The organism is Albimonas pacifica (genome assembly GCF_900113695.1).
Classification (GTDB): Bacteria; Pseudomonadota; Alphaproteobacteria; order Rhodobacterales; family Rhodobacteraceae; genus Albimonas; species Albimonas pacifica.
On the sequence record NZ_FOQH01000007.1, the window covers coordinates 280725 to 391912 of the forward strand.

Here is a 111188-nt window from a genome sequence, read left to right on the forward strand (position 1 = left end):
TCTGCGGGGCCGAGACGTCGACCGCGAAGATCCGGAACTCGTCGTCGTCGGAGACGAACAGCGTCCCCGTCGCGGCGTCGAGCGCGAGGCCCGTCGCCTCGGTGGTGAAGGGCAGCGCGACGCCGCCGCCGAACTCGCCCGACAGGCTGACCGAGAACAGGTCCTGGCTGCGGGAGAACGGCGCCTCGTCGACCTCGGAGTCCGAGATCAGCAGCGTGCCCGAGACCGGGTCGTAGACGATGCCCGAAGGGTCCGTCGCGCCCCAGGTCCGGGTGAACACGTCGTTGACCACCACCGGCCCCTCGTCCGCGATCTCGGCCACCGCCGCGCCGGCGCCGATGGCGATCGCCGAGCCGTCGCCGGCTCGCCGCGCGCCCTCGATGACCAGCGAGAAGCTCTCGATCCCCTCGGCGAAGTCGTCGTCGAGGATGTCGACCGGCACCCAGGCGGTGGTCGAACCGGCGCGGATCGTCACCTCCCACGAGGTCGGCCCGACGAAGTCCTCGCCCGCGGCGGCCGTGCCGCCGACGGCCGAGACGGTGATGATCGCGTCCACGTCCAGCGCCGCCGACAGCCGCAGCGCGAACCAGGCCCGCCCGTCCGTCTCCTCGGCCGGGGCGGCCGCCGCGGCGGCGACCGAGACCGAGGGCGCCTGCGCGTAGGCGACGATCTGGGAGGCGTTCAGAACCGTGCCCGCCGAGAACATCGCCAGCGTCGTGCGCGCGCCGGCGCCGGTTCCGTCGGCGTCCCACATCAGCGTCGCGGAAGCGGGATTCCAGATGAACTGGCCGTGGTCGGCGGTGGCGGTCGTGCCGGTGGCGAACCACGCCGCGTCCAGCGTTCCGCCGGTCAGCCCCGCGCCCTCGGTCAGGCCGAAGGCGTCGGCGTAGACGCCGATGCGGTCCGAGTTCTCGAAATCGTAGATCTTGTCCCAGACGCCGGGCTCGGGCTGCAGCACGAACATGTCCGCGCCGGCGCCGCCGTACAGGTAGTCCTTGCCGGCGCCGCCGATCAGCACGTCGCCGCCGTCGTAGCCGTAAAGGATGTCCGAGCCGCCGCCGCCGTACAGGATGTTGGCCCCGCCGGCGCCCTTGATCGTGTTGTTGAGCGCGTTGCCCGCGCCGTCCAGCGCCCCGTCGCCGCGCAGCTCCAGCCGCTCGACATTGGCGCCCAGCGTCCAGCTGATGGTGCTGATCACATAGTCCACCCCGCCGTCGTCGACGCCGGGAAAGCTCTCCTCGTTCACCACGTCGCCGGGATCGTCGACGCGGTAGATGTCGTTGCCCGCCCCCCCGTACATCAGGTCGGCGCCCTCGCCCCCGTCGAGCAGGTCGTCGCCGTCCCCGCCGTAGAGGATGTCGTCGCCGCCCATGGCGTAGAGACGGTCCCGCCCGGCCAGGCCGAACAGCCGCTCGGGCGCGAGCGACCCGATCAGGTCGTCGTCCAGCGCGGTTCCGAAGATGTCGTGCATGATTGTAGACGCCGGCATTTTCCCACCTCCCATCGGGGAATTTCGAAGCCAGGGCGGGCACCCATCGTCAATTATGAATGTAATAAGCCTCGGCGGCGCCCGCCATTTCTCTCAGGGGGTAGATCGGTCTACCCACTATGGATGAGGGCCGGGGGCGCCTCCTCCCGCCCGGCGGCGGCGCCGCCGCCGTCGCCCGGCGCGCGGTCCGCGCGCCGTTCGCCCAGAAGCTCGGCGTAGAGCGCGGCGTGCCGGTCCGCGATCGCGTCGAGGCTGAACACCGTGCGCGCCTGCAGCGCCGCGTTGGCCGCCATCGCCCGCCCCCCGTCGGGATCGTCCAGCACCTCGAGCACCGCCTCGGCCAGCGCCTCGGGGTCGCCGGGCGGGGTCAGCCGGCCGTTCCAGCCGTCGGAGATCACCTCCCGGCAGCCGGGCATCGCGGTCGAGACGATGGGCAGGCCGGCGAGCGAGGCCTCGAGCAGCACCCGGGCCACGCCCTCGCGGTATTCGGTGGGGAACACGAAGAGGTCGGCCATGCGCAGCAGCGCCGGCACGTCCGAGCGCGCGCCGGTCGCGATCAGGTAGGGCGCGTGGGCGGCGATCTCGGCCTCGGTCACCGCCAGCGGGCCCTCGCTGTCGCGGGGGCCGACCAGCACGAAGCGCACGTCGGGGCGCACGGCATGGACGCGGGCGGCGGCCTCCAGCAGGGCGGGGACGCCCTTCTGGCGGGTGACCCGGGTGACGGTGATCGCCACCGGCGCGTCGCCCAGGCCCAGTTCGTCGCGCAGCGCCTCGGCCGAGGGGCCGGCCGCCAGCGCGCGCCCGAACCCCGCCACGTCCACGCCGCCGCCGCCGGCGGGGATCACCATGCCCCGCCGCCCGGCCATGCGATGCCGGCGGAAGAACTCCAGGTCGTCCTCGATCTCGAACACGGTCGCCGCGGTGCTGCGCGCGGCCAGCCGGTGCAGCGCGCGGTAGACCGGGCGCGCGCCCAGCGCCAGCGGCGTGCGCGAGGAATACACCCACGCCCGCCCGCAGATCGTGCGCACCACCTGCGTGTCCGCCCCCGACAGGCCCCGCGCCAGCGGCAGGAACAGGCAGGGCTTGGTGTCGAAGCCCTGGGCGATGTCCGGCTCCAGCGTCTCCAGCAGGGCCGCCAGCCGGCGCAGCGCGCGCAGGTCCGACAGCGGGCTGATGAAGCGGTCGAAGGGGAAGGCCGCGTGCTCGACCCCGGCCTTGCGGAACGGGGCGGGATCGCCGCTGTCGGCGGCGACCACCTCGAAGCCGCGCTCGCGCATGGCCAGGATGAAGGGAAGGCGCAGGACGTTGTCCTCGCCGCCGACGAACAGGACGCGGGCGGTCATCGGGAGGTCTCCTCGTCGACGGGAAAGGGAGCGCGAAAGGGGGCGGGAGCCGCCGCGCCGGGTCGCCCGCCGCCGGCCGCCGGCCGGCCCTTCCAGACCTCCAGCAGATCGGCGACCGGCATCCAGTCGAGCGCCCCGGCGATGGCGTCGAAACGCGCCTCGCAGCGGCCCAGGTTCACCCGCTGGCGGAACCGGTTGGAGGGGCGCATCCCCGGCGGGACCGGGTGGCCGGGGTCGATCTCCCAGGGGTGGATGTAGAAGACGTAGGGCAGGCCCGCGTTGCGGATCGCCTCGACCCCGCGCATCCACAGCGCGAAGGGCGTCAGCCGGAACCAGCCGCCCCCGCCCCAGGGCAGCCCCCGCCGCCCGAAGGGCAGGCAGGAGACGCAGACCTCGTCGAAGCCGGGACGCAGCTCGGCCACCGGCAGGCGGCCGTCGTAGCCCTCGATCCGGCCGTAGCGGTCATGGGCCAGCGTCGGCACCATCGAACTGTCGTAGGCGTAGCCGGCGGCCTGCAGCTCGTCGATCGCCCAGTCGGTGATCGAGAAGCAGGGCGCGCGGTAGCCGCGCACCTCCTGGCCCGACAGATCCTCGAGCAGCGCGCGCGCGCGGGTCACGTCGGCGCGGAAATCGGCGGGCCGCATCCGGTAGACCAGCTCGTGCCCGTAGCCGTGCGAGGCGACCTCGTGCCCGGCCGCGGCGATGTCGCGGACCAGGGCGGGGCGCCGCTCGGCCACCCAGCCCAGCACGAAGAAGGTGGCGCGCACGTCGTGGCCGGCCAGGATCTCGAGCATCCGCAGGGTGTTGCGCTCGGCCCTCTGGGCGCAGCCGTCCCAGGCGGCGCGGGGGACCACGTCGGCCACGTTCTCGCTGTGGAACCAGTCCTCGACGTCGATGCTCATCGCGCAGGGCGCGGCGGCGGCGCGTCCGCTCCCGGCCCGGTCGCCCGCGGCCGGGCCGCTGGCGGAGAGGCCTCCGAGAGAGGGGCTTTCGGGGGCGGGATGTCTCGGCACGGCGGTCATCGGCGCGCCGCCTCGATGTCGCGCGGCGACCGGCCGGCGAGATAGGCGCGCATCACCGCGCGCAGGTCGGGCAGATCCCCGCCGCCGGCCATCGCCAGCGTCGGACAGGCGGACCCCTCCTGCGGGGCCCAGGAATAGGCGATGTCCAGCGGCCGGCGGTCGCGCGGGACCAGCTCGTCCCAGATCGCCAGCATCGCCAGCAGCTCGGCCTCCGAGGGCAGGCGATACCAGGGCGTCTCCTTGCCGGCGCAGGCCTGGCCGAAGACCTGGAAGACGGGGACCAGCCGGGTCGGCGGGATCCCGGCCTCCAGCGCCGTGGCGATGCGCGTGCGCAGGGCGCCCAGGTCGCAGCCGGTCTCGGCGTTGCGGTGGTTGCAGGGATAGGGGTCGACCGCGATCAGGTCGGCCGACGCCGCCATCGCCGCGAACTCGCCCTGCCCCTTGGCGCCGTTCTGCACCACGATCAGGGTGCGCCCGCGGGGATCGTGCGCGTGGATCAGCGCGGTGCGCTCCGCCACCCGCTCGGGCGCCTCGGGGCAGACCGCGACATGGGGCTCGTCGGCGATGTAATAGATGCCCGAGAAGGCGGGATGCGCGCGCGCGGCCTCGACCGCGGCGATCACCGCGGCGTCGTCGAGCCGCCACGCGCAGCGGGTGTTGAAGCCGTTGCCCAGCCACAGCACCCCCTGCATGTCCGGCGGCAGGGCGTCGAGCCCGGCGACGGAGCCGGCGTCGGCCAGGTCGAAGCCCAGCGCCGCCGCCCCGGCCGCGTCGCCGCCCAGATTCAGGGCCAGGTGGCGCCCCGCCCCGGTCAGCTCGCCGGCGCGCGCGGCCGCCGGCGTCGCCGCCGCCGCGCGAGAGGGCGACGACGGGTGCGGGGCGTCCAGCCATGCGGTCAGCGCCGCCGCGCCGGCCAGCGCCAGGGCCAGGGTCCCGAGCCAGCGTCGCCACCGGATCTCGCGGCCGCCGCGCGGGCGCGTTTCGGTGCTGGAGGGCTTCGACATGGCGATCACCTTTCCTCCCAGGCGCGACGGTCGTCGGACCTCCGCGCGGCCGGGGGTCCGCCCGGCGACGGCAGCTCTTCGGCATCCTCCGCGGCGCGGCGCGCGAGGTCCCGGGACGGGGCGTCGGCCGGCGTCGGCCATGGATCGCCCCCGAAGCGCGCGGCGCGTCCCCGGCCGGACATCGCCCCGGCCGCGGCCAGGGCGCCCGCCGCCAGCAGGGCGCCCAGCGCCGTGCCGCCCGCGCTGGCGGCCAGGTCGACGAGCGACGGCTCGCGGCCCGGCGACAGCGCCTGCAGCGCCTCCAGCGCCAGGGCCAGCCCAAGCAGGGCCCCGGCCGAGGTCCATCCGCGGCGCGGCCAGGCCAGGCGCGCCAGCAGCGCCGCCACGGCATAGGCGGCCACATGCCGGTCGCCCCCCGTCATCACGCCCGGGGCCACGATCGAGGCCGGCGCCAGCGACAGCGCCGCCAGCGCGCCCCCGGCGGCCCAGGCGGCGATCCGCAGGGCGCGCGCCCGGCGCCGTCCCCCCGGGGCGTGCAGCCCCCGGACGCGATGCCCCGCCGCGCTCACAGCAGCCGATGCCCCCGGCTGCGGAAGGCGCCGACGTCCTCGGCTTGCGGGAAGCGGAAGTAGCGGGCGCGCGTCATGTCGAGCGGCCGCCCTTCCAGCCGGCCCTCGCGCAGGCGCTCCAGCACCTCGACCATCAGGCGGGCGCCGACGCGCTTGGTTCCGCGGATCACCCGGTCGAGCGAATCCCGCCGGTGCAGCGCGAACTCGGCGGTGGCCAGCACCTCGCCGGCGTCCAGCGCCTCGACCATCCGGTGCACGGTGATCGTCGCCTCGCGCTCGCCGCGCAGCAGCTGCCAGAAGCTGGGCAGCATCCCGCGGTATTCGGGCAGCCGGCCGGTATGCACGTTGATGCAGCCCAGCCGGGGGATCGAGAGCAGCTCGGCCGAGAAGATCTCGGGTCCCGCCACCGACAGGATCAGGTCGGGACGCATCGCGCGCAGCCGCGCCAGATAGGCGGGATCGTTGACCGAGGGCGTCTCGATCTGCGCCACGCCGCGGGCGCGGGCGAGACCGGCGATGGTGTCCCCGGTCAGCCGCGCGCGCAGCCAGCGCAGGCCGAGGCGCAGCGTGTCCCAGGGCCCGTAGAAACGCAGCATCCGGCGCAGCGTTCTCAGGATCGGCTCGTGGAAGGCCCGGTCGACGGTGATCCCGATCACCTGCGCCGTGCGCGGCGGCAGGGCGTCGAAGAACACCCGGAAGAACTCGATGACGTAGAGCGGGTCGTCCTCGGTCACCACCAGCACCCGCAGGGCGCCGACGGGGCGCAGGCGAGGCCAGTCCTCGTCGCCGTCGACCATCGGCCGGGCGGCGCCGGCGCGGTCGACGATCCAGCCGGTCTCGGCCCCCGGGCCGTCGGGATCGAACAGGGCCTCGGCGTCCGGCACGGACGGGGCGGGATGCGGTGCGGCGCGGGTCATCGCGGCGTCTCCTCAGGCGAACAGGTTGGCGGCGGAACGCGGGCGGGCGCGGGCGCGAGGGCCGGGGCCCAGCGGCTCCCGCCGGCGGGCGTGGGCGCGCATGTCGGCGCGGGCGACCACCGCCGAGACGCCGCCCGCCAGCCGCAGCCCGTGCAGGGCCGCGCGCGCCTCGGGCGCCTGGGTCGCGCCCCAGCGCACCGCCAGGATCGCCTGGTCGGCGAGCGAGGCGAGCAGCCGGGTCTCGGTCGCGCCCGCCGGCGGGGCGGCGTCGATCACCACGCAGTCGTAGGCCTCGCGCAGCTCGGACAGCAGGGCGCGGAACTCGGGCCGGGACAGCGTCTCGACCGGGTCGCCCCCCGGCAGCGGGGCCGGCAGCACGTCGAGCCCGGGCGCAGCCGAGGCGACGATCGCCTCGCGGGTCAGGGTCCTCGCCCGGGTGCGCGCGCCCAGGCCCAGCGCGGCGGCGACGCCGGGGCGGCGGATGTCGAGGTCGATCAGCAGCGTGCGCCGCCGCAGCCGGGCGAGATACAGCGCCAGGCTGGTCGCCAGCGTCGTCGCGCCCACGCCCGTCGCCGCGCCCGTCACCAGCAGCACCTTCGGGGGGCGGCCGGCGTCGGAGGAGGGGCTCAGCGCCTCGACCGCCACGGCGCGGATCGCCTCGGTATAGGGGGCGAACGGATCTTCGGGCAGCAGGGCCGCGGCCGGCGCGGCGCGGCGGGCGCGCCGCAGGATCGGGACCAGGCCCAGGCAGGGGACCTCCAGCGCCTCCTCGACGTCGCGGGCGCTGCGCAGGCGCTGGTCGGCGCGCTCCAGCGCGATGGCGGTCATGCCGCCGACCAGGCCGAAGCCGAGCAGGGCCGGGAACACGAACAGCGCCGGCGCGGGGGAGCTGGGGGACTCCGGCACGGTGGCGCGGGCGACGACGCGGGCCGGCGGACCGGCAGGGGGGCGGCCGAACAGCTCCGCCTCCCGGCGCAGAAGGCCGGCATAGACCTCGCCCGCCGCCTCGGCCGCGCGGACGAGCTCGCGCTCGCGCACCGCCTGCGCCTCGCCCGCGGCGGCGGCGGCGCGCAGGCTGCGCAGCCGGGCGTCGATATCCCCCAGCCGCAGGCGCAGCGCCTCGGCCTGGGCGGCGCCGGCCCCCGCGCCCGGCGCGTCGGCGGCCCCGGGCGCGAGCCCGCGCACGGCGTCGTCGGACGGCCCGGCCTGCGACGCCGGCGCCACCGCGGCCAGCCGCCAGCCGCCCTCGCGCAGCGCCGCGGGGGCGGCGGCGCCGTCCTGCGCCAGCCGGGTGGGCGAGACCGGCGCCCGCCCGCCGTCCGGCCCCTGCGCGCGCCGGTCGTCGAGGGCCAGAAGCTCGGCCCGCGTCAAACCCGCCTGGCGGTTCAGCTCGGCGATCGCGGCGGCGGCCGCGTCGGTCGCCGCGCCCTCGGCCGCCCCGAATTCCACGCGATGGGCGCGCAGCGCGCCCTCGGCGGCGTCGAGCTCCTGCCGCGCCGTCGCCAGGCGCGCCTGCACCGCCGCCAGCGCGGCCGACCGCTCGGCGCGCTGCCGCTCGGCGGTGCGGGTCAGGAACAGCTCCGCCGCCCGGTTCGCCACCCCGGCCGCGAGATGCGGGTCCGTGGCCACGTAGGTCACCCCCACCAGGCGGGAGCGACGCTCCTTGAACACGTTCAGGCCGCGAACGAGGTCGCGATAGTCCGGCAGCGCCGGCGGCGCGGTCCCCTCCAGGGCGGGGGGGATCGGATCCTCGGCCAGGCTGGCGGCCAGCAGGCGCAGCTGCCCGGGGGAGAGCAGCAGCTCCACCAGCGTGTCGAGCGCGGCGGGATCGGCCACCTCGACGCCGTCGCGCAGCTCGGTCTCCTGCAGGAGCTGTGTCTTGGCGGTCCAGCGCACCGGCAAGAACGCCCCGGCCGCGACGGCCAGCGCCAGCCCCGTGGCCATGAAGCCCGCGATCAGCAGGCGCCGGCGACGCAGCATCGTGGCCACCAGCTGGAAATGCATCTCGCCGTCGCTGCGATGAATCATGACCGGATCTCCCCGGCGGCGGCGTGGCCCGCCCGGGCCGGCCGCGTCGCCTCGAGCAGGCAGACCGCGACGCCGAACCAGAACAGCGGGTGGCGCACCACGAAATGGAACATGCTGAACACCGCGAGCCCCGCGACCAGCGCCGCCAGCGCCGCCAGCCGCGCCCGCCAGGCCGCGCCGACGGTCGTCAGGCACAGCAGCAGGAAGGCCGAGGTCGCCACGATCCCCCCCTGCGTCAGCAGGTCGAGCGAGGTGTTGTGCGCCTCGAACTTGTAGGGCGGCGGCTGCTTCCAGGACTTCGAGGTCAGGTGCGGCCCGGGCCCGTAGCCGATCAGGCCCGACCACAGCCCCTTCTCCCAGGCCTCGGCCCAGAGGTGGAAGCGCAGGTCGCCCTGGCCGTCCTCGGCATAGACCTCGGCCGAGGTCTGCTCGACCCGCTCCACCGCCGCGGACAGGAACGGCGCGGCCGAGGCCGCGGCCAGCGGCAGCGACAGCAGCCCCAGCGCCGCCACGCCGCCGCGCAGCGTCGGGCCCATCGGCACGTCGCGAAGCCAGGTCACGCTCTTGAGCATCAGGTAGAGCGAGCCCGCCGCCATCAGCGCCACGACGAAGGTGTCGCTCCGGGTCAGGAGGCCTGTGGTCAGCGCCACGCCCAGCAGCGGCAGCATCGCCAGCGCCTCGCGCAGGCGGGGGGCGGTCTCGGCCAGGTGGACGGCGAGAAGGGCGACGAACAGGGCGAAGAAACCGAGCTGGTTGGGGTCCAGCGACCAGCCGCGCAGGCGGTCGTAGAACCACGGGTCGACCCCGGGCAGCGCCAGCGGCCCCCAGGCGTCGGCCATCTGCAGGAGCATCGAGCCCGCGCCCAGCGCCGCCGCCCGCCGGATCGCACGGCGCCGGCGGGCGGGCTCGGCCAGATCGATCGCCATCATGCAGGCCAGCGAGGCGAGCAGCGTGTAGGCCATCACGTCATGGGCGATGCCCGACCAGTACTGGAACGGCTCCCGCGCGAAGCCCACGGCCGCCCCGGCGCACAGCGCCAGCGCCAGCGTCAGCCAGAACAGCGAGATGCGCGCCAGCGCCGGGCCGAACGCCGCCCCGCCCGCCAGCGTCAGGCGCAGCGCCGCCAGCCCCAGCCAGGCCAGCAGCAGCAGCTCTCCCGGTCCCAGCGGCAGCCCGCCCAGGCGCAGCTGGGTCGAGGGATAGACCGCGAGACCCGCCGCCAGAAGCCAGGTCATCGCCCCGCCTCCAGAGGGCGGCGGCGCGGGCCGGTCCCCGGGCGCAGGGGACGGCCGCCCCCGGCCGCCCCCCTCGCCCGTCGCCGCGGCGCGGCCCGGGCGACGCCGCCCCGGTCCCGCGGAGGGCGAGCCCGGTCCGGCATGCGCATCGCCATCGTCATGTCCCCACCTCCGACGCTGCAGACGGGCTGCGATCCCCGGGGGCCGGCATGTCGGCGACGGCGGAGATCCCCGGCCGCGCCGTCAGGGCGTCCGAGGACCTCTGGGTGACATATCCGCGATTACTGCGAGAATCCTCCCTTGGGGGTAGACGAGGCGTTACCGCCTTCGCGTCAGGTCCGGATCATGAGGGAGTATTCGCCCAGATATTTGTAACCACTCTTGGGCGTAGACCGCCCCGCTTCGGCCAGAACATCTTCGACCCGTCACAGCGCCGTCGCGGAGTCGTCGCGAAATCGTCGCGAAGGCCGCGCCGGACGCGCGCAATCCGTCGTCTCGCGACGACGCCAAGGGGAGTGGTGCTATGAAGGTCGTCATCCAGTGCGGCGGAAAGGGAACCCGGCTGCGGCCCTACACCATGGTGCTGCCCAAGCCGCTGATGCCGGTGAAGTCCGAGCCCGTGCTCGAACTTCTGCTCAAGTGGCTGCGCCGGAACGACGTGCGCGAGGTCTTCATCACCACCGGCTACCTGGGCGAGCTGATCCGCAGCTTCTGCGGCGACGGCCGGCAGTGGTCGATGAAGATCGAGTACACCGAGGAACGCGAGCCGCTGGGCACCATCGGCCCGCTGGCGATGCTGCGCGACCAGCTCGATTCCACCTTCATGGTGATCAACGGCGACGTGCTGACCGACCTGAGCATCGGCGCCTTCCTCGCCTGCCATCACCGCTCGAAGGGCCTGGTCACCGTCGCCACCGCCCGGCGCGAGACGCCGCTGGAGTTCGGCGTGATCGAGGCCTGCGACGGGCGCGTCGTCTCGTTCAAGGAGAAGCCCAGCCTCACCAACCTGATGAGCATGGGCGTCTACTGCATGGAGCCGGGCGTGCTGGAGCACATCCCCCGCGGCGTGCCCTTCGGCTTCGACGACCTGATGTACCGCCTGCTGGCCGAGGGCGAGCCGGTGCACACCTACCAGCATGACGGGCTGTGGCTCGACATCGGGCGGGTCGCCGACTTCCAGAACGCCCAGGCGCTGGACTGGGACGAGCAGGCCCCCGCGCACGAGCGCCTGGTGGTCGTCTCCTGATCCCCGGCGCGGCGGCCCCGCGCCGTCGCGCCCCTCTCCTTCCCACTCCAGCGCCGGAAGCCGACCATGCTGCTCGTCTCCGAACCCCTCCTGGGCCCCGAGGAAGAAACCGCCGTGCTCGAGGTGATCCGCGGCGGCTGGCTCACCCAGGGGCCCCGCGTGCGCGCCTTCGAACGCGCCTTCGCCGACCTGCACGGGGCCGCCGACGCGGTGGCCGTGAACTCCTGCACCGCCGCGCTGCACCTGGCGCTCGCAGCCCTGGGCGTGGGTCCGGGGGACGAGGTGCTGGTGCCCTCGCTGACCTTCGTGGCGACGGTGAACGCGGTGCTCTACACCGGGGCCACGCCGGTGCCCGTCGACATCGAATCGCTCGAGGCGCCGCAGCTCTCGCTGTTCGACGCCGCCGCCCGCCTGACCCCACGCACCCGCGCGGTGATCGTCATGCACTACGCCGGCCGGCTGGTCGACCGGGGGGCGTGGCGCGCCTTCGCCCGCGGCGCGGGGCTGCTGCTGATCGAGGATTCGGCCCACGCCGTCGGCGTGCCCGGCGCCGGGACCTTCGGCGACGCCGCCGCCTTCAGCTTCTACGGCAACAAGAACATGACCACCGGCGAGGGCGGCATGGTCCTGCTGCGCGACGGCGCCGCCCGCGACCGGGCCCGGCGGATGCGCGCCCACGGCATGTCGGCCAGCGCGGTGCAGCGGCTCGAATCGCGCAACGCCCATTACGACGTCGGCTGCGAGGGCTGGAACTACCGCCTCGACGAGATCCGGGCCGCGCTGGGCCTGGTGCAGCTGGGCCGTCTGCCCGAGATGAACGGCCGCCGCGCCCGCCTGGCGGAGCGCTACATCGACCGGCTGGGCCCGCTGGAGCGCGCCGGCCTGATCGCGCCGGGCGCGCAGGGCGGCACGTCCGCCCATCACATCTTCCCGGTGCTGCTGCCCGAGGGGGCCGACCGCGACTCGGTGGCGACCGAGCTGGCGGCGGCCGGCGTGCAGACCTCGATCCACTATCCGCCGGTGCACACCCTGTCGCGCTTCCGCGAGCTGTGGCCCGGCCTGCGCCTGCCGCTGAGCGAGGCCTACCACCGCCGCACCCTGACCCTGCCCCTGCATCCGAACATGGCGCCCCAGGACGTCGACAAGGTGGTCGACGCGCTCGAGATCGCGCTGAGCCCCGTGGAAGGAGAACCGGCATGACCGCCCAGTCCGCGCCGCAGACGTCCGCCTCCGCGCCGTCCCTGCCCTCGCCGCTCCGGGTCCGACGGCGCGCGGAACCGGGCGGCGGCCCGCGATCCCCGGCCGCGCAGCCGCCCGGCCCGGGATCCGGCGCCCGGGCCGGCGCCCGGCGGCCCTCCGCGACCCGCGCCGCCCGCGCGCGCGCCGCGGGCGCGGGCGGGGTCGCCTCGATCCTGCGGCGCGCCTTCGACGTGAGCGCGGCGGCCGCGGGCCTGCTGGCCGCGGCGCTGCCGATGGCGGCGATCTCGCTGGCCATCCTGGCCGAGACCGGGGCCCCGATCTTCTACGCCCAGACCCGTCTGGGCCAGGGCGGGCGGCCGTTCCGGATGCTCAAGTTCCGCAAGTTCGCCCCCCGGCCCGAGGGCGCCGACTGCCCGGTGACGATGCGCGACGACGCGCGGATGACGCCGCTGGGCCGGATCCTGGCGCGCAGCAAGCTCGACGAGCTGCCGCAGCTGTTCAACGTGCTGCGCGGGGACATGTCGGTGGTCGGCCCGCGTCCCGAGAGCCTCGCCTTCGCCGACTGCTTCGAGGGCCGCTACGCGGGCATCCTCGACCACCGGCCGGGGATCTTCGGGCCCAGCCAGGCCCGGTTCCGAAACGAGTGCGACCGCTATCCCCGCGACATCGACCCCGCCGCCTTCTACCGGCGCACGCTGTTCGCCGAGAAGGCCGAGATCGACCTGGCCTATTACCCCCGCCGCACCCTGCTGGGGGACCTCGGCTGGGTGCTGCGCTGCCTCGCCTCGATCGCCGGGCTGGGACGCGGGCGGCTGCCCGGCGGCGCCCCGGGGCGGGCCGGCGCCGGCGGGTCCGCGCCGACGGCGCGGAACTGACCCCCGCCCACGAACGCGGCGCGACGCTTCGGGCCGGCGGCCATGCGCCGGCCCCGACCGGGCCGGGCGCGGAGATGCGCGGCCCCCACGATCACCGGAGGACGGACGGATGGATGGATCGAACCTCGCGCCGGGACCCTATGCCGGGCGCAACGTGCTGGTCACGGGCGCCGACGGGTTCATCGGCTCCCACCTGACCGAGGCGCTGACCCGCGGCGGAGCCCATGTCACCGCGCTGTGCCTCTACAACAGCTTCGACACGCTGGGCTGGCTCGACGACCTGGCGCCGGACCTGCGCGCCCGGATCAACGCGGTGCGCGGCGACCTGCGCGACGCCGCGATGATGCAGCGCCTCGCCGCCCGGCAGGAGGTGATCTTCCACCTCGGCGCGCTGATCGCGATCCCGCATTCCTACGTCGCCGCCCAGTCCTACGTGGACACCAACATCCTCGGCACCCTCAACGTGCTCGAGGCCGCGCGCACCCACGAGACGCCCCGGGTCGTGCACACCTCCACCTCCGAGGTCTACGGCACCGCCCAGACCGTGCCGATCGACGAGCGTCACCCCCTGCAGGGCCAGTCGCCCTATTCGGCCACCAAGATCGGCGCCGACATGCTGGCGGAATCCTTCGCCCGCGCCCACGACCTGCCGGTGGCGATCCTGCGTCCGTTCAACACCTACGGCCCCCGGCAGAGCGAGCGGGCGGTGATCCCGACGCTGATCCGCCAGGCGCTCGACCCCGCGGTCGAGGCGATCCGCATCGGCGACCTGACCCCGGTGCGCGACTTCACCTTCGTCGAGGACACGGTCGCGGCCTTCCTCGCCATCGGATCCGAGCCCTCGATCCTCCATGGCGCGCCCTACAACGCCGGCTCCGGCCGCGCCGCCACCATCGCCGACGTGCTGGCCCTGCTGCGCGAGATCTGCGCCTGCGACAAGCGCGTGGCGCTGGAGGGGCGGCGGATGCGCCCGGCGAACTCCGAGGTGCGCGAACTGCTCGCCGACGCCTCCCGCCTGACCGCGGCCACCGGCTGGCAGGCGCAGGTGGGCCTGCGCGACGGGCTGGTGCGCACGGTCGAGTGGTGGCGCCGCCGCCTTGCCGACGGCCTGGTGCGGCGCGAAACGGGCTACGCCACATGAGCCGCCCGCGACCCGTTCCCGGCCGGCGGGCCCGCCCCGCCGGCCCCCGCGCCGCCGCGGCGGGCGCCCTCGCCGCGGCCCTGTCGCTGGCCGCCCCCGGCCCCGCCCCCGCGCAGGAGGCGCCCTATCGCCTGCAGCCCGGCGACGTGATCGCGATCTCGGTCGCCGGCCTGCCGGCGCTGGACCGGCGGGCGGAGATCCAGCTCGACGGCGCCGTCCCGGTCCCGATGATCGGCGAGACCCCGGCCGCCGGCCGCACCCTGGCCGAGCTGCGCGAGGCGCTGCGCACCGCGCTCGCCGGGCGGCTGCTGCCCACGTGGACCCCGGACGGCCGCGAGCGGCTGCAGGCCGTCTCGCGCGAGCAGGTGGGCGTGTGGGTGGCCGAGCATCGGCCGGTCTTCGTCTCCGGCGACGTGGCCCGCCCCGGCGCCCTGCCCTTCCGCCCCGGCATGACCGCCCGCCAGGCGCTGGCCGCGGCCGGCGGGCTGATGCGCCCTGCGCCCCAGGCGGGGCTCGCGCTCGATCCCGAGGCGCTGCGCATCGACCATGCCGCCGCCTGGCTGGCGCTGGCCGCCGCCGACGCCCGCATCTGGCGCCTGCGCCGGGAACTGGCCGCCGCCGGCGCGCCGGAGCCGGCGGCGGAGGTCTTCGCCCCCGCCTCGCCGCCCCCCGACGCCGCCTCGGCCGCGGCGCTGGCCCGGGCGGTGGAGACCCAGCGCGCCCTCTTCGACGAACGCGCCGGCGACGCCGCGCGCGAGCGGGCGCACCTGGCCGGCGCGCTCGACCAGCTCGACGCCCAGATCGCCGTGCTGCAGGAGCAGGTGGTGGTCGAGCGCCGGCGCGAGGAGGCCGACGCCGCCGATCTCGCCGTCGCCCAGGGCCATGCCGAAAAGGGCATCTACACCCAGTCCCGGCTGGCCGACATCCGCAGCGCCGCGCTGATCTCGGCCACCCGGCGCCTGCAGACCGAGGCCGGCCTGATGGCCCTGCAGCGCCGCCGCACCGAGGACGCCCGCACGCTGGAGCGGCTGGACGTCCAGCGCCGGCTCGACACGCTCGACGCGCTGGCCGCGGCCGGCGTCCGGCGCGAGGCGGACCGCGCCCGCCACGAGGCGACGCTGGCCCGCCTGCGGCTGGCGGGCCTCGCCCCCGTTCCGACCGAAGAGGGCGAGCCGGTGCTGCTGGTGACGCCCGACCGCGGCGGCGCCGAGACCGCGGTCGAGCCCGACCGCCTGCTGGCGCCCGGCGACGTGGTCCGCGTCCAGCGCGCCGCATCCGAGGCGCCGCTCGCCGCCGCTCCGTCGTTCCCGGCCGGAGCGCCCGGGCGCGACGCGCCCGGCGGGGCGGTCGGGCGCGCAGGCGGGGGCGCGGGCGGCGGCGCGGGCGGCCCGCTGGCGATGGCGGCGTCCCCCGCGGCGCCCCGGACGCTTTCCGCACCCGGTCCCCGGGCCACGCCCGACGGCGCCGGGCGTCCGCAGGCGGCGGCGCGCTGACCCATGGCCCCGCTTTTCAACGGCGCCTCGTGGGCGGGGGTGGAGCGGCGGGAGCCCGTCCGCCCGCCGGTTCCCCACGACCCGGCCGGCGCGACGCTGGTCGAGATGGTCGGCCCCGCCGCCTGCGGAAAGACCACGCTCGCCCGGGCCCTGGTCGCGGCGCTGCAGGCCCGCGGCCGGGCCGCCCGGCTCGCCGCCAGCGCCCGCCCCTCGGAAGGCGAGGACGATCCGCGCGGCTGGCGGACCGGGGCGGGGCCGCTGCTCGCCCCCGCCAGCCGGATGGCCAAGGCCGCGGCGCTGGCGCCGACGCTGGCGGGGCGGCCGTCCGCGCAGCGCTCGACCCGGGAGATCCTGGGCGCCCTGCCCCCGCGCAGCTTCATGTGGGAGCTGCGCTACCGCCGCTATCTCGACCAGCTCGGCGCACGGTGGGAGGAGGCCCTCGCCTTCCCCGGCGCCACGGTCTTCGACCAGGGCTTCCTGTCGGCGGTCGCCTCGCTGGCGGCGCTGGGGCGGGCGCTGGACGTCGCGGCCTGTGCCCGGGCGCTGGACGCGGCGCCCCGGCCCGACCTGGCGGTGCGGCTCGACGCCCCGCTCGAGCGGCTGGAGCATCGCCTGACCCTGCGCCTGCGCGCCCAGGGCCCGGTGGAGCGGCTGCTGGAGCCCGGCCCCGCCGCCGCCCCCGCCCAGCTCGCCGCCTTCGAGGCGCTCGACGTGCTGCTGGAGCGGCGGGCGCTGCGGGTGCTGCGCCTGAGCGTGCCGGACCTCGACGCCCTGCCCGCCGCCGTGGCCCGCATCGAGCACGAGATCGCCGCCCTGCGCGGCGAGACCGAGACATGAGGCCCCTCGCCTCCCGCAACGCCGGCGCGGCCCCCGATGGCCCGCCGAGGGCCGAGGCGGCCCCGGCCCCCGCCGCCTCGCGTCCCGCCCCGGCGGGGCCCGAGGCGGCGGCGGGACCGGACGCCGGCGGCCTTCAGGGGCCTGACGCTCAGGCGCCTGACGCTGCGGCCTCGGCGCTTCAGACCTCCGCGGACCGGGCCGGCCCGACCCCTGCGGCCGCCCGGAGGGGGCGGATCGGGCGCGTGCTGGCGGAGCTGAAGCAGGGCCGCGGAAAGGCCCTCGGACGGGGTCTGGCGGGGGGCGGCGGTCCTTTGCGGTCGGCGAGCGCGGGGGCCTTCGCGGTGCTCGTGGCCGGCGCCGGCGTCAGCTACCTGACGCAGCTGGGCACCGCGCGTCTGGTGGGGCCGGACGCCTTCGGCCTCTACATGTACGCCCTGTCCTGGGCGACGGTGGCGGCGAGCTTCTCGACGCTGGGCTTCCATGTCTCGCTGCTGCGGCTGGTCCCGGCCTGCCGGGCGCGGGAGGACTGGGCGGGCGCGCTGGGGGCCGAACGCTTCGCCACCTCGGCGGCGGTCGCGGCCTCGGGCCTGCTGGCGGGCGCGGGGGCGGCGGTCACGCTGGCCCTGGGCGGCTGGCGCACGGTCGAGGGGGCGACGCTGCTGCTGGCGCTGGCGGCCGCGCCGTTCCTGGCGCTGCAGCTGGTCGCGGCGGCGGCGGTGCGGGCCTATGGCGGCGTGGTGCGCGCGCTGGCGCCCGAGCGGCTGGTCCGCGACCCCGCCGCCCTCGCGGCCCTGGCCGCGCTGGCGCTGACCGGCGCCGCGGCCCCCGGGGCGCCGGCGGCGATGGCGGGGATGCTCGTCTCGGCGGCGATCATCGCCGTCCTGTCCCTCGTGCTGCGCCGCCGCCTGCGGCCGCCCCAGGTCGCCCGCGCCGCGCCCCGCTTCGCGCTGCGCGACTGGATCCGCCCGACGCTGCCGCTGACCGCGATCATGGCCGCGGACGTGTCCATGGCCCGCTCGGGGGTGATCCTGCTGGGCCTGCTCGCCTCGGCGCGGGAGGCGGGGGTCTTCGCGGTGGCGATGGCGCTGGCCACGCTGGCGGCGATGCCGCGCATGGCCGTGGCCGCCGCCTTCGCCCCCACCGTGGCCGAGCTGCACGCCCGCGGCGACCGCGCCGCCCTGCAGGCCCTGCTGGCGCGCGCCGCCCGGCTGAGCCTGAGCGGCGCCCTGCTGGTCGCCGCCGGCCTCGCCGCGGGCACGCCCTGGCTGCTGTCGCTGTTCGGCGAGGGCTTCGCCCAGGGCGCGCCGGCCGTGGCGATCCTGGTCGCGGGCCAGCTGGTCGCCGCCGCCGCCGGCCCCCAGCAGCACCTGATGACGATGACCGCGAACGAACGCGCCGGCGCCTGGATGCACGCGGGCGGCGCGCTGGCGGGGCTGGGCCTGTGCGCGGCGCTCGCCGCGCCCTTCGGCGTCGTCGGCGCCGCCGTCGCCGCCACGGCGGGCGTCGTGATCTGGAACCTCGCCATGGCCTGGTTCGCGCAGGCGCGGCTGGGGCTTCGCCCCGGCCTCCTGGCCCGCACCCGGCCCTCACAGCAGGAGCGTTTCCGATGACGGACCTCTACCTCGACCTTCCGCCCCCGCAGGCCCGCCGGGGCGCGGCCCCCGAGCGGCTGCCCGGCGACGCGCCGGGCGCGGTCCGCGCGCTGGTCGCGGGCCTCGCGAAGCGGGGCGTGCGCTTCTGCCACTGGAAGAGCAACCTGCGCCTGGCCGAGGCGATGGCCGGGGCCGAGGACCTGGACCTGCTGGTCCGGCGCGAGGATGCCGGCCGCCTGCTCGCCGCGGCGATCGAGGCGGGCTTCCGCCCCGCCGTCTCGCGCGGGGGGATGGGCCACCCCGGCGTGATCCACGCCTTCGCCCTGAACGACGACGCCTCGGGGCTGGTGCATCTGCACGCCTATTTCGGCGTGGTCACCGGCGACAGCCTGGTGAAATGCTTCCGACTGCCGATCGAGGAGGACCTGCTGGCCGGCGGCCATCGCCTGCACGGCCTGCCGGTCCCCCCGCCGGAGGCGGAGCTGGCGCTGTTCGCGCTGCGGGTGCTGCTCAAGCACGCCGACCTGGTCGAGGTGGCGATGGTCGCCCGCGGCTACGACGCCGTCCGGCGGGAGCTGCGCTGGCTTCGGGGGCGCGCCGACCTTTCCGCCGCGCAGACCCTGTGGCGGCGCTGGCTGCCCGCGGGCGACCCGCCCCGGCTGGCCGAGGCGCTGGCCGCGATCGAGGCCGAGGGCGGCCGCGGGCGCCTGGAGCGGATCCGACTGGGCCTGCGCCTGTCGCGGGCGCTGCGCGACCGCCGCCGCATCGGCCATGCCGCCGCCCGCTTCCAGCGCAAGCTGCGGGTCTGGCGGATGCTGCGCAACCGCCGCGCCGGGCGGCGCGACCTGGCGCTGCAGACCGGGGGCCTGGTGGTGGCGATGGTCGGCCCCAAGGGCGTGGGCAAGTCGACGCTCGGCGGCGAGATCGCCCGCCGCCTGGGCCGCGACCTCGACATGCTGCGGGTCCATGCCGGCCGGCCGCCCGCCACCTGGCTCAGCTTCGCCCCGCGGCTGCTGACGCCGCTGGCGCGCCGGCTGTTCCGCTCCGAACGCACGGGCGAGTATGAAAAGCCCGAGCGGCGCGCCTCCGGCCGCTGGTCGCTGCTGTTCGTGCTGCGCATGACGCTGCTCGCCCACGACCGCCGGGCGCTGCTGCGCCGCTGCTGGCGCGAGGCCGCCTCGGGCGCGATCGTGGTGACCGACCGCTACCCCTCGCAGACGCCCGGCGCGATCGACAGCGGGGTCTTCGACAACGCCGCCGTGGCGGCGGAACGATCCATCCTCAAGCGCTGGCTGATGCGGCGGGAACAGGCGCTGTGCCGCGGCGTGCCGGGCCCGCAGCTGGTGCTGCGCCTCGAGGCCTCGCCCGAGACGGCGGTGCGCCGCGACGCGGCCCGCGACAAGCCGGGCGGCCCGGATGCCGATGCGGTGCGTCGCCGCTGGGGAATGGAGACCTGCGCCGATTTCGGCGCCGCGCCGGTCGCGATCATCGACACCGACCGGCCGCTCGCCGCCTCGGCCGAGGCGGCCGCCCGCGCCATCTGGCGGGCGCTTTAGGCCGGGACGTGGGGGACGTCCCCCCCCTTGTCCCGTCGTCCTCGCCGGCCGGGCCCGTTCCCGGCCCAGTCCGTGGTCTCAGGCGTCGGTCGAGTCCGCCTGGTGCGCTCCATAGGCCCACAACGCCGCCTCGGTCCGGTTCCGGGCCCCGGTTTTTCGCAGGATCGATTTCACATGAACCTTCACCGTGGCGTCCGAGATCTCCAGCTTTCGCGCGATCATCTTGTTGGGCGCGCCATGGGCCAGCGCTTCGAGCACCTGGCGTTCGCGATCGGTCAGGCTGCACAGGCCATGCGTGTCGCCCACCAGGATCGGCTCGTGCGGTTGCGCGATCCGGCGATCGAGGGGCGCGTCCGTCTCCCCCCGCGTCGGCATCGGCAGCGGGGCGGGAAAGAACCGCTCCCCCAGCGCGAGGAGCTCCAGGCTCTTGATCATCGCCTCCGGGGCGGCGCTCTCGAGCAGAACGCCGTCGACGTCGAGCGCCTCCGGCCCCAGGATCGTGAGGTTGATCATACGCTCGACCAGCAAGGCGATGCGGACGCCGTCGTACCTTTCGCGCAGGTCGTCGACCTGGCGGCAGCTCGGCATCTCGCCGTGCTTGACGTCCATCAGGATCACTTCGGGGGAGGCGGTTCCGCCGCCGCCATCGAGCAGTTCGCGAATGCTGCGCCAACTGGCGGCGACCACGAACGGGCCTCGTCCAAGAACATGTTTCAGTCCCTCCGCAAGAAGGTGGTTCGGTTCGACGAGCCACACGGCGTGTTCGGATGTCTTGGTCATAGCTGGACCTGGCTTCATGGCTCTGATCCCGGCGGCGCCCTGGTGGGCTACGCAATACGCTTCGTCTGTCGGCCGCAGGCGCGGCCGTCGTCTCGGCGCCGCCAAGTCGGAGTGGACCTCCGCTCCTCCCACCGCGGTTCGGTCTCGCACGCATCTACGATTGTGAATTTTGTGTGTCACTCGCCTGATTGCATCCCTCGGAATATACGGAGCCGGTCGAAACCACTTCGCCGGACGGGCGCGGCCAGCCGGCAGCAAGTGGGTGACAAGGTCGAGAATTGGTGTTTGTATTTAAGCTCTAAGCCGTGCGCGACAGGCGGGCCGCCCAAGCCGGACAAGGGCGACCGCAACCGTGAACGTCACGGAAAACAGCGAGGAAAGATGCACGGCGACGAGGTCGACAAGGGGTCGTCGACGGCGCCCCCGACAGGCGAATCGGTTGGGCCGGGCTCGCCCGAAACGTTCCCGATCATTGCCGTCGGCGCCTCGGCGGGGGGGCTGAAGGTCTGCGGCGAGTTCCTCTCCGCCCTGCGGCCCGAAACCGAGGCCGCGGTGGTGGTGATCGCCCATCTCGACCCCAACCATCGCAGCCTGATGGCCCAGTTGCTCGCGCGGGCCTCCGGCCTGGTCGTCCACGAGGCGGCCGACGGCGACCGCCCGGCGGCCGGGACCGTGCACGTGATCCCGCCCGGCGTGTTCCTGCGGCTTCGCGAGGGGCGGTTGCGCATCGAACCTCCTGCGGAGGGCGAGGCGGTGCGCCGGCCCTTCGACGTGTTCCTGCGCTCGCTGGCCGACGACGCCGGCGCGCGAGCGGTCTGCGTGGTGCTGTCGGGCAACGGCGACGACGGGACCGAGGGGCTCGAGAGCGTCCATTCCGCCGGCGGCCTGACGCTGGTCCAGGATCCGGACGAGGCCGAGTTCCCCGGGATGCCCCAGGCCGCGCTGGACACCGGCCTGGCCGACGCCACCGGCCCCGTGCGCGAACTCGCGGCCATGTTGCTCGACCTCGACCGGCTGCGCGCGACCGCGGCGCAGGCCACGCGCCGCCGCCGGACCCGGTCCTCGGTCGCCCCGGCGACGGTGGACGGCGGGACGGACGTCGCCATCTACCGGGCGATCCTGGCGCTCGCCGGCGAGGTCGCCGCCCAGGACCTGACGCTCTACAAGAACGGCACCCTGCGCCGGCGGATCGCCCAGCGCATGGCGCTGGCCGGGATCTCGGCCCATGCGCCGGGCGCGTATCTCGACCTTCTGCGGCGCGACCCCAAGGAGCTCGACCGCCTCGCCGCGGACCTGCTGATCCACGTCACCGGCTTCTTCCGCGACCCCGAGGTCTTCGACCGCCTGGCGCAGAGCGCGCTGCCCAAGCTGTTCGAAGAACTGCCCGCCGGCCGCCCGCTGCGGATCTGGTCGGCCGGCTGCAGCACGGGCGAGGAAGCCTATTCCCTGGCGATCATCTGCGACGAGGTCGCCCGCGCCCGGGGAGAGCCCCTTTCGGTGCGGATCCTGGCCTCGGACATCGATCCCGCGGCGATCAGCGTGGCGCGCGCCGGCCTCTACGCCGGCGCCGCGACGCGCGGCGTCTCGGCCGAGCGGCTGAAACGCTACTTCGTGCAGGAGCCGGGCGGCTGGAGGGTGAACGCGGACCTGCGCGAGAAGGTGATCTTCTCGGTCCACGACATGCTGTCGGATCCGCCGTTCTCGCGCATCGACCTGCTGGCCTGCCGCAACGTGCTGATCTACCTGGGCGACGACGCCAAGCGGCGGGTGCTGGAAAGCTGCCTGTTCGCGCTGCGCCCGCGGGGCCTGCTGCTGCTGGGCCGCGCGGAGACCCCGGGCGAGCGGGAGGCGCGCTTCACCGCCGTCGACCGCGCCATCGCCCTGTGGCGCAAGTCCGGCGCGCCCGAACCCGGCGACCTGGCCATCGCCCCCGGGGGGCGCGCGGCGCCCGTGCCGGCTCTTGCGCGCGGCGACCGCGGCGACATCGGCGAACTGTGCCGGCGGCTCGCGCTCGAGGCCTACGCGCCGGCCGCGGCGCTGCTGAACCGGCGGCTGCAGTGCCTCTATCTGCTGGGGCACGCGGGCCGCTACCTGGAGATCGCGCCGGGCTATCCCAAGCATGATTTCATCGCCATGGCCCCGATGTCGATCCGCGCGCGGGTCAGGGCCGCGGCCGAAACCTGCGTCGCCGGCGGACCGCCGGTGCGCGTGCTGGGCGGGGTCGCGGCCGACGGCCGCCGCTTCGTGCTGGAGCTGCGCGCGACGCGGGTCGACGAGACGGAGTTCCTGCTCGCCGCCTTCCTCGATTCCCCGGTCGCCGACGATGCGCCGGCGGCCTCCGGCCCGGAGGAGCCGCGCATCGTGGTCGACGGCGTCCCCGAGGACGCCAAGGCCGAGACCGCGCGCCTGCGCCGCGATCTCTCCGAGGTGCAGACCGCGCTGGAGAACGAGCTCGAGGCCCACGCCGCCGACAACGCCGAGGCGCTCTCGGTGCGCGAGGAATACCAGTCCGCCAACGAGGAGCTGCTGGCCTCGAAGGAGGAGCTGCAGTCGCTCAACGAGGAGCTGACCGCGCTCAACAGCCAGCTCCAGGACGCGCTGGAGGAGCAGCGCACCACCGCCTCGGACCTGCAGAACGTGCTCTACAGCACCGAGGTGGCGACGCTGTTCCTGGACGCCGACCTGTGCATCCGCTTCTTCACCCCGCGCCTGCGGGCGATGTTCCGGGTGATCCCGACCGACCTGGGCCGGCCGCTGCAGGACCTGGCCGCGCTGATCGAGGACCCCGAGCTCGAGGCCGACTGCCGCAAGGTGATCGCCGGCGCAGGCTCGCTGACGCGGGAGGTGGAGGGGCTGCAGGGCAAGTGGTATCGCCGCCAGGCGCAGAGCTATCGCGCCGGCGACGGCGCCGCGGACGGCGTGGTGGTGACCTTCTTCGACATCACCGAGGACCGCCGCGCGACCGAGGCGCTGCAGGCCGCGCGCGCCGCGGCCGAGCGGGCGGACCGGGCCAAGTCCGGGTTCCTGGCCGCCGCCAGCCACGACCTGCGCCAGCCGCTGCAGTCGCTGACCCTGATCCACAACCTGCTGGGCCCCGGCGCGCAGCCCGCCGACCTGGGCCGCCTGCGGGAGCTTCTGGACGACACCATCGTCTCGATGTCGGCGATGCTGGACGCGCTGCTGGACACCGACCGGATCGAATCCGGCGCCCTGCGCCCGGAGATCAAGCCGGTTCCGCTGGGCCCGCTGATCGAGCGGGTGCTGGCCCCCTATCGCGCCTCCGCCGTCTCGCGCGGGTTGCGGCTGCGCGTGCCGCCGACGCATGCCTGGACGCGCAGCGATCCGCGGCTGCTGGAGACGGTGCTGCGCAACCTGGTGTCGAACGCGATCAAGTACACCGCCTCGGGCGGCGTGCTGGTCGGCCTGCGCCGACGCCCCGGCGGCCGGCTGAGCCTGCAGGTCTGCGACACCGGTTCCGGCTTCTCGGAGACCGACGCCGTCGAGATATTCGAGCCCTACCGGCGGCTCGACCAGCCCGACGCGCCCCCCGGCGTGGGGCTGGGCCTGTCGATCGTGCGCCGGGTCTGCGATCTGCTGGAGCATCCGGTCTCGGTCCGCTCGCGGCCCGGTCACGGCTCCTGCTTCGGGGTCGAGCTGCCGCTGGCGCCGGCCGACCCGCCCAAGGCGATCGCCCCCCCGGACGGGGAGGACGGCGACGATCCGGCCGGCGATCCGCCGGCCTCCGCCCCGGCCGCAGGCGGCGACGGGGGGCCGGCGTCGATCCTGGTGATCGAGGACGACCAGCCCCTGCGCGAGCTTCTGATCCGCACGCTGGAAGGCCAGGGCCACCGGTCCGTCGGCGCCGGAGACCGGCAGGAGGGGCTGCGTCGCTTCGCGGGGATTCCGGGCGGCCCGGACCTGCTGCTGATCGACTACGACCTGCACGGCGACGCCGCGGGCCTCGCGCTGGCGCGGGAGCTGTCGGCCGCCGCGGGGCGGACGATCCCCACCGTGGTGCTGACCGGCAACGTCACCCGCGCGGCGCAGCAGGCGATCGCGCGGGCCGGCTGCCTGCGCCTGTCCAAGCCGGCCTCCTCCGCCCAGCTCGCCCGGGCCATCGCCCGGCTGCGCAAGCGCCGCGACCCGGCCCCGGCCTCCTCCGCGCCCGCGGCCGGCGCGGCGATCCACCTCGTCGAGGACGACGACGGCGCGCGCGAACTGCTGCGCCGCGCGCTCGAGCGGGCGGACCGGCGGATCTTCGATCATGCCTCGGGCGAGGCGTTCCTGGCCTCGCCCGAGGCCGCGTCGGCCGACTGCCTGGTGCTCGACGCCCGGCTGCCCGGCATGGACGGGATCGCGCTGCTGGAGCGGCTGCGCAGCGCCGGACCGCCGCCGCCCACGATCATGGTCACCGCGCATGGCGACCTCGCCATGGCGGTGCGCGCCATGCGCGCCGGCGCGGTCGACTTCATCGAAAAGCCGGTCGAGGCGGAGGCGCTTTCGGCCCGCATCGACGCCGTGCTCGAGGCCGGCCGCCCGGCCTCCGGCGCCGACGCCGACGCCGCCGAGAGCGGCGCGACCGACGGCGACGCCGCGAGGGAGGCGGCGCTGGATCGCCTGTCCCGCCTGACCTCCCGGGAGCGGGAGGTGCTGGACAAGGTGCTCGAAGGATTGGCGAACAAGACGATCGCGAACGACCTGGGCATCAGCCAGCGCACCGTCGAATCGCATCGCGCCGCGATCATGCGCCGGATGGGCTGCGCCTCCTTGCCCGACCTCGTCCGCCTGGCGATCGCCGCCGGTCTGCAGTAGCGCCGCGGGGCGGGGGCCGTCTCGATCCGGCGCCCCGGGTCCGGCCGCGCCACGGCGGCGTCCCGCGGGTCGGCGCGCAGGGCTGACCCCGCGCCGCGCGGTCGGTCGCGGCGCGGGGTCCGACGGGCGCGGCGCGGCCCGTCGTCGAGGTCAGGCGGGCCTGACCTCGATCCGGCGTTCGGAGGCGATCGCCTGCGCCGACTTGGGCAGCGTCACCTTCAGCACGCCGTTCTCGAACACCGCCGAGACCTTGTCGGCGTCGATCCCCGCCGGCAGCGCCAGCGTGCGCTGCACGGCGCCGCGCCGACGCTCCTGCAGGTGGTAGTCGCCCTTGGTCTCCTCCCGCTCCGAGGCGGTCTCGGCCTTCACCGACAGGGCGCCGTCGTTCATCCGCAGCTCGACCTCCTCGCGCTTGAAGCCGGGAAGCTCGACGCTCAGCTCGAAGCCCCCGTCGCGCTCCACCAGGTCGGTCGCCGGCAGGGCCGACGCGGCGCGGGGCCAGCCCGAGGCCTCGACCGCGGCGAAGGGCGAGCGCAGCGACAGGTGCGGCCAGTCGAAATCGTCGAACAGGCGGTCGATCTCGCCGCGCAGGAAGGCGAAGGGGTCGCGCGCCGGTCCCGGCAGGGGCGCGCGGGTCGGCGCGGCCGCGCGCTGGGGCGCCTCGCGCTTCGGGGCGACGGCGGGTGTGGCGGTGTCGTTCATCTGGCGTCTCCTGGCAAAGAGGCGCCGCCGGGCGGCCGCGCTGCAGGTCGGCGACGCCCGGCGGCCTCCCGTCGCACGGGGGGCGCAGCACGGAGCTGTTTTCGCCGAGGGACGTTCGACAGCCCCCATTCGGCGACGGGATGCCCGAAGCCTGCATCGCCCCGCCCGCCCCATCATTGACGGGGATCATCGTCGCGGCCGCCCCGCCGGCTCACGCAGAGCGGTGGCCGGCAGCGGCCGGACTCTGCGCTGGGTTGACCGGGATCAATGCGGGATCGAGGCGTCAGGTGGAAAGTCGCTTTGCACCCTGCCGGATCCTCCGCCCCAGACCCCGACCGAGCCCCTGCGATGACCTCGCCCGACCGCGCCTCCCCCTCGCCGCTCGCCGCCCTGGCGCGGGCGAACCCGCGCCTCGACCGCCTGCTGCAGCCCCTGCCCGAGCCGATCCGCGCCGCGCTGGGGCGCACGGCGAGCGAGCGGAGCTTCCGCCGCGGCGAGGTGATCGTGACGGCCGGCGAGGCGGGGGGCGAAATCGGCTTCGTGCTCGACGGCGCGCTCGGCGTCATGCAGACGCTGGCCGGCGGGCGCGCCCACGTGCTGGGCATCCTGGCGCCGCCGGACCTCTACGGGCTGCCCTTCGACCGCGCCCCCCGGCACAGGGTCGAGGCCCTGTCCGACGGCCTGCGCCTGGCCTTCGACCGCGCCGGCCTCGAGCAGATCCTCGACCGCGAGCCCGCCCTGGAGCGGATGTTCCTGACCGCGGCGCTGGAGGATCTGCAGGCCGTGCGCGAGTGGCTGCTGCTGCTGAACGGGGGCCAGGCCACGCAGCGCGTCGCCGCCTTTCTGGTGATCCTGACCCGGCGGCGGCGGACGCTCGACGCACGCCGCAAGGAGGGTCCCGTGAAGGTGCGCCTGCCGGCGCCGCGCGTCGACATCGCGCGGCACCTGGGGATGCGCCCCGAGACCTTCAGCCGCGCGATCCACAAGCTCGCGGACGACGGGCTCGTGCGGATCATCAATCCCGAGACGTTCGAGATCCGCGAGCCCGCCGCGCTCGTCGAGGCGTCGGGCGCGGACCTGACGCTGGACGGGCCGGGGCCCTGAGCCGCCGCTCAGCGCTGGATGGCGGAGAGGTAGATCGCGATCGACAGGATCCGGCCCTGCGCCTCGATCATCGCGTCGTGGTCGTCGCCGATCCCGTTCAGGTCGTCGGCGAACAACGCCCCGAAGACCGGCATCTCGCCGCCATGGCCGGGCGAGCGGTCGCCGCCGTCGATGGTGCGGATCACCGCCAGCATCGGGAACAGGCCGCCGTTGCGTCGCGCAAGGTCGGTGAGGTCGGGCACGGGCAGCGTCAGGTAGAGGCTCAGCGGCCCTTCGCCCCGCGCGTCGGCGCCGTGGCAGCTGCCGCACCAGTAGGCGTAGAGGTTGCCGCCGACCTCCATCTCGAGCTCTCCCGCCCCCGCCGGCGCGGCGCAGAGCCCCGCCGCCAGGGCCAGGGCCGCCGCCTGCATCCGCCGTTCGCCCCTGCGCCGTTCCATCGTCCATCTCCCGCATTCCTCGCGACGAACAGCCTGCGCCGGCGCGCGCCCCCGTGCATTGACCGCCGTCACCGCGCCGCACGCGGCGCGCCGGCCGCCCCGCCCTGAGGCATGACCGTCCCGCCGGGCCCGGCGGATCGCCGGGCCCGGACCCGCGATGACGGCGGTCAATGATCTCCGCGCCCCGCGGAGCGATGCAGGAGGCGAGGGCGCCTGCGGACCCCGGGTCGGCGACGTCCCCGACCCAATGCGCCCAGAGGAGATTTCCGGATGACACGTCGACCTCGCACGCTTGGCGGTCTCGCATGTCTGGCCGCCGCGACGCTCGTCGCCGGCGCCCCGGTCGTCGCGCAGGACCAGGACCGCGCCCGGGATCGCGACCGGCTGCCGGTCTCCGATCAGGACCGCGATCAGGATCGGGACCGGGATCAGGACCGGGATCAGGACCGGGATCGGGACCTCGACCAGGATCGGGATCGGGACCGGGATCGCGACAGGGATCGGCTGGAGGACGGCGACCTCGACCGCGACCGGCTGCGCGACATGGACCGCGACCAGCTGCGCGCGCATATCCCCGGCTACGACCGCATGACCGAGCGCGAGCGCCAGCAGCTGACGGACCGTCTCGGCGACGCCTCCACCGCGCAGGAGCGCGAGCGGATCATGCAGGAGCACCGCGCCCGGATGCAGCAGCAGCACCGCGCCGCCCCCGCCGGCCGCCCCGCCGCCCCCGGCGGCCGGCCCGGGGCCGGCAGCGGAGGCGGAGGCGCCGGCGGGGGCGGCGGAGGTGGCGGCGGGGGCGGCGGCGGAGGGGCGGGGAGATGAGCCTCGACTCCCGCCAGCCAGGCCCTCGGTCGCTGCACCGGCACGCGCCCGGTCCGTCCGATCCGCAGGACCCGCACCCTCCGTCCGGAGCCGCGCCCAAGCCCCCGGCCCGGCCCCGCCGCTCCCGCCTTGTGGAGCGGCTCCGCGGCATGCGGAACGGCCGGGCGGAGGCGCCCGCGGCCCGGCCCGAGCCGACAGCCGTCGCCGCCGCGCGCCGCGGCCTCGCTCCGGACCGCGCGCGCCCCCTCGGCAGGCCGCCCGACGGGCCCCCGCCGGCCGGGATCCCGGCCGGCGGCGGAGAGGCCGGGCCGCATCGCTCCCGTTCGCGCCGGCGCGGCCGACCTGGCGCCGGCCTCGAGACGGCGGGCGAGCCGGAGGAGCCCCGATGAACCAGACCCCGCAGTCCGAGGCCGCCCCCGTCGGCCCCCGCTGGGACCTTCTGGTCCGCATCGTCCACTGGTCGATCGCCGCGGCGGTGGTGGTCGACGGGCTGATCCTGACCGACGGCGGCCTCGCCCACATCTGGATCGGCTACGCCGCCGGCGCGCTGCTGGCGCTGCGGCTCGTCTGGGGGCTGGTGGGATCGGAAAGCGCCCGCTTCGCCGCCTTCCCGCCCAGCCTGTCGGCGGCCCGGGAGCATGCCGCGGGCCTGTTCTCCGGCCGGCCGCGGCGCCCGCATCGCTCCCACAACCCGCTGGGCGCGCTGATGGTCTACGCGCTCTGGGCCACGCTGGCCGTGGTGATCGCCACCGGCGTCGCGATGACGGGCTCCCCCCTCGCCCCGCGCATGGTGGAGGCGGAGCCGGCCCGCTCGCTCCTCGGCCTCGACGACGACGACGCGGGGCAGGCGGAGCGCGACGCCCACGAAGACGAGGAGGAGGAGGACGACGGGGAGGAGGGCGCGCTCGAGGAGGTGCACGAGGCCGCCGCGAACCTGCTCCTGCTGCTCGCCCTCCTGCATGTGGGCGGCGTGGCGCTCGAGAGCCGGCTGTCGGGCCGCAACCTGGCGCGGGACATGATCACCGGCGGCGGAGACTGACCGCCGCGCCCCCGCGCCCCCCACCCCCGCGCCGCCGTGACGGCCGTCAATGCGCCCGGCCCGCCGCGGGCGGACGCTTTTCCCCCTGCAACCGTCGGAGGCGACGCCATGGCCTGGAAGAAGCTCCTGTTCCACGGGGACGCGCGCGAGAAGCTCTTGAAGGGCGCCCAGGCGCTGACCGACGCGATCCGGGTGACGCTGGGCCCCCGCTCCCGCTCGGTGCTGATCCAGAAAAGCTTCGGCCCCCCGATCGTGTGCGACGACGGGGTCACCATCGCCCGCGAGTTCCGCCTCAAGGAGCCGGAGGAGGACATGGGCGCCCAGGTCCTGCGCCAGGCCGCCGAGCGCACCGGGGACGCGGTGGGCGACGGCACCTCGACCGCCACGATCCTGGCCGGGGCGCTGTTCGCCGAGGGGCTGCGCAACGTCGCCGCCGGCGCCTCGGCCGTGGAGCTGCGCCGCGGCTTCGAGGACGGCCGCGCCGCCGCCGTCGCCGCGCTCAAGGCCCTGTCGCGCCCCGTCGCCTCGTCGACCGAGCGGCGGCAGGTCGCCACGATCTCGGCCCATGGCGACGAGGCGGTCGGCGCCATGGTCGCCGAGGCGATGGAGAAGGTCGGCGAGGCCGGCGCGATCACGGTCGAGGATTCGCGCTCGGCCGAGACGGTGCTGGAGGTGGTCGAGGGGATGCAGTTCGACCGCGGCTGGATCTCCCCCTATTTCGTGACCGAGCCCGAGGGGCTGCTGGCCCGGCTCGACCAGCCCGCGATCCTGCTGCACGAGAAGAAGATCTCCGGCCTGCGGCCGCTGACGCATCTGCTCGAGGCGGTGATCCAGGCCGACCGGCCGCTGCTGATCGTGGCCGAGGACCTCGACGAGGAGGCGCTGGCGACGCTGGTGGTCAACCGGCTGCGCGGATCGCTGAAGGTGGTGGCGGTGAAGGCGCCGGGCTTCGGGGATCGCCGGCGGGCGATGCTCGACGACATCGGCGTGCTGACCGGCTGCCGGGTGGTCTCGCCGGACCTCGGGCTCGACGTCGAGAAGCTGACGCTGGACCAGCTGGGCCGGGCCGCCTCGGTCCAGGTGGGGCGGGAGACGACGACCATCGTCGGCGGCGCCGGCGCGCGGGCGGAGATCGACGCCCGCCTCGCCCAGATCCGCCGCCAGATCGAGACGACCGACAGCGACTACGACCGCGAGAAGCTGCGCGAGCGGCTGGCCAAGCTCTCGGGCGGGGTGGCGGTGATCCGCGCCGGCGCCGCCACCGAGGCCGAGCTGAAGTTCCGCAAGGAGGCGCTGGACGACGCGATCTCGGCCACCCGCGCCGCGGCCGAGGAGGGGGTGGTCCCCGGCGGCGGCCTGGCGCTGGTGCGGGCGATGGACGCGGTCGAGAAACTCGCCGCGGGGCTGGAGGGGGACCGGCGCACCGGGGTCCTGTGCCTCGCCCGCGCCATGGCCGCCCCGGCCCGCCAGATCGCCGAGAACTCCTCGATCGACGGGGGCGTGGCGCTGGCCGAGATGCGCAAGGGCGCCGGCGCCTGGGGGCTCGACGCCGCCCGCGGCGTCTATGTCGACCTGCTGGAGGCGGGGATCATCGACGCGACCAAGGTGGTGCGCGTGGCGCTGGAGAACGCCGTCTCGGTCGCCGGCACGCTGCTGCTGACCGAGGCGACCATGGCCGAGGTCCCCGAGCCGGCCGAAAAACCCGCCCCGGGCGGGATGGACGCCTATGTCTGAGCGCGGCCGCCCCGCCGACGCGCCGCCGTCCGGGCCGCGCGCCTCGCCCACGCCCGCGCCCGATCCGGCCCGCCGCCCCGCGGCAGGCGGCACGGAACCCGGGGGGCGCGCGAGCGACGTCGGTTCCGGGGAGGGGGCCTGGCGGGCGCCGGACGGCGCGACCGACGCCGGCGTCGCCGCGCGGCTGCGGGACCTGGCCGAGCTGCTCGACCGCCAGGGGGAGGGCGGCTTCCGGGCCCGCGCCTTCCGCGCCGCCGCCGCGGAGGTGGAGGCGCGGCTGGCGCGCGGCGACCCGCCGCTGGCCGACCTGTTCCGCCGCGGCGGCCCCGAGGCGCTGGAGGATCTGCCCGCCATCGGCCGCGGCATCGCCGCGGCGGTGGCCGAGATGCTGACCACCGGCCGCTGGCGCCGCCTCGAACGCCTGCAGGGAGAGCTGACGCCCGAGGCCCTGTTCGCCACCCTGCCCGGCGTCGGCCCGCAACTGGCCCACCGGCTGGCCGACGCGCTGGAGGTCGACACGCTCGAGGAGCTGGAGACGGCCCTGCGCCTGGGCGAGACGCAGGTCGAAGGCGTCGGGCCGCGCCGCCGGGCGGCGATCCTGGCCGCGCTGGGCGCGCGCCTGGCGCCCCTGCGCCGCACCGCCGGCGCCCGCGCGGGGCATGGCCCGCCGGCGGGCCTCCCCCTGCGGGAGCCCTCGGCCGCGCTGCTGCTGGAGATCGACGCCGAGTATCGCCGGAGGGCGGCGGCGGGCGAGCTGCCCCGCATCGCGCCGCGGCGCTTCAATCCCACCGGCGAGGCCTGGCTGCCGATCCTGCACGCGCGGCGCGACGGCTGGGAGTTCACGGCGCTGCACTCCAACACCGCCCGCGCGCATGAGCTGGGACGGACGGGCGACTGGGTGGCGATCTATTTCCATGAGCCCGACGGCCCCGGCGGCGGCCCCGAGGGCCGTCGCACCGTGGTCACCGAACGGCGCGGCGACCTCGCGGGCCGGCGGGTGGTGCGCGGCCGCGAGGACGACTGCCGCCGCCTGCCTGCTCCGCCGACGCCGCAGGACGGCCCGGCGCGCGACGACGGCTGACGCCCCGCCTCCCGCCGCAGGACGCGCGGACCGGCGAGGGGACCCCTCGCGCCGCCGCCGCGCGCCCGGAACGGGCGCAGGCGGCGCGGATGTCGGGCGGAGGAGCAGGCTTCGGGGGGAGATGCAGGGGGGGGGAGATGCAGGGGGGGGGGAGATGCAGGGGGCGGGGTCCTCGCCTGTGGCGGCCGCCCCTGGGGGGCGGCCGCCGGGGTCGGATCCGTCGCGCTCGACCGATCCGCCCCTGCCCGCCTGTCCTCCCGTCCATCGGCGCGCCGCCTCCGGATCCGCGGGCCGGCGGCCGGCGAGCCCTCGCCACTGCGGCCGCGGTCTCCGTGCGCCCGTCGGAGGCGGGCGCGGCGGACCCGGGCGTCGGCGCCGGGTCGGGGAGGGGCCGCGCGCGCCGGCTCCCCAGAGACCGGGCGTCGCGGCCGGGCGGGATCAGGCGACGACGAGGTGGTCGACCACGCGGGCGACGCCGGGGGCGGCCCAGGCGGCGCGCTCGGCGCTGCGCCGCTCGCCCAGGAAGCGCACCTTGCCCTCCAGCGTGACCGTGCCGCCCTGCACCTCGACTCGGATCGAGGCGGCGTCGAGCTCTGCGTCGCGGTGGAAGGCCTTGCGGATCTGGTCGGCGACGTCGTCGGCCTTCACCGAGGGCCGCACCTTCACATGGTCGTTGATGCCGATCAGGCCGCCCAGCCGGCGGATCGCGGCCACCGCCGCCTCGGCCTGCCAGCGCTGCTCGACCTCGCCCTCCAGGGTGACCCGCCCATCCTTGACGGTGATGCGGATCCGCTCGTGGGGGACCGAGGTGGTCCAGCGCAGGGTGTTGGCGACGCGCTTGGCGATCTCGTCGTCGGCCTGCATGTGCACGCCCAGGGGACGGACCTCGATCTCGTCGGCGATGGCGCGCACGCCCTTCACGGTCTCGACCGTCTCCAGCGCGGTCACCTTCTCGGCGTAGGTGGGCACGTGGCCGGTCAGCGTCACGACGCCGTCGTCCACCGCCACGCCGATCCCGGCGGAGTCGAGGCTGGGTTCGAAGTCCAGCTCCTCGATGATGTCCTGCCGCAGCACCTTGTCGTCCATGGTCGTCTCCTCTCGCTATGAGGGGATGCGGAAGCGCGCTCCCCCTTGCCGCCGGCGCAGGCCGGAGCCCGGCCGGCGAAGCGCCGTCCGCCGCGCGGCGGCGCGCGCGGCGGACGGCAGGCTCACTTGCTCGTCGGCTTGCCTCCACCCGGGCGCGTCGGGGCCGGGGCCGGCTTCGTCGCGGGCGCCGGCGCGGGCTTGGCGGCCGGCTTGGCAGGTTTGGGCTTCGATTTGGGGTCCATGAGGGACGCCTCCGGTTCGCGCGACCCTGCAGGGGGGCCGCAAGGCCAGCGAACCACGAACCGCCGGCGTGCGCGTTGACGGGCGTCACCGCCGCGCGGATCGGGGCCGCGGGGCGCGCCGCGGGGCGATGACCCCCGTCAATGCGCCCGGACCGCGTCGGGCGCAGAGTCGGGCCTTCCCCCTTCCCCAGCTATGGAGAGCCAACATGAGACGGAGCACAGCGTCGAAACCCGCGCGCCCGGACGGCCCCCTTGCATCCGCCTTCGACCCCAGCGCGGCGTTCCGCTTCCAGTCGCTGCTCGTGCGCAATGGCTCCGACACGCAGGCGCACGGGTTCGATCGCATGGTGCGGATGGGCCAGGAGTATCTGGCCTTCGTCAGCCACCGGCTGGACCGCGACCGGACGCTGATGTCCGATCTGGCGGCGGCCGACGGGCCGGCGGACATCGCCGGCGTCTGGAACGCCTTCCTGCAGACCGCGCAGCAGGAATACGCCGAGGAGACCCAGCGCCTCATGAGCCAGTGGCTCGACGGCGCCCGGGACGCGGCGGCGGACGTGCAGCACCAGTTCGACGACGCCCAGACCGTCGCCGGATCGGCGACCGACGCGGCCGCCCGGCATTCGGCCGGCAAGGCCGCCGGGGCGGCCGCCCGCGCCGACGCGTCGGCGAACTGAACGGCGAGCGCCGGACCGGCGCCGACCGGACAGGACGGGGCGCGGAGATGACCGGCGCGCGGCCGCAGCCGGGAACGCCCCCCTCAACGACGGTCCCGAGGACCCCGGGCAGACGCCGCCCTGTCCCTCCCCCCAAGGGCGGGCGCGCGCAGCCGGGCAGGGCCGGGGAGAGACCGCAGGAAGCTCCCCACGCTTCCTGCGGCGCCTACGGCCCGGCGGACCGGATCCGCGCCAGGATCCGGCCCGCTCCCCCCCTTCGCCGCCGGGCCTCTCGCGCCGCCCTTCTCCCCTCGCGGTCGAGCGCAGGCGGACGGGTCCGGCCCGCGCGCGGCGCAGGCTCGGGCCCTTGCGCGGGGGCGCGTCCCGGGCGGCTCAGTCGACGATCGTGACGGCCGCGGCGTAGGGGCCCGCGTCGTGGTCGCGGATCCGGAAGCGCAGGCGGGCGCCCTCGGTCAGGCGCTCCCAGTCCTGCGGAGAGAGGTCCTCGCGCTCGAAATAGACCTCGCGGCCGTCGTCCGAGCGGATGAAGCCGTGGTCCAACTCCCGCGCCAGCACCATCACCTCGCCATGGTGCACGGACGGATGGTCCTTCACCTCGACCCGCCCCATCACCTGCCGGCGCTTCTTGAGCCGGGTCTCGGCCGCCCCGAAGGCCTGGTCGACGGCCAGGATCACGTCCTCCTGCAGGTCGCCGTGGGCGACCTCGCGTTCGAAGGTCAGGTCGGGGCCCGGCATGCGCAGGGTCAGGCGCACCTTCACCTCATTGCCATGGCGGCGACGATGCTGCGCCGCCTCGAGCGTCAGTTCGCAGCCGACGATGCGGTCGGAGATCCGCTCCAGCGCGGCGATGCGCCGGTCGATCAGCGCCTGCACGGCCGGAGAGGCGTCCAGGTTGCGCCAGGCGATCACGGGATGGGTCTGCATGGTCTCGGGTCCTCAGCGGTGGTGATCTGCGACGCCGTGCAGCAGTTCGCCCGACAGGTCGCGGCCCACGGCATGGGCGACGTCGCCGAGGCTGAGCATCCCCACCAGGCGCTTGCGCTCGTCGATCACCGGCAGGCGCCGGATGCCGCGCTGGGTCATCAGGTGGATGGCGTCCTCGACCGACTCGGTGGTGCGGCAGTAGACGACGCCGCGGGTCATGATCTCCTCGGCGCGGGTGCGGGCGGGGTCGCGGCCGGCGGCGACCACGCGCACGGCGATGTCGCGGTCGGTGATCATGCCCACCAGGCGGTCGTCCTTGCCGACGGGCACCGCGCCGATGTCGTCGGTCTTCATCATCCGCGCGATCTCGCTGACGGGGGTGTCCTCGCTCACCCAGTCCGCGTGCGCGTGCATCGCTTTCGAAACGTCCATGGCTGCCTCCCTGTGCCAGACCTTCGGCCGCCAGCCTGCGGCGCGCGGGCGCGGCGGGCATTGACGGGCGTCATCGGGCAGGGGCGGCCGACCCCGCGCAGCTTCGCGCACCCGGGCCGCCGAGCATGACGACGCAGGGCGCGGCCGGGTCGATCCGCGCAAGCGAGGCGCGCGCCGGGTCCGCCCCAGCGCCGCCATGCCGCCGGGCGTCGCCGGGCCGTGGGTCGCCAGGGGCATGCGCCCGCGCGGCGGCGACGCGGCGGCTCAGGGTCTCGGATCCATGCCGGGCGAACGACCGCATGGCCCGTCCTCGCCGGGGCGGGCGCGGCCGGCGTCGAGGGCGGTCGTCGTCGCCGCGGGCCGGCGGTGACGGCGGTCAATGCCCGCGCCCCGCATCTGGCCGAGGCTTCGTCGGGTTGGAACCGTCAGCGGGAGCCAAGCGATGTCCTTCACCGGAATCACCAGTCTCGATCACGCCCCCCAGGTGGCGGCGGAGTGGCTCAACGAGCTGTCGGACGACCTGTTCTGGTCGGACAAGGGCCGGGCCTACGTGCTGCTGCGCGCCACGCTTCACGCGCTGCGCGACTTCATGACGGCGGACGAGGCGGCCGACCTCGCCGCTCAACTGCCGGTGCTGATGCGCGGTATCTACTGCGAGGGGTGGCGCCCGTCCGCCACGCCGGTCAAGCGGCGGAGCAAGGCCGACCTGCTGGAGCGGGTCTCGGCCGCCTTCGCCGGCGATCCTCCCGACGACGTCGAGAACTGCATCGGCGCGGTCTTCGACCTGCTCCAGAGGCGCATCTCGAAGGGCGAGATCGAGCACGTCCGACATTCGCTGCGCCGCCCGATCCAAGAGATCTGGGCATAGGGCGGGCGCCATGTCGGTCCCGCATCCCGTTCCCGCGACCGGCTGCGCGGCGGCCTCCGCGGCCGCGGAGGCGCCGTCGGCCTTCCTCCTGCGCGGCGGCCCCTGGCCCGACCAGCCGCCTCCGACCTGCATCGAAACCCATGCATCCTGGGTGGTGCTGACCCTCGACCGGGCCTGGAAGCTGAAGAAGCCGGTGCGGCTGCGGCATGTCGACCTGCGCAGCCTGGCCGAGCGGGAGCGGCTTTGCCGCGAGGAACTGCGCCTGAACCGCGAGCTGGCGGGGCCGGACGTCTATCTCGGCCTGGCGCCGCTGGTGCGGCGCAAGGACGGCAGCCTGGCGCTGGGCGCGCCGGGACGCACGGTCGACTGGGTGATCGAGATGGCGCGCCTGCCGGCCGAGGCGATGCTGGACCGCCGCCTGGCGGACGGCCCGCCGCCGCCCTGCGAGGCGATCGAGGCGGTCTGCGACGTGATGCTCGACTTCTACGCCAGCCGCCCCCCGCCGCTCGACGCCGGCCCCGCGCGCCTCAACCGCCTGCTGCGAGAGGCCCAGGCGAACGCCGCCCGCCTGCCGGAGATGGAGGGCGTGCTGGGCGGCGCCCTGCGCGCGGACCTGACCGGTTTCGCGTTGGCCGGGCTCGACGACCGCCGCGCCGAGATCCTGCGGCGCGGGGCGGAGGGCCTGATCGTCGAGGGCCATGGCGACCTGCGCGCCGAGCATGTCTGCCTGCTCGACCCGCCGGTGATCTTCGACCGGGTGGAGTTCGATCACGGCCTGCGCTGGGTGGACCCCTACGACGAGTTCGAGGCGCTGGGCCTCGACTGCCAGGCGGCCGGCCACGGCTGGATCCGGGCGGTGCTGCTGGCCCGGCTGGCGCGGGCGGGGGCGCCTGCGCCCTCGCCCCGGCTGCTGGCGATCTACGGGGTGAACCGCTGCCTGACGCGGGCGCGCCTGGCGATCGACCACCTGCGCGACGCCCGGGTGCGCACGCCCGAGAAATGGCCCGCCCAGGCGCGCCGCGCCCTGACGCTCGCCGCGGCCCTGGTCGACCAGGCGCCGGACTGAGCCCGGCGAGGGGGGACGCCGGCCGCCGCGGCGCTAATCGACTTCGAGATGGCGCGAACGCGGCGGCGCGAACCGCGCCAGCAGCGCCGTCACCACCCGGTCCGAAACCTGCGTGAAGTCGTCGTAGTGCATGCCCACGGCGCGAAAATCCTCGGGGGCCGTCAGGCAGACCGCCTCGTCGACCTCGGGGGCCAGCGCCTCCAGCGCATCGGGGGCGGCGACGGGAACCGCGAGGATCACCCGCGCCGGCGCGGCGGCGCGCACCGCCTTCAGCGCGGCGTGCATCGTGGCGCCGGTGGCGACGCCGTCGTCGACCAGCACCACGCTGCGCCCGGCCAGCGGCAGCGCCGGGCGGCCGGCGCGATAGATCAGCCGGCGGCGCTCGATCTCGACGAGAGGGTCGTGGGCCAGCGCCTCGACGGCGGCCCGGTCGAGACCGGCCGAACGGGCGATGGCCTCGTTCACCACCAGTTGCGGGGCGGGCCCGTCGCAGACGGCCCCGACGGCGAGCTCCGCATGGCCGGGCAGGCCGATCTTGCGCACCAGCACGACGTCGAGCGGGGCGCCCAGCCCCTCGGCGATCACCGCCGCCACCGGCACGCCGCCGCGGGGCAGCGCCAGCACGACCGTACGCTCCGGGTCGAGGCGCGGCAGCCGGGCCAGCAGCCGGGCGCCGGCCTGGGCCCGGTCCGCGAAGATCATCGCGCCGTCGCCCGGCGGCCGGCTCCCGCGTCGCGCGCGGCGAGCCCGGCCGCGCACGGCTGCGCGCACGCGTCCGCCGGCGCCCGCCCCGCGCCGCCGCGCAGGCGCGCGATCACGCTGCGCGGCGCCTGGAAATAACGTCCGATCTCCGCGTCCTCGAGCCCCAGGTCCGCGAGCGCGGCGACGGCGCATTCCGGGCAGGGCCCCAGCCGCCCCACGGCCGGGCGGATGCGGGGATCTTCTGGGCGGCGAGTCATGGCGGCTCCTCCCTTGTCGACGACGCCGCGTCTCATGACGCCCTGCGCCGCCTGCCTCCGCCGGCCCGCGAGACCGGCCCGACGATCATCGCGCCTGCGCCGAGGCCGGTCATTGCGCTGCGTCAACCATGGCTCGCCCCCTGCGGGAGCGCCGACCTTCGCCGCGCCCGCGAATGGGCCGGCGAACCGCCGCGGGCCTGGTGGCCGCGCCAGCTTCCGCGGGGGATGGACCCCCGTCGGCAGGACGGCGATCTCGGTCCCGCCCGTTCGGCGCGGAAGGCGATCGCGGCCCCGCGCCCGTCCTTCATCCGCGACGATCGATCCGGCGGGGTCCGCGTCCGGAACGGACCGCCGCGAACAGGCCCCCCGCCCGCCCGGATCCGGTCTGCGGACGACGGCGCCGATGCGCGCGCGGATCGGCGAGGACGGCCGGGCCGGAGGCGCGGGCGGGACGGGTCAGGGCCGCTCCTGCCCCGCCGGGCGCTCAGGCGCGCTCCCCGGACGGGAGGGATCGCGCGTCGCCAGCCGGTACTCGGACGGGCTCATGCGCATGTGCTTGTGGAACACCCGGGCGAGCACCTGGTTGGACGAGTATCCGACCTCCAGCGCGATCTCGGTGATCGGGAGGTCGGTCCGCTCCAGCAGCCGGCAGGCCTTCTCCATCCGCAGACGGGTCAGGTAGACCCGGGGCGGCACGCCCAGGCTCCGCTTGAACATGCGGGCGAAATGGAAGGGCGAGAGACGCGCCTCGGCGGCCAGCTCGTCGAGGCTGATGTCCTCGGCGATCCGGGCGTGCATCAGCTCGATGCACCGCTGCTCGGCCCAGCGCGCGAGGCCGCCCCGCACCGGCGCGAAGGGCGCGCCGCCCAGGCGGCAGAGCTCGGCCAGGATCTCGCAGCCCGCCGCCCGCGCCAGCAGGCGCGAGGGCGCGCCCTCGTCCTCGCTCAGCACCCACAGGTTGCGGAACGCCGAGCGGATGACGGGCGAGTCGAACATCCGCCCGTAGACGCAGGAGCTGTCGAAGGAGAACCGGCCGTCGGCGGCTTCGTCGAGTACGCTTTCCCACTGCGCCATCGGGAACACCAGGCTGCGGAGCCGGTGGCTCTCGTCCATCACGGCGGTGGTGGCGAAGTTGGGCGCCGCGAGGCAGAAGTCGCCCTTGGTCCCGGTGAGGTCGAAATGCCCGCCCCCGAGGTCGCCGCGCACGCGGCTTCCGCCCAGCAGGTCCTGGTAGAGCACGATGTCGGGAAGCCCCGGGCGGGACATGTCCCCCGCCGGCCGCGACACCTCCATGAGGTCGAGCACGCCGCCCGGGGATTTCCGCGCCCGCAGGTAGGAGGCCTGCCGGCCCGCGCAGTACCAGTCGGAGGATGAAGAGTAGGCGGGCGGTGTCATGGTCCACGCTCCCGTCGAATGGCGAGGGGAGCCTGTCGGACGGATCCTCGCCGGCTGCATCGGCGCCGCCGCGGCGCGCTTTCAGCGCTGCTGCGTCTGCGCGCGGAACGCAAGCCCCCCGGGGGGCGCGCGCCGTGAATCGCCCGGGACGGAGGGATCCAACCGCAAGATCGGCGCCCTCGCCGCAAGTCCGGTCACGAGCGGATCGCGGCTTGGCGCGCCCCGGGGCGCCCCGTCTCCGGGCCGGTCGCGGGTTCGCGCCCGCGAGGATGGGGCTTTCCCCGAGGGCGGGCGCAGGGCCCGGTTTCGACGCCGTCGGGCGTCGCGCGCGATGCTCAGGCGGCGGGCGGCTGGACGCCGGCGCCGGGCGGCCCGGCGGTCCGGGCGGCGAAGACGCCGGGCGGCGCGCCGACGTGGCGGGCGAAGGCCATGCTGAAGGCGCTGGTCGAGCCGTAGCCGACCCGCTGCGCCACCTCGGCGATGGGGGCCGCGCGGCGGGCCAGCATCTCCTTGGCCAGCGAGATCCGCCAGCGGGCGACGTATTCCATCGGCGCGGCGCCGACCTCGCGGCGGAAGCGCTCGTGGAAGGTGGTGCGCGACAGGGCGGCGGCGGCGGCGAGCTCGGCCACCGTGTGGGGATGCGCGGGATGCGCATGGATCCGCCGCAGGGCGGCGCCCAGCCGAGGGTCCGCCAGCCCGCGCATGAGCCCCGGCGTCGCCCCGGTTCCGCCGGCCGAGCGCAGCGCGTCGATCAGCAGCACCTCGAGCAGGCGGGCGAGCACCATCCCCCGGGCGGCGCGGTCGCTGCGGGTCTCGTCGTCGATCAGACGCACGAGCGCGGTCAGCCGCTCCGCGCCGCGGGCATGGACCACCTCGGGCAGCAGGGAGACCAGAAGCGCCCGGTCGGGCGAGGCGAAGTCGCAGTGCCCGACCAGCATGACCACGTCCGCCGGCGCCCCGGCGTCGCCCAGTCGGACGACCCCGGGGGCGAGCTCCAGCGGCCTCCGCGGCGCGCCCGGGCCCGGCGGCTCGAGGCTGGTGCAGGCGAAGGCGAAGGCCTCCGGCACGAGCACGAAATCCCCCGCCTCCAGCCGGATCGGGGCGCGGCCCGCCACGGTCAGCCGGCAGGCGCCCTCGACCATGGCGCAATAGAACGGGCGGCCCAGCTCGCGCCGCTCCACGATCCAGCGGCCGGCGGCCGTCACCCGCTTGGAGATCGAGGGGGCGGGCGTCAGCAGGCGCACGACATCTGCGAGGGGATCGCTCATGATCCGGACGTACGCTGAAAACATCCGGACTTCCAGCGATGGATCGTCCGGGCCGCGCCGCCCATCTCCGGGTCTCCGCATCAACAGGAGAACGACACGATGCCCAAGGCGCTTGTCACCGGCTGCTCGACCGGCTTCGGCCTCGCCATCGCGCAGCGCTTTCTGGACGAGGGGTGGGAGGTGGTCGCCACCATGCGCAGCCCGCGCGAGGATCTGCTGCCCGCGGGCGAGCGGCTGACCGTCCTGCCGCTGGACGTCACCGACCCGCGCAGCATCGCCGCCGCGGTGGAGGCGGCCGGCCCCCTCGATGCGCTGGTCAACAACGCCGGCGTCGGCCTGCTGAACGTGCTGGAAGGCGCGACGATGGAGACCATGCGCGAGGTGTTCGAGACCAACACCCTCGGCCCCATCGCCATGACCAAGGCCGTGATGCCGCAGTTCCGCGCGCGCGGCGGCGGCGTGATCGTCAACGTGGGTTCCAGCGTCACGGTCAGGCCGCTGCCGGCCCTGTCGGCCTACAGCGCCAGCAAGGCCGCGCTCGACGCCTTCACCGAGAGCTTCGCGCTGGAGGCGGCGCTGTTCGGCGTGCGGGTGCGGCTGGTGCTGCCCGGCTCCGCCCCGACCACGTCCTTCGGCAGGAACGCCGTCGCCCGGATGGGGATGGATATCCCCGAGCCCTACGACGCCTTCGTGAAGAGCTATCTCGGCGGGCTGCGCGCCGCGACCGAGCTGACGACGCCCGAGGACGTGGCCGCGGCGGTCTGGCGGGCGGTCGACGACCCCGACGCGCCGATGAAGACCCCCGCCGGCGCGGATGCGAGGACCTGGTTCCGCGAAGCCGGCCTGCCCGTCGCGTGATCCGTCTCCGCCGCTCCCGCCGGGGGCGGCGGGAGCCCGGGGACCGTCGGCGGCGCGCGCCCCCCAGCGGACGGGGCCGCCCCCGTCCGCTGTGGGACTGAGCCGCAAGAACGGTTCAGGCCGCGCAACCGCCGCGCCGCGGACGGACGAGGCCGTCGCTAGGTTCCATGCACCGCGATCGGACCTCCGGCGCACGACCGATGCGCCGGACGGACGATGCCGATGCACAGGCCCGGGGCCCGAGCGCCCCGGGCGGACGACGGTCCGCACCCACGCGGGGCCGGTTCGTCTGGACCCGGAGACATACGATGAAAGCCATCAGCCTTCCCCGCTTCGGAGGCCCCGACGCCTTCGCGCCGATCGAGATCGACACGCCCGTGGCCGGCGCCGGCGAGGTGCTGGTCCGGGTCCATGCGACCTCGATCAACCCGCTCGACTACCAGGTGCGCCGCGGCGACTACGCCGATCTGGTGCCGCTGCCCGCGATCACCGGGCACGACGTCTCGGGCGTGGTCGAGGCCGTCGGCTCGGGCGTGAGCGCGTTCAAGCCCGGCGATGCGGTGTGGTACACGCCGCAGATCTTCGGCGGGCCCGGCAGCTACGCCGAATACCACGTCGCGAGCGAGGCCATCGTCGGCCGCAAGCCGGAGGGGCTGACGCATCTGGAGGCGGCCAGCCTCACGCTCGTCGGCGGCACGGTCTGGGAGGCGCTGTTCACCCGGGCCGGGCTGCGGCTGGGCGAATCCATCCTCGTCCACGGCGCCGCCGGCGGCGTGGGGCACATCGCCGTCCAGGCGGCCAAGGCGACGGGCGCCTATGTCTTCGCCACGGCCTCGGCCGACGACGCCGACTTCGTGCGCGGCCTCGGGGCCGACGTGGTGATCGACTATCGCACCGAGGATTACGTCGAGGTGGTGAACCGCGAGACCGGCGGGGCCGGCGTGAACGTCGTGCTCGACACCATCGGCGGCGACACGCTCGAGCGCAGCGCGCATGTGCTCGCCCAGCTCGGCCGGATCGTCTCCATCGTCGACATCGCCACGCCGCAGAACCTGATCGAGGCCTGGGGCCGCAACGCCAGCTATCATTTCGTCTTCACCCGCCAGAACCGCGGCAAGCTGGACGAGCTCGCGGCGCTGATCGCCCGCGGCCAGCTCCAGCCGCATATCGGGAAGGTCTTCCCGCTCGACGGCATCGCCGACGCCCACGCCCTGCTGGAACGCCCGCGCAACGGCCTGCGCGGCAAGGTGGGGATCTCCCTCGTCGACGAGGCCGCGTCCGGCCGGACCTGACCGGCCGGCGGTCTTCGCCCTGCGGGCCGCCCGCAGGGCGAAGACCGGCGCGCGGGGTCGCCCACGACCTCGGGCGGGATCCTCCCGGCACGGGGGATCCCGCCGCCCGGGCCCCGAGGCCCGCGGCGCAGAACCAAGGACCTTCCCGATGGTGATCGAGATCGCGCATTTCCGCCTGGCGCCGGGCAAGGCCGCCGCCTTCTTCGAGGCGATGGTGACCGCGGCGCAGTTCCTGCGCACGGCGGAAGGCTACCGCGGCCACGTCGTCGGCCGGGGCGTCGAGGCGCCGGACACGGCGAGCCTGATCGTCGCCTGGCGCAGCCACGCCGACCATGTCGACGGCTTCGAGCCGAGCGAGGGCCACGATCGGTTCCTCGCCGCGCTCGAGGGCCTATATGAAGGCGAGATCGGCGTGGCGCACATCGAAGCCGGTGACGCCGCGCCGGCCTGCATCGCCGCCGGTTCTTCAGAATGACGACGGGGTCCGACGCAGGACAGGCGCCGCCCGGCCCTCCGGCCGAGGTCGTCGCCGCGCCCTTGTCTCGGGCGCGGTCCGCGGGGACCGCAACCGTCGTCCCGTCCTTCGGCGCGGCCAGGGCCCGGCCGTGGGGCGTCGTGATCCTCCGGCCTGACCGTCGTCCTGGACTTCGAGAAGGGGACTGAACGCATGCCCAAAGGCTCGGATCTATTCGTCGCCGCGCTGGAGAACGAGGGGGTCGAGCGCGTCTTCGGCGTCCCCGGCGAGGAGAACCTCGACATCGTGGAGTCGCTGCGCACCTCGCGCATCGAGCTGGTCCTGACCCGTCACGAGCAGGCGGCCGCCTTCATGGCGGCGACGCACGGGCGGCTGACCGGCCAGCCGGGCGTCTGCCTCGCCACGCTCGGCCCGGGGGCGCTGAACCTCGCGACCGGGGCGGCCTACGCCCATCTGGGCGCCATGCCGATGATCCTCGTCACCGGGCAGAAGCCGGTGATGAGCGCCAAGCAGGCGCGGTTCCAGATCGTCGACATCGTCGCCTCGATGAAGCCCCTGACCAAGATGACGCGCCAGATCCTGAGCCCGGCCGCCATCCCCACCACGGTGCGCGACGCCTTCCGCGTCGCCGCAGGCGAACGACCGGGGCCTGTCCACCTGGAACTGCCCGAGGACGTGGCGGGCGCGGACGCCGAGGACGCGGCCCTCGTGCCGCGCCATCCGCTGAACCGTCCGCTCGCCGGCGCCGCGGCGCTCGACGGGGCGGCCGAGACGATCCTCGCCGCCCGGCGGCCGCTGGTGATGATCGGCGCGGCGGGCAACCGGCCTGCGCTGGTCGAGCCGCTCTCGGGCTTCATCGCCCGCACCCGGCTGCCGTTCTTCAACACCCAGATGGGCAAGGGCGCCGTCGACTGCGGCTCGGACCTCTACGTGGGGACCGCCGCGCTGTCGGAGGGGGACTACGTCCACGAAGCCGTCGAACGCGCCGACCTGATCGTCGCCATCGGCCACGACACCATCGAGAAGCCCCCGTTCCTGATGAAGAGCCGGGGCGGACCGAAGGTCGTCCACATCGGCTACGAGCCCGCCACCGTCGAGCAGGTCTACCACCCCGACCTCGAGGTGATCGGCGACATCGGCGCCACGGTCGAGGGGCTGGCGGAGCGGCTCGAGGGCCGGCTGAAGCCGGACGAGGGGATGCCGGCGCTGCGCCGCAGGATCCTCGAGCGGATCAACGACCGCGCCGGGGAGGATCGCTTCCCGCCGACGCCCCAGCGCGTCGTCCACGACGTGCGCAAGGCGATGCCCGACGACGGAATCGTCTGCCTCGACAACGGCATGTACAAGATCTGGTTCGCCCGCAACTACCGCACCCATGTCGCCAACACGCTGCTGCTCGACAACGCGCTGGCGACGATGGGGGCGGGGCTGCCCTCGGCGATGGCGGCGGCGATGCTGCATCCCGGGCGCCGGGTGATGGCCGTGTGCGGCGACGGCGGGTTCATGATGAACTCGCAGGAGCTGGAGACGGCGGTGCGCCTGGGGCTGAACCTCGTGGTGGTGGTCCTCAACGACGGCGCCTACGGGATGATCCGCTGGAAGCAGTCGGTGGACGACTTCCCCGATTTCGGGATGACCTTCGGCAACCCCGATTTCGTGCGCTACGCCGAAGCCTACGGCGCGAAGGGATCGCGGGTGAGCGCGGTCGAGGACCTCGCGCCCACGCTCGAGGCCGCCTTCGCCGGCGGCGGCGTGCACCTGGTCGAGGTTCCCGTCGACTACTCGGAGAACACCCGGGTGCTGGTCGACGAACTGCGCAACCGCAAGCCGGACGTGGAATGCTCATGATCCGGCCCGTCCCCCCCAGACACCGGAGCCCGGACCCGCGATGACACCGACCATGCTCAGCGTCGTGCAGGCCTACGACCGCGCGAAGATCGCGGAGGTCGCGACCGACGACGCCGCCGCCCTCGAACGCAAGCTGCAGCTTGCCGTGCGCGTCTTCGCGGACCGCGACGGCTGGCTGAAGCCCCACCAGCGGGTCGCGGTCCTGCGCCGGCTGGCGGGCCTGATGGAGGGGCGGCGCGACCACTTGGCCCTGCAGATCGCGCGGGAGGGGGGCAAGCCCCTTCCCGACGCGTTGGTCGAGACCGACCGCGCCATCGACGGCGTGCGCAACGCCGCCGAGGCGCTGCGCGACTTCGGCGGGCGGGAGATCCCGATGGGCCTCTCGGCGGCCTCCGAGGACCGCTGGGCCTTCACCACGCGCGAGCCCATCGGCGTGGTCGCGGCGATCTCGGCCTTCAACCACCCGCTGAACCTGATCGTCCACCAGGTCGCGCCGGCCATCGCCACCGGCTGCCCGGTGATCGTGAAGCCGGCGAGCGCGACGCCGCTGTCGTGCCTCGATTTCGTGGCGATGGTCCATGAGGCGGGCCTGCCCGAGCCCTGGTGCCAGAGCTTCCTCCCCCGGGAGATCGCGCTGGCCGAGGCGCTGGCGACCGACGCCCGGGTGGCGTTCCTCAGCTTCATCGGCTCGGCCCGGGTCGGCTGGGGCCTGCACGCGAAGCTCGCGCCCGGAACCCGCTCGGCGCTGGAGCATGGCGGCGTGGCGCCGGCCATCGTCGACCGCAGCGCCGACCTGGACGAGGTTATCGAGCCGATCGTGAAGGGCGGCTACTACCACGCCGGCCAGGTCTGCGTGTCGACGCAGCGGATCTACGTCCACCGGGACATCGCCGACGACTTCACCCAGCGCCTGGTCGCCCGGGTCGAGGCCCTGCGCACCGGCGATCCGACGCAGGCCGAGACCGAGGTCGGGCCGCTGATCCAGCCGCGCGAGGCCGACCGGGTCGAGGACTGGATCGCCGAGGCGACCTCGGGCGGGGCGGTGCTGGCGACCGGGGGCGAGCGGCTGTCGGAGACGACCCTGCGCCCCGCGGTGCTGCTGGACCCCGCGCCCGAGGCGAAGCTCTCCCGGCTGGAGGTCTTCGGCCCGGCGGTGGCGGTCTGGCGTCACGACGACCTCGACGACGCCGTCCGCCGCGCCAACGCCCTGCCGACGGCCTTCCAGGCGAGCGTCTTCGCGCGGGACATCGGCGTCGCCATGCGCGCGGCCGACCGGCTGGACGCCTCGGCGGTGATGATCAACGACCCGACCGCCTTCCGGGTCGACTGGATGCCCTTCGCCGGCCGCCGGGAGTCCGGCTACGGGACCGGCGGCATCCCCTTCACCATGCGCGACATGACGCAGGAGAAGATGATCCTCATGCGCAAGCGCTGAGGGGTCTCCCGCCGCCCGAGGCGGCATATCCCAGCCCGAGAGAGAACCGCCATGACCCGCCCCCCCGCCGCCGCGATGAAAGCCGTCGCGTTGACCCGCTACCTGCCCATCGAAGACCCCGAGGCGCTGATCGACGTGGAGCTTCCCCGCCCGTCGCCGCAGGGCCGCGACCTGCTGGTCGAGGTGCGCGCCGTCGCCGTGAACCCGGTCGACGCCAAGGTCCGCGCGCCCAAGGACACGGTCGAGAAGACCCCGCGCGTCATCGGCTACGACGCCGCCGGCGTGGTCGTCGAGGCGGGGCCCGGGGCGACGCTGTTCCGCCCCGGCGACGAGGTCTGGTACGCCGGCGACATCACCCGCCCCGGCGCCAACCAGCAGTTCCACCTGGTCGACGAGCGCATCGTCGGGCGCAAGCCCCGCACGCTCGACTTCGCCGAGGCCGCCGCCCTGCCCCTGACCACGATCACCGCCTACGAGGCGATGTACGACCGCCTGGGCATCGACCGCGACGGCGGCTCGGCGGGCCAGTCGATCCTGATGTTCGGAGGCGCCGGCGGGGTCGGCTCGATCGCCATCCAGCTCGCGAAGCGCAGCGGCCTGACGGTGATCGCCACCGCCTCGCGGCCCGAGACCATCGACTGGGCGCTGTCGCTCGGCGCCGACCACACGGTCGACCACCGCGGAGACGTGGTGGCGCAGGTCCGCGCGCTGGGCTTCGAACATGTCGACCATGTCGCGATCTTCAACGACATGCGCCACTGGGCGGCGGCGGTGGAGCTGATCCGGCCGCAGGGCGGGATCGTGACCATCGACGACACCCACCACCCGATGCCGATGGAGATGATGAAGACCAAGGCCGCCGCCCTGCACTGGGAGTTCATGTTCGCCCGCGCGATGCACCGCACCCCGGACATGATCGAGCAGCACCGGCTGCTGAACTTCGTCGCCGACGAGATCGACGCGGGCCGCCTGCGCACCACGGTCGCCGAGGTGCTCCGCCCCATCGACGCGGCCACGATGCGCGAGGCGCACCGGCGCATCGAGACCGGCGCCGCCCGCGGCAAGATCGTGGTCGAGGGCTTCCCCGCCGCTTCGAGCTGACGGCCGGGGGGCCGCGCCGTCCCGGACGGCGCGGCCCCCGCTCGACGATCCTGCGGCCCGTCTCTCCTGCAGCCAGTCTCTCCTGCGGCCCGTCTCTCAGACCGCGAAGCAGGAGCAGCCGAGGGCGCCCCAGAACGACTTCAGGTCCTTCACGGGGATCGGGTTGGCCCAGGCGATGCCATGGTCGTGGCCGTGCATCGCGCAGGCGCTGGCGCAGCCGTCGTGGCAGGACCGGGCGAAGCGGGTCCCGGCGGCCAGGGAGGCGTGGCGCGCGCCCGGGCTCGGGACCGCGCCGACCGGGCTCCAGTCCGGCGAGGCCGGCGGCAGGGGCGGGGCGAGGTCGGCGAAGTCGCCCTCGCCATGCACCGCCGCGCCGCCGACCAGGGTCAGGACCGCGTTGATCCCCCGGATCTCCTCGGGCGGCACGCTCAGGTAGTCGGCCGAGAGCACGGCGAGGTCCGCGTACATGCCGGGCGCGAGGGTCCCCTTCACGTCCGCCTCGCCCGAGAACCAGGCGGAGCCGTGGGTCCAGAGGCGCAGCGCCTCCTCCCGCGACAGCACGTCCGCCTCGGCGCTCAGCGGCAGGCCGCCCAGCGTCTTGCCGGTGGTCATCCAGTAGAGGCCGACCCAGGGGTCGTAGGAGGCGACGCGGGTGGCGTCGGTGCCTGCGCCGACCGGCACGCCCATGTCGATCATCCGCCGGATCGGCGGCGTCGCCTGCGCGGCGTCCGCGCCGTAGCGCGCGACGAAATACTCGCCCTGGAAGGCCATGCGGTGCTGGGTGGCGATGCCGCCGCCCAGGGCCGCGATCCGCTCGATGTTGCGCGGCGTGATCGTCTCGGCGTGGTCGATGATGAAGCGCGTCTCGAAGGGCTGGCGCTGGGCGACCCGCTCGAAGACGGACAGGAAGCGGTCGATGCTCTCGTCATAGGTGGCGTGGATGCGGAACGGCCAGCGGTTCTCCGCCAGCAGCTCGACGATCGGCTCCAGCTCGCTTTCCATGGCGGGGGCGAGGTCGGGGCGCGGCTCGAGGAAGTTCTCGAAATCCGCGGCCGACCAGGCGAGGTTCTCTCCCGCCCCGTTCATCCGCAGCATGTCCGAGCCGGCCCCGGGCTCGGTCATCGCGATCCAGCGCTCGTAGTCCGTCAGCTCCTCGCCCGCGGTCTGGGCGAAGAGGTTGTAGGCGATCCGCACGGTCAGCTCGCCCGCGTCGTGCAGCCGCTGGATGACGTCGTAGTCCTGGGGATAGTTCTGCCCGCCGCCGCCGGCGTCGATCACGCTGGTGATGCCCAGGCGGTTCATCTCGCGCATGTAGTGGCGGGTGGAGTTGACTTGGTCCTCGAGCGGCAGCGTCGGCCCCTTCGCGAGGGTGGAATAGAGGATCAGCGCCGAGGGCCGGGCGATCAGCAGCCCCGTCGGCTCGCCCCGCGCGTCGCGCTGGATCTCGCCGCCCGGCGGGTTCGGCGTGTCCCGGTCGAAGCCCAGCGCCGCCAGCGCCGCGCGGTTCAGCAGCGCCCGGCCGTAGAGGTGCAGGATGAAGACCGGCGCGTCGGGGGCGGCGGCGTTGATCTCGTCGAGCGTCGGCATCCGCCGCTCGGCGAACTGGAACTCGGACCAGCCGCCGACCACGCGGACCCACTGCGGCGGCGGCGTGCGGTCGGCCTGCTCCCTCAGCAGGCGCAGCGCGTCGGCGACCGAGGGGACGTTCTCCCACCTCAGCTCGAGATTGTAGTTCAGCCCGCCGCGGATCAGGTGGGTGTGGCTGTCGTTGAGGCCGGGGATCACGCGCCGGCCGCCCGCGTCGATCACCCGGGTCCGGGCGTCCGCGAGCCGCATGATCTCGGCCTGCGATCCCGTCGCCAGGACCAGACCGTCGCGGATCGCGACGGCCTCCGCCTCCGGCCTCGCGGGGTCGAGCGTGGTGACGCGGGCGTTCGCGACGATCGTGTCGGCCATGCCGTCGGCCGCGTCGGTCTGCGCGCGCGCCCATCCGGGGGCGAGGCCGAGGGCGCCGACCGCGGCGGCCGATCTGGCGACCCATCGGCGGCTGACGCCCGGGGCGGCGGGCGGGAAGGATCGTCGGCTGTCGCGCATGTCTTGCGTCCTCGCTTCGTGCGCCTCCCTGCCTCACGGAAAATGACGGGCCCGCGGGGGGCGTCGCGGACCCGCCAAGTGCGCCGGCAGGGACAGGGGGCGACCGCGCGGTGGGACGCGGCCGTCGGGTCCGGCGCTTGGGGACCGCTACTCGGCGGCGGCGGTCGTTCCGGCGGGGACGGGCGCGAGACGCGCGCCGTGCGCGACGCGCTCGGGCGCCTTGTGAACCATGGTGTAGGCGTAATCGACGCCCATGCCGTAGGCCCCGGAATGCTCCCGCACGATGCCCATCACGGCGTCGTAGGTCTCACGATGCGCCCAGTCGCGCTGCCATTCCAGCATCACCTGCTGCCAGGTCACCGGCACGACGCCGGCCTGCACCATGCGCTGCATCGACCAGTCGTGCGCCGCCTGCGAGGTCCCGCCCGAGGCGTCGGCGACCATGAAGATCTCGTATCCGCCCTCGGCCATCGCGCTGAAGGCGAAGGCGTTGTTGCACACCTCCGTCCACAGGCCGGAGACGACGATCTTCTTGCGGCCGGTCTTCGCCAGCGCGTCGCGCACCTTCCGGTCGTCCCACGAGTTCATCGAGGTCCGCTCGAGCAGCGGATGATCGGGGAACACCGCCAGCAGCTCCGGGTAGGTGTGGCCCGAGAAGCTCTCGGTCTCGACCGTGGTGATCGTGGTCGGGATGCCGAACACCCTGGCCGCCTTCGCCAGGGCCACGACGTTGTTCTTCAGGACCTGCCGGTCGATCGACTGCACGCCGAAGGCCATCTGCGGCTGCTGGTCGATGAAGATGAGCTGGCAGTTCTCCGGCGTCAGAAGCTCGGGCTGGGTCATCGTCTCTCTCCTTGGAAGTGCTGGCGTCGCGCCGCAGGCGCCTCAGCTCTCGATGAAGGCCAGGATGTCGGCGTTCAGCACGTCGGCGTTCACCGCCAGCATCCCGTGCGAGAAGCCGGGATAGGTCTTCAGCGTGCCGTCGGGCAGCAGGTCGACCGCCTTGAGGGCCGAGGCCGCGATCGGGACGATCTGGTCGTCCTCGCCGTGCAGCACCAGCGTGGGGACGGAGATCGCCTTCAGGTCCTCGGTCTGGTCGGTCTCCGAGAAGGCCTTGATGCCGTCGTAATGCGCCTTGGCGCCGCCCATCATGCCCTGGCGCCACCAGTTCTGGACGAGGCCCTCGTGGACCGTCGCGCCCTCGCGGTTGAAGCCGTAGAAGGGGCCCGCGGGGAGATCGAGGAAGAACTGGGCGCGGTTGCCGGCCAGCGCCGCGCGCAGGCCGTCGAAGACCTCCATCGGCGTGCCCTCGGGGTTGTCGGGGGTCTGGAGCATCAGCGGCGGAATCGCGGCGACCAGCACCGCCTTCGCCGCCCGGCCCGACGGTTCGCCGTGGCGCGCCACGTAGCGCGCCGCCTCGCCGCCGCCGGTGGAGTGGCCCACATGCACCGCGTCGCGCAGGTCCAGCGCCTCGACCACGGCGAAGGCGTCGGCGGCGTAGTGGTCGAGGTCGTGGCCGTGGTCGACCTGCTCCGAGCGGCCGTGCCCGCGCCGGTCGTGCGCCACGACCCGGTAGCCCTTCGAGAGGAAGAACAGCATCTGCGCGTCCCACTCGTCGGCGCTGAGCGGCCAGCCGTGGTGGAACATGATCGGCCGGGCGTCCTTCGGGCCCCAGTCCTTGTAGAAGATGCGGTTGCCGTCGGGGGCGGTGATCTGCGCCATCGCACGATCTCCTTGGGTTCGATCCTGAGCCAGACCCGGAAGCGGGAACGCGGTCGCGGCGGCGAAAGCCCCGGCGGAGGAGAGCGCCGTCCGCCGCGTCAGCGTTGCAGGGGTCGGAGGGTTGCTGCGCATGGGTGATCCTTTCGCTTGACCGGGCTTCGCCGCGGGTTCGGCACGCCGAGCATCGGGAAGGTCGAAAGCAGGCTAGGCCGCTTCGACGCCCGGGGCGTTGCGGGTTCTGCTGCACATGGACCGAACTTGCGCATCCCGCCCCTCCGGTCGCCGCCGGAGGGGCGGAGGGCCCCGCCCGGGCCGCGCCGCGGGCCGGATCCCGGACCCGCCGGGGTCGTCCGCCGGCGCGCCCCTGCCTCGCCGGTTGCCCGGCCATGTTCTTGAAAGACCGCAAGATCGGCCCCTTCGCGGCAGGCCCAGCGCCGCGGGGCGGACGGCGCCCGGCTAGGCTCTCCCGGACATGACGCCCCCGGGCGCCGCCGCCAGCCCGGCGGAGCGCCGGAGCCGGCGGACCCGGATCCTTTCGGGCGCCTCGCCGGCGCCGGGGCCCTCGCGGCACGGGGCCTGCCCGGGCGCCGGCCGCCCTGGGCCTCGCCCGCAAGACCGCGCCCGCGACGGCCGGCGAGCGCCCGCGACGGGCCCGACGGGCCGTCCAGAACCGCCGACGGCGCCGCCCGCGCGCGGCCGTCGTCCGCTCCGACCCCGAAGGACCCCATGCCTGACGCAGAAACGACCGTCGCGACGGACCGAGCCGCCCCGCAGACCGCGGCCGCGACCAGGACCGGCCAGGAGCCGCAGGAGCCGCAGGACGACGGGCGCGCGGGCCCGCTGGCCCATCCGGTGTTCCGGGCGCTGTGGCTCGCGACGATCGTCTCCAACGTCGGAACCTGGATGCACGACGTGGGCGCGGGATGGCTGATGACCTCGCTGTCGCCGAGCCCGCTGCTCGTGGCCCTCGTCCAGACCGCGACGACGCTGCCGATGTTCCTTCTCGCCCTTCCGGCCGGCGCGCTGGCCGACATCGTCGACCGGCGCCGGCTGCTGCTGGGGGCGCAGTCGCTGGGGCTGGTCGCGGCGATGACGATGGCGATCCTGGCGGCCGGCGGGCTCGTCACGCCGCTGATCCTGCTGGGCGCGACCGCCGTGCTGGGCGTCGCGGCGGCGCTCAGCGCGCCGGTGTTCCAGGCGATCGTGCCGGAGCTGGTCAGCCGGCGGGCCCTGCCGGACGCGATCGCGCTCAACAGCCTGGGCGTCAACATCTCGCGCGCGGTGGGCCCGGCGCTGGGCGGGGTCGTGGTCGCGCTGGCCGGAACGCCGGCCGTCTTCGCGCTGAACGCGGTCTCGGTGCTGGGGGTGCTGGCGGTGCTGGTCGCCTGGAAGCGTCCCGCCGCCGACCGGACGCTGCCGCCCGAGCATTTCGTCGGCGCGCTGAAGGCGGGGTATCGCTACACCCGCCACTCGCCGCAGATGCGCCTGGTGCTGCTGCGGGCGGGGGCGTTCTTCGTGTTCGGCAGCGCGCTCTGGGCGATGCTGCCGCTGATCGCGCGCCGCGGGCTCGGGCTCGACGCGGCCGGATACGGGGTGCTGCTGGGCTGCATGGGCGCCGGCGCGGTCGCCGGCGCGCTCGGGCTCAAGCGGCTGCGGGCGAGGGTGCCCGCCAATCCGCTGTCGGTCGGCGCGACGCTGCTTTTCGCGCTGGCGACGCTGGCGCTGGCGCTGACCCGTCAGGCCTGGGTCGCGGGCCTGGTCCTGTTCCTGGCCGGGCTGGGCTGGATCGGGATGCTGACCTCGCTCAACCTCGCCGCGCACATGGCCTCGCCGGGGTGGGTGAAGGCGCGGGCGCTGGCGGTCTACCTGCTGACGCTGCAGGGAGCGATGACGGGCGGCAGCGTGCTGTGGGGCGCGCTCGCCTCGGGCGCCGGGGTTCCCGCGGCCCTGGCTGTCGCGGGCGCGGGGCAGGCCCTCGCGGCCGTGCTGGCGCTGCGCTGGCGGCTGCCGCGCGAGGCGGCGGCCGATCTCGCCCCCTCGCACCACTGGGCGGAGCCCGTGGTCCACGCCAGGCCGGACGCCGACCGCGGCCCGGTCCTGGTCGAAATCGCCTACCGCGTCGACCCGGACCGGCAGGCGGCGTTCGTCGCCGCCCTGCGCGGGTTCAAGTCCCGCCGCCAGCGCGACGGCGCCATCCGCTGGGACGTGTGGGAGGACGTGGCCGATCCCGGGCGGGTGGTCGAGACCTTCGTGGTGGAAAGCTGGGTCGAGCACCAGCGCCAGCACGCCCGCACCACCCGCGCCGACCAGATCGACCAGGCGCTGCTCCTCGAACACCACCTCGGCGACGCGCCGCCGGTGGTGCGGCACCTGCTGCGGCCGCGCTGACCCGCCGGGGACCGCGGCCCCCTCCACCGCCCCGAGCCGAGCGCAAGGAAGCATCGCCATGGCCATCGTCACCGCATCCGACGGCGCCCGCCTCTTCTACAAGGACTGGGGTCCGAAGGCGGCGCAGCCGGTCATGTTCCATCACGGCTGGCCGCTGAGCGCCGACGACTGGGACGCGCAGATGCTGTTCTTCCTGTCCCACGGCTACCGGGTGATCGCCCACGATCGCCGCGGGCACGGCCGCTCGGACCAGACCGACCGCGGCGCCGACATGGACACCTATGCCGCCGACGTCGCCGAGATCGTCCAGGCGCTGGACCTGCGCGACGCGATCCACATCGGCCATTCGACCGGCGGCGGCGAGGTCGCGCGCTACGCGGCGCGCGCCGAGCGGGGCCGCGTGGCCGCGGCGGCGCTGATCGCCGCGATCCCGCCGGGGCTGGCGCGCTCGGAGGCGAACCCGCAGGGCGTGCCGCCGGAGGTCTTCGACGGGCTGCGCGCGGCGCTGTCCGCCGATCGGGCGCAGGCCTTCCTCGATCTCGCCCGCGGCCCGGTCTACGGCTTCAACCGGCGGGGCGCGCGGGTCAGCCGGGCGCTGATCGACAACTGGTGGCGCCAGGGCATGGCCGGCGCCGCGAAGGCGCAGCACGACGGCATCGCCGCCTTCTCGGAGACCGACTTCACCGGGGACCTGGAGGCGATCGCCGCGCCGATCCTGTTCCTGCACGGCGAGGACGACCAGCTCGTCCCGGTCGAGATCTCGGCGGGCAAGGCGATCGGGCTGGTGCGCGACGGCACGATGATGACCTACGCCGGCCTCTCCCACGGGCTGCTGGCGACGCACCCCGAGCTCGCCAACGCCGACCTGCTCGCCTTCGCGCGCTCGGCCTGACGCGGCGGGCGCCGCCGGCGCCCCCGATCCCTGCTTCATCCCCGAAAGGAGACGCCATGCCCACGCTCTACTACGCCGCCGGCGCCTGTTCGCTGGCGCCGCACATCGTGCTCGAATGGATCGGCGCCCCCTATGAGGCGGTCCGGGTCCGGTTCGGCTCCAAGGAGCTGCAGGCGGTCAATCCCGCCGGCGCGGCGCCGACCCTGCGCGAGGACGACGGCTGGCTGCTGGTCCAGGCCGGCGCGATCCTCGACTACCTGGCGCGGAAGCATCCCGAGGCGGGGCTGGGCGGCGGCGACGGCCTCCGCGCCCGGGCCGAGGCGCATCGCTGGTCCGCCTTCCTCACCTCGGACCTGCACGCCGCCTTCTGGCCGATCTTCAGCCCCGGCCGCTACACGACCGAAAAGGGCGAGGACGCGCACAGGGCCACGCGCGAGGCCGGGTGCAGGCTGGCCGCGCGGCAGTTCGGCGTCCTGGACCGCCATCTCGACGGGCGGGAGCACATGCTCGACGGCGGCCGCTCGGTGATCGACGCCTACGCCTTCCCGATGATCCGCTGGGGGATGAAGCTCCTGCCGGACGGGCTGGAGGCGTTTGCCCACGTGCAGGCGCTGCACGACCGGCTCGCCGCCGATCCCGCGGTGCAGAGGATCCTCGCGCGCGAGGCGGCGGCGTGAGCGGGGGCGATGCCGGAGCGACGACCGGGGGGCTTCACCACGTCACCGGCATCACCGCCGACGTGCAGGCCAACGTCGATTTCTACGCCGGCTTCCTCGGCCTGCGGCTGGTCAAGCGGACGGCGGGCTTCGCCGACGCCGAGCAGCTCCACCTGGTCTACGGCGACCGTCTCGGCAGCCCCGGATCCCTGCTGACCTTCCTGGTGTGGGAGGCCGCGGGCCGCGGGCGCAGCGGCGTCGGCCAGGTGCTGGAGGTCGCGCTGGCGGTGCCGCCCGCCTCCCTCGCGGACTGGCTGACCGCGGCGCTCGAGGCCGGGGTCCCGTTCGAGGGGCCCACGCGCGAGTTCGCCGAGCCGGTGCTGCGGCTGCGGGACCCCGACGGGCTGATCGTGAAGCTGGTGGGCGTCGACCTGCCCTCGCCCGCCCCGCTTCCCCGGGGGCCGTCCCGCCTGCGGGGCGTGACCCTGCTGACCGACAGGGGCGCGCAGACCGCGGCCTTCCTGGCGCGGTTCGGCTACCGGCCGGCGGAACGGGCGGGCCCGACGCAGCGCCTGCGGTCGCCGACCGACGTGGTCGACGTGCGGGACGCGCCGGGCTTCGTGCCCTCGGTCCCCGGGGCCGGCGTGCCGGACCACGTGGCCTTCCGCGCGGCCGACGCCGGGGCGCTCCACGCCCTGCGCCGGTCGCTGCGCGATCACGGCCCGACCGAGGTTCACGACCGGAAGTATTTCCGCTCGCTCTATGTCCGCGATCCGGCGGGCATCCTGATGGAGCACGCCACCGACGGGCCCGGCATGACCGTGGACGAGCCGCCCGAGGCGCTGGGCCGGACCCTGTTCGTCCCCCCGCAGGCGGCGGGCCGGGCCGAGGACCTCGCGGCCATGCTCCCCCAGTTCGCCCTGCCCGGGGAAGAGCGCTTCCCCGCCCGCCGGCTGCCCTTCATCCACCGCTTCAACCGGCCGGAGCGGCCGGACGGCTCGACCCTCGTGCTGCTGCACGGGACGGGCGGGAACGAGGCCGACCTGATGCCGCTCGCGCGGCGCATCGCCCCGCGGGCGACGCTGCTGGGGGTGCGCGGGCGGGCGACCGAGGAGAACGTCAACCGCTGGTTCCGCCGGTTCGACGGCGCGACCTTCGACCAGGCCGACATCCGGGGCGAGGCCGCGGCCTTCGCGGCGTTCGTGGACGGCGCGGTGGCCGGCTACGGGCTGGACGCGGCCCGGCTTGGCTTCCTGGGCTATTCCAACGGCGCGAACTTCCTGGCGGCCGCGATGCAGCTCCACCCGTCCGCGGTGCGGCGCGCGGTGCTGCTGCGCGGGGTCCAGGTCCTCGACCCGCCGCCGGCCGGGGATCTCTCGGGCGCCCATGCGCTGGCGATCGAGGGGGGAGAGGACCCCGCGGCCGGCGCCGCGCCGACGCTGGCCGACGACCTCAGGGCGCGCGGCGCGCGGGTCGAGACCCGGCGCGCGCCGGGCGGCCATGAGCTGACCGACACGGACGTCGCCGAGGCGGCCGCCTGGCTCGGTCAGGCCCTCGCGGCGCCATGAGCGGTCGCCGCACCGGAGCGGGCGGCCGGCCGGCCCGCATCGCACGGGGCCCCCGGACCCGACCGGGGCCCCGAGACCCTGCGTCCTCCGGGGTCCCTGCCGCGCAGGGCGGGGGGCGACCGGACCTCGCTGCAGACGGATCGGAAGCATGACAGGACCAGACCTCGCCCCGTTCGACGCCCGGCGCGCGGCCGCGGCCCGCCCGCAGGCGAAGGCGCCGCGACCGACCGGCGCCTCCCGCGGGCGGCGGCGCGCCGCGGGGCGAAAGGCCCTGCTGGCGGGTTTCGCCGGCCTCCTCTGCCTCGCGGCAGGAGGCGGGCTGCGGGCCGATCCGCTGGTCCTGGAAGGCCGCGTCGAAGCCTCGGAGCGGGCGGTGCTGGCGAGCCGCCTCGACGGGGTGGTGGTCGAGATCCTGTTCGAGGGCGGCGACGCCGTCGCGGCGGGGCAGCCGCTGATCCGGCTCGATCCCACCGATGCGGAGATCGCGCTCGAGATCGCGCGGGCCCGGGTCGACGACGCCCGCCACCGGCTCGAGGGCGCGTCGAAACGCAAGGCCCGGCAGGAAACGCTGCACGACCGGGGCATCACCGCGGATTCGGCCCTGGGCCCGGCGCGGACCGAGGCGGCGCGCGCCGAGGCCGCCCTGGCGCTGGCCGAGGCGGAGGAGCGGCGCGCGGGGCTCGATCTCCACCGCACGGTGATCCGCGCGCCGATCTCCGGCCTGATCTCGCCGCCGGGCGTGGCGGTGGGCGCCTATCTCGAGGCGAAGGCCGCCCCGCCGCTGGCCACCATCGTGGCGATCGATCCGGCGCGCGTCGCCTACCGCGTCAGCTATGCCGAACGGCTGGCGACGCTGGACGCCGCGGACGCGAATTCGGTCGAGGAGCTGCTCTCCGCCGTCCGCCTGCGCCTGCGTCTGCCGGGCGGGCGGGACTACCCCGCCGAGGCGATTCCCCACGCCGCGAGCGCGGAGGTGGACGCGCAGACCGGGGCGGTGACCGTCTGGGCCCGCTTCCCCAACCCCGACTCGCTCCTGCGGCCGGGCATGGCGGTGACGGTGCTGTCGAGAAACGCCTGGGAAGACGCCGACTGAGGGCGCGCGCCCCGGCCGGGTCCAGCCCGCGACGCGCCCCGTTCGCGCCCGGAGGATTCATGGGCGCGGGCGCCGCGTCCCGCCCTCACGGCCGGCGCGCGGACATCGCCCGGGCGAACGGACAGGGCGGGAGGGGGCCCGCCCGCCGCCCGTCGCCGCGGCTGCAGGTCATCTCGGCCTCCACGCCCTCGAGGACCAGCCGCCAGCACACGCTCGCCGGGAGATCCTCCCGCGCGGCCGCGTCATCCGCCGGCGCGGCGCCGGCGGTCGGCGCGGACGGCGGGCACGCGGCGGGATCCAGCGCGTCCCGGAACGGATCGACGGGGCCGAATTCGCCCGGGGAGGCGCGGCCGTCCGCCGCCGCCCGCGCGTCTTCGCGCGACGTCGCGGGCCGGTCGCGCGGGACGTCGCCCAGCGGCCCGGGAGCGGGCCCCGCGTCCGGGGCCTCGTCGAAGGTCGGCCGCCCTGCGAACTCGGCGACGAGCCTCACGAGGTCCGCGCGAAACCGCGCGACCCTGTCCGGCCCGGGATCGGCCGAGGCCCGGAGGTCGTCGCCGCCGGCGGCCCCTGCCCCGCGCCCGCGCCCGCCGGGCGGAGCCTCGGCGCCCGGACCGTCCGGGATCGGCGTCGAGGCCAGCCCCGAGGCCGTGACGAAGACCGTGGTGTTCGAGGTCCGGACCCGCCAGGGCGCATCCGCGAACCGGCAGTCTGCGGAGATCCGCAGGGTCAGGCGCGGCGCGGGGCAGGTCCCGCGCCAAGCAGGGTCGTCGAGGTGAGGCCATCCGGTGCCCATCGCGTCGTCTCCTTTCGCCGTCCGTCATCGAGCCGTGCGCTCGCTACGTCATGGGGCGCGCCCCGCGGCGTCCCGCCCCCGGCCGCCGGTGCGGGCGGACCGGCCTCCGCCGCCGCCCCGGCGCGGACCCGGGCGCGCCGGTCCGCGCGGCGCCCCGGTCGCCAGGCGCCGGGACGACGGCGGGAGCGCCCGCATCGGGGCGGGCCGTTTCCCCGGCCCGCCGCCCGCCGCGTCCGTCCCGGCCCCGGGCCCGTCAGAACTGCGGGTCCTCCGCGTCGAGCGCCGCGCAGACGCCGGCGCCGTAGTCCGGGTGGACCTGCTGGAACAGCAGGACCTGCCGCTCGGCGATCTCGGCGGGCACGCCGTGCATCGACTCGGCGATATTGGCGAAGAGCCGGCGCCTCTGCCCCTCGTCGAGGCGCAGGAACAGGGCGCGCGGCTGGACGAAGTCGTCGGCCCCCTCGCGGGGATCGTGGCGGTCGGCCGGGCCGTGGAGGTCGAGCGGAGGCTCGGCGAACGCAGGATCCTCGCGCGGGCCGCCGAAGCTGTTGGGCGCGTACCAGGCGTCGGGATCGGGGGCGGGGCCGAAGAAGCGCATCGCCCCGTCCCTGTGGCGCGCGTGCACCGGGCGGCGCGGCCGGTTCACCGGCAGCGCCTGGTGGTGGACGCCCAGCCGGTGGCGCTGCGCGTCGGGGTAGGCGAAGATCCGGCCCTGCAGCATCCGGTCGGGCGAGTGGCCGATGCCCCGCACCACGTTCGACGGGCTGAGGGCGAGCTGCTCGATCTCGGCGAAGTGGTCGTCGGGATTGCGGTCCAGCTCGAGCACGCCGATCTCGATCGGGGGGAAGTCGGCCTGCGGCCAGACCCTGGTCAGGTCGAACGGATCGAAGGGGAGCGCCTCCGCCTGGTCCTGCGTCATCACCTGGATCTGCACGCGCCAGCGCGGGACGGCGCCCTCCTCGATCGCGGCGAAAAGCGCTTCCTGCGCGCCGTCGCGGCTCCGTCCCACGACCTGCCGCGCCTCGGCGTTGGTGTAGTGGCGATGGCCCTGGCAGGTCTTGAAGTGGAACTTGACCCAGACCCGCGCGCCCTCGCGGGTCCACAGGCTGTAGGCGTGGCCGCCGTAGCCGTTCATGTGCATCGGGCCGACCGGCAGGCCGCGGTCGGAGAACAGCATGGTGACCTGATGCAGGCTCTCGGGCGTCAGGGACCAGAAGTCCCACATGGCGGCGGGCGAGCGCAGGTTGCTGCGCGGATGGCGCCTCTGGGCGTGGAAGAGGTCGGGGACCTTCATCGGATCGCGCACGAAGAACACCGGCGTGTTGGCGCCGACCAGATCCCAGTTGCCCTCCGGCGTGTAGATCTTGAGCGCGAAGCCGCGCACGTCCCGTTCCAGGTCCGCGGCGCCGCGCTCCCCGGCCGCGGTCGAGAAGCGCGCGATCACCGGCGTCTCGGCGCCGGGCTGGAGCGCGGCGGCGCAGGTCAGGTCCGAAATGTCGCCGGTGATCCTCAGCCGGCCATGGGCGCCGCATCCCTTGGCATGGACCACGCGCTCGGGGATCCGCTCGCGGTTCAGGTGGGCCAGCTTCTCGACCAGCCGCCAGTCCTGCAGGAGGATCGGGCCGCGCGGGCCGGCGGTGAGGCTGTTGCGGTCGTCGGCGACGGGCGCGCCGGAGGCGGTGGTCAGACGGGGCCTCGGGGAATCCTGGGTCGTCATGGTCGTCCTGTCCGTTCGGTCCACGCTGGGCGCCGGCTTGTCGAGCGCGCCGGCTGACGGTCGCGGTCCGCATCAATCGGAGCGCAAGGCGGCGCCGGGGGCGCGTCGCGGCGCGTGGCCGGCTCCGGGGGTCTCGTTCCGCGGCGGCGCCGCCGCGCCGGCGATGCGATGGCTGGCGGCCTGCGCCCGCCTGCATGAGGAGGCGCCGCGCGCCGGGCGCCGGCGCCCGGACCCGGTCGACGCCGCGCGGCGGCGCGCGATCAGTCCGCCGCCCGGGCGGCCTGCCGGATCACGGCGGCCACCTCGTCGGGATTGGTCATCGGCAGCATGTGACCGTTCTCGAGGGTCATCGTCGTCGCCCCCGCGCGCGCCGACATCCGCCGCTGCAGGTCGGGCGAGATGGTCCGGTCGAGCGCCGCGACGATCGACCAGCTCGGCGTGTCCTTCCAGGCCGGCGGCCCGGAGGGGTGCTCGAGGATCGCCGAGTGGGACGCCGCCTGCGACCGCGCCACGTAGACGGCTTCCGCCTCGGGCAGGCCGTTGGCGACGACCGACAGGAAGGCCTCCTCGTGGATCAGGTAATGGCCGTCCGCGAAGACGGTCAGCTTGTCGGCGGAGAAGTCGGTCGGGGAGGAGGCCAGCAGCCCTCCGCCGGTCTCCCCGGCGTCGGGCAGGAACGCCGCGACGTAGACGAGGCCCCGGACGGCCGGGTCCCGGCCGACCTCGGTGATCACCACGCCGCCGTAGGAGTGGCCGACCAGCAGCATCGGACCGTCCTGGACGTCGACGCTGCGCTGGACCGCGGCGATGTCGTCCTCGGTCGAGGTCAGCGGCATCTGCGCGACCGTCACCTTGAAGCCGTCCGCGGTCAGGCGGTCGTAGACGGCGCGCCAGGTGCTGCCGTCGACGTTGGCGCCGTGCACGAGCACGATGTTCTTCACCTCGGCGAGGGCCGCGCCGGAGGGCGCGGCCAGGGCGCCGAAGGCCAGGGCGCTGGAGATCAGGAGAGTCTGCACGAGGGTCATGCTCTGCGTTCCCATGTGAGGGCGTCGGGGAGGTCGACGCGGGGGCGGCCCCGGCGCCGCGGCCCGGGTCCGGTCTGCGGCCGTCGAAAGCGGATCGGGGCCGCAGGCGTGGTTTCCGGTGGACCGCGCGCCGGCCGTCGCCCGGCCGCGTCCGACAGGTCCACGGTCGAACGGCCGGCGGCGGCCCGGGCCATGGTCCGGCCGAGGCGCCGGACCACCTGCACAGACTATCCCGCCGCCGCGGAGGCGCATTGCCGGGCTTGCGGCGATGAGACCGTTCTTGCGAATGGTTTCAGCGCGCATCGACGGGCCCGGCCGGCGGCTTCCGGCCGGCCTCGCCGGGCGTCTCGCCCGGCCGCAACGGCGGGGGATCCGGCGTCGGCCCGCGCCGTCGATTTCGCCCCCGATCCGGCTTTCCCCCAGAATTCAGATGGATAGGGCGGGCCCGCGACTCCCGCTCAACCGCAGGTTATACTTCGATTCCCATGAATCTAGCCTCGCCTGCCGCGGCGCTTTCTTGTCGGATTCGACCGGATGACAGGTCGAATCCGCGGGAATGCTCACGCGCAATTGCGGTCGAGCCCGCTCCATGCGCCTTTCCCTCCCCGCGATATTCGCGCAACATTCATCCCGCCCACGGTAGCGAGGGGCATCGGATCCAACGCCGTCGCCCGGCCCCCGCGGCGCCGGGGGCCGGCCGGCGCGGCGCATGAAGACGCGCGATCGCCTGGCGCGCACGCGGCTCGGGAGGAACGGCGATGAGCCTGCATGACCAGTCATCCTTCGCCCGCTGGCACGCCACGGGGCGCCACGCGTCCTACGTGCGGGCGCGGAAATCGTCGGGCGGGCTCCTCGACCTTCTGGAAGTGGCGCGGCCGCCCGGGGACATGTCGCGCCCGGCCCTTCCGGACCTCGTCCTGATGGAGGACCTGCGGGGCTGCCGGCGCGTCCGGGCCGACCTGGGGGGCGGTCTCTTCGATGCCTCGACCCGGCCGGGCGCCCTCGCCATCGCCGCGCCGAACTTCGCGACCTCGGTGCACAACGACGCGCCCCATCGGCTGCGCAGCCTCGCGTTTCCCCTGGCCAAGTGGCGGCACGTGCTCGACGAGGGGGCCGAGGGCCGGTTCTCCTTCGAGACCTCCTTCGCCTACGGCAAGGTGTTCGACTCGCCGACGATCCGCTCGGCGCTGCGCAACCTCTGGGCGCTGTGCGAGGACGAGGGCGCGCCGTCCCGGCTGCTGGCGCAGGCCGCGGGCTGCGAGATCCTGGCCGAGCTCTGCCGCCTGGGCGGGGCGCCCCTCGCGCCCGCCAGGGGCGGCCTTGCGCCCTGGGCCGAGCGCCGGGCGCTGGAGCTGATGCGGGCGCGGCTGTCGGAGGACATCAGCCTCGACGAGCTGGCGGCCGAGGCCCGGCTCTCGCCCTATCACTTCGCGCGCATGTTCAAGCAGAGCGTGGGGGTTCCGCCGCGGGTCCACCTGACGCGGCTGAGGGTGGAGAAGGCCTGCGAACTGCTCGAACGGACCGACCTGCCGGTGTCGCAGATCGCGCTCGAGGTGGGGTATTCGGCCAACCAGGTCCTCGCGCGGGTGTTCCTCAAGCACATGCGCATGAGCCCGTCCGACTATCGCCGGAGCGTCCGCGATCCGCTCCGCCACGGCAGGCTGCGCTGAGACGTGCGGAGGCCGCGACGCGGATGACGCCGACGATCGCCTGAGGCGGCCCGGGCCACGAGGATCAGGACCGGACCGCGGCGCCGCAGTTTCCGACGACCGCCCGCACGGCGTCCCGTCCGGCGATGACGGGGCCGCGCTGCGCGTCCCCGCCCTTGCATCGTTCCCCGATCGAGCGTCCGGGCAGGCGCCCGCGTCGTCCGCCCGCCGGTCCGGGAGGGCGGGCCCCCGGCCTGTCGCCGCGCCCGCGGCTCCTGGCCGTCGCCGAGCTCGTCACGACCGCAATAACGGCCACCTCGCGGCAGCATCCGCGCCGCGGCGCCCGGCCATGCTGGCTACGGTTCGTCGGCATATCGCGCCTCCCCCCTCTCCCGAAAGGATGACGCCATGACCTTCCGCAATGGGCTCGACTCGCTTCTCCGCCCCGAGGACTCGGTCCTCGTTCTGATCGATCACCAGCCCTATCAGCTCGCCAACCTCAACAGCCACGACCCGCACATGGTGGTGAACAACACCACCGCGCTGGCGAAGGTGGCCAAGGTCTTCGGCGTGCCCACGATCATGACCAGCATCCTCGCCGCCCGGGGCGGCGTCATCTTCCCCCATGTCACCGACGTGTTCCCCGGCCAGGAGGTGATCGACCGCACGTTCATCAACACCTGGGAGGATTCCAAGGTCGTCGACGCCGTCAAGGCGACCGGCCGCAAGCAGCTGATCATCGCGGGGCTGTGGACCGAGGTCTGCGTGGCGATGCCCTCGATCCAGGCGGCGGGCGAGGGCTGGGACGTGACCGTGATCACCGACGCGTCGGGCGGCACCTCGGTCGAGGCCCATGAGGTCGCGATCCAGCGCATGATCGCGGGCGGCATCAACATGATGACCTGGCTGGCGCTGGCCTCCGAGTGGCAGCGCGACTGGGCGCGGGCCGAGACGGCGACCGCCCTGAACGACGCGCTGCGCGACCATATCGGCGGCAGCGCCATCGCCTACCTGTGGGAGCAGCAGCTTCTCAACACCCCGGCGCCGGGCGTCGCGGCCTGACGCCGGGCGGGGCGGGCGGCGGACGGCTGCGAAAGCGGCCGGATCGCCGCTCGCCGTCCCCGGCCCGACCGCCCGCCCGGGCCGACCGCCTCCGCGCCCGTCGCGCCTCGGCCGCGGCGGACGCCCGAGGCGGCAGGACCGGCCCGGCGGCGAGCCCGCGGGGCCGGTTCCCGTTCGATGCGGCCGGACGCGGGTCCGCCGCCCCCGAGGCGCCGGAGCGCCGCCCACCCCCTGCCGGAGCTGTCCCATGGACGCCGCCGACTATCTCGCCTTCCTGCTCGTCAGCGCGGTGCAATCGGCGACGCCCGGGCCCTCCACGCTGTTCATCGTCAACAACGCCGTGGCCCACGGCTGGCGTCGCGCGCTCGGCGCCCTGAGCGGGGACCTGGCCGCCATCGCGCTGCTGGCCACGATGTCCGCCTTGGGCCTGGGCGCGCTGCTCGAGGCCCGGCCCGCGGCGTTCCTCGCCCTGCGGCTGGCGGGGGCGTCCTACATCCTCTGGCTCGGCTGGACCTTCCTGCGGCCCCGCCGAGCGGCCGGCGCGCCGGCCGCCGCGACGCCGGCGGCGCGAGGCGCAGCGACGCTCTGGCTTCACTCCTTCGGCGTGGGCATCAGCAATCCGAAGGCCGTCCTGTTCTTCGCGGCGCTGTTTCCCCAGTTCCTCCCCGCGGACGGAGGCCCCGCGCTGCTGGCCCTGCTGGTCGCGAGCTTCGTCGCGGTGAAGTTCGCGGTGCTGGGCGGCTATGCGCTCGGCGCCCGGCGCATCGTCGGGGCGCTGCGCCGGCCCGAACATGCCCGGCGCGGACAGATCCTCGCCGGCCTCGTCTTCGTGGCGTTCGGGGCGCTGATGATCTGGTCCGCGCTGGCCGCTTAGGCCCGGCCACCCCCCATCGCCGACCGCCCTGCCCGCCCTCGACCCCGGACCGGCGTCGGTCCGGGCGCCGGCGTGGAGGCAGCCGGGCGACCTCGCCCGGTCGGCACGTCTCAGACGCCGCGCCAGCCGCAGCCGCCGGCGAAGGCGCCATGGACCATGACCGCGCCGCGGACGGTCCGGGCTTCGGGGATGGGCTGAAACCGGATCCGGGCTCAGACGGTCGGCACGGTCCCGCCGTCGATCGTGACCTCGGCCCCGGTGATCGAGCCGGCGCGGGAGGAGGCGAGGAAGGCGATCAGGTCCGCGACCTCCGCCGGCGTCGAGGGCCGGCCCAGCGGGATGCCGCCCAGCGCGTCCATGATGATCCGCCGCCCGCCCTCGCGGTCCGTGCCCGCCTCGGCCGCCAGCCGGTCGGCGAGGGCGACCGAGGCCTCGGTGTCGATCCACCCCGGCGTGACCCGCACCACCCGCACGCCGCGGGGCGCGGCCTCCTTCGAGAGGCTCTTGGAATAGGTCGAGAGGGCGGCCTTGGCGGCGGCGTAGGCGGTGGTCGCCTCGGGCAGCGGCAGGCGGGCCTGGATCGAGGAGACGTGGATCACCACGCCCGAGCCCTGCGCCAGCATCCCCGGCACCAGCGCCCGGTCGAGGCGCACGGCGGGCAGCAGGTTCAGCGCCAGTTCCTGCGCCCACTCCGCCTCGCCCAGCGCCGCGAAGCCCCCGGCCGGCGAGGAACTGCCGCCCAGCACGTGGACCAGCACGTCCACCCCGCCCAGGCGCTCGCGCGCCGCCTCGGCGGCGGCCGCGCAGCCCGCGGGCGTGGTCAGGTCGGCGGCGACGAAGAGCGCCTCGGGCAGGTGCTCGGGCCGGCTGCGGGCGGTGGTCAGCACCCGGGCGCCCAGCTCGCGGAACAGGGCGACGGTCGCCGCCCCCGCCCCGCGGGTGCCGGAGGTGATCAGGGCGCGACGGCCGGCGAGGTCGAGAAAGCCGCTCATGCCCCGATCTCCAGCCGGCGGATGGCGCCCGCGGAGAGCGCGAAGGCGAAGCGCAGGACGGCGGGGGCGCCGGGGAAGTCGCCGGTCACCCGGGCGCGGACGACCACGCCGCCGGGCGCCTCGGCCGCGTCAAGGGGCTGGTTGGCGAAGGCGTAGCGGGCGTGGGCGTCGCGCCACCAGGCGCGGATGGCGTCGCGGCCGACATGGGCCGCGCCCTCGTCCTGCACGGCGCCGTCCGCGGCGAAGCAGCGGGCGAGCGCCTCCGCGTCCCGGGCCGCGTCGGCGGCGAAATAGGCGGCGACGGGGGCGGGTAGATCGAGCGGCATCGGCGCGTCTCCTCTGCATGGGATCGCCGACGACGGGGCGCCGTCGGCTCGCCTTGGGAAGTTGGCGGCGGCCGGGCGTCCTGATAAGCAGGACGATGCGGCATGTGGTGATGAAGGAACCGGGATTATGAAAGGCTTCGCGGAGCTGGACGCGGCGATCGCGGTGGCCCGCCGGGGCAGCTTCCGCGCCGCGGCCGTGGACCTCGACATGTCCACCACCGCGCTCAGCCACGCGGTGGCGCGGCTGGAGGGGCGGCTGGGGGTGCGCCTGTTCAACCGCACCACCCGCTCCGTCGCCCCGACCGAGGCCGGCCGCGCCCTGGTCGCCCGCGCCGCCCCCGCCCTGCAGGAGCTGCGCGAGGCGATGGAGGCGGCGCGCGCCCAGGGGGCCGCCCCCTCCGGCACGCTGCGCATCAACAGCGCCCCCGGCGCGGCGCGGGAGATGCTGGACCCCCTGGCGCTGGAGTTCCTGCGCCGCCACCCGCAGATGCGCCTCGACATCGTCACCGAGGGGCGGCTGGTCGACATCGTGGCCGAGGGCTTCGACCTGGGCGTGCGGCCCGCCGACCTGGCGCCGGCCGAGATGATCGCGACGCCCTTCGGCCGCCCGCTGCGCCACGCGGTCGTGGCCTCGCCCGACTACCTCGCCGGGCGCACGCCGCCGCGGATCCCCCAGGACCTGCTCGCCCATCCCTGCATCCGGGTGCGGCTGCCCAACGGCGCGCTCTACCGCTGGGCCTTCGAGAAGGCGGGCGAGCGCCTGGCGCTGGAGGTCGACGGGCCGCTGACGGTGGACGAGGCGGGGCTCGCCCGGCGCGCCGCGCTGGCGGGGGTGGGCATCGGCTACCTTCATGCCTTCGAGGTGGAGGAGGCGCTCGCCTCCGGCCGGCTGGTCCGCCTGCTCGAGGACTGGACGCCGGAGCTGCCGGGGCTGCGCCTCTACCACCCCGGGCGGCGCAACCCCTCGGCCGGGCTGCGCGCGTTCCTGGACCTGGCGCGGGAGCTGGCGGCGGGGCGGGCGCCGGGCGCCTGAGGCGGGGCGCCCGCGCCGGGCGGCGGCGGGGGCCGGCTCAGAAGTCCAGGCGGCCGTTCTCCTTGACCTCCTTCATCACGAAGAAGGTCCGCGTCTGGCGCACGCCGGGCAGCGCGATCAGCTTGCGGCCGTGCAGCCTGTTGAAGTCGGCCATGTCGCGCACCCGGATTTTGAGCAGGTAGTCGAAGTCGCCCGCCACCAGGTTGCAGTCGACGACCTCCCTGAGGTCGAGCACCGCCTTTTCGAAGGCCGCGAAGTCCTCGGGCGTCGAGCGATCCAGCACCACGCCCACCATCACCAGCGAGCCCAGCCCCACCGCCGCGGGGTCCACCAGGGCCCGGACCTCGGCGATGCAGCCGGCCGCGAACAGGCGCTGCGTGCGCCGGTGGCAGGTGGCGGGGCTGACGTTCACGCGGGCGGCCAGTTCGGCGTTGCTCAGCCGCCCCTCGGCATGCAGGTGGCGCAGGATCCGCAGGTCGATTCGGTCCAGTCCGGGTGTGGAAGATTCTTCCATTTGATTCTCGCTTTATGAGGCGATGCGCGCGCTATGCTAATCCGTCTGCATCTTTCCGGCAAATTCGGACCCCGACTTCGAGAGCACCTTTCCGGCTCGCCGCAGTAGGTTCCTCGCCACGAACCCCGCCGCGCCGGGCCTGACCGGAGGGCGGGGGATCGGGAGGGGAGGCGCGGTCGCGCGTCTCCCGCAGAGCGGCGCGCGGCGCCATCGGAGAGACGAGAATGACCCTCAAGCGGATGTCCCTGTTCTCGGCCGGCGCCCTGCTGGCCGCCGCCTTCGCCGCCGCCTCGCCGGCCCGGGCCGAGCCGGTCGGCAACGTCGTGATCGTGCACGGCGCGCTGGCCGACGGCTCCGGCTGGCGACGGGTGCACGACCTGCTCGCGGCCCGCGGCTTCACGGTGACGGTGGTGCAGCCGCCGATGACCTCGCTGGCGGACGACGTCCGCGCGGCCCGGCGCGTGCTCGACCTGCGGGACGGGCCCTCGGTGCTGGTGGGCCACAGCTACGGCGGCATGATCGTCACCGAGGCGGGGCGGCACGACGCCGTCGCGGGCCTCGTCTACGTCGCCGCCTTCCAGCCCGACGAGGGCGAGACCCTGCTCGCGCTCGCCACCGGCACGCCCCCGGCGACCGCCGGCATCAAGGCGACGGCGGACGGGTTCCTCTACCTCGACCCCGCGGTCTTCGCCGCGGATTTCGCGGGCGACCTGCCGGCGGAGGAGGCGGCGTTCATGGCCCGCTCGCAGGTGATGCCCGCGGCCGTGGCCTTCGAGACGCCGGTCGGCGCCCCCGCCTGGGCGAGCCGGCCGAGCTGGGCGCTGATCCCCACCGAGGACCGCGCCATCAACCCCGAGCTGATGCGGCGGATGGCCGAGCGGGCCGGCAGCGTCACGGTCGAGGTCCCCGGCAGCCACGCCGTCTTCGCCTCCCGGCCCGAGGCGGTCGCGGACCTGATCGAGGCCGCCGCCGCCGCCCTGGCTCCGGCCGACTGAGCCCCCCCCGCGCCCGCCCCGATCCGGGATGCTCGTCGCGCCCGGGAAACGGGCGCGCGCGGGCCGAACTCCGCGGGGGCCGCGAGGCCCCCGCCGGGCCGCCCCCGCGACGGGCGCGCCCCGTCCCACCGACGTCGTCCAGGCGACGTCGTCCCGCCGACGTCCCCGCTCCCGCCGCGCGCCGGCATCCCGCCCGCCCCAGCTTCAGGAGGTTTCCCCGATGGCCGACGACCTGCCGTTCCCAGCGCGATCCCCGCGCCGCGCCGCGCCCTCGCCGCGGCGCCCGCCGGACCTGCTCGACCTCCTCGCCCTGCGCCCGGCCCGCCGCGGGCCGCAGGGGACCGGCGCCGCGCCGGGCTGCGGGATGGAGGCGGCCGGCGCCCCGGGACCGGGGAGCGCCATGGGCGCCGGCCTCCGCTCCGGGCTTCGCCGGCTGGGCGCGGGGCTCGGGGCGCTGATGGGCGCCCTGGCGCGGGAGGGACGGCGGCGGCGCTGCATCGGCCAGCTCCAGCGGCTCGACGACCGGCATCTGCGCGACCTCGGCATCGAGGACCGCAGCGCCATCGAGACGCTGGTCCGGGAGGGCCGCCTCTGACGCGCCCGCCGGCGTTCGGAGCGGCGGGCGCAGGCCCCCCCCTCCCGGCGTGCCCCCCCCGGCCGCCCGGCGACGCCCTCTCAGCCCATGTAGAGCTGGGTGGAGAGGGCGTTGGCCAGGTGGCCGAGGGTCTCGTGCAGCCGTTCGCGGGGGAGGGAGCCGCCGAGGCAGATGCGCATCTTCTCCTCGGGCGCGCCCAGCACCGTGAAGGCGTCCGAAGGCATCAGGCCGAGCTGGCGGCGGGCCATGCGCACCGCCACGTCGGCCCGGCTCACCCCCTGGGGCAGGCTCAGCCAGAGGTTGAAGGCGTTGGGCGCGGCGGCGAAGTCGAAGCCGGCCAGCGCCTCGGCGGCGATCTGCTGGCGGGCGGCGGTCTCGGCGCGGATGAAGCGGCGGATGGCGTCGGCGGTGCCGTCCTCGATCCACTGCGTGGTCAGCGCCATCGAGAGGGGCGAGGGCATCACCGACAGCGCCTTCACCGTCTGCGCGAGGTGCAGGGCGCAGCGCGGCGTCGGCGCGATGGTGTAGGCCAGGCGCAGCCCCGCGCCGATGCACTTGGCCAGCCCCCCGATGTGCCAGGTCAGCTCCGGCGCATGAACCGCCAGCGGCGCGGGCGCGCGGGCGGGGATGAAGCCGTAGGCGTCGTCCTCGATCAGGGTCAGCTCGCGGTCCAGCAGCACCCGCGCCAGCGCCAGGCGGCGGGTCTCGGGCACGGTCAGGGTGGTGGGGTTCTGCAGGGTCGGGTTGAGGTAGAGCGCCTTGGGCGCATGGGCCGCGATCGCGGCCTCCAGCGCCTCGGGGATCACGCCGTCGGCGTCCATCTCGACGCCGACCAGGCGCAGGCGCAGGCGGGCGGCGATGTTGCGCAGGCCGGGGTAGGTGATCGCCTCGCACAGGACCGCGTCGCCGGGCTTCGCGATCAGCGACAGGATCGCGGCCATGGTGGCATGCGCCCCGGGGGTGACGGCCACGCGCTCCATCGCCGGGACCATGCCGCGCATGCTCAGCCACAGCGAGGCGGCGGTGCGGTCGCGCTCCGAGCCCACCGGCGACTGGTAGCGCAGCAGGTCGACGAGGTTGGCCGAGACGTAGCCCAGCCCCTCCTTCATCCGGCGCAGCAGGTCCGGGTCGGTCGGCTCGGGAGGCATGTTCATAGACAGGTCTTCGTCGCGGGCGCGGGCGCGGTCGGGCGCGGCGCGGGCGACGGCGCCCTTCACGAAGGTGCCGCGGCCGACATGGCTTTCGACATGGCCGCGGGCCTGCGCCTCGGAATAGGCGCGGCTGACGGTGGTGAAGTCGATGCCGAGGCTCGCCGCCAGCCGGCGCTGCGGCGGCAGGCGGGCGCCGTCGGCGAGCCGGCCGGCGGCGATGTCGCGCGCGATGGCGTCGGCGATGGCGAGATAGCGCGGCTTGCCCTCGTCGAGCGCCGTCAGGGTCCATTCGGTCATCGGTCTCCCCCCGGTCTGCGGCCCGGTCTACGACGACGGATCGGCGAATTGAAGCCCGAATGTATGGATCGGATCCGAATCGCCCCGGCCGGAGCGCTGGGTGACGATTCCGGGCCCGAGGGGCGCCCGGGCGCCGCTTCGATGGGCGCCGGGCACGAATTCCCGCTCTATTTCGAGGCAGAATCCTTGAGCGTCGCAACTTTATTGTATGCATATTGCACTGCCTGTTGATGCATACAATCCGTCAGGCGCTCCTGTGGTCGAACCGAACGCAAGGAGGGCAGCACATGCCGGCGGTCACGCAGGAAGCGCACAAGGACGGGGATTTCTTCGTCGACTACGAGGAGAAGGTCTTCGAGGACGTGAAGGCCGACGAGGGCGAGAAGGCGCTCGTCACCTTCCATACGGTGGCCTTCGAGGGCTCGATCGGGCTGGTCAACATTCTCAATGCAATCCGCCTCAATCGGAAGGGCTACGAGACCTCGATCCTGCTCTACGGCCCGGGCGTCACGCTGGGCATCCAGCGCGGTTTTCCGACGCTGGGCGACGAGGCCTTCCCCGGCCACCAGAACTTCGCGGTGAACCTCAAGAAGTTCATGGGCGAGGGCGGCAAGGTCTTCGCCTGCCGCTTCGCGCTGCAGGCCCTCTACGGCCATGGCGAGCCGTCGCTGCTGCCGGGCATCGTCCCGATCGCGCCGCAGGACGTGCTCGACTGCATCCTTCTGCACAAGAAGGCGAACGCGGTGATCCTCGACACGTGGACGGTCTGAGCGGCCTCCGCCGCTCGGGGACGGTGTGAGCGGCCTCCGCCGCTCGGGGACGGTGTGAGCGGCCTCCGCCGCTCGGGGACCGTCTGAGCGGCCTCCGCCGCCCCGGCGACGGTTTGAGCGGCCTCCGCCGCTCGTGGAACGGTTTGAGCGGCCTCCGCCGCTCGGGGGACCGTCTGAACGCGTCCACCCCGCCGCCGGGCGTCCGGCCCGGCGGCCCCTCCTTCACCGAGGCGAAGACCGATGCGAACCGACACGATACGCGCCGCCGCCGTGCAGATCGCGCCCGATCTTTCGGGCCGCGCCGGCACGATCCAGCGGGTCCTGAACGCCATCGAGGAGGCCGCCGGCCGCGGCGCGCAGCTCGTCGTCTTCCCCGAGACCTTCGTCCCCTACTACCCCTATTTCAGCTTCATCCTGCCCCCCGTGCAACAGGGCGCGCCCCACCTGAAGCTGACCGAGGAGGCCGTCGTCGTCCCCTCGCCCGAGACCGAGGCCGTCGCCGCCGCCGCCCGCCGCCATGCCTGCGTGGTGGTGCTGGGGGTGAACGAGCGCGACCACGGCTCGCTCTACAACGCCCAGCTGATCTTCGACGCCGACGGAACCCTGGCCCTCAAGCGCCGCAAGATCACGCCGACCTATCATGAGCGCATGGTCTGGGGTCAGGGCGACGGCGCCGGGCTGAAGGTCGTCGACACCGCCGTCGGCCGCCTCGGCGCGCTGGCCTGCTGGGAGCACTACAACCCGCTCGCCCGCTACGCGCTGATGACCCAGCACGAGGAGATCCACGCCAGCCACTTCCCCGGCTCCCTCGTCGGCCCGATCTTCGGCGAGCAGATCGAGGTGACCATGCGCCACCACGCGCTGGAATCCGGCTGCTTCGTGGTCAACGCCACCGGCTGGCTGAGCGAGGCGCAGATCGCCTCGATCCACCCCGACCCGGCGCTTCAGAAGGGCATCCGCGACGGCTGCATGACCTGCATCGTCTCGCCCGAGGGCCGGCACCTCGCCCCGCCCCTGACCGAGGGCGAGGGCATGGTGATCGCCGACCTCGACATGCGGCTGATCGCCAAGCGCAAGCGGATGATGGACAGCGTCGGCCACTACGCGCGGCCGGAGCTGCTGAGCCTCAACCACGACGCCCGCCCGACCGCGACCCGGCACGAACGGGCCGCCCCCCTCCCCGAAGCCCTTGAAGCGGAGCCGCAGGATGTCTGAGCATTCCAGCCTCATCAACGCGTTGCAGACCCACGGCCTGCGCCTCGTCGATCCCCGCGCGGGGCATGAGAGCCGCCGCGGCGGCGCCGGCCCCTCGGACCACAAGGCGGTGACGATCGGGGAGACCACGGTGATGGTCCCCGTCCACACCGCCCCCAGCTTCGAGAGCCCGTTCCTGGCCGAGGCGCCCGACGCCGCCGGCCGCTCCCGCCTGACCCGCGACGGGCGCGAGGTGGCGACGCTGCGCTTCCCCGCCCGGCCGCGCTTCTACGACCTGAAGACCGCGGACGGCGTGCCCTATTCCCACATCGCCACGCTGCATTCGCGCGACGTGCTGGCCACCACCGTCCTGCAGACCTGCATCCGCTACGAGAGCCGCAAGAAGACCTGCCAGTTCTGCGCCATCGGCCAGAGCCTCGCGGCCGGGCGCACCATCGCCCGCAAGACGCCCGCGCAGCTGGCCGAGGTGGCGAAGGCCGCCGTGGAGCTCGACGGGGTCAGGCACATGGTCCTGACCACCGGCACCCCGCCCGGCAAGGACCGCGGCGCCGCCGTGCTGGCCGAGAGCGCCGCCGCCATCAAGGCCGCCGTCGACCTCCCCCTGCAGGGCCAGTGCGAGCCGCCGGAGGACGACGCCTGGCACCAGCGCATGTTCGACGCCGGCATCGACACGCTGGGCATGCACCTCGAGGCGGTGACGCCCGAGGTCCGCGCCCGGATCATGCCCGGCAAGGCCTCGGTGCCGCTGGAGAAGTATTTTTCGAGCTTCGAGGCGGCGGTGAAGGTGTTCGGCCGCGGGCAGGTGTCGACCTACATCCTCGCGGGGCTTGGCGACACGGCCGAGGACATCCTGGCGATGGGCGAGAAGCTCTGCGCCATGGGGGTCTATCCGTTCGTGGTGCCCTTCGTCCCGATCTCCGGCACGCCCCTGGAAAGCCACCCGGCGCCGGACGGCGCCTTCATGGCCTCGATCCTCGCGCCGCTGGGGCGGATGATCGCGCAGGCCGGCATCCGCTCGGCCGACATGAAGGCGGGCTGCGGCAAGTGCGGGGCGTGCTCGGCCCTCTCGACCTACGAGAAGCTGGGGGTCCCGGCATGATCGAGATCGAGCCCCGCGCCTTCCGCTGCCCCGGCTTTCACGTCCGCGCCGCCTCGACCCGGTTCGAGGCGCAGGGGGCCGAGGCCCTGCGCGCCCGCGTCTTCGTCGAGGAGCAGCGCATCTTCCAGGTCCACGACCGCGACGAGATCGACCTGATCGCCACCCATCTCGTCGCCCTCTCGACCTACGCCCACGAGGCCGACCAGGTGGTCGGAACCGTGCGCATCCACGAAGAGGCGCCGGGCCTGTGGTGGGGCTCGCGCCTCGCCGTCGACCGGGGGTTCCGGAACGTGGGCGGGCTGGGGGTGGAGCTGATCCGCCTCGCCGTCTCCACCGCCAACGCGCGGGGCTGCGGGCGGTTCCTCGCCCATGTGCAGATGCAGAACGTCCCCCTGTTCGAGCGTCTGCGCTGGCGTCCGCTGGAGGAAGTCGCCTTCCACGGCGCCCCCCACATGCGCATGGAGGCCGAGCTGTCCGCCTACCCCCCCTGCGCCGATCCCGAAGCCGGCTGGTATCTGCGGGCGCGGGCGCGGGAGGGGGCGAGATGACCGCGCCCCATGACGTCGCCGCGGATACGCTCGAGGCGCTGGCCGCGCGGCTGCGCGCGCATCCCTCGATCCGCTCGAAGCTCGCCATCGCGGGGGCGACGGGGGCGCTGGGGCTGAGCGCCTCGGCCCCCGGCCGGCCCGGCGACGACGCCGCCGTCCTGCCCCGCGACGGAGGCTTCGACCTGCTGGCGGGCGAGGGCTTCATCCCCGCCTTCGTCGCCGACGACCCGTGGTTCGCGGGCTGGTGCGCGGTGATGGTGAACCTGTCGGACATCGCCGCGATGGGCGGGCGCGCCACGGCGCTGGTCGACCAGGTCTGGGCGCCGGACGCCGCCGCCGCCGCGCCCCTGCTGCAGGGGATGCGCGACGCCTCCGCCGCCTATGGCGTGCCGCTGGTGGGCGGGCACACCAACTTCGCGGCCCCCGCCCTGACGCTGGCGGTCTCGGTCCTGGGACGGGCCTCGCGCCTAATCTCCAGCTTCGACGCCCGCCCCGGCGACCGGCTGCTGGCCGTCCACGACCCGCGAGGCGCCTACCGCAACTTCGACAATTTCTGCGCCGCCCTCGACGCCCCCCACGAGCGCCTGCGCGCGGATCTCGAGATCCTGCCCGAGCTGGCCGAGGCCGGGCTGGTCCGCGCCGGCAAGGACGTCAGCCAGGGCGGGATCGCGGGGACCGCCCTGATGCTCGCGGAATGCTCCGGCGTGGGGATCGAGATCGACCTCGACGCCGTGACGCCCCCGCGCGGGGTGGAGCTGGAGCGCTGGCTGCGCAGCTTCCCCAGCTACGGCTTCCTGCTCGCCGTCGACCCCGACGCGGCGCCGAGCGTGATCGACCGGTTCGCCGCCCGCGGCCTCGTCGCCGCCGGCATCGGCGAGGTCGTCGCGGGCTCCGCCGTCGCCCTGCGCGACGCCGCCGGCCGCGCGGTCTTCTGGGACCACGCCGCCGATCCCTACCTCGCCCCGGGGCCCGCCGATGCCTGAGACCTTCTGGACCGTGCGCTGGCCCGACGGCACGTCGGAGCAGCTCTACTCCCCCTCCTCCGTCGTCGGAGAGCTGTTCGAGCCCGGCCGCGCCTATCCGCTGCCCGAGTTCCTGTTCCGCGCCCGCATCGCGATGGAGCGCGCCTCGGACCGGGTGCGCCGCGTCCACGGCCATCCCTGCCGGCTGGCGCTGGGCCAGCTCGCCGCCATCGAGGCCGCCGCCGCCCGCTTCGCCGAGCGCGAGGACGCCGAGGTCGCCTGCCTGGACATCTCCCGATGAGGACCGAAGCCATGAAAGACCTCGCCCCCGGAACGCCCCATGTCCCCGTCGTCATCGTCGGCGGCGGACAGGCGGGCCTGTCGCTCGCCCACTGCCTGCGCGAGGCGGGGATCGAGTCGATCGTCTTCGAGCGCCGCCGCCGGTTCCACTCCTGGCGGGAGAACCGCTGGGACAGCTTCTGCCTGGTGACGCCGAACTGGCAGTGCCGCCTGCCGGGCTATTCCTACGCCGACCATGGCGGGACCGACCCCGACGGCTTCATGCCCAGGGACGAGATCGTGGCCTATCTCGACGCCTTCGCCGAGCGAACGGCGCCGAACCTGCGCGAAGGGGTCGACGTGACCGGCGTGGCGCGGGAGGGCGAGGGCTGGCGGGTCGAGACCTCGGCCGGGACCTGGACCTGCGATCAGGTCGCGATCTGCACCGGGGGCTACGACACGCCCATCGAGCCGGACTATGCGCAGGCCCTCGCCCCCTCGATCTTCCAGATGCACTCGGTCGACTACCGCCGGCCGGCGCAGTTCCCGCCGGGCGGCGTGCTGATCGTGGGCACCGGCCAGTCGGGCGTGCAGCTGATGGAGGATTTCGTGCGTGCCGGCCGCCCGGTGCATCTCGCCGTCGGCCCCGCGCCCCGCAGCCCGCGGAAGTATCGCGGGCGGGACGCCACCGACTGGCTGTTCGACGCCGGCCACTACGCCATGACCATCGACCGCCACCCCGACCCGGCGAAGGCGCTGACCCAGACCAACCACTACATGTCCGGCCGCGACGGCGGGAAGGAGATCGACCTGCGCCGCTGGCATCTGGATCACGGGGTCGAGCTCTACGGCTCGCTGGCGGGGATGGAGGGGACGCGGGCCGCCTTCCTGCCGGATCTGGGCCAGAACCTCGACGACGCCGACGCCTCCTATCTCGGCATCCGCGCCGCCATCGACGCCTACATCGCCCGCGAGGGGATCGAGGCGCCGCAGGAGCCGCCCTACGCGCCCGCCTGGGCGCCGGAGGCGGAGCGCACGGAGCTCGACCTCGAGGCGGCCGGCGTCACCTCCGTCCTCTGGGCCATCGGCTTTCGCCCGGACTGGTCCTGGATCGAGGCCGAGGTCTTCGATCCCCGCGGCAAGCCCCTGCACCGCCGCGGCGAGACGGCCGCGCGCGGCCTCCACTTCCTGGGCCTCGGCTGGCTGAACACCTGGGGCTCGGGCCGGTTCCTGGGCATCGAGGAGGACAGCCGCTGGCTCGCCGGCCGGATCGCGGCGCAGATGGCGGGGGCGCCGGCGCTCGTCCCGTGACGGCCCCCCCGCGCCCGGCTCAGAGCGCGGCGCGCAGCAGCGCGGCGGCGTAGGGGGTCTCGGGGGCGGAGAGGACGCGGGCGGCCGGGCCGCTCTCGACCACCTCGCCGCGGCGCATGACCAGCAGCCGGTCGCACACCGCCCCCACCACCGCGAGGTCGTGGGAGATGAACAGCATCGCCAGCCCCAGCTCCTCCTGCAGGTCCATCAGCAGGTTCAGCACCTGCGCCTGCACCGAGACGTCGAGGGCCGAGACCGGCTCGTCCGCCACCAGCAGCGCGGGGCGGGTGACGATGGCGCGGGCGATGGCGAGGCGCTGGCGCTGGCCGCCCGAGAACTCGTGCGGCCAGCGCGCGGCGTCGGCGGGGGCGAGGCCCACCTGGCGCAGCGCCTCGTCCACGCGGCGGCGGCGCCCGGCGCGATCCACGCCCTGGGCGAGCAGCGGCTCGGCCACCGACCAGCCGACGCGGCGGCGCGGGTCGAGGGACCCCCAGGGGTCCTGGAACACCATCTGGAAGCGCGGCCGCAGGGCGGCGAGCGCGCCCCGCGACAGGCGCGAGAGGTCCTGGCCGAACAGGCGCACGACGCCGGCGTCGGGACGCTCGAACCCCATGCACAGGCGGGCGAGGGTGGATTTGCCCGAGCCGGACTCGCCCACCACCCCCAGCGTCTCGCCGGGGTGCAGGGCGAAGTCGGCGCCGGCCAGCGCCACGTGGCGCGGGGCGGCCGCGAACAGCGCGCGGCGCGGCAGGCGGTAGACGCGGCGCAGGCCCTGCGCCTCGAGCAGCGGGGCGGACCTGTCGGCGCTCATGGCGCGCCCTCCTCCAGCAGGTGGCAGGCGGCGAGGCCGTGGGGCGTGGGCCGCGGCGCGGGGCGGCGGGCGGCGCACTCCGGCCGCTCGACCGGGCAGCGGCCGGCGAAGCGGCAGCCGGCGGGCAGGTCCGCGAGCGGCGGCACGCTGCCGGGGATCGCCGCCAGCCGCGGCCGCGGCGCCCCCGGCGCACGCGGCGCCGGCCGGGGCCGGGCCGCGATCAGGCCGCGGGTGTAGGGATGGCGGGGATCGGCGAGCACCGCCCCCACCTCCCCCCGCTCGACCACGTCGCCGCCGTAGAGGACCACCAGCCGCTCCGTCGCCCGGGCCACGGCCGCGAGGTCGTGGGAGATGAACACCAGCGCCATGCCCCGGTCCCGCGACAGGCGGACCAGCAGGTCGACGATCCGCGCCGCCACCTCGGCGTCGAGCGCGGTGGTCGGCTCGTCCGCCACCAGGATCGCGGGGTCGCAGGCCAGCGCCAGCGCGATGAGCGCCCGCTGGCGCTGGCCGCCCGAAAGCTCGTGCGGATACTGGCGCAGGCGGTCGGCGGGGTCGGGCAGGCCCACCTCATTGAAGAGCGCCAGCGCGCGGGCCCCGGCCTCGGCCCGCGTCAGGCCCAGGCGCACGCGCAGCGGCTCCATCACCGTGGTCCCGACCCGGCGCAGCGGGTTCAGGGCGGCCATCGGCTCCTGGAAGATCATCGCGATGCGGCGCGCGCGCAGGGCCCGCCAGTCACGCTCCCGCGCCCGGGTCATGTCGCGGCCGTCGAGCGTGAGGCGGCCCGAGAGCCTAGCCGACGCCGGCGTCATGCCCATCAGCGCAAGCCCCAGCATCGACTTGCCGGAGCCGGATTCGCCGACCACGCCCACCCGCTCGCCGGGGGCGAGGCTCAGGTCCACCCCGCGCAGCGCCTCGCCGGCGGGGAGGCGGACGCTCAGGGACGTCGCTTGCAGCATCCTCAGCGCTCCCGCACGAGGCGCGGATCGGCGAGATCGCGCAGCCCGTCGCCCATCAGGCCGAAGCCCAGCACCGTGACCACGATGGCGAGGCCGGGCCAGATCGCCAGCATCGGCTCGATCCACAGCAGCGTCTGCGCCTCGGCCAGCATCCGGCCCCAGGACGGCGAGGGCGGCTGCGCGCCGAGCCCGAGGTAGCTCAGCGCCGCCTCGGCCAGGATCGCCACCGCGAACTCGATCGTCGCCTGCACGATCACCGCGGCGGCGACGTTGGGCACGATGTGGTCGAGCGTGAGCGCCAGGCGCGAGCGGCCGGCGGCGCGCCCGGCCAGCACGAACTCGCGCACCCAGACCTGGTTGGCCGCGCCCCGGGCCACGCGGGCGAAGACGGGGACGTTGATGAAGGCGATGGCGAGCGCGGCGTTGGCCAGCGACGGGCCGAAGGCGGCGGCGAGCATGATCGCGAAGAGCAGCGCCGGAAAGGCGAAGCCCAGGTCGCAGATCCGCATCGCGAGATCCTCGACCCAGCCGCCCATGGCCGACGCCGCGAGGCCCAGCGCCGTGCCCAGCCCGCCCCCCAGCGCCACCGCCGCCAGCGCCACGGCGAGCGAATTCGCCGCCCCGACCATGAGCTGGGAGACGAGGTCGCGCCCCAGCTGGTCCGTGCCCAGCCAGTGCTCGGCCGAGGGCGGCGCGAACTTGTTCGCCACGTCGAGGGCCGCGTGGGGGAACGGCGTCCAGACCAGCGAGACCAGCGCCGCGAGGGCCGCAAGCGCGACCAGCGCGCCGCCGAGAAGCAGGTTGGCGGGCGGGCGGCTCATGTCGCGCGGGCCTTCAGCCGGGGGTCGATCAGCACGTAGGCCACGTCGACGAGGAAGTTCGCGGCGACCACGATGGCCGCGAACATCAGCACCAGCGCCTGCACGGTGATCAGGTCGCGGTTGGCGATGGACTGGAAGATCAGCCGCCCCAGGCCCGGCAGGTAGAACACGTTCTCGATCACGATGGCGCCGGTGACCACGCCGGCGAACTGCATCCCCACGATGGTGACGATGGGGGCCAGCGCGTTGGGCAGCACGTGGCGCCACAGGATCCGCGCGGGCGAGAGCCCCGTCGCCCGCGCCGTGCGCACGAAGTCGAGGCGCATCGCCTCCAGCGCGGCCGAGCGCGTGACCCGCGCCAGCACCGCCGACTGCACCAGCGCCAGCGAGATCGTGGGCAGGATCAGGGAGCTGGCGGCCGCGGCCGGCTCTCCCCAACCGGGGAAGCCTCCGGGCGGCAGCCAGCGCAGGGTGACGGCGAACAGCAGCACCAGCAGGATCGCCAGCCAGAAGGCCGGCACCGCGATGCCGAGCTGGCTGAGCAGCATCATCGCCCAGTCCCCCGGCCGGCGGTGGTTGGCCGCCGCGGCCATGCCCAGCGCCAGCGCCACGACCAGGGTCACGACCATGCCCGAGGCCGCCAGCGACAGGGTCAGGGGCAGCCGCTCGGCGATCAGCCCCGCCACCGGCACGCCGAAGGACCACGAGGTTCCGAAATCGCCGACCAGCGCCCCGCCGATCCAGGCGAGGAACCGCTCCGCCGCCGGCCGGTCGAGGCCCATCTGCGCGCGCAGCGCGGCGCGGGCGTCCTCGGTCGAGTCGATGCCCAGCACGGTCAGCGCCGGGTCGCCCGGCAGCAGGTTCATCACCGCGAAGACGATGACCGAGATCGCCAGCAACGTGGCGAGGAAGCCGACGGTGCGGCGCAGGAGGAACAGGAGCATGGGGTCCGGATGCGGTCGGGCCGCCCGCCGCGGGGGGGGCGGGACGAGGCGCGCGCGGCCGGGCGCCGGGCCCGGCCGCGCAGGGAAGCGGCGGCGGCGGGGCTCAGTCGGCCCAGCGCACCCCGGCGAGCGGCTGGAAGATCACCGGCGAGGAGGCCCAGAAGCCCTCGAGCCCCGCCTTGACCACGCTCAGCTTGGGGAGCTGGAACAGGAAGGCGTGGACGGCGGCCTCGGCCAGGAAGCGCTGCGCCTCGCGCTGCAGCTCGGCGCGGGCCTGCGCGTCGGCCTCGGTCTCGATGGCGGCCCACAGCGCATCGTAGGCGTCGTCCTGGTAGCCGTAGAAATAGTCCTTGCCGCGGGCGAAGTTGCCCATGTCGTTGGGCGAGGTGTGGGCGATGATCGTCATGTCGTAGTTGCGGTTCTTGTAGACCTCGCCGATCCAGAAGCCCCACTCGACCGTCTCGACCTTCGCGTCCACCCCGGCGGCGGCGAGCTGCGCCTGGATGATCTCGGCCGAGCGGGTGGCGTAGGCGAAGGGCGGCACGCGCAGCGTCATCTCCCGGCCCGCGACGCCGGCCGCCTCGAACAGGGCGCGCGCCTTCTCGACGTCATGCGGCCAGGTCCCGGTCAGGTCGAGGTAGGCCGGTCCGTGCGGGGGATAGAAGCTGCCGATGGGCGCGGCGCGGCCGTACATGGCGCCGTCGATGATCGCGTCGCGGTCGATGGCGTGGTTCACCGCCTGGCGCACGCGGGGGTCGTCGAAGGGGGCCCTGGCGTTGTTCATCGCCAGGATCACCTCGCCCTCGGTCGAGCCCACCGTGACGGCGAAGCGGGGATCCGCCTCGAACTGGGGCAGCATCTCGGGCGCGCCGAAGCCGGGGAAGGCGTCGAGCTCGTCGGCCATCAGCGCCGCGGCGCCGGAGGCGGGATCGGCGATGAAGCGGAACTCCACGCGGTCGAGGCTCACCGCCTCCGCATCGCGCCAGTCGGCGTTCTTCGCCAGCACCAGACGGTCGCCGCGGGTCCAGGAGACGAAGCGGAACGGCCCGGTGCCCACCGGCTCGGTCTTGGCGCGGTCCGCGCTCTCGGGCGCGAGGATCGAGGCGTCGCCCTGCGCGAGGTTGAACAGCAGGAACGCGTCCTTGCGGGTCAGGGTCAGGCGGACGGTCGCGGGGTCCAGCACCTCCACCGAAGCGATGGGCGCCCAGATCGACTTCGAGGGGTTGACCGAGTCCTCGGCCATCGCCCGGTCGAAGCTGAACTTCACGTCCTGCGCGTCGAAGGCGGTCCCGTCGTGGAAGGACGCGCCCTCGACCAGGTGGAAGGTGTAGGTCAGCCCGTCGTCCGCGATCTCCCAGCGCTCGGCGAGATTGGGCAGCACCTCGCCGGCCTCGTTCACGGTGGTCAGGCTCTCGAACACGTTCTGCGCCAGCATGCCGTCGATCGAGGCGGTGGCGTCGGCGGTGGGGTCGAGCACCGTCGGCTCCTGCTGGAGGCCGATGCGCGCCGTCCCGGCGGCCGAGGCGGGGGCGGCGAAGGCGAGAGCGAGGGCGAGCGCCGAGGCGGTCGCCGCGAGAAGCGCGGAAGGGGTCATGGGAGGGGCTCCTGTGGTTCGCCCCGGCGCTAGCAGCGACGGATGACGGTCCGGCGACGGTGCGATGAACTTTGCCCGGCGCCGTGGCGGGAGGCGGCGCGGCGCGGCGGCGGCGTCGTCGAACCGTCGCGAAAGCGTCGCGGGACTGTGCTCGTTCGCGCAGATGCTCCGCTCGAATGGACAGACGAACGCGCATACTGGCCGCGGCGCAGCGGCACGGACGGGTCACCGTCGAGGGGCTGGCGGAGGCGCTGGGCGTCTCGGCGCACACCATCCGGCGCGACCTCGCGGCGCTGTGCGAGGCGGCGAAGCTGCGCCGCCTGCACGGCGGGGCGGAATACATCGAGGGCGGGGCCAACCTGCCCTACGAGGCGCGCTCGGCCCTGAACCTGGGGCCGAAGCGGGCGATCGCGGCGGCGGCGGCGAGGCTGGTGCCCGACGGCGCCACGGTGTTCCTGTCGGTGGGCACCACGCCGGCGATGGTGGCCGAGGCGCTGGCCGGGCGCGAGGGGCTGGTGGCGGTGACCAACAACCTCAACGCCGCCCTGGCGCTGGCCGCCAACCCCAGCCACCGCATCATCCTGCCGGGCGGCGAGCTGCGCCTGCCCGACCGCGACCTGCTGGGCCCCGCGGCGCTGGAGCTGATCGCGGGCTACCGCGCCGATCTGGCGATCTACGGGGTGGGGGGCGTGGACGCCGACGGCAGCCTGCTCGACTTCCACGCCGACGAGGTCGCCGCCCGTCAGGCGATGCGCGCGAACAGCCGCCGCACGATCCTGGTCGCCGACCGCTCCAAGTTCGGCCGCCGCGCCGCCGCCGTCGGCGGACGGCTGGAGGAGGCGGATCACGTGGTGATCGACGCCCGCCCCGGGCCGGAGCACGCGGGCCTGCTCGCCCCGCTGGGCGACCGCCTGCTGGTCGCCGCGGAGATCGAGGCCCGCCTGCAGGACGGAGCGCCGCGCGACCGCTCGGCCGCGACGGGGGCCGAGGCGCCCGCCCGCATGACCGCCCGGACGGGGGCCTGCGCATGAGCGTCGCGGACTACGTCTCCCTCTCCGGCGTCACCCGGCGCTGGGACGGTCGCGGCGGGGTCGAGGACGTCTCCCTCCGCGTCCCGGCGGGGACTTTCACCTCGATCCTCGGGCCCTCGGGCTGCGGCAAGTCCACCCTGCTGCGGCTGATCTCGGGGCTGGAGCGGCCGCAGGCCGGGACGGTGCGCATCGCCGGGCGCGACGTGACCCACGAGCCCGCCTCGGCGCGGGGGCTGGCGATGGTGTTCCAGTCCTACGCCCTCTTCCCCCACCTGAGCGTGCGGGAGAACATCCTCTTCGGTCTGCGCGTGCGCCGCTCCGCCGCGGCGGAGCGGGAGGCCCGATACGCCGAGGCCGTCGCCATGCTGGGGCTCGAGGGGCTGGGCGGGCGCAGGCCGGCCGCGCTCTCGGGCGGGCAGCGGCAGAGGGTGGCGCTGGCCCGCGCGGTGGTCTCGGGCCACCGGTTGTGCCTGATGGACGAGCCGCTCTCGAACCTCGACGCCAAGCTTCGCCAGTCGGTGCGCCGGGACATCCGCGCGCTGCAGCGGCGCCTGGGGCTGACGGTGATCTACGTCACCCACGACCAGACCGAGGCGATGAGCCTCTCCGACCAGGTGGTGCTGATGCGCGCGGGCCGGGTCGAGCAGGCGGGCTCCCCCGTCGCGCTCTACGAGCGCCCGGCCACCGCCTTCGCGGCGGAGTTCGTGGGCGACCCGCCGATGGCGATGATCGACGGCGCGGCGCTGGGCGAGCCCGGCGTCACGGTCGGCGTGCGGCCCGAGCATCTGGCCGCAGCGCCCGCGGGCGCGGGCGACCTCGCGGGGCGGATCGTCGGGGTCGAATACCTCGGCTCCCGCACCCTGCTGGCGATCGGGCACCCGGCGGCGCGCGGCCTGGTGGTCTCGCTTCCCGGCCGCGTCGCCCATGCGCCGGGGGAGACGCTGGGCCTGGTGGCGCCCCCTGAACACCGGCTCCGCTTCGACGCGCGCTCCGGGCGCGCGCTGGGCGGGGCCGGCCCTGACGGCGGGGGCCGGACGGGGCCCGGCTCCGCCCCCGACCTCGCGCGCCGCCCCGGCCCTTCCCCCTGACGCAGCACGGAGAACCCCATGTTTCGCACCGTTTCCGCCGCCGCCCTCGTCGCGGCGCTGGCCCTGCCGGCCGCCGCCGAGACAAGGCTGACGATGTACTACCCGATCGCCGTGGGCGGGCCGCTGACCCAGGTGGTCGACGGCATGATCGAGGCCTTCGAGGCGCAGAACCCCGACGTGGACGTCGAGGCGATCTACGCCGGCAACTACGACGACACCCGCATCAAGGCGCTGGCCGCCCTGAATTCGGGCGATCCCGCGCAGCTCGCGGTGATGTTCTCGATCGACGCCTACGACCTGATCGAGCAGGACCTGATCGCGCCCTTCGACGAGATCGTGGAGAGCGACGAGGATCGCGCCTGGCTCGCCGGCTTCTATCCCGCGCTGATGGCGAACGGGAAGATCGAGGGCCGGACCTGGGGCGTGCCCTTCCAGCGCTCGACCATCGTGGCCTACTACAACAAGGACATGTTCCGCGAGGCGGGCCTCGACCCCGAGCGCGCCCCCGCCACCTGGGACGAGCTGGTGGAGATGGGCAAGGCCCTGACCACCGCGGACCGCGCCGGGCTGATGATCCCCTCGACCGGCTATCCCTACTGGATGTTCCAGGCGCTCGCGATCCAGAACGGCGAGGCGCTGATGTCCGAGGACGGCGCGACCACCTACTTCGACGACCCCGAGGTGGTGGACGCGCTGGCCTTCTGGCGCTCGCTCTCGGTCGAGCACGGGGTGATGCCCGAGGGCGCGATCGAGTGGGGCACCCTGCGCCAGGCCTTCCTCGAGGGGCGGACCGCGATGATGTGGCACTCGACCGGCAACCTGACGGCGGTGCGCAACGGGGCGGACTTCGACTTCGGCGTGGCGATGCTGCCGGCCAACGCGCGCCGGGGCTCGCCGACGGGCGGCGGCAACTTCTACGTGTTCAAGGACGCCGACCCCGCCCAGCGCCAGGCGGCGCTGAAGCTGATCCGCTTCATGACCGCCCCCGAGCAGGCCGCCCAGTGGTCGATCGAGACGGGCTACATGGGCGTCTCCCCCGCCGCCTACGAGACCGAGGCGCTGCAGGCCTACGCCGCCGAGTTCCCTGCAGCCCTGGTCGCGCGCGACCAGCTCGAGCATGCGGTGGCCGAGTTCTCGACCTTCGAGACGGCCCGGGTGCGCGAGGGGCTGAACAACGCCATCCAGTCCGCCCTGACCGGCGCGAAGTCGCCCGAAGAGGCGCTGGCCGAGGCCCAGGCGGCGGCCGAGCGCCTGCTCGCCCCCTACCGCTGAGCGCCGGGGCGCACGCGCGCCCTGCCCCCGCCCCTGCGGGGCGTACGCCCCGCGCCCTGCCCTGCGGGGCGTACGCCCCGCGCCCTGCCCACGTGGGGCGCCGGTCCGCCGGCGCCCCGTTCCCGTCTTCCGCGCCCGGAGCGCCGCCGATGTCCGATCCCGCCGAGATGATGCGCCGCCGCCGCGCGGTGCACGGCTGGCTGCTGCTGAGCCCGGCGCTGATCCTGCTCGCGACCTTCGCCTTCGCCCCTTCGGCGATGACGGTGTGGACCTCGCTGTTCTCCCGCGGGACGCGGCGGCGGCCGTCGGAGTTCGTGGGGCTGGAGACCTACCAGCGCCTGTTCGACGACCCGGCCTTCTGGACCGTGGCCTGGAACAACCTGCTCTACGCCGCCGTGACCATCCCGGTCTCGATGGCGCTGGCGCTGACCATGGCGCTGTGGGCGAACGCGCGGATGCCGGCGCGGGGCTTCCTGCGCACCGCCTATTTCACGCCCACGATGCTGCCGATGATCGCCGCGGCGAACCTGTGGCTGTTCTTCTACACCCCCGGCTTCGGGGTGCTGGACCAGTTGGTCACGGGCCTGGGCTTCGCGTCGGTCAACTGGCTGGGCCAGCCGGAGACGGCGCTGTGGGCGATCTGCGCGGTGACGATCTGGAAGGAGGCGGGCTTCTTCATGATCTTCTACCTCGCCGCCCTGCAGACGATCCCGCCCGACCTCGAGGAGGCCGCCTCGATCGAGGGCGCCTCGCGGCTCGCCTATACGCGCCGGGTGGTCCTTCCTCTGCTGGCGCCGACGACGCTGTTCATCGCGGTCAACGCGACGATCAACTCGGTCAAGCTGATCGACCACCTGTTCATCCTGACCAAGGGCGGGCCGTCGGACGCCTCGAAGCTGATGCTCTACTACATCTGGGAGAACGCCTTCGCCTTCTTCGACGCCCCCGCCGCGGCCGCCGCCACGGTGCTGGTGCTGGCCGCGCTGGGGGGGCTTGCGGCCTTCCAGTTCCGCGTGGCCGACCGGCGGATCCACTACTGATGGGCGCGCTCGCCCGGATCGAGCCGCTGCTGGCGCTGGCGCTGGCGGGGCTGTGGATCTCGCCGCTGCTGTTCGCCGGCTGGGCGGCGTTCCACGACCCGTCGGCCGCGGTGGGCTTCGACCTCTCGGCGCCCTGGACGCTGGACAACTTCCGCACCGCCTGGGCGGGCGCGCCCTGGCCGCGGTATTTCCTCAACACCTTCCTGCTGGTGACGACCGTGCTGATCGGGCAGTTCGTGCTCTGCACGCTGGCGGGCTTCGCCTTCGCGCAGGTGGCGTTCCGCGGCAAGGACACGATCTTCGCGCTGGTGCTGCTGCAGCTCTTCATCCTGCCCGAGGTGCTGATCGTCGAGAACTACCGCGTCGCCTCCGCGCTCGGCCTGCTGGACACGATCCTGGGGATCGGGGCGCCCTACATGGCCTCGGCCTTCGGGATCTTCCTGATGCGCCAGGCCTTCAAGTCGGTCCCGAAGGAGCTCGACGAGGCCGCGCGGATCGAGGGGTGCTCGCTGCTCGGGACGCTGTGGCGGGTCTACGTGCCGGCGGCGCGGCCGACGTATCTCGCCTATGCGCTGGTCTCGGTCTCGACCCACTGGAACAACTTCCTGTGGCCGCTGATCGCGACCAACTCCGACTCCACCCGGCCGCTGACGGTGGGGCTGTCGATCTTCGGGGCGCCCGAGAACGGGGTCGACATCGCGGTGATCTCGGCGGCCACCGGCATGGCGATCGCGCCGCTCCTGGTCGCATTCCTCGTCTTCCAGCGCCAGTTCGTCCAGGCCTTCCTGCGCGCCGGCATCAAGTAGCCGCGCGCCCCCGCCAAGGAGCTTCAATGCCCGCCCCCAATCCGGATGTGACCTTCGTCCACATGACCGACCTGCACCTCGCAGCCCCCGGGGCCGAGGACGAGTTCGAGGTCAACGACACCGCCGCGACCCTGCGCCGGACGCTCGCCGCCATCGCGCGCATGTCGCCGCCGCCGGCCTTCGTGGTCGCCTCGGGCGACCTGACCCACCACGGCCACCCCGACGCCTACCGCCGCCTCGCGACGATGCTGGCGGAGGAGGGCCCCGACGTCCCCGTGATCCTCGCGCTCGGCAACCACGACCGGCGCGAGGGGTTCGCGGAGGTGTTTCCGCACCTGCATCCCGACCCGTCGAAGCCCTGCGACCACGACCTGCTGGTCGCGGGGATCCACGTCATCGTGCTCGACAGCGCCGTCGAGGGCGGCATCCAGGGCGACTGGGAGGACGGGCAGGTGGACTGGCTGAAGGCCCGCCTCGCCGCGCATCCGGAGGCGCCCAAGCTGCTGGTGATCCACCATCCGCCGATGATCGACCGCAACTCGGCCCGCTTCACCTGGAAGTCGCTGACCCGCGAGGCGACCGAGGCGCTGCGCGAGGCGATCGCGGGGCGCAACGTGCTGGCGATCCTGTCGGGGCACATCCACCTCGACCGGGTGCATGTCTGGCACGGGGTCCCGGTGGTGATCGGCGCCGGCCACCATGCCGCCGGCGACCCGGTGGGCTCGGCCGACGGGATGCTGCGCATGGTCGACGCCACCGGCTTCGCGATCTGCGAGTCCCGCCCCTCCGGCCTCGGCGTCACCTTCGTCGCCCACCCCCAGACCCGCGAGGTGGTGCGCGAGATCGGCCTCGACCGGCTCGCCGCCTACATCGTCGACCCCGCCGAGTAGGTCCCCAACGCAGAAGGCCCGCCGCGCGGGCGGGCCTTCCGGCGTTGGGCAGGGGGTCTCAGCGGCCGAGGCCCGCGGCCTCGAGGAACGCCATCGAGGGCGGGATGCGGGCCTTGTCGCGCAGCTCCAGCACCAGCCGCGGCTTGTGGGAGAGCGCGGCGACGGCGCGGAACACCGACGGCCACAGGATCGTGCCCTCGCCCAGGCCCCAGTGGCGGTCGGCGAAGCCGTCGGCGTCCTGCAGGTGCACATGCTCGAGCTGCGCGCCGGCGTCGGTGATGTAGTAGTCGACCGGCGGCGCGCCGGTGGAGCGGTGGGCGTAGTGGGCGTGGCCGGTGTCGACCGAGAGCTTCAGGCGCTCGGAGCCGAAGCTGTCCACCAGCCGCCGCCGCTCGGCCGGGTCCTTGTCCTGGATGTTCTCCATCACCAGCGTCACGCCCTGGTCCTCGGCCCGCGCCACCACGCGGTCGAGCGTGTCGTGCGTGAACTCGAACACCTTGGCCCGCGCCTCGGGCAGCATGTCGAGGTTGTTGTGGTCCCAGGTCGTGTAGGGCGAGTGGATCACCATCTGGTCCGCGCCCAGCGCCCGGCAGACGTCGAGGCCCTGCATCATCCGCTTCTCGACCACGCGGCGGATCTCGGGGTCCATCGAGGCGACGGTGAAGCCCCAGAAGGGCCCGTGGATGCCCAGCCGGCCCTTGTGGCCGTCGAGCAGGCGCCGCGCCTCCTCGACGAGCGGGCGCCAGTCGCCCTCCAGCACCTCGGCGAGGTGGAAGCTCTGCAGTTCGAGGTCGCGGTCGGCCTCCAGCAGCCAGTCGCGATAGGTCGCGAGGCTCTCGACAGGCAGGCAGGCGCCGATGACGGGCAGGTCCCGGGACATGAGACTCTCCATGGAGTGATTTCGCGTGCGCAGCACGCCGGACGGGGCCGGATACGCCCGGGCGATGACGCCTTCGCGTCAGTCGCATGTCGCTTCGCGCACGATGGCGCGACAGCCGCACGACCGTCGCCGCTGCGTCACGGCCCTGTCGCGAAGCCGACGCGCAAACGTCGCGCCGCCATCACGCGATCATCGCGGAACGCGGGCAGCTTCGATGGTGCGACGCAGCGAAGGGCGGGGACGCCCCTCGTCCGCGCGCCGTTTCCGCTTCGGCGCGCGGTCGTCCCGGGCCCGCGCCGCCCGTCTTCGCGCCCCGCTTCAAGGCCCGTCACGAGGAACCCATGACCGCCCATCTCCGCTTTCCGGCCGCCGGCGCGCTCGCCGCGCTGAGCCTCGCCGCGGCGCTGCCCGCCGCGGCCCAGACCGAGGACCCCCGCCCGGTGATCACCGTCGCCGTGCAGGACATCGTCACCTCCGGCGCGCTCGACGTGATGCGCGAGCGCTCCAACGTCGGCGCGCGCGTGTTCCACTCGATCTTCGAGGGGCTGATCGACTACGAGCGGCAGGAAGAAGACCTGCCCCGCAAGCCGATGCTGGCGACCGAGTGGACCCAGGTCGACGACCTGACCGTCGAGCTCAAGCTGCGCGAGGGCGTGACCTTCCACAACGGCGACACGCTCGACGCCGACGACGTGGTCTTCACCTTCTCGCCCGAGCGCTTCGGCCTGCTGCCCGAGCAGGTCGCGGCCGTCGAGGCCGGGGAGACCCACTTCACCGCCGCCGACGGCTCCACCGGCAAGGCGCCGCCGCCGGAGGTCGCCGCGATCTACCACCGCTCCTGGCCGCTGCTCGACCGGGTGGAGAAGGTGGACGAGATGACCGTCCGCTTCGTCACCACCCAGCCCGACCCGACCCTGATCGGGCGCATCTCGCGCATGGGCTCGGAGATCTACTCGGAGCAGGGCTACCGCGAGGCCGAGAGCTGGCTCGCCCACGCCCAGGCGCCCGTGGGGACCGGCCCCTACCGGGTGACCCGCTTCGAGGACGACAACATCCTCGAGCTGGAGGCCTTCGACGCCTACTGGGGCGGCAAGCCGCCGATCAAGACCCTGCGCTTCGTGGTGGTCCCCGAGGTCGCCAGCCGCGTGAACGGCCTGCTGTCGGGCGACTACGACTTCATCACCGACGTGCCCCCGGACCAGATCCAGATCATCGAGGACGCGCCGGGCGTCGAGGTCGTCGGCGGCCCGATCACCAACCACCGCCTGATGGTCTTCGACAAGCACAACGGCGCGATGCGCGACCCCCGCGTGCGCCAGGCGATCACCCACGCCATCGACCGCGAGCTGATCGTCGACGCGCTGTGGGGCGGCCGCACCCGGGTGCCCGCCGGCCTGCAGTGGGAATACTACGGCGACATGTTCGTCGAGGGCTGGGAGGTCCCCGAATACGACCTCGCCAAGGCCAAAGCGCTTCTCGACGAGGCCGGCTACGACGGCGAGCCGATCGTGATGCGGGTGCTCAACAACTACTACACCAACCAGGTCTCGACCGCGCAGATCAACGCCGAAGCCTTCCGCCAGATCGGCCTGAACATCGACTTCCAGATGAAGGAGAACTGGCAGCAGATCATGGATCCGACCGGCAACCGCGCGATCCGCGACTGGTCCAACTCCGCCCCCTTCCCGGATCCGGTGGCCTCGATCGTCAACCAGCACTGCCCCAACGGCGGCCAGCAGCAGTCGGGCGAGTGGGAGAACGAGGAGTTCAACGCCAACTGCGAGATCCTGGAAAAATCCATGGATCACGCCGCCCGCAAGGCCGCCTTCCAGCGGATGCTGGAGATCATCGAGCGCGAGGACCCCGGCTACACCGTCCTCCACCAGAACGTGATCTTCTACGGCAAGCGCGCCGACATCGACTGGCGGTGGTCGGGCCTGCAGTCGATGGACTTCCGGGCCGAGAACTTCGCGATCCAGCCCGGAAACTGACCGGACCTGCGATCCTGACCGGGGCGCCGCCCAGCGGCGCCCCGGTCTCGTTCCCCCCCTCCCCTGTCCCCCCCGCGAGGCCGCCCCATGCCGACCGCCCCCCTTCCCGCGTCGCCGCGCGACCTGCACGGCGCGTCCCCCGCCGCCGGACCCGCGCCCTCCGCCGCGCCGCTCGCGACGCTGCGCGGGCTGACCGTGGATTTCGACATCGGCGAGCGCTACGTGCGCGCCCTGCATGGCGTGGACCTCACGATCGCGCGGGGCGAGACCCTGGGCGTCGTCGGCGAGAGCGGTTGCGGCAAGTCGATCACCTGGCTCGCCGCGCTGGGCCTGCTGGGGCCGGGGGCGCGGGTCGGCGGCTCGGCCGTCTTCGACGGGCAGGAGCTGATCGGGATGCGCCCGCGCGGCCTCGACCGGCTGCGGGGCGGGCGCATCGCGCTGATCTTCCAGGACCCCGCCTCGGCCCTGAACCCGGTGCAGCGGATCGGGCGCCAGATCGGCGAGTCCCTCGCCCTCCACCGCGGCCTGCGCGGGCGGGCGGCGCGCGACGAGGCGCGCCGGCTGCTCGACCGCGTGGGCATCGCCAACGCCGCCCAGCGGCTGGACGAATATCCCCACGAGCTCTCGGGCGGCATGAACCAGCGGGTGATGATCGCGATGGCGCTGGCCGGGGAGCCGGACCTGCTGATCGCCGACGAGCCGACCACCGCGCTCGACGCCACCATCCAGGCCCAGATCCTCGACCTGCTGCGCGACCTCCAGGCCGAGAGCGGCATGGCGCTGGCCCTGATCTCCCACGACCTGGGCGTGATCGCCGACATGGCCGACCGCGTGGCGGTGATGTACTCGGGCCGCGTGATCGAGGAGGCGCCGGCCGGGCGCCTCTTCGCCGCCCCGGCCCATCCCTACGCCCGCGGGCTCCTCGCCGCCCTGCCCGACATCGAGGGGCCCAAGCGCCGGCTGGAGACGATCCCCGGCTCGGTCCCCCCGCCGCACGCCCTGCCGCCCGGCTGCGCCTTCGCCGCGCGCTGCCCGCATGTGGACGGCGTGTGCGAGACCGCGCCCCCGCCCCTGCGGCCCGTCCCCGGGGCCCCCGCCCGACGCGCCGCCTGCGCCCGTCTGGAGGCGCTGGTGCGCCCGCCCGAGCCCGCCCCCGTCCTCCAGCGCCAGGAGCAGCGCGCATGAGCCCCGACCTCGCTTCTTCCGAGCCTCTGCTGACCGCCCGCGGCCTCGCCCGCCACTACGGCGTGCGCCTGCCCGGCGGGCTGATGGGCCGCCGCGCCACCCTGAAGGCGGTGGACGGGATCGACTTCGACCTCGCCCGCGGGGAGATCCTGGGCCTTGTCGGCGAAAGCGGCTGCGGCAAGTCCACCACCGCCAAGCTGGTGCTGGGCCATGTCGCCCCCTCGGCCGGCGAGGTGCGCTTCGACGGCGCCCCGGTGCCCGTCGATCACGGCGGCGACTGGCGGCGCCTGCGCCGGCGGATGCAGATGATCTACCAGGACCCGCTGGGCGCGCTCGACCGGCGCCTGCCCATCGCGGCCCAGATCGCCGAGCCGCTGCAGATCCACCGCCCCGACCTCTCCCGCGCCGACCGCGGCGCGCGCGCGGCCGAGCTGATGCGCGCCGTGGGCCTGCGCCCCGACCAGGCCGCGCGCTATCCGCACGAGCTCTCGGGCGGGCAGCGCCAGCGGGTGGTGATCGCGCGGGCGCTGGCGCTCGACCCCGAGCTCTTGGTCTGCGACGAGCCGGTCTCGGCGCTGGACGTCTCGGTGCAGGCGCAGGTGCTCAACCTGCTCGAGGATCTGCGCGCGCGGACCGGCTTCGCGGCGCTGTTCATCAGCCACGACCTCAAGGTCGTCCGCCAGATGGCCGACCGGGTGGCGGTGATGTATCTCGGCCGGATCGTCGAGGAAGGCTCCCCCGAGGAGGTGCTCCACCGGCCCCTGCATCCCTACACGCAGGCGCTGGTCTCGGCCGCGCCCTCGCCCCACGCGGGGCGCAGGCGGGCGCGGATCGTGCTGCGCGGCGATCCCCCGAACCCGGTCGAGGCGCCCGCGGGCTGTTCCTTCCACCCGCGCTGCCCCGTCGCCGTCGCCCGCTGCAGGACCGAGCGTCCGCCCCTCCTGCGCGAGGGCCGCCGCGCCGTCGCCTGCCACCTGGCGCAGGCCGCGGGCGGCGGCTTCGCGCCCGCGCCCCTCCCCTCCGCCGCCGTCTCCGGAGCCGCCGCCTGATGGTTTCCTACGCCCTCTCCCGCATCGGCCGGGCGGCGATCACGCTGTTGCTGATCGTCACCGCCGCCTTCGTGATCCTGCGCCTGACCGGCGATCCCGCGATCATCATCCTGGGCCCCGACGCGCCCCCCGCCGCCTACGAGGCGTTCCGGCGCAACTGGGGCCTCGACGAGCCGATCCTCGTCCAATACCTCGCCTATTTCGGCGCGGTGGCCGAGGGGGACCTCGGCCGCTCGATGCGCGACGGGCGCGACGCCATCGAGGTGGTGGGCGAGCGCATTCCCCTGACCCTCGCCCTGACCCTGCCGGCGCTGGCCTTCAACCTGGCGCTGGGGCTCGGCGCGGGGGTGGCGGCGGCGCTGAACCGCAACTCCTGGATCGACCGGGCGATCATGGCGGTCTCGGTGATGGGCTTCACGGTGCCGAGCTTCGTGATGGGCCTGACCCTGTCGCTGATCTTCGCCGTCAAGCTGCGCTGGCTGCCCGCGGGCGGGGCCGAGAGCTGGGAACATGCGATCCTGCCCGTCGTGACCATGGGCCTGATCGGGGCGGCGATCATCGCCCGCTTCACCCGCTCCGCCATGCTCGAGGTGCTGGGCCAGCCCTATATCCGAACCGCCTCGGCCAAGGGCGTGCCCTGGCGGCGGGTGATCCTGGGCCACGCCCTGCCCAACGCCGCGATCCCGACGCTGACCATCATCGGCTTCATGGTCGGCTCGCTCGTCGCGGGCGCGGTGGTGGTCGAGAGCATCTTCTCCTGGCCCGGGGTCGGCCGGCTGCTGGTGTCGGCGGTGGCGAACCGGGACCTGGCGGTGGTGCAGACGATCCTGCTGCTGATCGGCTTCACCATGGTTCTGGCCAACCTCGCCGTCGACCTCGCCTACGGCTGGATCGACCCCCGCCTGCGCGCCGGCCGCGCCGCCCCCGCCAAGTGAGGCCCCCTATGACCGAGACCTCCTCCGCTCCCGCGTCCGCCCCCGTCTCCGCTTCGGTCTTCACCCCGAAGTCCCGCGTCCGCGCCTTCTTCGAGGCCTGGCCGCCCCTGATCCTGCTGGCGCTGGCCTGGATCGCCGCGATGCTGCTGCTGGCGGCGTTCGGCGACCTCGTGGCGCCCGCCGACTACATGGCCATGGACCTGCGCGCCCGCCTGGCGCCGCCCGTGGGCATGGGCGGGGACTGGGCGCATCCGCTGGGCACGGACGAGCTGGGGCGCGACGTGCTTTCTCGCCTGATCGCCTCGATCCGGATCTCGCTGACCATCGCCTTCCTCGCGACCCTGGTCTCGGCGGTGCTGGGCGTGTCGCTGGGCTTTCTCGCGGCCTATTTCCGCGGCAAGGCCGAGCAGGCGATCCTGATGCTGGTCGACGCCCAGGCGGCGATGCCCTTCATGATCATCGCGCTGGCGGTGCTGGCCTTCCTGGGCAACTCGCTGACGCTGTTCACCCTGCTGATGGGCTTCTACGGGTGGGAGCGGATCGCCCGCATCGCCCGCGGCCTCGCCATCGCCGCGCAGGAGCAGGGCTACGCCTCGGCCGCAAGGGACCTGGGGGCCTCGCCCTGGCGGGTCTACGGGCGGCACATCCTGCCCAACATCGCCTCGACGCTGCTGGTCTCGATGACGCTGAACTTCCCGGAGGTGATCCTGCTGGAATCGGGCCTGTCGTTCCTGGGCCTGGGCGTGCAGCCGCCCGAGACCTCGCTGGGCGCGATGGTGGGCTACGGGCGCGACTACATCCAGTCGGCGCCCTGGATCATGCTGGCGCCCTCGGCCGCGATCGTGCTGACCACGCTGTGCATCTCGCTGATCGGCGACTGGCTGCGCGACATCCTCGACCCGACCCTGTCGTGAGCGGAAGCGGGGGGCCGCCGGCCCCTCGCGGTTCCGCCCGCCGGCAGGGCCTGCACGCCGCGCCCGGCGCCTGCGCGCCGGGCGCGGCGACGCGATTCCGCCGGGCGGACGCGTCCGCATCCCGGGGGGGAAGGCCGCGCCGGGCGGCCGATCTGCGTGCAGGGAGGAGTGGTACCGACGCCCCGGCTCGAACGGGGGACCCCCAGATCCACAATCTGGTGCTCTAACCAACTGAGCTACGTCGGCACGCGGGGCGGTCGATAGCGCCGGATGAGCCGCATTGCAAGGGGTCCGCGCCTCGCCCGCGCATGCACGCGCCCTTGCGTCGCGCGTCCCACGGCAGTAGCAGCCGCTCGAGCAACCGACGAGGACCGGCCACATGGGCATCGATTCCGAAAGCGACGTCGCGGCGAGCCTGCAGATCGGCCCCACCAGCGAGGGCATGGTCCGCATCTATGTCGAGGGCGAGGGATTCTCGCTTCCCCTGGATTTCCATCCCGAGGAAGCCGAGGAGATCGCCGAGGAGCTGATGGGCGCCGCCGAGCGCGCCCGCGGCGCCTCGAAGCGCGGCGGGGCCGGGCGGCCCAAGGCCGGCGGCCAGCCCAAGGGCCCCGGCCGGGGCCCGGGCGCCAAGCCCGGCCGCGGCCCCGGGCGCGGCCCGGGCGGCGGCGGGCGCCCCGACCGCGGCCGCTGACCCGCGCCGCCTGATTCGGCGCGGGAGCGCCAGGGCCCCCGGCGTCTCGCGCCAGGGCGCGCCGGGCCGCGCCCCGGGGCTGCGTCCGCGCTCGGCTCAGATCTCCGACAGCGCCGGCAGGCCCGGGTCCAGCGCCATGCGCAGGCGCACCGAGGCCACCCGCGCCGCCTTCAGCGTCAGCGCCTTGCGCCGCGCGGGCGCGAGCGGGCTGGGCTCTGCCGGGTCGCGCAGGATCTCGGCCCCGAAGGCGTCGGCGCGGATCAGACCCTGCTCGGGCGGGAGCACGCCCTCCGGGAAGGCCTCGTCCACCGCGAAGAAGAAGCGGTCGCACCACGCGAGGTAGCCCGGCCATTTGCGGTCGGAGCGGAAGTCCGGCAGGCCCGACTTGCACTCCACGATCCAGATCTCGCCCTTCGGCCCCACCGCGAAGACGTCGGCGCGCAGGCCGCGGGCGGGCACGAACTCCGCCACCGGCGCGAAGCCGAGGTCGATCAGCAGCCGGCAGACCCCGCGGGCGAGCAGCACGCCGGGCTGCGGCGCGGGCGCCTGCGGCCCGTCGGCCGCGGACCCGGAGGGGCCGGGCGCCGCATCCGGCGGCCCGAGGGTCCCGGGCGCGGACGGCTTGGGGGCGGGGGGCTGGGACATCGGACGCTCCTCTGTTCGCCCTATGCTCCCGAGTCGCCCGCGCAGGTCAACCGGCCCGGCAGGAAGATAAACCGATGAATATGTTGTTCCGGCCGTGTTAATGTCCGGCGATTCGGCCGCGCCCCCGCGGCCGCGGTCCCATGCGCGTAACCTGAGGAGCCGCCCCTCATGAAGCCCAGCGTTCTCGCCCCGCTCGCCCTTGCGGCCGGGCTGGCCCTGTCCCCGGTCGCCGCCCAGGCGACCATCGTGTTCAACTTCGAATGGTCCGGCGCGGCCGACGCCCTCGGCGTGGTCAGCACCCAGGACCCGACGCTGACCGGCTCCGGCTGGATCGAGCTCGACGTCGCCGCGGGAGAGACCTTCAACCAGTCCGACGTGGTCGACATGCTGCTGTCGTTCAGCGGCGTCGAGATCACCCCGTTCATCATCGACGCCGGCGACAGCCTGACCTTCGGCGGGCAGGTGGCCGCCTCGGGCGCCACGGCGACGCTGTTCGACTTCCCCGCGCCGGCGATGATCTCGGGGAGCAACTTCTTCGGCTGCGCCGAGTCGGGCTGCGGCTCGACCCTGTTCAACATCCTGGTCTCGGACGGGGTGAACGACCTGCTGGTGGGCTACGGCTCCTCCGTCGCGGCCGCGGGCTCGATCCAGCTCACCGCCGTCGGCGCCGCCGTGCCCCTGCCCGCCACGCTGCCGCTGGCCGTGGCGGGGCTGGGCGCGCTGGCCTGGGCCTCGCGCCGCCGCGCCGGCTGATCCGCCGCCCCCGCCGCGAAGACCGCGCCCGGCCGCCGAAAGGCGGCCGGGCGTCGTCGTTTCCGGCCGCCGCGCCGCGGTTTCCGCACGCGGAATGACGCCACGTTCAATTTACCAGTTGATAAATTTTCCAACCGACCGCAGGCTGGTTCCCGACCGGCCAGCCCACGACCCCCAGCCCATGCCTTCGGGAGATCGCCAGCCATGACGTCCGCGCGCCGCGCCCCTGGAATCGCCCCCGCCCGCCTTCCGGGCGACGCGCTGGCGGCGAACTTCGCCGACCTCCACCCCCGCCTGGGCGACCACGAGGCGCTGGTCGCCGCCGATCGCTGCTATTTCTGCCACGACGCGCCCTGCACGATCGCCTGCCCCACCGAGATCGACATCCCGATGTTCATCCGCCAGATCCAGGGCGGGGATCCCAAGTCGGCGGCGAAGACCATCTTCGAGCAGAACATCCTGGGCGGCATGTGCGCCCGCGTCTGCCCGACCGAGACGCTGTGCGAGGAAGCCTGCGTGCGGATGACCGCCGAGGGCGACCCGGTCGAGATCGGCCGCCTGCAGCGCTACGCCACCGACGCGCTGATGGCCGAGAACGGCCACCCGTTCTCCCGCGCGCCGGAGACCGGCAAGCGGGTGGCGGTCGTCGGCGCCGGCCCCGCCGGCCTCGCCTGCGCGCACCGTCTGGCCCTGCACGGCCACGCCGTGACGATCCACGAGGCCCGCCCCCGGCCAGGCGGCCTGAACGAATACGGCATCGCCGCCTACAAGGCCGCAGGCGGCTTCGCCCAGGCCGAGGTGGACTGGCTGCTCCGCATCGGCGGCATCGAGATCGTCGAGGGGCGGCTGGGCGAGGACCTGACGCTCGACGCGCTGGCCGCCGACTACGACGCGGTGTTCCTGGGCATCGGCCTCGCCGCCGTGAACGCCCTGCGCGCCGAGGGCGAGGACCTCTCCGGCGTGCAGAACGCCGTCGACTGGATCGCCGGCCTCCGCCAGGCCTCCGACTGGGCCGAGGTTCCCGTGGGCCGCAACGTGGTCGTCATCGGCGGCGGCATGACCGCCACCGACGCCGCCATCCAGTCCGCGAAGCTGGGCGCCGAGCAGGTGACCCTCGTCTACCGCCGCGACCGCGCCGCCATGGCCGCCTCCGACTTCGAGGTCGACCTCGCCGCCGCCTCCGGCGCCCGGGTGCTCTGCAACGCCCGGCCCGTGCGCGTCCTGGGCGAGGGCCGCGCGCAATCCATCGAGTTCGAATACACCGAGACCGGCCCCGACGGCCTGACCGGCACGGGCGAGACCTTCGCCCTCCCCGCCGACCAGGTGATGAAGGCCATCGGCCAGACCCTCGTCGCGCCCGCGGGCCTCGAGATCGAGGGCGGCAAGATCCGCACCGACGCCGAGGGCCGCACCTCCCGCCCCGGCGTCTGGGCGGGGGGCGACTGCGCCTCGGGCGGCGAGGACCTGACGGTCACCGCCGTCGCCCAGGGCCGCGACGCCGCCGAAAGCATCCACCGCGCGCTCGGCGCCTGATCCCCCCGAACACGGAGACAGACCATGGCCGACCTCTCCAACACCTTCGTGGGCATCAGGTCGCCCAACCCGTTCTGGCTCGCCTCCGCGCCGCCGACGGACAAGGAATACAACGTTCGCCGCGCCTTCGAGGCCGGCTGGGGCGGCGTGGTCTGGAAGACGCTGGGCCTCGACCCCCACGTGGTGAACGTCAACGGGCCGCGGTACGGCGTCCTGCACGGCCCCGACCGCCGCGTCCTGGGCCTCAACAACATCGAGCTGATCACCGACCGCCCCCTGCAGGTGAACCTCGACGAGATCACGGCGGTCAAACGCGACTACCCCGACCGCGCCGTCGTCGTCTCCCTGATGGTCCCCTGCGAGGAAGCCGCCTGGAAGGAGATCCTGCCGCTCGTCGAGGCCACCGGCGCCGACGGCATCGAGCTCAACTGCGGCTGCCCCCACGGCATGTCCGAGCGGGGCATGGGCTCCGCCGTCGGCCAGGCCCCCGACCTGATCGAACAGATCACCCGCTGGTGCAAGCAGACCACCCGCATGCCGGTGATCGTGAAGCTGACCCCCAACATCACCGACATCCGCGGCCCCGCCCGCGCCGCGGTGAAGGGGGGGGCCGACGCGGTCTCGCTGATCAACACGGTCAGCTCGATCACGTCCGTGAACCTCGACACCTTCTCGCCCGAGCCCTCGATCGACGGCAAGGGCTCCCACGGCGGCTACTGCGGCCCGGCGGTGAAGCCCATCGCGCTGAACATGGTGGCCGAGATCGCCCGCGACCCCGAGTGCCGCGGCATCCCGATCTCCGGCATCGGGGGCGTGACCACCTGGCGCGACGCGGCCGAGTTCATCGCGCTGGGCTGCGGCAACGTGCAGGTCTGCACCGCCGCGATGACCTACGGGTTCCGGGTGGTGGGGGAGATGGCCACCGGCCTCGAGCGCTGGATGTCCGAGGCCGGCCACCCCTCGACCTCGGCCTTCCAGGGCCGCGCGGTTCCCAACGTGACCGACTGGCAGCACCTGAACCTGAACTACGTGACCAAGGCGCGCATCGACCAGGAGGCCTGCATCAAGTGCGGCCGCTGCTACGCGGCCTGCGAGGACACCTCCCACCAGGCGATCGCGATGAAGCCGGGCCGGGTCTTCGAGGTGAAGGACGACGAGTGCGTCGCCTGCAACCTCTGCGTCGACGTCTGCCCGGTCGAGAACTGCATCACCATGGAGCGTCTGGCCCCGGGCACGGTGGACCCGCGCACGGGCAAGGTGGTCGAGGACGGGTATGCCAACTGGACGACCCACCCGAACAATCCGGCGCGGGTGGCGGCGGAGTGAGGGGGTTTCAACGGTCTATCGCGAACTTGGCGAACCGCTCCGTGGCCATCCTTTGGCCTAAACCCGTTGTATCGACGCCAATCGCATCTAGCAGCGCCAGCTGAACGATTGCCTTGGTCAGCTCGACATTGTTCCAGAGCCTCGCGCCGCCTGGGCGTCCAATTCGGGGAGAGCGATGCGCAAAGTAATTGCGAGCATCTACAATTTCATTTATCGTCGACTTTTTTCTTATGTCCGGCCAGACAATTCGAATCTCATGCTCAAATTTAGCAAAGTAGTATTTCAAGCGCTGACGCAAATTTGGCTCGTGCGCATGACGGGCTTGATTAACTAACTTTTCCCTCAGTTCGCCGCCATACCCATGTGAAGCAAGAATTCCGTCGAGAGTCGCAAGATCCAGTGGCGCGGAAGATGTTGGAACCAAATTTCGATGGATAGACTCAAGCGCCTGACACAGCATTTGCAGCCTTGTTGAAGGGTCAAAGCCCAATTCCTGGGATACAAGAAAATGAATACTGATAGCCTCTGAAATTTGCTCGTAAATACTAAAAAAATTCTCAAAATACTTTGGAATAATTTCCCGCTGCGCAGCACCAATCAATGGACGGGCCGGCAACCCTGCCTCTGAAATTTGCTTGATGCCAAAGACCTGGTGCTGCGTGCGATACTCGCCATCTTCCTTCGCCTCAACGGCGAAAAACTCAAGATTCAACGCTTTGCCAAACAACAATGAGCCAAATAGACGAATCTTATGAACCTCCTTGATGGCCTCACGAAACCCGACAAGATCTGAAAAATGTACACGAATACTATCGACGATATCCAACGTAAGGCTATTAGCGTGAATCCCCCCTTCAACGATGTTGCTTATTGTTGTGGCAGATAGTCTCCCATCTGATGTCCGCACGGCCCAATCCAGGGGCTGAGCGAAACGCCAAATCCCCACACGCCGGTTATTGGCGTCCCTTTCGAAAGCTCGCTCGATGCCGCTGGATCGTGAGATCATATGCCAACTTGAAATCCTGACAATCCACGATTCACTAACTGCGATATCTGCTCCATCAGGGCTATAATCTTCAACAGCGATCGTCGATACATAGATGGAAGCGGCCCCAAGTCCAGGCCGACCAGAAGTTGTGCGGTGAATGAGATCCGAAAGGGCAAATAGCTTGTGCGAGCCCTTAAAAATTGCCACATCAATTCGACGCAATGGGTTAATCAGCTGCTCAACATCTTCAAAAATGCACTCAAGTTCGATGATTGAGCCATCAATTCTTAGTCGAGACGATAGGCGTCTCCCCTCAAATTCAACGAAACCCATGAGGTCAATCAAGTAAGCACCACATTCGCAAAGATGAACTTCGGCAATGCAAGCTAGCAAGCCAGCCGAAGGCTTGCCAAGTTTCTTTCTCCGTGCTCCACCCCTCCGGCCCACCACCCGGAGCCCCCATGCCCGCCGCCCCTGACCGCAGCCTCGGCCACCTGGCCATGCTGCTCTTCGCCCTCGTCATCTCCGGCAGCTTCTCGCTGGGCGGCAGGGCCGCGGCGCTGATCGCGCCCGAGGCGCTGAACGCCGCGCGCTTCGCGATCGGGGCGGGGGTGCTCGCCGGGGCCGCGAGTCTGGGGCCGGGGCTGCGCAGGGCGCAGCTCGCGGCGCCCTGGCGCTATCCGCTGCTGGGGGGGCTGCTGGCGCTCTACTTCATCCTCATGTTCGTGGCGCTCAGGATCACCGATCCCGTCTCCACCGGCGCCGTCTTCACCCTGACCCCGATCCTCTCGGCCCTCTTCGCCTGGGTCCTGCTGCGCCAGGCCGCGCCGCCGCGCATGGCCGGGGCGCTGGCGCTGGGGGGCGCGGGGGCCGTGTGGGTGATCTTCGACGGGGAGCTCGACCGCCTGCTCGCCTTCGAGATCGGGCGGGGCGAGGCGATCTTCTTCATAGGCGTCGTCGGCCACGCCCTCTACACCCCCCTGATCCGCAGGCTGAACCGCGGCGAGCCGGCGCTCGCCTTCTCCTTCTGGACCCTGCTGTCGGGCTGCGGGATCGTGTGGATCGCGGGGCTCGCCACCGGCGCCATCGCCCAGACGCAGTGGACCGCCCTGCCCCCGATCGTGTGGGCCGCGATCCTCTACCTCGCGCTGGGGGCGACGGCGCTGAGCTTCTTCCTGCTCCAGTTCGCGGCCCTGCGGCTGCCTGCCGGCAAGGTGATGGCCTACGGCTACCTGGTGCCGTCCTTCATCGTGCTGTGGGAGGGGATCTTCGCAGGCCACTGGCCCCACCCGCCGGTGCTGGCCGGCATCGGCGTCACCATCCTCGCCATGCTCCTGCTGCTGAGGGAGTGAGCCTCGCCAGGGGAAGGCGCATTGAAATGCGCCCTACGCCCGCCGCCGGCGCAGCCCCGCCAAGCCCGCCCGCAGGGCGCCTGTGGGCCCGGGAGCCCCCTCAGCCGGGCTGGTCGAGCGTGTATTTCTCGCGCAGCTTCTGCAGGCCTTCCTGGATGCCGTACTGGGTCTGCAGGCGGGCGAGCTCGGCGTCGCGGCGGCGGAACTCCTCGATCAGGTCGGCGGCGACGTCGCCGTCGCCCATCCGGTGCAGGCCGCGGCGGGCCAGCTCGACGGCGCTCTCGAAGGTTTCGCGGACGACCTCGTGGGCGCCGGCCTCGCGCAGCTCGACCTCCGAGAAGCGGTCGTAGGTGTCGGCGAGGATGATCGCCTCGGGGAAGGCGTGGCGGATCTTCTCGACCGCCGCCTTGGCCCCGTCGCGGTCGTCGATGCACAGGAAGATCATGTCGGCCTCGGCCGCCCCCGCCATCTTCAGCACGTCCAGCCGCCGGGCGTCGCCGTAATAGACCGTCGCCCCCATCGAGGCGCCCATGCGGATCAGCCGGGTGGAGTTGTCGATCACCGTCACGTCGTAGCCGCGCATCCGCATCACCCGGGCCACCACCTGGCCCACGCGGCCGAAGCCCGCGACCAGGATGCGGGTGTTGGGCGCCTCCTCCAGCGCGTGGGGGTCGGCCTCGCCGTCCTCCTCCTTCGGGCGCTGGCGGTCGGCGAGCTTCAGGGCGAAGGGCGTCAGCACCATCGAGAGGGTGACGATGGCCGAGAGGATCGAGGCCTCCTCCCGCCCGATCAGCAGGTTGGAGGCGGCGGCGGCGAACATCACGAAGGCGAACTCGCCCCCCTGGCCCAGGGTGGCGGCGATGCGCACCGCGTCGAAATGGTCCGAGCGCGCGATGCGCGACAGGCCGTAGAGCGCGAGGCCCTTCACCGCGAACAGCCCGAAGGCGCCCCCCAGCACCACCCACCAGGCCTGCGCCACCAGCCCCCAGTCGACCGACATGCCGAAGCCCATGAAGAACAGGCCCAGCAGCAGGCCGCGGAACGGCTCGATGTCGGTCTCGAGCTGGTGGCGGAACTCGGTGTCGGCCATCAGCACGCCGGCGATGAAGGCGCCCATGGCCATCGAGAGCCCGACCGCATGCATCGCCAGCGCCGAGCCGATCACCACCAGCAGGGCGGCGGCGGTGAACACCTCGTCGGCCTTCGAGCGGGCGATGACCGTCAGCAGCGGGCCCATGCCGTAGCGCACCACCAGCACCAGGGCCGCCACCGCGCCGAGCGCGATGGCCACGTTCTCCAGCACCAGCCCGTCGCCGCGGGCGTAGGGGGCCAGGATCGCGATCATCGCCAGCAGCGGCACGATGGCGAGGTCCTGGAACAGCAGGATCGAGAAGGCCCGGTCGCCGTAGGGGCGCGACAGGTCCCCGCGCTCGCGCAGCAGCTGCACGGCGAAGGCGGTGGAACTGAGCGCCAGCGCGCTGCCGATCACCAGCGCCGGTTTCCAGCCGAATCCCGCCATGCGCAGCACCGGGAACAGCAGCGCCCCGGTCAGCAGCACCTGCGCGAGGCCGAGCCCGAAGATCTCGTATCGCATCCGCCACAGGCGCGAGAGCCTGAGCTCCAGTCCGATGACGAACAGCAGCAGCACCACGCCGAATTCCGCGAAGCCCACCACGGTCTGCACGTCGGCGACCAGCGCCAGTCCGTAGGGGCCGATCAGCGCCCCCGCGGCCAGGTAGCCGATCACCGAGCCCAGCCCGGCCCGCTTGAAGATCGGCACCGCCATCACGGCGGCGCCCAGGAACACGGTCGCGGTTTCGAGAAAGGCAGGATCCGCCTCGGTCGCCATGGCTCTCTTTCGATCCGGGAAGGGGACGCGGTAGGGCCCCACCTTAGCCGCAGGAGAAGGCGGGGCACAAACCTCCAGACGCGCCTCCCGGCCCGGCCGGGCCCGGCGATTCGCCCCGCGGGGCGGGGGACGCTCCCCGCGCGGCGACGCAGAGTCCCGCCGATCGGGCCGTTTCACGCCCCTGCGGAAGGGATCCGCCCCGATGTTGCAGATGCGAAGGGCGCGCCGCCTTGCGTCCTTCGCGCGCTCCGCTATAACCCGCGCGGTCCCAGCCGACCTGACCGTTTGACGCCGAAACCCTGCGCGACCCGCGCGGGGGTCAGGCGAACGAGCCCGAGGAACGCCCATATGCCCCGTCGCGACGACATCTCCTCGATCCTGATCATCGGCGCGGGGCCCATCGTGATCGGGCAGGCCTGCGAGTTCGACTACTCCGGCGCCCAGGCCTGCAAGGCGCTGCGGGAAGAGGGCTACCGGGTGATCCTGGTGAACTCGAACCCCGCCACCATCATGACCGACCCGGAGATGGCGGACGCCACCTACATCGAGCCGATCACGACCGAGGTCCTGACCCGCATCATCGCCGAGGAACGCCCCGACGCGCTGCTGCCCACCATGGGCGGCCAGACCGCGCTGAACGCGGCCCTCGCGCTGGACGACGCGGGCGTGCTCGCCGAATACAACGTGGAACTCATCGGCGCGAAGCGCGCGGCCATCGAGATGGCCGAGGATCGCAAGCTGTTCCGCGAGGCGATGGACCGCATCGGCCTCGAGAACCCGGCCGCGACCATCGCCTCCACCATGCAGGAATGCATGGACGCGATCGAGCATGTCGGCCTGCCCGCCATCATCCGCCCCGCCTTCACGCTGGGCGGCACCGGCGGCGGCGTCGCCTACAACCGCGAGGACTACGAGCGGATCTGCAAATCCGGCCTCGACGCGAGCCCCGTGTCCCAGATCCTGATCGACGAGAGCCTGCTGGGCTGGAAGGAATTCGAGATGGAGGTGGTCCGCGACAAGGCGGACAACTGCATCATCATCTGCTCGATCGAGAACGTGGACCCGATGGGCGTCCACACCGGCGACTCGATCACCGTGGCGCCCGCGCTGACCCTGACCGACAAGGAATACCAGCGGATGCGCAACGCATCCCTGGCGGTCCTGCGCGAGATCGGGGTGGAGACCGGCGGCTCCAACGTCCAGTTCGCCCTGCAGCCCGAGACCGGCCGCATGGTGGTGATCGAGATGAACCCGCGCGTGTCGCGGTCCTCGGCGCTGGCCTCCAAGGCGACCGGCTTCCCCATCGCCAAGATCGCGGCGAAGCTGGCGGTGGGCTACACGCTCGACGAGCTCGACAACGACATCACCAAGGTGACGCCGGCGTCCTTCGAGCCGACCATCGACTATGTCGTGACGAAGATCCCGCGGTTCGCGTTTGAAAAATTCCCCGGCGCCAAGCCCGAGCTGACCACCGCGATGAAATCGGTGGGCGAGGTCATGGCCATCGGGCGCAGCTTCGCCGAGTCGGTGCAGAAGGCGCTCGCCTCGATGGAGACCGGCCTCACCGGCTTCGACGAGATCGAGATCCCCGGCGTCGACGACAAGACCGCCGAGCCCGACCGCAAGCGCGCGGTGATCGCGGCGCTGTCGAAGACCACCCCCGACCGGATCCGCATCATCGCCCAGGCGATGCGCGAGGGGCTGAGCCTGGACGAGATCGCCGCCGCCACCGCCTACGACATGTGGTTCCTGGAGCGGATCGCCGAGATCATCGAGACCGAGGCCAGGCTGATCGCCGAGGGCCTGCCCCGCGATCCCGCCGGCCTGCGCGCGCTGAAGATGATGGGCTTCTCCGACGCCCGCCTCGGCAAGCTCGCCAACATGTCCGAGGACGCGGTGCGCCGCATCCGCCACGCCATGGACGTGCGCCCCGTCTTCAAGCGCATCGACACCTGCGCGGCCGAGTTCGAGGCGCAGACCCCCTACATGTATTCGACCTACGAAGCCGACGCGATGGGCTGGGTCGAGTGCGAATCCCGCCCCACCGACCGCAAGAAGGTGGTGATCCTGGGCGGCGGTCCGAACCGGATCGGCCAGGGGATCGAGTTCGACTACTGCTGCTGCCACGCCTGTTTCGCGCTGACCGACGCGGGCTACGAGACCATCATGGTCAACTGCAACCCGGAGACGGTCTCGACCGACTACGACACCTCGGACCGGCTCTACTTCGAGCCGCTGACCGAGGAATCGGTGCTCGAGATCCTGTTCAAGGAGCAGGAGGCCGGAACCCTTCACGGCGTGATCGTGCAGTTCGGCGGCCAGACGCCGCTGAAGCTCGCCCGCGCGCTGGAGGCCAACGACATCCCGATCCTGGGCACCACGCCCGATGCGATCGACCTGGCCGAGGACCGCGAGCGCTTCCAGCAGCTCCTCAACAAGCTGGGCCTCAAGCAGCCCCGCAACGGCATCGCCACCACCGGCGAGCAGGCCCTGCGCATTGCGCAGGAGGTCGGCTACCCGGTCGTGATCCGCCCCTCCTACGTGCTGGGCGGCCGGGCGATGGAGATCGTGCGCGACGACGAGGGGCTGAACCGCTACATCCGCGAGGCGGTGGTGGTCTCGGGCAAGTCGCCGGTGCTGGTCGACAGCTACCTCTCCGGCGCGGTCGAGGTGGACGTCGACGCGCTCTGCGACGGCGAGACCGTGCATGTCGCCGGCGTCATGGAGCATATCGAGGAGGCCGGCGTGCATTCGGGCGACAGCGCCTGCTCGCTGCCCCCCTACACCCTCTCGCGCGAGATGATCGACGAGCTGAAGGCGCAGACCAAGGCGCTGGCGCTCGGCCTGCAGGTCGTCGGCCTGATGAACGTGCAGTTCGCGATCAAGGACGGCGAGATCTACGTGCTGGAGGTCAACCCGCGCGCCTCGCGCACGGTGCCTTTCGTCGCCAAGGCCGTCGGCTCGCCGATCGCGGCGATCGCCGCGCGGGTGATGGCGGGCGAGAAGCTGCCGAGCTTCGATCTCAAGTCCCCCGACATCCCGCGCTTCGCGGTGAAGGAGGCGGTGCTGCCCTTCGCCCGCTTCCCCGGCGTGGACACCCTGCTGGGGCCGGAGATGCGCTCCACCGGCGAGGTGATGGGGCTGGACGTCAGCTTCGACCGGGCCTTCCTGAAGTCCCAGATCGGGGCCGGCACGCTGCTGCCCGACGGCGGCACGGTCTTCGTCTCGGTCCGCGACGCCGACAAGCAGGCGATCCTGGAGCCGGCGAAGACCCTCTCGGAGCTCGGCTTCCACATCCTCGCGACCTTCGGCACCGCCGCTTTCCTGCGCGAGAACGGGGTCGCGGCGGAGACGGTGAAGAAGGTCTACGAGGGCCGTCCCAACATCGTCGACGCGCTGAAGGACGGGCAGGTGGCGCTGGTGATCAACACCACCGAGGGCAGCCAGTCGGTCTCCGACAGCCGCGAGATCCGCTCGGTCTCGCTGTATGGCAAGATCCCCTACTACACCACGGCCGCCGGGGCGCGGGCCGCCGCCCGCGCCATCCGCGACCGTCGGTCCGGGGCGCTCGACGTCGCCCCGCTGCAGCGCTACGCTTCCTGAGCGCGGGGGCCCCGAGGCGGGCCCCCGGTTCCGAGCCCGCCGCGCCCGGATCTCCGGGCGCGGGACCGCGCTCGTGACCTGACCCGTGGCCCTGACCGGAGCGACCTCCCGTGCGTGACGACCTCCCTCCCGAAACCCCGCCCCGCCTTCACATCGTGAAGCTGTGCGTGGGCGCCGAGTCGGTGGAGGATCTGGAGACCTGGCAGCGCGCCCGCGCCGCCGAGGCGCTGGCGACCGGCCGCGACCCGCGCCCGGTCCACGTCACCCGCATGTGGCCGAAGAAGGAGGAGGAGATCACCTCCTCGGGCGGCAGCCTCTACTGGGTGATCAAGGGCGTGATCCTCGCCCGCCAGCGCATCGAGGAGATGCGCGAGGTCGACCGCGGCGACGGCGTGCGCCGCTGCGCGCTGGTGCTGGACCCCGAGATCGTGCGCACCCAGCCCGCCCCCCGCCGCCCCTTCCAGGGCTGGCGCTACCTGGCGCCGGAGGCCGCGCCCGGCGACCTCGACGCCCCTGGCGCTCCCGCGGCGGACCTGCCGCCCGAGCTCGCCCGCGCGCTGTCGGACCTGGGCGTGCGATGACCACCGCGGACCCGATCCTCGCCGCCGCCCTGACGCCGCTGCGGGAACTGCATCTCGCCGACATGCTGGCCCGCATGGCGCGGGCCATCGACGCCGGCGCGGAGGTGACGCCCGAGCCCTGGCGGCGCGGCCCCGACGGCCGCGTGCTGCGCGACGGCGTGCTGGCGCTCCCCTCCCGCCACGATTTCGAGGCCGAGGAGTCGGGCCGCATCACCCACGCGGTGGTGCACACGCCCCTGCCCCGCGCCCTGACCGTGGCCATGGCGCCGCTGGAGCTGATCGCCGCCCCCGGCCTGTCGCTGCTGGTGACGCCCTTCCGCTGGGAGGACGCGATGCTGGCCATGGAGATCGAGGGCGGCGTGCCCGACCTGACCCCGCTGCGCCGCTGGTTCCTGGAGTTCTCCCAGCCCGGCACGGAGCAGATGGAGACCGAGGACCTGCTCGGCGTGGTCCATTCGATGTCGGACCCCGAGCCGCTGCCCGCGGGCATCGCCCTGCGGATCGACTTCGGCTCCGCGCCCATCGCGGCGGTCGCCGAGCTCGCCGAGGCCGCCGCCCAGGCCGGCGCCCGCCACGCGCGGCTGGGGTCGTTCGAAGGGCTCTGACGGCCCCTGCCTCGCCGTATCCCGAAAGCCGAAGCAGACCCCGGCGACCGCGGGCCCCGGACCTGATCCGGGGCCTCTCGCAGGCCGCCGCGAAGCGCCCTCGCCGGAGAGCGGCGCCCGGGCCGGCGAGCGTCGCGCGGCCGGCCGCGGGAGGCCCCGGATCGGGTCCGGGGCGCGCTTGGGACCGGCCTCGCGCCCGGGCCTCAGCCGTCCAGCGGGTTGCGCGCCTCGCCCAGGGGGACGTTGTCGATCAGGCGCAGGTCGCCCAGCGCGATCGCCGCGAAGATGCGGGCCGGGCGGTCGCCGGCGGGGTCGTCGACCTCGGCCAGGGTCTCGGCGTCGCGCAGGTCGAGGTATTCGACCTCCGCGCCCGCGTCCGCCAGCGCGTCGGCGGCGGCGTCCAGCGTCGCGTCCACGTCCCCGCCGGCGTCGATCGCGGCGGCGGCGCGCTTGAGCTCCCGCCACAGGCGCACGGCGGCGGCGCGGTCCTCGCCGGCGAGGTCCTGCGCGCCCTCGGCCCAGGCGACGCCGTCCATGTCGCGCTCGGTCGGGGCCGAGCGCACCTCGGTCGGCAGGTCCAGGTCGATGGCCAGCCGGCGCAGGATCGCCAGGCGCTGCCAGTCGCGCTCGCCCAGCACCGCCACGTCGGCCTGCGCCTGGCTGAGCAGGCGGGTGAAGGCCAGCGCGAACCCCTCGAACCGCTCCGGCCGCTCCTCGCCGCAGAGCACGTCGGTCAGCCCGCGCAGGTGGATCTCGACCACCGGGGCGGCCGGGAACAGGCTCTCGGCCGAGGGCAGATAGACGGCGTCGGCGCCGGCTTCCTCGACCCGTTCGGCGGCTTCGAGCTCGTCGAAGTCCTCCTCGCCCGCGCCGGGCTCCGGCCGGCCCCGGGCCCGGCCGTCGCACCAGCGGGCCACGACCGCCAGCACGCGGTCGGCCTCGCCGCGGGCCGCGCGGATCAGGGCCAGGTGGCCTTCATGGAGGGAGCGGCCGACCGGAACCACGGCGACGGTTTCGCCGAAGGCGCGCCAGGATCGGATACGGGAACGCAGCTGGGGGGTCGATCGAAGGATCGGCAGGCCTTGCATGCGAAGAAGCACCTCGAGGTGAAGGAAAAACGTGCCGGAAGGCGGAATGGAGCGCCATCCGCCGGAAGACAGCGATCGATATCACGTCGCTGGAATGTGACGCTATTGTGGCTGAGCGACCGATGCAAGCGCGGGCACGTCGAGCCTTGACGCAAGGGCATCAAGGGTCTTTACCTGCGCGGAAGCCTTCGGCGCCGTCAGCGACAGGCACAGCTGCGCCTGGCTGCGCAGGATCACCCCGTCGACGAGCGGCCGCAGCCGGTTCGCCGTCAGCGTCGCCCCCGAGGAGGTGATGTCGGCGATCGCCTCGGCGGTTCCCTGGCGCACCACGCCCTCGGTCGCGCCCTGGCTGTC

At 74.1% G+C, this 111188-nt stretch carries 97 protein-coding genes, 1 tRNA gene and 1 pseudogene (2 of these 99 cut by a window edge); 60 read left to right on the plus strand and 39 right to left on the minus strand.

The features are described 5' to 3' along the window. The 8 genes from BM064_RS16635 to BM064_RS16670 form a co-directional block, all read right to left on the minus strand. Positions 1-1489, minus strand: partial view of a Calx-beta domain-containing protein gene (locus BM064_RS16635; protein WP_177236300.1) — the 5' portion only. The gene continues 491 nt to the left of window position 1, outside the view; the window shows 1489 of its 1980 coding nt (coding positions 1-1489); it begins with the start codon at positions 1487-1489; its stop codon lies off the left edge, out of view. Positions 1490-1599: 110 nt separating this feature from the next. After that, positions 1600-2832 carry a glycosyltransferase gene (locus BM064_RS16640; RefSeq protein ID WP_092861322.1) on the minus strand — a complete coding sequence of 411 codons (1233 nt, stop codon included), beginning with the start codon at positions 2830-2832 and terminating at the stop codon, positions 1600-1602. Further along, positions 2829-3734, minus strand: coding sequence for an XrtA system polysaccharide deacetylase (locus tag BM064_RS16645; protein ID WP_177236301.1), 906 nt, complete (start codon positions 3732-3734; stop codon positions 2829-2831). The genes BM064_RS16640 and BM064_RS16645 overlap by 4 nt, the downstream gene beginning before the upstream one ends. Before the next feature lie 116 nt (positions 3735-3850). Beyond that, complete coding sequence (locus BM064_RS16650; protein ID WP_092861325.1) at positions 3851-4858, minus strand: hypothetical protein; 1008 nt, start codon at positions 4856-4858, stop codon at positions 3851-3853. A gap of 5 nt (positions 4859-4863) precedes the next feature. After that, a complete protein-coding gene (locus BM064_RS27535; RefSeq protein WP_092861327.1) occupies positions 4864-5427 on the minus strand; it encodes a hypothetical protein in 564 nt (187 codons plus the stop codon). After that, positions 5424-6344, minus strand: coding sequence for a methionyl-tRNA formyltransferase (locus tag BM064_RS16660; RefSeq protein WP_092861329.1), 921 nt, complete (start codon positions 6342-6344; stop codon positions 5424-5426). Before BM064_RS16660 ends, BM064_RS27535 begins: the two co-directional genes overlap by 4 nt. A gap of 12 nt (positions 6345-6356) precedes the next feature. Beyond that, positions 6357-8372, minus strand: a complete 2016-nt coding sequence (locus BM064_RS16665; protein WP_092861331.1) for a GumC family protein — start codon at positions 8370-8372, stop codon at positions 6357-6359. Beyond that, positions 8369-9607 carry an O-antigen ligase family protein gene (locus BM064_RS16670; RefSeq protein WP_092861333.1) on the minus strand — a complete coding sequence of 413 codons (1239 nt, stop codon included), beginning with the start codon at positions 9605-9607 and terminating at the stop codon, positions 8369-8371. Before BM064_RS16670 ends, BM064_RS16665 begins: the two co-directional genes overlap by 4 nt. 523 nt (positions 9608-10130) lie before the next feature. On the opposite strand from BM064_RS16670, the gene BM064_RS16675 reads away from it, so the two are divergent. The 8 genes from BM064_RS16675 (at position 10131) to BM064_RS16710 (ending at position 19547) form a co-directional block, all read left to right on the plus strand. Beyond that, complete coding sequence (locus tag BM064_RS16675) at positions 10131-10853, plus strand: nucleotidyltransferase family protein (RefSeq protein WP_092861335.1); 723 nt, start codon at positions 10131-10133, stop codon at positions 10851-10853. 66 nt (positions 10854-10919) lie between these two features. Further along, positions 10920-12053 carry a DegT/DnrJ/EryC1/StrS family aminotransferase gene (locus tag BM064_RS16680; RefSeq protein ID WP_092861337.1) on the plus strand — a complete coding sequence of 378 codons (1134 nt, stop codon included), beginning with the start codon at positions 10920-10922 and terminating at the stop codon, positions 12051-12053. Continuing rightward, positions 12050-12928 carry a sugar transferase gene (locus BM064_RS16685; protein ID WP_092861339.1) on the plus strand — a complete coding sequence of 293 codons (879 nt, stop codon included), beginning with the start codon at positions 12050-12052 and terminating at the stop codon, positions 12926-12928. The genes BM064_RS16680 and BM064_RS16685 overlap by 4 nt, the downstream gene beginning before the upstream one ends. A gap of 109 nt (positions 12929-13037) precedes the next feature. Beyond that, on the plus strand, positions 13038-14069 hold the full coding sequence (locus BM064_RS16690) for an SDR family NAD(P)-dependent oxidoreductase (protein ID WP_092861341.1): 1032 nt from the start codon (positions 13038-13040) through the stop codon (positions 14067-14069). Beyond that, entirely contained in the window at positions 14066-15562 is a 1497-nt protein-coding gene (locus tag BM064_RS16695) for a polysaccharide biosynthesis/export family protein (protein WP_092861343.1), read from the plus strand. Before BM064_RS16690 ends, BM064_RS16695 begins: the two co-directional genes overlap by 4 nt. 3 nt (positions 15563-15565) lie before the next feature. Then, positions 15566-16399, plus strand: a complete 834-nt coding sequence (locus BM064_RS16700; RefSeq protein ID WP_092861345.1) for an AAA family ATPase — start codon at positions 15566-15568, stop codon at positions 16397-16399. Positions 16400-16740: 341 nt separating this feature from the next. Then, positions 16741-18009, plus strand: a complete 1269-nt coding sequence (locus BM064_RS16705) for a lipopolysaccharide biosynthesis protein (protein WP_177236302.1) — start codon at positions 16741-16743, stop codon at positions 18007-18009. Then, positions 18006-19547, plus strand: a complete 1542-nt coding sequence (locus BM064_RS16710; RefSeq protein ID WP_092861349.1) for a hypothetical protein — start codon at positions 18006-18008, stop codon at positions 19545-19547. Before BM064_RS16705 ends, BM064_RS16710 begins: the two co-directional genes overlap by 4 nt. 78 nt (positions 19548-19625) lie before the next feature. Here the strand turns inward: BM064_RS16710 and BM064_RS28120 are convergent, their stop codons facing one another. After that, the gene (locus BM064_RS28120; protein WP_245779191.1) at positions 19626-20327 is read right to left on the minus strand and encodes a LuxR C-terminal-related transcriptional regulator; all 702 of its coding nucleotides are present in this window, start codon (positions 20325-20327) and stop codon (positions 19626-19628) included. Between the two features lie 381 nt (positions 20328-20708). Between BM064_RS28120 and BM064_RS16715 the strand changes: the two genes are divergently transcribed. Continuing rightward, the gene (locus BM064_RS16715; protein WP_177236303.1) at positions 20709-25139 is read left to right on the plus strand and encodes a chemotaxis protein CheB; all 4431 of its coding nucleotides are present in this window, start codon (positions 20709-20711) and stop codon (positions 25137-25139) included. Between the two features lie 150 nt (positions 25140-25289). Here BM064_RS16715 and BM064_RS16720 read toward each other — a convergent pair whose 3' ends face one another. Further along, positions 25290-25841, minus strand: coding sequence for an Hsp20/alpha crystallin family protein (locus tag BM064_RS16720; protein WP_177236304.1), 552 nt, complete (start codon positions 25839-25841; stop codon positions 25290-25292). Positions 25842-26189: 348 nt separating this feature from the next. Here BM064_RS16720 and BM064_RS16725 point away from each other — a divergent pair, with 348 nt between their 5' ends. After that, positions 26190-26945: a Crp/Fnr family transcriptional regulator gene (locus tag BM064_RS16725; RefSeq protein ID WP_177236305.1), complete on the plus strand. Its 756-nt coding sequence runs from the start codon at positions 26190-26192 to the stop codon at positions 26943-26945. 8 nt (positions 26946-26953) lie between these two features. Here the strand turns inward: BM064_RS16725 and BM064_RS16730 are convergent, their stop codons facing one another. Continuing rightward, positions 26954-27382 (minus strand): c-type cytochrome, encoded by a 429-nt coding sequence (locus BM064_RS16730; RefSeq protein WP_092861357.1) that lies wholly within the window; start codon positions 27380-27382, stop codon positions 26954-26956. Between the two features lie 270 nt (positions 27383-27652). On the opposite strand from BM064_RS16730, the gene BM064_RS27540 reads away from it, so the two are divergent. From BM064_RS27540 to BM064_RS16750, 4 genes are all read left to right on the plus strand, one after another. After that, positions 27653-28207, plus strand: a complete 555-nt coding sequence (locus BM064_RS27540; protein ID WP_177236306.1) for a hypothetical protein — start codon at positions 27653-27655, stop codon at positions 28205-28207. Between the two features lie 385 nt (positions 28208-28592). Beyond that, entirely contained in the window at positions 28593-29246 is a 654-nt protein-coding gene (locus tag BM064_RS16740; protein ID WP_092861359.1) for a cytochrome b/b6 domain-containing protein, read from the plus strand. A 108-nt stretch (positions 29247-29354) separates the two neighbouring features. Then, positions 29355-30980 carry a chaperonin GroEL gene (gene groL, locus BM064_RS16745; protein ID WP_092861361.1) on the plus strand — a complete coding sequence of 542 codons (1626 nt, stop codon included), beginning with the start codon at positions 29355-29357 and terminating at the stop codon, positions 30978-30980. Continuing rightward, positions 30973-32061: a hypothetical protein gene (locus BM064_RS16750; protein ID WP_092861363.1), complete on the plus strand. Its 1089-nt coding sequence runs from the start codon at positions 30973-30975 to the stop codon at positions 32059-32061. Before groL ends, BM064_RS16750 begins: the two co-directional genes overlap by 8 nt. A gap of 438 nt (positions 32062-32499) precedes the next feature. On the opposite strand, the gene BM064_RS16755 is transcribed toward BM064_RS16750, so the two are convergent. After that, positions 32500-33147 (minus strand): BON domain-containing protein, encoded by a 648-nt coding sequence (locus tag BM064_RS16755; RefSeq protein ID WP_092861365.1) that lies wholly within the window; start codon positions 33145-33147, stop codon positions 32500-32502. A gap of 448 nt (positions 33148-33595) precedes the next feature. On the opposite strand from BM064_RS16755, the gene BM064_RS16760 reads away from it, so the two are divergent. Next, positions 33596-34066 carry a phasin family protein gene (locus BM064_RS16760; RefSeq protein WP_092861367.1) on the plus strand — a complete coding sequence of 157 codons (471 nt, stop codon included), beginning with the start codon at positions 33596-33598 and terminating at the stop codon, positions 34064-34066. 372 nt (positions 34067-34438) lie between these two features. Here BM064_RS16760 and BM064_RS16765 read toward each other — a convergent pair whose 3' ends face one another. Then, positions 34439-34990, minus strand: coding sequence for an HPF/RaiA family ribosome-associated protein (locus BM064_RS16765; protein WP_092861369.1), 552 nt, complete (start codon positions 34988-34990; stop codon positions 34439-34441). Between the two features lie 12 nt (positions 34991-35002). Next, the gene (locus tag BM064_RS16770; RefSeq protein WP_092861371.1) at positions 35003-35422 is read right to left on the minus strand and encodes a CBS domain-containing protein; all 420 of its coding nucleotides are present in this window, start codon (positions 35420-35422) and stop codon (positions 35003-35005) included. Between the two features lie 442 nt (positions 35423-35864). Here BM064_RS16770 and BM064_RS16775 point away from each other — a divergent pair, with 442 nt between their 5' ends. Both BM064_RS16775 and BM064_RS16780 read left to right on the plus strand, forming a co-directional pair. Beyond that, a complete protein-coding gene (locus BM064_RS16775) occupies positions 35865-36290 on the plus strand; it encodes a DUF2267 domain-containing protein (RefSeq protein WP_092861373.1) in 426 nt (141 codons plus the stop codon). 10 nt (positions 36291-36300) lie between these two features. Further along, positions 36301-37356, plus strand: coding sequence for a hypothetical protein (locus tag BM064_RS16780; protein WP_092861375.1), 1056 nt, complete (start codon positions 36301-36303; stop codon positions 37354-37356). A gap of 33 nt (positions 37357-37389) precedes the next feature. On the opposite strand, the gene BM064_RS16785 is transcribed toward BM064_RS16780, so the two are convergent. The 4 genes from BM064_RS16785 to BM064_RS16800 form a co-directional block, all read right to left on the minus strand. Then, positions 37390-38058, minus strand: coding sequence for a phosphoribosyltransferase (locus BM064_RS16785; protein ID WP_092861377.1), 669 nt, complete (start codon positions 38056-38058; stop codon positions 37390-37392). Further along, positions 38055-38441, minus strand: a complete 387-nt coding sequence (locus tag BM064_RS16790; RefSeq protein WP_143103359.1) for a hypothetical protein — start codon at positions 38439-38441, stop codon at positions 38055-38057. The genes BM064_RS16785 and BM064_RS16790 overlap by 4 nt, the downstream gene beginning before the upstream one ends. A gap of 330 nt (positions 38442-38771) precedes the next feature. Next, positions 38772-39710 carry a helix-turn-helix domain-containing protein gene (locus BM064_RS16795; RefSeq protein WP_092861381.1) on the minus strand — a complete coding sequence of 313 codons (939 nt, stop codon included), beginning with the start codon at positions 39708-39710 and terminating at the stop codon, positions 38772-38774. 335 nt (positions 39711-40045) lie between these two features. Continuing rightward, positions 40046-40978, minus strand: coding sequence for an AraC family transcriptional regulator (locus BM064_RS16800; RefSeq protein ID WP_092861383.1), 933 nt, complete (start codon positions 40976-40978; stop codon positions 40046-40048). Between the two features lie 99 nt (positions 40979-41077). Between BM064_RS16800 and BM064_RS16805 the strand changes: the two genes are divergently transcribed. The 6 genes from BM064_RS16805 (at position 41078) to BM064_RS16830 (ending at position 47987) form a co-directional block, all read left to right on the plus strand. Then, positions 41078-41836 (plus strand): SDR family oxidoreductase, encoded by a 759-nt coding sequence (locus tag BM064_RS16805; protein ID WP_092861385.1) that lies wholly within the window; start codon positions 41078-41080, stop codon positions 41834-41836. A 308-nt stretch (positions 41837-42144) separates the two neighbouring features. After that, positions 42145-43128, plus strand: coding sequence for a zinc-dependent alcohol dehydrogenase family protein (locus tag BM064_RS16810; protein ID WP_092861387.1), 984 nt, complete (start codon positions 42145-42147; stop codon positions 43126-43128). A 148-nt stretch (positions 43129-43276) separates the two neighbouring features. Continuing rightward, complete coding sequence (locus BM064_RS16815) at positions 43277-43603, plus strand: antibiotic biosynthesis monooxygenase family protein (RefSeq protein WP_092861389.1); 327 nt, start codon at positions 43277-43279, stop codon at positions 43601-43603. 192 nt (positions 43604-43795) lie between these two features. Continuing rightward, complete coding sequence (locus BM064_RS16820; RefSeq protein ID WP_092861391.1) at positions 43796-45451, plus strand: acetolactate synthase large subunit; 1656 nt, start codon at positions 43796-43798, stop codon at positions 45449-45451. Positions 45452-45491: 40 nt separating this feature from the next. Beyond that, positions 45492-46886 carry an aldehyde dehydrogenase family protein gene (locus tag BM064_RS16825; RefSeq protein WP_245779192.1) on the plus strand — a complete coding sequence of 465 codons (1395 nt, stop codon included), beginning with the start codon at positions 45492-45494 and terminating at the stop codon, positions 46884-46886. 75 nt (positions 46887-46961) lie between these two features. Further along, entirely contained in the window at positions 46962-47987 is a 1026-nt protein-coding gene (locus BM064_RS16830; RefSeq protein WP_092861547.1) for a zinc-binding alcohol dehydrogenase family protein, read from the plus strand. A gap of 96 nt (positions 47988-48083) precedes the next feature. Here BM064_RS16830 and BM064_RS16835 read toward each other — a convergent pair whose 3' ends face one another. The 3 genes from BM064_RS16835 to BM064_RS16845 all read right to left on the minus strand — a co-directional run bounded on the left by BM064_RS16835 (position 48084) and on the right by BM064_RS16845 (position 51803). Further along, complete coding sequence (locus BM064_RS16835) at positions 48084-50081, minus strand: amidohydrolase (RefSeq protein ID WP_245779193.1); 1998 nt, start codon at positions 50079-50081, stop codon at positions 48084-48086. 147 nt (positions 50082-50228) lie between these two features. Further along, the gene (locus BM064_RS16840) at positions 50229-50924 is read right to left on the minus strand and encodes a hydrolase (protein WP_092861395.1); all 696 of its coding nucleotides are present in this window, start codon (positions 50922-50924) and stop codon (positions 50229-50231) included. A 42-nt stretch (positions 50925-50966) separates the two neighbouring features. Beyond that, positions 50967-51803: an alpha/beta fold hydrolase gene (locus BM064_RS16845; RefSeq protein ID WP_218161062.1), complete on the minus strand. Its 837-nt coding sequence runs from the start codon at positions 51801-51803 to the stop codon at positions 50967-50969. A 726-nt stretch (positions 51804-52529) separates the two neighbouring features. Here BM064_RS16845 and BM064_RS16850 point away from each other — a divergent pair. The 5 genes from BM064_RS16850 to BM064_RS16870 all read left to right on the plus strand — a co-directional run bounded on the left by BM064_RS16850 (position 52530) and on the right by BM064_RS16870 (position 58400). Then, positions 52530-54191, plus strand: coding sequence for an MFS transporter (locus tag BM064_RS16850; protein WP_092861399.1), 1662 nt, complete (start codon positions 52530-52532; stop codon positions 54189-54191). A gap of 58 nt (positions 54192-54249) precedes the next feature. Continuing rightward, positions 54250-55083 carry an alpha/beta fold hydrolase gene (locus tag BM064_RS16855; RefSeq protein WP_177236307.1) on the plus strand — a complete coding sequence of 278 codons (834 nt, stop codon included), beginning with the start codon at positions 54250-54252 and terminating at the stop codon, positions 55081-55083. 56 nt (positions 55084-55139) lie between these two features. Continuing rightward, positions 55140-55760 (plus strand): glutathione S-transferase family protein, encoded by a 621-nt coding sequence (locus BM064_RS16860; protein ID WP_092861403.1) that lies wholly within the window; start codon positions 55140-55142, stop codon positions 55758-55760. Further along, positions 55757-57307 carry a VOC family protein gene (locus BM064_RS16865; protein WP_092861405.1) on the plus strand — a complete coding sequence of 517 codons (1551 nt, stop codon included), beginning with the start codon at positions 55757-55759 and terminating at the stop codon, positions 57305-57307. Before BM064_RS16860 ends, BM064_RS16865 begins: the two co-directional genes overlap by 4 nt. Positions 57308-57455: 148 nt before the next feature. Further along, entirely contained in the window at positions 57456-58400 is a 945-nt protein-coding gene (locus tag BM064_RS16870) for an efflux RND transporter periplasmic adaptor subunit (RefSeq protein WP_092861407.1), read from the plus strand. Between the two features lie 1046 nt (positions 58401-59446). Here BM064_RS16870 and BM064_RS16880 read toward each other — a convergent pair. Continuing rightward, positions 59447-60910: a catalase gene (locus BM064_RS16880; RefSeq protein ID WP_092861411.1), complete on the minus strand. Its 1464-nt coding sequence runs from the start codon at positions 60908-60910 to the stop codon at positions 59447-59449. A gap of 260 nt (positions 60911-61170) precedes the next feature. Continuing rightward, positions 61171-61935, minus strand: a complete 765-nt coding sequence (locus BM064_RS16885) for an alpha/beta fold hydrolase (protein ID WP_092861413.1) — start codon at positions 61933-61935, stop codon at positions 61171-61173. 758 nt (positions 61936-62693) lie between these two features. Here BM064_RS16885 and BM064_RS16890 point away from each other — a divergent pair. From BM064_RS16890 to BM064_RS16900, 3 genes are all read left to right on the plus strand, one after another. Next, on the plus strand, positions 62694-63605 hold the full coding sequence (locus BM064_RS16890) for an AraC family transcriptional regulator (protein WP_092861415.1): 912 nt from the start codon (positions 62694-62696) through the stop codon (positions 63603-63605). Between the two features lie 387 nt (positions 63606-63992). After that, positions 63993-64646 (plus strand): hydrolase, encoded by a 654-nt coding sequence (locus BM064_RS16895; RefSeq protein WP_092861417.1) that lies wholly within the window; start codon positions 63993-63995, stop codon positions 64644-64646. A 247-nt stretch (positions 64647-64893) separates the two neighbouring features. Next, entirely contained in the window at positions 64894-65520 is a 627-nt protein-coding gene (locus BM064_RS16900) for a LysE family translocator (RefSeq protein ID WP_092861419.1), read from the plus strand. Positions 65521-65732: 212 nt separating this feature from the next. Here BM064_RS16900 and BM064_RS16905 read toward each other — a convergent pair whose 3' ends face one another. Then, the gene (locus tag BM064_RS16905; RefSeq protein WP_092861421.1) at positions 65733-66512 is read right to left on the minus strand and encodes an SDR family oxidoreductase; all 780 of its coding nucleotides are present in this window, start codon (positions 66510-66512) and stop codon (positions 65733-65735) included. Continuing rightward, positions 66509-66838 carry a nuclear transport factor 2 family protein gene (locus BM064_RS16910; protein ID WP_092861423.1) on the minus strand — a complete coding sequence of 110 codons (330 nt, stop codon included), beginning with the start codon at positions 66836-66838 and terminating at the stop codon, positions 66509-66511. Before BM064_RS16910 ends, BM064_RS16905 begins: the two co-directional genes overlap by 4 nt. 127 nt (positions 66839-66965) lie before the next feature. Between BM064_RS16910 and BM064_RS16915 the strand changes: the two genes are divergently transcribed. Then, positions 66966-67871, plus strand: a complete 906-nt coding sequence (locus BM064_RS16915) for a LysR substrate-binding domain-containing protein (protein ID WP_092861425.1) — start codon at positions 66966-66968, stop codon at positions 67869-67871. A 37-nt stretch (positions 67872-67908) separates the two neighbouring features. Here BM064_RS16915 and BM064_RS16920 read toward each other — a convergent pair whose 3' ends face one another. Next, entirely contained in the window at positions 67909-68385 is a 477-nt protein-coding gene (locus tag BM064_RS16920; RefSeq protein ID WP_092861428.1) for an Lrp/AsnC family transcriptional regulator, read from the minus strand. Positions 68386-68609: 224 nt separating this feature from the next. Here BM064_RS16920 and BM064_RS16925 point away from each other — a divergent pair, with 224 nt between their 5' ends. Further along, entirely contained in the window at positions 68610-69380 is a 771-nt protein-coding gene (locus BM064_RS16925; protein ID WP_092861430.1) for an alpha/beta fold hydrolase, read from the plus strand. 220 nt (positions 69381-69600) lie between these two features. Further along, a complete protein-coding gene (locus tag BM064_RS16930; RefSeq protein WP_092861432.1) occupies positions 69601-69975 on the plus strand; it encodes a YjiS-like domain-containing protein in 375 nt (124 codons plus the stop codon). Between the two features lie 80 nt (positions 69976-70055). Here the strand turns inward: BM064_RS16930 and BM064_RS16935 are convergent, their stop codons facing one another. Next, positions 70056-71423, minus strand: a complete 1368-nt coding sequence (locus BM064_RS16935) for an aminotransferase-like domain-containing protein (RefSeq protein WP_092861434.1) — start codon at positions 71421-71423, stop codon at positions 70056-70058. A 287-nt stretch (positions 71424-71710) separates the two neighbouring features. Here BM064_RS16935 and BM064_RS16940 point away from each other — a divergent pair, with 287 nt between their 5' ends. The 7 genes from BM064_RS16940 (at position 71711) to BM064_RS16970 (ending at position 77607) form a co-directional block, all read left to right on the plus strand. Continuing rightward, entirely contained in the window at positions 71711-72193 is a 483-nt protein-coding gene (locus BM064_RS16940) for an MSMEG_0572/Sll0783 family nitrogen starvation response protein (RefSeq protein ID WP_092861436.1), read from the plus strand. A 240-nt stretch (positions 72194-72433) separates the two neighbouring features. Beyond that, positions 72434-73408: a Nit6803 family nitrilase gene (locus BM064_RS16945; RefSeq protein WP_092861438.1), complete on the plus strand. Its 975-nt coding sequence runs from the start codon at positions 72434-72436 to the stop codon at positions 73406-73408. After that, on the plus strand, positions 73401-74507 hold the full coding sequence (locus BM064_RS16950) for an MSMEG_0568 family radical SAM protein (protein WP_092861440.1): 1107 nt from the start codon (positions 73401-73403) through the stop codon (positions 74505-74507). Before BM064_RS16945 ends, BM064_RS16950 begins: the two co-directional genes overlap by 8 nt. Beyond that, positions 74504-75055, plus strand: a complete 552-nt coding sequence (locus BM064_RS16955; protein WP_092861442.1) for an MSMEG_0567/Sll0786 family nitrogen starvation N-acetyltransferase — start codon at positions 74504-74506, stop codon at positions 75053-75055. The genes BM064_RS16950 and BM064_RS16955 overlap by 4 nt, the downstream gene beginning before the upstream one ends. Beyond that, a complete protein-coding gene (locus tag BM064_RS16960; RefSeq protein ID WP_092861444.1) occupies positions 75052-76038 on the plus strand; it encodes a sll0787 family AIR synthase-like protein in 987 nt (328 codons plus the stop codon). The genes BM064_RS16955 and BM064_RS16960 overlap by 4 nt, the downstream gene beginning before the upstream one ends. Next, positions 76031-76318 carry an MSMEG_0570 family nitrogen starvation response protein gene (locus tag BM064_RS16965; RefSeq protein ID WP_092861446.1) on the plus strand — a complete coding sequence of 96 codons (288 nt, stop codon included), beginning with the start codon at positions 76031-76033 and terminating at the stop codon, positions 76316-76318. Before BM064_RS16960 ends, BM064_RS16965 begins: the two co-directional genes overlap by 8 nt. A gap of 11 nt (positions 76319-76329) precedes the next feature. After that, positions 76330-77607, plus strand: coding sequence for an MSMEG_0569 family flavin-dependent oxidoreductase (locus tag BM064_RS16970; protein ID WP_092861448.1), 1278 nt, complete (start codon positions 76330-76332; stop codon positions 77605-77607). A gap of 19 nt (positions 77608-77626) precedes the next feature. On the opposite strand, the gene BM064_RS16975 is transcribed toward BM064_RS16970, so the two are convergent. From BM064_RS16975 to BM064_RS16995, 5 genes are all read right to left on the minus strand, one after another. Further along, a complete protein-coding gene (locus BM064_RS16975) occupies positions 77627-78418 on the minus strand; it encodes an ATP-binding cassette domain-containing protein (protein ID WP_092861450.1) in 792 nt (263 codons plus the stop codon). After that, the gene (locus tag BM064_RS16980) at positions 78415-79377 is read right to left on the minus strand and encodes an ABC transporter ATP-binding protein (RefSeq protein ID WP_092861452.1); all 963 of its coding nucleotides are present in this window, start codon (positions 79375-79377) and stop codon (positions 78415-78417) included. Before BM064_RS16980 ends, BM064_RS16975 begins: the two co-directional genes overlap by 4 nt. Positions 79378-79379: 2 nt before the next feature. Beyond that, positions 79380-80198, minus strand: coding sequence for an ABC transporter permease (locus BM064_RS16985; protein WP_092861454.1), 819 nt, complete (start codon positions 80196-80198; stop codon positions 79380-79382). Then, on the minus strand, positions 80195-81142 hold the full coding sequence (locus BM064_RS16990; RefSeq protein ID WP_092861456.1) for an ABC transporter permease: 948 nt from the start codon (positions 81140-81142) through the stop codon (positions 80195-80197). The genes BM064_RS16985 and BM064_RS16990 overlap by 4 nt, the downstream gene beginning before the upstream one ends. A gap of 103 nt (positions 81143-81245) precedes the next feature. Beyond that, the gene (locus tag BM064_RS16995) at positions 81246-82736 is read right to left on the minus strand and encodes an ABC transporter substrate-binding protein (protein WP_092861458.1); all 1491 of its coding nucleotides are present in this window, start codon (positions 82734-82736) and stop codon (positions 81246-81248) included. 176 nt (positions 82737-82912) lie between these two features. Between BM064_RS16995 and BM064_RS17000 the strand changes: the two genes are divergently transcribed. From BM064_RS17000 to BM064_RS17025, 6 genes are all read left to right on the plus strand, one after another. Beyond that, the gene (locus tag BM064_RS17000; RefSeq protein ID WP_092861460.1) at positions 82913-83767 is read left to right on the plus strand and encodes a DeoR/GlpR family DNA-binding transcription regulator; all 855 of its coding nucleotides are present in this window, start codon (positions 82913-82915) and stop codon (positions 83765-83767) included. After that, complete coding sequence (locus BM064_RS17005) at positions 83764-84855, plus strand: ABC transporter ATP-binding protein (protein WP_092861462.1); 1092 nt, start codon at positions 83764-83766, stop codon at positions 84853-84855. The genes BM064_RS17000 and BM064_RS17005 overlap by 4 nt, the downstream gene beginning before the upstream one ends. An 18-nt stretch (positions 84856-84873) precedes the next feature. Beyond that, a complete protein-coding gene (locus tag BM064_RS17010; protein WP_092861464.1) occupies positions 84874-86127 on the plus strand; it encodes an ABC transporter substrate-binding protein in 1254 nt (417 codons plus the stop codon). Between the two features lie 149 nt (positions 86128-86276). Beyond that, entirely contained in the window at positions 86277-87167 is an 891-nt protein-coding gene (locus tag BM064_RS17015) for a carbohydrate ABC transporter permease (RefSeq protein WP_092861466.1), read from the plus strand. After that, positions 87167-87973: a carbohydrate ABC transporter permease gene (locus tag BM064_RS17020; protein WP_092861468.1), complete on the plus strand. Its 807-nt coding sequence runs from the start codon at positions 87167-87169 to the stop codon at positions 87971-87973. The genes BM064_RS17015 and BM064_RS17020 overlap by 1 nt, the downstream gene beginning before the upstream one ends. Positions 87974-87999: 26 nt before the next feature. Then, complete coding sequence (locus BM064_RS17025) at positions 88000-88863, plus strand: metallophosphoesterase (protein ID WP_092861470.1); 864 nt, start codon at positions 88000-88002, stop codon at positions 88861-88863. Between the two features lie 58 nt (positions 88864-88921). On the opposite strand, the gene BM064_RS17030 is transcribed toward BM064_RS17025, so the two are convergent. Continuing rightward, positions 88922-89743 (minus strand): sugar phosphate isomerase/epimerase family protein, encoded by an 822-nt coding sequence (locus BM064_RS17030; protein WP_092861472.1) that lies wholly within the window; start codon positions 89741-89743, stop codon positions 88922-88924. Between the two features lie 341 nt (positions 89744-90084). Between BM064_RS17030 and BM064_RS17035 the strand changes: the two genes are divergently transcribed. The 5 genes from BM064_RS17035 to BM064_RS17055 all read left to right on the plus strand — a co-directional run bounded on the left by BM064_RS17035 (position 90085) and on the right by BM064_RS17055 (position 95817). Next, complete coding sequence (locus BM064_RS17035; RefSeq protein ID WP_092861474.1) at positions 90085-91734, plus strand: ABC transporter substrate-binding protein; 1650 nt, start codon at positions 90085-90087, stop codon at positions 91732-91734. 87 nt (positions 91735-91821) lie between these two features. After that, positions 91822-92919 carry an ABC transporter ATP-binding protein gene (locus BM064_RS17040; protein WP_092861476.1) on the plus strand — a complete coding sequence of 366 codons (1098 nt, stop codon included), beginning with the start codon at positions 91822-91824 and terminating at the stop codon, positions 92917-92919. Then, complete coding sequence (locus BM064_RS17045) at positions 92916-93968, plus strand: ABC transporter ATP-binding protein (RefSeq protein WP_092861478.1); 1053 nt, start codon at positions 92916-92918, stop codon at positions 93966-93968. The genes BM064_RS17040 and BM064_RS17045 overlap by 4 nt, the downstream gene beginning before the upstream one ends. Then, entirely contained in the window at positions 93968-94903 is a 936-nt protein-coding gene (locus BM064_RS17050) for an ABC transporter permease (RefSeq protein WP_092861480.1), read from the plus strand. The genes BM064_RS17045 and BM064_RS17050 overlap by 1 nt, the downstream gene beginning before the upstream one ends. An 8-nt stretch (positions 94904-94911) precedes the next feature. Then, positions 94912-95817: an ABC transporter permease gene (locus BM064_RS17055; RefSeq protein WP_092861482.1), complete on the plus strand. Its 906-nt coding sequence runs from the start codon at positions 94912-94914 to the stop codon at positions 95815-95817. 169 nt (positions 95818-95986) lie between these two features. Here BM064_RS17055 and BM064_RS17060 read toward each other — a convergent pair. After that, a tRNA-His gene (locus BM064_RS17060) sits at positions 95987-96063 on the minus strand. A 133-nt stretch (positions 96064-96196) separates the two neighbouring features. Between BM064_RS17060 and BM064_RS28440 the strand changes: the two are divergent. Next, positions 96197-96406, plus strand: a pseudogene (locus BM064_RS28440) (DUF6324 family protein); the annotation flags it as partial. A gap of 201 nt (positions 96407-96607) precedes the next feature. On the opposite strand, the gene BM064_RS17070 reads toward BM064_RS28440, so the two are convergent. Then, complete coding sequence (locus BM064_RS17070) at positions 96608-97156, minus strand: MmcB family DNA repair protein (RefSeq protein ID WP_092861486.1); 549 nt, start codon at positions 97154-97156, stop codon at positions 96608-96610. Between the two features lie 168 nt (positions 97157-97324). Between BM064_RS17070 and BM064_RS17075 the strand changes: the two genes are divergently transcribed. The 3 genes from BM064_RS17075 to preA all read left to right on the plus strand — a co-directional run bounded on the left by BM064_RS17075 (position 97325) and on the right by preA (position 100768). Then, positions 97325-97909, plus strand: a complete 585-nt coding sequence (locus BM064_RS17075; protein WP_092861488.1) for a PEP-CTERM sorting domain-containing protein — start codon at positions 97325-97327, stop codon at positions 97907-97909. Positions 97910-98113: 204 nt separating this feature from the next. Beyond that, positions 98114-99442 carry an NAD(P)-dependent oxidoreductase gene (locus tag BM064_RS17080; protein ID WP_092861490.1) on the plus strand — a complete coding sequence of 443 codons (1329 nt, stop codon included), beginning with the start codon at positions 98114-98116 and terminating at the stop codon, positions 99440-99442. Between the two features lie 24 nt (positions 99443-99466). Then, complete coding sequence (gene preA / locus BM064_RS17085) at positions 99467-100768, plus strand: NAD-dependent dihydropyrimidine dehydrogenase subunit PreA (RefSeq protein WP_092861492.1); 1302 nt, start codon at positions 99467-99469, stop codon at positions 100766-100768. Positions 100769-100775: 7 nt separating this feature from the next. Here the strand turns inward: preA and BM064_RS26975 are convergent, their stop codons facing one another. Beyond that, positions 100776-102101, minus strand: coding sequence for a HEPN domain-containing protein (locus BM064_RS26975; protein WP_143103360.1), 1326 nt, complete (start codon positions 102099-102101; stop codon positions 100776-100778). A gap of 116 nt (positions 102102-102217) precedes the next feature. Here BM064_RS26975 and BM064_RS17090 point away from each other — a divergent pair, with 116 nt between their 5' ends. Then, complete coding sequence (locus BM064_RS17090; protein WP_245779194.1) at positions 102218-103108, plus strand: DMT family transporter; 891 nt, start codon at positions 102218-102220, stop codon at positions 103106-103108. Positions 103109-103208: 100 nt separating this feature from the next. Here BM064_RS17090 and BM064_RS17095 read toward each other — a convergent pair whose 3' ends face one another. After that, positions 103209-104957: a monovalent cation:proton antiporter-2 (CPA2) family protein gene (locus BM064_RS17095; RefSeq protein WP_177236308.1), complete on the minus strand. Its 1749-nt coding sequence runs from the start codon at positions 104955-104957 to the stop codon at positions 103209-103211. A 348-nt stretch (positions 104958-105305) separates the two neighbouring features. Here BM064_RS17095 and carB point away from each other — a divergent pair, with 348 nt between their 5' ends. The 3 genes from carB (at position 105306) to BM064_RS17110 (ending at position 109746) form a co-directional block, all read left to right on the plus strand. Then, positions 105306-108560, plus strand: coding sequence for a carbamoyl-phosphate synthase large subunit (gene carB, locus BM064_RS17100; protein WP_092861496.1), 3255 nt, complete (start codon positions 105306-105308; stop codon positions 108558-108560). 110 nt (positions 108561-108670) lie between these two features. After that, complete coding sequence (locus BM064_RS17105) at positions 108671-109141, plus strand: DUF1489 family protein (protein WP_092861498.1); 471 nt, start codon at positions 108671-108673, stop codon at positions 109139-109141. After that, positions 109138-109746, plus strand: a complete 609-nt coding sequence (locus tag BM064_RS17110) for a hypothetical protein (protein ID WP_092861500.1) — start codon at positions 109138-109140, stop codon at positions 109744-109746. The genes BM064_RS17105 and BM064_RS17110 overlap by 4 nt, the downstream gene beginning before the upstream one ends. Positions 109747-109949: 203 nt before the next feature. Here the strand turns inward: BM064_RS17110 and BM064_RS17115 are convergent, their stop codons facing one another. Together BM064_RS17115 and hisG are read right to left on the minus strand one after the other, a co-directional pair. Continuing rightward, complete coding sequence (locus BM064_RS17115; protein ID WP_092861502.1) at positions 109950-110834, minus strand: pantoate--beta-alanine ligase; 885 nt, start codon at positions 110832-110834, stop codon at positions 109950-109952. Positions 110835-110936: 102 nt separating this feature from the next. Beyond that, positions 110937-111188, minus strand: the 3' portion of a protein-coding gene (gene hisG / locus BM064_RS17120; RefSeq protein WP_092861504.1) for an ATP phosphoribosyltransferase. The gene runs 495 nt beyond the window's last position; the window shows 252 of its 747 coding nt (coding positions 496-747); its start codon lies off the right edge, out of view; the stop codon is at positions 110937-110939.

What these genes read in the sequence shown, in the direction of transcription:
- BM064_RS16640 (WP_092861322.1), bottom strand. Translation starts at nt 2,832, where the DNA reads ATGACCGCCCGCGTCCTGTTCGTCGGCGGCGAGGACAACGTCCTGCGC.
- BM064_RS16645 (WP_177236301.1), bottom strand. Translation starts at nt 3,734, where the DNA reads ATGAGCATCGACGTCGAGGACTGGTTCCACAGCGAGAACGTGGCCGAC.
- BM064_RS16650 (WP_092861325.1), bottom strand. Translation starts at nt 4,858, where the DNA reads ATGTCGAAGCCCTCCAGCACCGAAACGCGCCCGCGCGGCGGCCGCGAG.
- BM064_RS16660 (WP_092861329.1), bottom strand. Translation starts at nt 6,344, where the DNA reads ATGACCCGCGCCGCACCGCATCCCGCCCCGTCCGTGCCGGACGCCGAG.
- BM064_RS16665 (WP_092861331.1), bottom strand. Translation starts at nt 8,372, where the DNA reads ATGATTCATCGCAGCGACGGCGAGATGCATTTCCAGCTGGTGGCCACG.
- BM064_RS16670 (WP_092861333.1), bottom strand. Translation starts at nt 9,607, where the DNA reads ATGACCTGGCTTCTGGCGGCGGGTCTCGCGGTCTATCCCTCGACCCAG.
- BM064_RS16675 (WP_092861335.1), top strand. Translation starts at nt 10,131, where the DNA reads ATGAAGGTCGTCATCCAGTGCGGCGGAAAGGGAACCCGGCTGCGGCCC.
- BM064_RS16680 (WP_092861337.1), top strand. Translation starts at nt 10,920, where the DNA reads ATGCTGCTCGTCTCCGAACCCCTCCTGGGCCCCGAGGAAGAAACCGCC.
- BM064_RS16685 (WP_092861339.1), top strand. Translation starts at nt 12,050, where the DNA reads ATGACCGCCCAGTCCGCGCCGCAGACGTCCGCCTCCGCGCCGTCCCTG.
- BM064_RS16690 (WP_092861341.1), top strand. Translation starts at nt 13,038, where the DNA reads ATGGATGGATCGAACCTCGCGCCGGGACCCTATGCCGGGCGCAACGTG.
- BM064_RS16695 (WP_092861343.1), top strand. Translation starts at nt 14,066, where the DNA reads ATGAGCCGCCCGCGACCCGTTCCCGGCCGGCGGGCCCGCCCCGCCGGC.
- BM064_RS16700 (WP_092861345.1), top strand. Translation starts at nt 15,566, where the DNA reads ATGGCCCCGCTTTTCAACGGCGCCTCGTGGGCGGGGGTGGAGCGGCGG.
- BM064_RS16710 (WP_092861349.1), top strand. Translation starts at nt 18,006, where the DNA reads ATGACGGACCTCTACCTCGACCTTCCGCCCCCGCAGGCCCGCCGGGGC.
- BM064_RS28120 (WP_245779191.1), bottom strand. Translation starts at nt 20,327, where the DNA reads ATGACCAAGACATCCGAACACGCCGTGTGGCTCGTCGAACCGAACCAC.
- BM064_RS16715 (WP_177236303.1), top strand. Translation starts at nt 20,709, where the DNA reads ATGCACGGCGACGAGGTCGACAAGGGGTCGTCGACGGCGCCCCCGACA.
- BM064_RS16720 (WP_177236304.1), bottom strand. Translation starts at nt 25,841, where the DNA reads ATGAACGACACCGCCACACCCGCCGTCGCCCCGAAGCGCGAGGCGCCC.
- BM064_RS16725 (WP_177236305.1), top strand. Translation starts at nt 26,190, where the DNA reads ATGACCTCGCCCGACCGCGCCTCCCCCTCGCCGCTCGCCGCCCTGGCG.
- BM064_RS16730 (WP_092861357.1), bottom strand. Translation starts at nt 27,382, where the DNA reads ATGGAACGGCGCAGGGGCGAACGGCGGATGCAGGCGGCGGCCCTGGCC.
- BM064_RS27540 (WP_177236306.1), top strand. Translation starts at nt 27,653, where the DNA reads ATGACACGTCGACCTCGCACGCTTGGCGGTCTCGCATGTCTGGCCGCC.
- BM064_RS16740 (WP_092861359.1), top strand. Translation starts at nt 28,593, where the DNA reads ATGAACCAGACCCCGCAGTCCGAGGCCGCCCCCGTCGGCCCCCGCTGG.
- groL (WP_092861361.1), top strand. Translation starts at nt 29,355, where the DNA reads ATGGCCTGGAAGAAGCTCCTGTTCCACGGGGACGCGCGCGAGAAGCTC.
- BM064_RS16750 (WP_092861363.1), top strand. Translation starts at nt 30,973, where the DNA reads ATGTCTGAGCGCGGCCGCCCCGCCGACGCGCCGCCGTCCGGGCCGCGC.
- BM064_RS16755 (WP_092861365.1), bottom strand. Translation starts at nt 33,147, where the DNA reads ATGGACGACAAGGTGCTGCGGCAGGACATCATCGAGGAGCTGGACTTC.
- BM064_RS16760 (WP_092861367.1), top strand. Translation starts at nt 33,596, where the DNA reads ATGAGACGGAGCACAGCGTCGAAACCCGCGCGCCCGGACGGCCCCCTT.
- BM064_RS16765 (WP_092861369.1), bottom strand. Translation starts at nt 34,990, where the DNA reads ATGCAGACCCATCCCGTGATCGCCTGGCGCAACCTGGACGCCTCTCCG.
- BM064_RS16770 (WP_092861371.1), bottom strand. Translation starts at nt 35,422, where the DNA reads ATGGACGTTTCGAAAGCGATGCACGCGCACGCGGACTGGGTGAGCGAG.
- BM064_RS16775 (WP_092861373.1), top strand. Translation starts at nt 35,865, where the DNA reads ATGTCCTTCACCGGAATCACCAGTCTCGATCACGCCCCCCAGGTGGCG.
- BM064_RS16780 (WP_092861375.1), top strand. Translation starts at nt 36,301, where the DNA reads ATGTCGGTCCCGCATCCCGTTCCCGCGACCGGCTGCGCGGCGGCCTCC.
- BM064_RS16785 (WP_092861377.1), bottom strand. Translation starts at nt 38,058, where the DNA reads ATGATCTTCGCGGACCGGGCCCAGGCCGGCGCCCGGCTGCTGGCCCGG.
- BM064_RS16795 (WP_092861381.1), bottom strand. Translation starts at nt 39,710, where the DNA reads ATGACACCGCCCGCCTACTCTTCATCCTCCGACTGGTACTGCGCGGGC.
- BM064_RS16800 (WP_092861383.1), bottom strand. Translation starts at nt 40,978, where the DNA reads ATGAGCGATCCCCTCGCAGATGTCGTGCGCCTGCTGACGCCCGCCCCC.
- BM064_RS16805 (WP_092861385.1), top strand. Translation starts at nt 41,078, where the DNA reads ATGCCCAAGGCGCTTGTCACCGGCTGCTCGACCGGCTTCGGCCTCGCC.
- BM064_RS16810 (WP_092861387.1), top strand. Translation starts at nt 42,145, where the DNA reads ATGAAAGCCATCAGCCTTCCCCGCTTCGGAGGCCCCGACGCCTTCGCG.
- BM064_RS16815 (WP_092861389.1), top strand. Translation starts at nt 43,277, where the DNA reads ATGGTGATCGAGATCGCGCATTTCCGCCTGGCGCCGGGCAAGGCCGCC.
- BM064_RS16820 (WP_092861391.1), top strand. Translation starts at nt 43,796, where the DNA reads ATGCCCAAAGGCTCGGATCTATTCGTCGCCGCGCTGGAGAACGAGGGG.
- BM064_RS16825 (WP_245779192.1), top strand. Translation starts at nt 45,492, where the DNA reads ATGACACCGACCATGCTCAGCGTCGTGCAGGCCTACGACCGCGCGAAG.
- BM064_RS16830 (WP_092861547.1), top strand. Translation starts at nt 46,962, where the DNA reads ATGAAAGCCGTCGCGTTGACCCGCTACCTGCCCATCGAAGACCCCGAG.
- BM064_RS16835 (WP_245779193.1), bottom strand. Translation starts at nt 50,081, where the DNA reads ATGCGCGACAGCCGACGATCCTTCCCGCCCGCCGCCCCGGGCGTCAGC.
- BM064_RS16840 (WP_092861395.1), bottom strand. Translation starts at nt 50,924, where the DNA reads ATGACCCAGCCCGAGCTTCTGACGCCGGAGAACTGCCAGCTCATCTTC.
- BM064_RS16845 (WP_218161062.1), bottom strand. Translation starts at nt 51,803, where the DNA reads ATGGCGCAGATCACCGCCCCCGACGGCAACCGCATCTTCTACAAGGAC.
- BM064_RS16850 (WP_092861399.1), top strand. Translation starts at nt 52,530, where the DNA reads ATGCCTGACGCAGAAACGACCGTCGCGACGGACCGAGCCGCCCCGCAG.
- BM064_RS16855 (WP_177236307.1), top strand. Translation starts at nt 54,250, where the DNA reads ATGGCCATCGTCACCGCATCCGACGGCGCCCGCCTCTTCTACAAGGAC.
- BM064_RS16860 (WP_092861403.1), top strand. Translation starts at nt 55,140, where the DNA reads ATGCCCACGCTCTACTACGCCGCCGGCGCCTGTTCGCTGGCGCCGCAC.
- BM064_RS16870 (WP_092861407.1), top strand. Translation starts at nt 57,456, where the DNA reads ATGACAGGACCAGACCTCGCCCCGTTCGACGCCCGGCGCGCGGCCGCG.
- BM064_RS16880 (WP_092861411.1), bottom strand. Translation starts at nt 60,910, where the DNA reads ATGACGACCCAGGATTCCCCGAGGCCCCGTCTGACCACCGCCTCCGGC.
- BM064_RS16885 (WP_092861413.1), bottom strand. Translation starts at nt 61,935, where the DNA reads ATGACCCTCGTGCAGACTCTCCTGATCTCCAGCGCCCTGGCCTTCGGC.
- BM064_RS16890 (WP_092861415.1), top strand. Translation starts at nt 62,694, where the DNA reads ATGAGCCTGCATGACCAGTCATCCTTCGCCCGCTGGCACGCCACGGGG.
- BM064_RS16895 (WP_092861417.1), top strand. Translation starts at nt 63,993, where the DNA reads ATGACCTTCCGCAATGGGCTCGACTCGCTTCTCCGCCCCGAGGACTCG.
- BM064_RS16900 (WP_092861419.1), top strand. Translation starts at nt 64,894, where the DNA reads ATGGACGCCGCCGACTATCTCGCCTTCCTGCTCGTCAGCGCGGTGCAA.
- BM064_RS16905 (WP_092861421.1), bottom strand. Translation starts at nt 66,512, where the DNA reads ATGAGCGGCTTTCTCGACCTCGCCGGCCGTCGCGCCCTGATCACCTCC.
- BM064_RS16910 (WP_092861423.1), bottom strand. Translation starts at nt 66,838, where the DNA reads ATGCCGCTCGATCTACCCGCCCCCGTCGCCGCCTATTTCGCCGCCGAC.
- BM064_RS16915 (WP_092861425.1), top strand. Translation starts at nt 66,966, where the DNA reads ATGAAAGGCTTCGCGGAGCTGGACGCGGCGATCGCGGTGGCCCGCCGG.
- BM064_RS16920 (WP_092861428.1), bottom strand. Translation starts at nt 68,385, where the DNA reads ATGGAAGAATCTTCCACACCCGGACTGGACCGAATCGACCTGCGGATC.
- BM064_RS16925 (WP_092861430.1), top strand. Translation starts at nt 68,610, where the DNA reads ATGACCCTCAAGCGGATGTCCCTGTTCTCGGCCGGCGCCCTGCTGGCC.
- BM064_RS16930 (WP_092861432.1), top strand. Translation starts at nt 69,601, where the DNA reads ATGGCCGACGACCTGCCGTTCCCAGCGCGATCCCCGCGCCGCGCCGCG.
- BM064_RS16935 (WP_092861434.1), bottom strand. Translation starts at nt 71,423, where the DNA reads ATGACCGAATGGACCCTGACGGCGCTCGACGAGGGCAAGCCGCGCTAT.
- BM064_RS16940 (WP_092861436.1), top strand. Translation starts at nt 71,711, where the DNA reads ATGCCGGCGGTCACGCAGGAAGCGCACAAGGACGGGGATTTCTTCGTC.
- BM064_RS16945 (WP_092861438.1), top strand. Translation starts at nt 72,434, where the DNA reads ATGCGAACCGACACGATACGCGCCGCCGCCGTGCAGATCGCGCCCGAT.
- BM064_RS16950 (WP_092861440.1), top strand. Translation starts at nt 73,401, where the DNA reads ATGTCTGAGCATTCCAGCCTCATCAACGCGTTGCAGACCCACGGCCTG.
- BM064_RS16955 (WP_092861442.1), top strand. Translation starts at nt 74,504, where the DNA reads ATGATCGAGATCGAGCCCCGCGCCTTCCGCTGCCCCGGCTTTCACGTC.
- BM064_RS16960 (WP_092861444.1), top strand. Translation starts at nt 75,052, where the DNA reads ATGACCGCGCCCCATGACGTCGCCGCGGATACGCTCGAGGCGCTGGCC.
- BM064_RS16965 (WP_092861446.1), top strand. Translation starts at nt 76,031, where the DNA reads ATGCCTGAGACCTTCTGGACCGTGCGCTGGCCCGACGGCACGTCGGAG.
- BM064_RS16970 (WP_092861448.1), top strand. Translation starts at nt 76,330, where the DNA reads ATGAAAGACCTCGCCCCCGGAACGCCCCATGTCCCCGTCGTCATCGTC.
- BM064_RS16975 (WP_092861450.1), bottom strand. Translation starts at nt 78,418, where the DNA reads ATGAGCGCCGACAGGTCCGCCCCGCTGCTCGAGGCGCAGGGCCTGCGC.
- BM064_RS16980 (WP_092861452.1), bottom strand. Translation starts at nt 79,377, where the DNA reads ATGCTGCAAGCGACGTCCCTGAGCGTCCGCCTCCCCGCCGGCGAGGCG.
- BM064_RS16985 (WP_092861454.1), bottom strand. Translation starts at nt 80,198, where the DNA reads ATGAGCCGCCCGCCCGCCAACCTGCTTCTCGGCGGCGCGCTGGTCGCG.
- BM064_RS16990 (WP_092861456.1), bottom strand. Translation starts at nt 81,142, where the DNA reads ATGCTCCTGTTCCTCCTGCGCCGCACCGTCGGCTTCCTCGCCACGTTG.
- BM064_RS16995 (WP_092861458.1), bottom strand. Translation starts at nt 82,736, where the DNA reads ATGACCCCTTCCGCGCTTCTCGCGGCGACCGCCTCGGCGCTCGCCCTC.
- BM064_RS17000 (WP_092861460.1), top strand. Translation starts at nt 82,913, where the DNA reads ATGGACAGACGAACGCGCATACTGGCCGCGGCGCAGCGGCACGGACGG.
- BM064_RS17005 (WP_092861462.1), top strand. Translation starts at nt 83,764, where the DNA reads ATGAGCGTCGCGGACTACGTCTCCCTCTCCGGCGTCACCCGGCGCTGG.
- BM064_RS17010 (WP_092861464.1), top strand. Translation starts at nt 84,874, where the DNA reads ATGTTTCGCACCGTTTCCGCCGCCGCCCTCGTCGCGGCGCTGGCCCTG.
- BM064_RS17015 (WP_092861466.1), top strand. Translation starts at nt 86,277, where the DNA reads ATGTCCGATCCCGCCGAGATGATGCGCCGCCGCCGCGCGGTGCACGGC.
- BM064_RS17020 (WP_092861468.1), top strand. Translation starts at nt 87,167, where the DNA reads ATGGGCGCGCTCGCCCGGATCGAGCCGCTGCTGGCGCTGGCGCTGGCG.
- BM064_RS17025 (WP_092861470.1), top strand. Translation starts at nt 88,000, where the DNA reads ATGCCCGCCCCCAATCCGGATGTGACCTTCGTCCACATGACCGACCTG.
- BM064_RS17030 (WP_092861472.1), bottom strand. Translation starts at nt 89,743, where the DNA reads ATGTCCCGGGACCTGCCCGTCATCGGCGCCTGCCTGCCTGTCGAGAGC.
- BM064_RS17035 (WP_092861474.1), top strand. Translation starts at nt 90,085, where the DNA reads ATGACCGCCCATCTCCGCTTTCCGGCCGCCGGCGCGCTCGCCGCGCTG.
- BM064_RS17040 (WP_092861476.1), top strand. Translation starts at nt 91,822, where the DNA reads ATGCCGACCGCCCCCCTTCCCGCGTCGCCGCGCGACCTGCACGGCGCG.
- BM064_RS17045 (WP_092861478.1), top strand. Translation starts at nt 92,916, where the DNA reads ATGAGCCCCGACCTCGCTTCTTCCGAGCCTCTGCTGACCGCCCGCGGC.
- BM064_RS17050 (WP_092861480.1), top strand. Translation starts at nt 93,968, where the DNA reads ATGGTTTCCTACGCCCTCTCCCGCATCGGCCGGGCGGCGATCACGCTG.
- BM064_RS17055 (WP_092861482.1), top strand. Translation starts at nt 94,912, where the DNA reads ATGACCGAGACCTCCTCCGCTCCCGCGTCCGCCCCCGTCTCCGCTTCG.
- BM064_RS17070 (WP_092861486.1), bottom strand. Translation starts at nt 97,156, where the DNA reads ATGTCCCAGCCCCCCGCCCCCAAGCCGTCCGCGCCCGGGACCCTCGGG.
- BM064_RS17075 (WP_092861488.1), top strand. Translation starts at nt 97,325, where the DNA reads ATGAAGCCCAGCGTTCTCGCCCCGCTCGCCCTTGCGGCCGGGCTGGCC.
- BM064_RS17080 (WP_092861490.1), top strand. Translation starts at nt 98,114, where the DNA reads ATGACGTCCGCGCGCCGCGCCCCTGGAATCGCCCCCGCCCGCCTTCCG.
- preA (WP_092861492.1), top strand. Translation starts at nt 99,467, where the DNA reads ATGGCCGACCTCTCCAACACCTTCGTGGGCATCAGGTCGCCCAACCCG.
- BM064_RS17090 (WP_245779194.1), top strand. Translation starts at nt 102,218, where the DNA reads ATGCCCGCCGCCCCTGACCGCAGCCTCGGCCACCTGGCCATGCTGCTC.
- BM064_RS17095 (WP_177236308.1), bottom strand. Translation starts at nt 104,957, where the DNA reads ATGGCGACCGAGGCGGATCCTGCCTTTCTCGAAACCGCGACCGTGTTC.
- carB (WP_092861496.1), top strand. Translation starts at nt 105,306, where the DNA reads ATGCCCCGTCGCGACGACATCTCCTCGATCCTGATCATCGGCGCGGGG.
- BM064_RS17110 (WP_092861500.1), top strand. Translation starts at nt 109,138, where the DNA reads ATGACCACCGCGGACCCGATCCTCGCCGCCGCCCTGACGCCGCTGCGG.
- BM064_RS17115 (WP_092861502.1), bottom strand. Translation starts at nt 110,834, where the DNA reads ATGCAAGGCCTGCCGATCCTTCGATCGACCCCCCAGCTGCGTTCCCGT.